The organism is Gilliamella sp. Choc4-2 (genome assembly GCF_001690355.1).
Lineage (GTDB): Bacteria > Pseudomonadota > Gammaproteobacteria > Enterobacterales > Orbaceae > Gilliamella > Gilliamella apicola_A.
The window spans coordinates 115,343-201,442 of sequence record NZ_LZHG01000004.1 but is presented as its reverse complement, the minus strand read 5'-3'; the positions used below and the strand labels follow the sequence as shown (position 1 = coordinate 201,442).

Annotated in this window: 79 protein-coding genes (1 of these 79 running past the window's edge); 23 read left to right on the top strand and 56 right to left on the bottom strand. The window is 34.1% G+C overall.

The genetic code is table 11. The annotated features are described in order from the left end of the window. Positions 1–195: 195 nt before the first annotated feature. From A9G34_RS01295 to A9G34_RS01285, 3 genes are all read left to right on the top strand, one after another. Entirely contained in the window at positions 196–378 is a 183-nt protein-coding gene (locus tag A9G34_RS01295) for a hypothetical protein (RefSeq protein ID WP_065568639.1), read from the top strand. Positions 379–454: 76 nt separating this feature from the next. Continuing rightward, positions 455–1,576, top strand: a complete 1,122-nt coding sequence (locus A9G34_RS01290) for a hypothetical protein (protein ID WP_034944157.1) — start codon at positions 455–457, stop codon at positions 1,574–1,576. Positions 1,577–1,679: 103 nt separating this feature from the next. Beyond that, complete coding sequence (locus tag A9G34_RS01285; protein WP_065568638.1) at positions 1,680–2,558, top strand: DUF6216 family protein; 879 nt, start codon at positions 1,680–1,682, stop codon at positions 2,556–2,558. Between the two features lie 100 nt (positions 2,559–2,658). Here the strand turns inward: A9G34_RS01285 and mnmE are convergent, their stop codons facing one another. From mnmE to A9G34_RS01270, 3 genes are all read right to left on the bottom strand, one after another. After that, complete coding sequence (mnmE, locus tag A9G34_RS01280) at positions 2,659–4,020, bottom strand: tRNA uridine-5-carboxymethylaminomethyl(34) synthesis GTPase MnmE (RefSeq protein ID WP_065568637.1); 1,362 nt, start codon at positions 4,018–4,020, stop codon at positions 2,659–2,661. Positions 4,021–4,129: 109 nt separating this feature from the next. After that, positions 4,130–4,744 (bottom strand): YdcF family protein, encoded by a 615-nt coding sequence (locus A9G34_RS01275; protein ID WP_065568636.1) that lies wholly within the window; start codon positions 4,742–4,744, stop codon positions 4,130–4,132. A gap of 12 nt (positions 4,745–4,756) precedes the next feature. After that, a complete protein-coding gene (locus A9G34_RS01270) occupies positions 4,757–5,320 on the bottom strand; it encodes a DNA-3-methyladenine glycosylase I (protein WP_065568635.1) in 564 nt (187 codons plus the stop codon). A 233-nt stretch (positions 5,321–5,553) separates the two neighbouring features. Here A9G34_RS01270 and A9G34_RS01265 point away from each other — a divergent pair, with 233 nt between their 5' ends. Beyond that, positions 5,554–6,903 (top strand): MFS transporter, encoded by a 1,350-nt coding sequence (locus A9G34_RS01265; protein WP_065568634.1) that lies wholly within the window; start codon positions 5,554–5,556, stop codon positions 6,901–6,903. A 101-nt stretch (positions 6,904–7,004) separates the two neighbouring features. On the opposite strand, the gene gorA is transcribed toward A9G34_RS01265, so the two are convergent. The 11 genes from gorA to ribH form a co-directional block, all read right to left on the bottom strand. Continuing rightward, entirely contained in the window at positions 7,005–8,357 is a 1,353-nt protein-coding gene (gorA, locus tag A9G34_RS01260) for a glutathione-disulfide reductase (RefSeq protein WP_065568633.1), read from the bottom strand. A 287-nt stretch (positions 8,358–8,644) separates the two neighbouring features. Beyond that, entirely contained in the window at positions 8,645–10,069 is a 1,425-nt protein-coding gene (gene hldE / locus A9G34_RS01255; RefSeq protein ID WP_065568632.1) for a bifunctional D-glycero-beta-D-manno-heptose-7-phosphate kinase/D-glycero-beta-D-manno-heptose 1-phosphate adenylyltransferase HldE, read from the bottom strand. Positions 10,070–10,115: 46 nt separating this feature from the next. Next, a complete protein-coding gene (tatC, locus tag A9G34_RS01250; RefSeq protein ID WP_034944181.1) occupies positions 10,116–10,886 on the bottom strand; it encodes a twin-arginine translocase subunit TatC in 771 nt (256 codons plus the stop codon). Then, positions 10,886–11,224, bottom strand: coding sequence for a Sec-independent protein translocase protein TatB (gene tatB, locus A9G34_RS01245; RefSeq protein WP_051825061.1), 339 nt, complete (start codon positions 11,222–11,224; stop codon positions 10,886–10,888). The genes tatC and tatB overlap by 1 nt, the downstream gene beginning before the upstream one ends. Positions 11,225–11,227: 3 nt before the next feature. After that, positions 11,228–11,446 (bottom strand): twin-arginine translocase TatA/TatE family subunit, encoded by a 219-nt coding sequence (gene tatA / locus A9G34_RS01240; RefSeq protein ID WP_034944183.1) that lies wholly within the window; start codon positions 11,444–11,446, stop codon positions 11,228–11,230. Positions 11,447–11,515: 69 nt separating this feature from the next. Continuing rightward, the gene (gene ubiB / locus A9G34_RS01235; protein WP_065568631.1) at positions 11,516–13,057 is read right to left on the bottom strand and encodes a ubiquinone biosynthesis regulatory protein kinase UbiB; all 1,542 of its coding nucleotides are present in this window, start codon (positions 13,055–13,057) and stop codon (positions 11,516–11,518) included. A gap of 14 nt (positions 13,058–13,071) precedes the next feature. After that, entirely contained in the window at positions 13,072–13,848 is a 777-nt protein-coding gene (gene ubiE / locus A9G34_RS01230) for a bifunctional demethylmenaquinone methyltransferase/2-methoxy-6-polyprenyl-1,4-benzoquinol methylase UbiE (protein WP_034944185.1), read from the bottom strand. Positions 13,849–13,909: 61 nt separating this feature from the next. Continuing rightward, entirely contained in the window at positions 13,910–14,845 is a 936-nt protein-coding gene (nadR, locus tag A9G34_RS01225; protein WP_065568630.1) for a multifunctional transcriptional regulator/nicotinamide-nucleotide adenylyltransferase/ribosylnicotinamide kinase NadR, read from the bottom strand. A gap of 163 nt (positions 14,846–15,008) precedes the next feature. After that, positions 15,009–16,070, bottom strand: coding sequence for a TrmH family RNA methyltransferase (locus A9G34_RS01220; RefSeq protein ID WP_065568629.1), 1,062 nt, complete (start codon positions 16,068–16,070; stop codon positions 15,009–15,011). 21 nt (positions 16,071–16,091) lie between these two features. Further along, positions 16,092–16,511: a transcription antitermination factor NusB gene (nusB, locus tag A9G34_RS01215; protein WP_034944186.1), complete on the bottom strand. Its 420-nt coding sequence runs from the start codon at positions 16,509–16,511 to the stop codon at positions 16,092–16,094. 4 nt (positions 16,512–16,515) lie between these two features. Then, entirely contained in the window at positions 16,516–16,986 is a 471-nt protein-coding gene (gene ribH / locus A9G34_RS01210) for a 6,7-dimethyl-8-ribityllumazine synthase (RefSeq protein ID WP_034944187.1), read from the bottom strand. 386 nt (positions 16,987–17,372) lie between these two features. On the opposite strand from ribH, the gene lpcA reads away from it, so the two are divergent. Both lpcA and A9G34_RS01200 read left to right on the top strand, forming a co-directional pair. After that, on the top strand, positions 17,373–17,951 hold the full coding sequence (gene lpcA, locus A9G34_RS01205) for a D-sedoheptulose 7-phosphate isomerase (RefSeq protein ID WP_034944188.1): 579 nt from the start codon (positions 17,373–17,375) through the stop codon (positions 17,949–17,951). A gap of 1 nt (position 17,952) precedes the next feature. Then, the gene (locus A9G34_RS01200; protein ID WP_065568628.1) at positions 17,953–18,732 is read left to right on the top strand and encodes a class II glutamine amidotransferase; all 780 of its coding nucleotides are present in this window, start codon (positions 17,953–17,955) and stop codon (positions 18,730–18,732) included. 282 nt (positions 18,733–19,014) lie between these two features. Here A9G34_RS01200 and A9G34_RS01195 read toward each other — a convergent pair whose 3' ends face one another. From A9G34_RS01195 to pncB, 5 genes are all read right to left on the bottom strand, one after another. Beyond that, positions 19,015–19,473, bottom strand: coding sequence for a methylglyoxal synthase (locus tag A9G34_RS01195; RefSeq protein ID WP_034944191.1), 459 nt, complete (start codon positions 19,471–19,473; stop codon positions 19,015–19,017). 136 nt (positions 19,474–19,609) lie between these two features. Continuing rightward, on the bottom strand, positions 19,610–20,761 hold the full coding sequence (locus A9G34_RS01190; RefSeq protein WP_034944194.1) for a porin: 1,152 nt from the start codon (positions 20,759–20,761) through the stop codon (positions 19,610–19,612). Positions 20,762–21,060: 299 nt separating this feature from the next. Next, positions 21,061–22,191: a porin gene (locus A9G34_RS01185; protein ID WP_065568627.1), complete on the bottom strand. Its 1,131-nt coding sequence runs from the start codon at positions 22,189–22,191 to the stop codon at positions 21,061–21,063. 287 nt (positions 22,192–22,478) lie between these two features. Then, complete coding sequence (gene asnS / locus A9G34_RS01180) at positions 22,479–23,882, bottom strand: asparagine--tRNA ligase (protein ID WP_034944214.1); 1,404 nt, start codon at positions 23,880–23,882, stop codon at positions 22,479–22,481. A gap of 165 nt (positions 23,883–24,047) precedes the next feature. Then, positions 24,048–25,241 (bottom strand): nicotinate phosphoribosyltransferase, encoded by a 1,194-nt coding sequence (pncB, locus tag A9G34_RS01175; protein WP_065568626.1) that lies wholly within the window; start codon positions 25,239–25,241, stop codon positions 24,048–24,050. A 157-nt stretch (positions 25,242–25,398) separates the two neighbouring features. Here pncB and pepN point away from each other — a divergent pair, with 157 nt between their 5' ends. Together pepN and A9G34_RS01165 are read left to right on the top strand one after the other, a co-directional pair. Continuing rightward, positions 25,399–28,032, top strand: a complete 2,634-nt coding sequence (gene pepN, locus A9G34_RS01170) for an aminopeptidase N (protein ID WP_065568625.1) — start codon at positions 25,399–25,401, stop codon at positions 28,030–28,032. 123 nt (positions 28,033–28,155) lie between these two features. Next, positions 28,156–28,485 (top strand): rhodanese-like domain-containing protein, encoded by a 330-nt coding sequence (locus tag A9G34_RS01165; protein WP_065568624.1) that lies wholly within the window; start codon positions 28,156–28,158, stop codon positions 28,483–28,485. Positions 28,486–28,535: 50 nt separating this feature from the next. Here A9G34_RS01165 and A9G34_RS01160 read toward each other — a convergent pair whose 3' ends face one another. Then, positions 28,536–29,384, bottom strand: a complete 849-nt coding sequence (locus A9G34_RS01160; protein WP_065568623.1) for a MetQ/NlpA family ABC transporter substrate-binding protein — start codon at positions 29,382–29,384, stop codon at positions 28,536–28,538. 273 nt (positions 29,385–29,657) lie between these two features. Here A9G34_RS01160 and A9G34_RS01155 point away from each other — a divergent pair, with 273 nt between their 5' ends. From A9G34_RS01155 to citG, 13 genes are all read left to right on the top strand, one after another. Beyond that, positions 29,658–30,716 carry a methionine ABC transporter ATP-binding protein gene (locus A9G34_RS01155; protein WP_034944229.1) on the top strand — a complete coding sequence of 353 codons (1,059 nt, stop codon included), beginning with the start codon at positions 29,658–29,660 and terminating at the stop codon, positions 30,714–30,716. A 79-nt stretch (positions 30,717–30,795) separates the two neighbouring features. Next, positions 30,796–31,401, top strand: coding sequence for a methionine ABC transporter permease (locus A9G34_RS01150; RefSeq protein ID WP_442902675.1), 606 nt, complete (start codon positions 30,796–30,798; stop codon positions 31,399–31,401). Between the two features lie 290 nt (positions 31,402–31,691). Then, positions 31,692–32,507 carry a phospholipid ABC transporter ATP-binding protein MlaF gene (mlaF, locus tag A9G34_RS01145; protein WP_065568621.1) on the top strand — a complete coding sequence of 272 codons (816 nt, stop codon included), beginning with the start codon at positions 31,692–31,694 and terminating at the stop codon, positions 32,505–32,507. After that, the gene (gene mlaE / locus A9G34_RS01140; RefSeq protein WP_141670303.1) at positions 32,507–33,286 is read left to right on the top strand and encodes a lipid asymmetry maintenance ABC transporter permease subunit MlaE; all 780 of its coding nucleotides are present in this window, start codon (positions 32,507–32,509) and stop codon (positions 33,284–33,286) included. Before mlaF ends, mlaE begins: the two co-directional genes overlap by 1 nt. Positions 33,287–33,296: 10 nt before the next feature. Beyond that, on the top strand, positions 33,297–33,869 hold the full coding sequence (gene mlaD, locus A9G34_RS01135; RefSeq protein ID WP_034944238.1) for an outer membrane lipid asymmetry maintenance protein MlaD: 573 nt from the start codon (positions 33,297–33,299) through the stop codon (positions 33,867–33,869). Between the two features lie 9 nt (positions 33,870–33,878). Next, positions 33,879–34,523, top strand: a complete 645-nt coding sequence (gene mlaC, locus A9G34_RS01130) for a phospholipid-binding protein MlaC (protein ID WP_034944241.1) — start codon at positions 33,879–33,881, stop codon at positions 34,521–34,523. A gap of 5 nt (positions 34,524–34,528) precedes the next feature. Next, positions 34,529–34,801 carry an STAS domain-containing protein gene (locus tag A9G34_RS01125; protein WP_034944243.1) on the top strand — a complete coding sequence of 91 codons (273 nt, stop codon included), beginning with the start codon at positions 34,529–34,531 and terminating at the stop codon, positions 34,799–34,801. A gap of 90 nt (positions 34,802–34,891) precedes the next feature. Beyond that, a complete protein-coding gene (locus A9G34_RS01120) occupies positions 34,892–35,149 on the top strand; it encodes a BolA family protein (protein WP_034944245.1) in 258 nt (85 codons plus the stop codon). Between the two features lie 95 nt (positions 35,150–35,244). Beyond that, positions 35,245–37,272, top strand: a complete 2,028-nt coding sequence (gene prlC / locus A9G34_RS01115) for an oligopeptidase A (protein ID WP_065568620.1) — start codon at positions 35,245–35,247, stop codon at positions 37,270–37,272. Continuing rightward, the gene (locus A9G34_RS01110; protein ID WP_065568619.1) at positions 37,259–37,990 is read left to right on the top strand and encodes a class I SAM-dependent methyltransferase; all 732 of its coding nucleotides are present in this window, start codon (positions 37,259–37,261) and stop codon (positions 37,988–37,990) included. The genes prlC and A9G34_RS01110 overlap by 14 nt, the downstream gene beginning before the upstream one ends. A 21-nt stretch (positions 37,991–38,011) precedes the next feature. Further along, the gene (rsuA, locus tag A9G34_RS01105; protein WP_065568618.1) at positions 38,012–38,701 is read left to right on the top strand and encodes a 16S rRNA pseudouridine(516) synthase RsuA; all 690 of its coding nucleotides are present in this window, start codon (positions 38,012–38,014) and stop codon (positions 38,699–38,701) included. Positions 38,702–39,160: 459 nt separating this feature from the next. Then, positions 39,161–42,049 (top strand): DNA translocase FtsK 4TM domain-containing protein, encoded by a 2,889-nt coding sequence (locus A9G34_RS11025; protein WP_065568617.1) that lies wholly within the window; start codon positions 39,161–39,163, stop codon positions 42,047–42,049. Positions 42,050–42,158: 109 nt separating this feature from the next. Then, the gene (gene citG / locus A9G34_RS01095) at positions 42,159–43,046 is read left to right on the top strand and encodes a triphosphoribosyl-dephospho-CoA synthase CitG (protein WP_081295229.1); all 888 of its coding nucleotides are present in this window, start codon (positions 42,159–42,161) and stop codon (positions 43,044–43,046) included. A gap of 178 nt (positions 43,047–43,224) precedes the next feature. On the opposite strand, the gene yfbR is transcribed toward citG, so the two are convergent. The 21 genes from yfbR to A9G34_RS00990 form a co-directional block, all read right to left on the bottom strand. Next, entirely contained in the window at positions 43,225–43,818 is a 594-nt protein-coding gene (gene yfbR / locus A9G34_RS01090) for a 5'-deoxynucleotidase (protein WP_065568616.1), read from the bottom strand. 80 nt (positions 43,819–43,898) lie between these two features. Further along, entirely contained in the window at positions 43,899–44,813 is a 915-nt protein-coding gene (gene lpxC, locus A9G34_RS01085) for a UDP-3-O-acyl-N-acetylglucosamine deacetylase (RefSeq protein ID WP_065568615.1), read from the bottom strand. A gap of 66 nt (positions 44,814–44,879) precedes the next feature. Then, complete coding sequence (gene ftsZ / locus A9G34_RS01080) at positions 44,880–46,019, bottom strand: cell division protein FtsZ (protein ID WP_034944256.1); 1,140 nt, start codon at positions 46,017–46,019, stop codon at positions 44,880–44,882. A gap of 81 nt (positions 46,020–46,100) precedes the next feature. Further along, on the bottom strand, positions 46,101–47,354 hold the full coding sequence (gene ftsA / locus A9G34_RS01075) for a cell division protein FtsA (protein WP_034944257.1): 1,254 nt from the start codon (positions 47,352–47,354) through the stop codon (positions 46,101–46,103). A 9-nt stretch (positions 47,355–47,363) separates the two neighbouring features. Beyond that, a complete protein-coding gene (locus A9G34_RS01070; protein ID WP_065568614.1) occupies positions 47,364–48,209 on the bottom strand; it encodes an FtsQ-type POTRA domain-containing protein in 846 nt (281 codons plus the stop codon). A 12-nt stretch (positions 48,210–48,221) separates the two neighbouring features. Then, positions 48,222–49,130, bottom strand: coding sequence for a D-alanine--D-alanine ligase (locus A9G34_RS01065; RefSeq protein ID WP_065568651.1), 909 nt, complete (start codon positions 49,128–49,130; stop codon positions 48,222–48,224). A gap of 2 nt (positions 49,131–49,132) precedes the next feature. Next, positions 49,133–50,584 (bottom strand): UDP-N-acetylmuramate--L-alanine ligase, encoded by a 1,452-nt coding sequence (murC, locus tag A9G34_RS01060; RefSeq protein ID WP_255306754.1) that lies wholly within the window; start codon positions 50,582–50,584, stop codon positions 49,133–49,135. 174 nt (positions 50,585–50,758) lie between these two features. Continuing rightward, complete coding sequence (gene murG, locus A9G34_RS01055; RefSeq protein WP_034944260.1) at positions 50,759–51,811, bottom strand: undecaprenyldiphospho-muramoylpentapeptide beta-N-acetylglucosaminyltransferase; 1,053 nt, start codon at positions 51,809–51,811, stop codon at positions 50,759–50,761. Continuing rightward, complete coding sequence (ftsW, locus tag A9G34_RS01050) at positions 51,811–52,962, bottom strand: cell division protein FtsW (RefSeq protein ID WP_051825073.1); 1,152 nt, start codon at positions 52,960–52,962, stop codon at positions 51,811–51,813. Before ftsW ends, murG begins: the two co-directional genes overlap by 1 nt. Beyond that, positions 52,959–54,293, bottom strand: a complete 1,335-nt coding sequence (gene murD / locus A9G34_RS01045) for a UDP-N-acetylmuramoyl-L-alanine--D-glutamate ligase (protein ID WP_065568649.1) — start codon at positions 54,291–54,293, stop codon at positions 52,959–52,961. Before murD ends, ftsW begins: the two co-directional genes overlap by 4 nt. Positions 54,294–54,316: 23 nt before the next feature. After that, positions 54,317–55,399, bottom strand: coding sequence for a phospho-N-acetylmuramoyl-pentapeptide-transferase (gene mraY, locus A9G34_RS01040; protein WP_034944266.1), 1,083 nt, complete (start codon positions 55,397–55,399; stop codon positions 54,317–54,319). A gap of 15 nt (positions 55,400–55,414) precedes the next feature. Then, positions 55,415–56,776, bottom strand: a complete 1,362-nt coding sequence (murF, locus tag A9G34_RS01035; protein WP_065568613.1) for a UDP-N-acetylmuramoyl-tripeptide--D-alanyl-D-alanine ligase — start codon at positions 56,774–56,776, stop codon at positions 55,415–55,417. After that, positions 56,773–58,323, bottom strand: coding sequence for a UDP-N-acetylmuramoyl-L-alanyl-D-glutamate--2,6-diaminopimelate ligase (gene murE, locus A9G34_RS01030; RefSeq protein WP_081295228.1), 1,551 nt, complete (start codon positions 58,321–58,323; stop codon positions 56,773–56,775). Before murE ends, murF begins: the two co-directional genes overlap by 4 nt. A 10-nt stretch (positions 58,324–58,333) precedes the next feature. Next, positions 58,334–60,100, bottom strand: coding sequence for a peptidoglycan glycosyltransferase FtsI (gene ftsI / locus A9G34_RS01025; RefSeq protein ID WP_080715856.1), 1,767 nt, complete (start codon positions 60,098–60,100; stop codon positions 58,334–58,336). Further along, positions 60,100–60,483 (bottom strand): cell division protein FtsL, encoded by a 384-nt coding sequence (ftsL, locus tag A9G34_RS01020; RefSeq protein ID WP_051825074.1) that lies wholly within the window; start codon positions 60,481–60,483, stop codon positions 60,100–60,102. The genes ftsI and ftsL overlap by 1 nt, the downstream gene beginning before the upstream one ends. Further along, the gene (gene rsmH / locus A9G34_RS01015; protein WP_034944273.1) at positions 60,473–61,411 is read right to left on the bottom strand and encodes a 16S rRNA (cytosine(1402)-N(4))-methyltransferase RsmH; all 939 of its coding nucleotides are present in this window, start codon (positions 61,409–61,411) and stop codon (positions 60,473–60,475) included. Before rsmH ends, ftsL begins: the two co-directional genes overlap by 11 nt. Positions 61,412–61,427: 16 nt before the next feature. Then, the gene (gene mraZ, locus A9G34_RS01010) at positions 61,428–61,874 is read right to left on the bottom strand and encodes a division/cell wall cluster transcriptional repressor MraZ (RefSeq protein ID WP_034944276.1); all 447 of its coding nucleotides are present in this window, start codon (positions 61,872–61,874) and stop codon (positions 61,428–61,430) included. A gap of 366 nt (positions 61,875–62,240) precedes the next feature. Next, complete coding sequence (gene pgl, locus A9G34_RS01005; protein ID WP_065568612.1) at positions 62,241–62,939, bottom strand: 6-phosphogluconolactonase; 699 nt, start codon at positions 62,937–62,939, stop codon at positions 62,241–62,243. Between the two features lie 16 nt (positions 62,940–62,955). Then, positions 62,956–64,413: a glucose-6-phosphate dehydrogenase gene (zwf, locus tag A9G34_RS01000; RefSeq protein ID WP_065568611.1), complete on the bottom strand. Its 1,458-nt coding sequence runs from the start codon at positions 64,411–64,413 to the stop codon at positions 62,956–62,958. Positions 64,414–64,600: 187 nt separating this feature from the next. Then, on the bottom strand, positions 64,601–64,885 hold the full coding sequence (rplY, locus tag A9G34_RS00995; RefSeq protein ID WP_034944284.1) for a 50S ribosomal protein L25: 285 nt from the start codon (positions 64,883–64,885) through the stop codon (positions 64,601–64,603). A 184-nt stretch (positions 64,886–65,069) separates the two neighbouring features. After that, a complete protein-coding gene (locus A9G34_RS00990) occupies positions 65,070–65,942 on the bottom strand; it encodes a D-hexose-6-phosphate mutarotase (RefSeq protein WP_051825077.1) in 873 nt (290 codons plus the stop codon). A gap of 192 nt (positions 65,943–66,134) precedes the next feature. On the opposite strand from A9G34_RS00990, the gene hemW reads away from it, so the two are divergent. Then, positions 66,135–67,268 carry a radical SAM family heme chaperone HemW gene (gene hemW, locus A9G34_RS00985; RefSeq protein ID WP_065568610.1) on the top strand — a complete coding sequence of 378 codons (1,134 nt, stop codon included), beginning with the start codon at positions 66,135–66,137 and terminating at the stop codon, positions 67,266–67,268. A gap of 227 nt (positions 67,269–67,495) precedes the next feature. Here hemW and A9G34_RS00980 read toward each other — a convergent pair whose 3' ends face one another. From A9G34_RS00980 to rpsU, 15 genes are all read right to left on the bottom strand, one after another. Further along, positions 67,496–68,464, bottom strand: coding sequence for a sugar kinase (locus tag A9G34_RS00980; RefSeq protein WP_065568609.1), 969 nt, complete (start codon positions 68,462–68,464; stop codon positions 67,496–67,498). A 1-nt stretch (position 68,465) separates the two neighbouring features. Continuing rightward, a complete protein-coding gene (locus A9G34_RS00975) occupies positions 68,466–69,281 on the bottom strand; it encodes a DeoR/GlpR family DNA-binding transcription regulator (RefSeq protein ID WP_034944292.1) in 816 nt (271 codons plus the stop codon). 786 nt (positions 69,282–70,067) lie between these two features. Further along, the gene (gene ribD, locus A9G34_RS00970; protein WP_065568647.1) at positions 70,068–71,177 is read right to left on the bottom strand and encodes a bifunctional diaminohydroxyphosphoribosylaminopyrimidine deaminase/5-amino-6-(5-phosphoribosylamino)uracil reductase RibD; all 1,110 of its coding nucleotides are present in this window, start codon (positions 71,175–71,177) and stop codon (positions 70,068–70,070) included. Positions 71,178–71,188: 11 nt separating this feature from the next. After that, positions 71,189–71,641, bottom strand: coding sequence for a transcriptional regulator NrdR (gene nrdR / locus A9G34_RS00965; RefSeq protein ID WP_034944295.1), 453 nt, complete (start codon positions 71,639–71,641; stop codon positions 71,189–71,191). 230 nt (positions 71,642–71,871) lie between these two features. Next, positions 71,872–73,161 (bottom strand): threonine synthase, encoded by a 1,290-nt coding sequence (thrC, locus tag A9G34_RS00960; RefSeq protein WP_065568608.1) that lies wholly within the window; start codon positions 73,159–73,161, stop codon positions 71,872–71,874. A gap of 110 nt (positions 73,162–73,271) precedes the next feature. After that, positions 73,272–74,210 carry a homoserine kinase gene (gene thrB, locus A9G34_RS00955; protein WP_065568607.1) on the bottom strand — a complete coding sequence of 313 codons (939 nt, stop codon included), beginning with the start codon at positions 74,208–74,210 and terminating at the stop codon, positions 73,272–73,274. After that, complete coding sequence (thrA, locus tag A9G34_RS00950; RefSeq protein WP_065568606.1) at positions 74,211–76,667, bottom strand: bifunctional aspartate kinase/homoserine dehydrogenase I; 2,457 nt, start codon at positions 76,665–76,667, stop codon at positions 74,211–74,213. 340 nt (positions 76,668–77,007) lie between these two features. Then, positions 77,008–77,337 (bottom strand): hypothetical protein, encoded by a 330-nt coding sequence (locus A9G34_RS00945; RefSeq protein ID WP_034944307.1) that lies wholly within the window; start codon positions 77,335–77,337, stop codon positions 77,008–77,010. A gap of 142 nt (positions 77,338–77,479) precedes the next feature. Next, on the bottom strand, positions 77,480–78,235 hold the full coding sequence (locus A9G34_RS00940) for an SDR family NAD(P)-dependent oxidoreductase (protein WP_034944310.1): 756 nt from the start codon (positions 78,233–78,235) through the stop codon (positions 77,480–77,482). A 177-nt stretch (positions 78,236–78,412) separates the two neighbouring features. Further along, on the bottom strand, positions 78,413–78,865 hold the full coding sequence (gene uspA / locus A9G34_RS00935) for a universal stress protein UspA (protein ID WP_065568605.1): 453 nt from the start codon (positions 78,863–78,865) through the stop codon (positions 78,413–78,415). A gap of 65 nt (positions 78,866–78,930) precedes the next feature. Continuing rightward, positions 78,931–80,445, bottom strand: a complete 1,515-nt coding sequence (pitA, locus tag A9G34_RS00930) for an inorganic phosphate transporter PitA (RefSeq protein WP_034944316.1) — start codon at positions 80,443–80,445, stop codon at positions 78,931–78,933. A gap of 68 nt (positions 80,446–80,513) precedes the next feature. Further along, positions 80,514–81,485, bottom strand: a complete 972-nt coding sequence (locus tag A9G34_RS00925) for a bile acid:sodium symporter family protein (RefSeq protein WP_065568646.1) — start codon at positions 81,483–81,485, stop codon at positions 80,514–80,516. 73 nt (positions 81,486–81,558) lie between these two features. Further along, on the bottom strand, positions 81,559–83,400 hold the full coding sequence (gene rpoD, locus A9G34_RS00920) for an RNA polymerase sigma factor RpoD (protein ID WP_034944320.1): 1,842 nt from the start codon (positions 83,398–83,400) through the stop codon (positions 81,559–81,561). An 80-nt stretch (positions 83,401–83,480) separates the two neighbouring features. Next, complete coding sequence (gene dnaG, locus A9G34_RS00915; protein WP_065568604.1) at positions 83,481–85,262, bottom strand: DNA primase; 1,782 nt, start codon at positions 85,260–85,262, stop codon at positions 83,481–83,483. Between the two features lie 143 nt (positions 85,263–85,405). Continuing rightward, the gene (gene rpsU / locus A9G34_RS00910) at positions 85,406–85,621 is read right to left on the bottom strand and encodes a 30S ribosomal protein S21 (RefSeq protein ID WP_034882800.1); all 216 of its coding nucleotides are present in this window, start codon (positions 85,619–85,621) and stop codon (positions 85,406–85,408) included. Between the two features lie 184 nt (positions 85,622–85,805). Here rpsU and hemB point away from each other — a divergent pair, with 184 nt between their 5' ends. Further along, a protein-coding gene (hemB, locus tag A9G34_RS00905) for a porphobilinogen synthase (protein ID WP_034944324.1) crosses the window boundary here: on the top strand, positions 85,806–86,100 show its start. It continues 713 nt past the right edge of the window; only the first 295 of its 1,008 coding nucleotides appear in the window; the start codon lies at positions 85,806–85,808; its stop codon lies off the right edge, out of view.

Genomic DNA, 86,100 nt, shown 5'->3' with positions numbered 1-86,100 from the left:
TTTAAAGCTTTAAACTTTAAAAAAATATCAAGGATCGATTTAAGAAAATTTACCAATAGAAAATGTTGGAAATTAAAGTTTCAAGGAAAATATAAGCCAAATAATCAAAAACCTAAGACTAACTATATAAACAAAATATATGATAGTAATCTTTTTTATTATTAAAAAGATTAATAAGGAATACTGCGTACAAATATGAGCTTAAAAACATTTTATAAAATTCAAAATCAAATGGTCGATAAATCATGGCGACGCAACGCCACCCCCCCAGTATTACCCTGCTGGGGCGATGAATTTACCAGTATTGGTGGCACCATAATACGTATTGATTTAAGTTGTTTCACCATAAAAATGTATCTTAGATATATTTTAACGTAATAAGATTATAGTTATAGATAATATACCTATAACCTTAAGTAATATTAATCATTAATAAATTATAGAGTTAGATAGTATGTCTTGGTCTAAACCTAACATTAGCAACATTGCAAAACCACCAGCAAAGTTACATTGGAGAACATGGGGAATGTTTATTACCCTGTTATTTTTTATTACGAGTTTTATACTAGCCAGATTGTGGCCAGACAGTAGTTATAGCTCTCAGTGGACTTATTGGGTAGGTTCGACACTGATTACCTTAATTATTGGAGGAATTGCTTTTAGTATTCGAATCTATTTTTATGGGCTTGCCCAAGAAGAATATAATATATGGCAACAAGAACAAAAAAATATCGAACAAAATTGGCAAAAATGGGCGATGCAATCATTGGTTGTTCTTGATAGCTTTTATGTTTTACCTAACCAAGTAACTGCAAACAAAATACTTAATAATGGTTCAAATATAAGTGCTGAAGTAAATAAATCATTAACCTTTAATGATAAATTTGATACAGCACACTATATCGAAGATTTGTTTGTTTCAATGCGTTCTGTACTAAATAAACTTCCGAAAACAGAATCAATAAATATTACTGTTTATTCATCACAACATGCTGATATTTGTATTGAAAACACAATTAGTCAAGCTTATCAAAAGATCGGAATCAAACAGCGTTATTCGCTATCGCAGAAAATCGAAAATGAAATTGATGTAGAACAGTTAACTAAATGGGTGGATGCAACAGAACCTGAGCTTGAATTAATTATTGTCGATAATACTAAGTCACAAAGTTCAAGTTTTTTAACTGCTTTCTTGCTTGTGAAAAAATCACATTACCAAGATATGGGTATTGATATTGCCCAAGTTGAAATTTTAAGACCAATGTTCACAAGCGATCTACAGCTTGCTTTTCAACAAATGGTTGATATGCAACCAGTAATCAAACAAGTAAATCAACTTTGGCTTGCTAATTTAACTAACAAGCAAGAAAAAGAAGTGTTAATCAATTTGTCTAAAAATCATATTGAATTAGAGGATGTTAATAAGTTACAAAGAATTGGGGGCAATCAAGACGAACTTTCATATTGGCTCGCATTAGCATTAGGTTGTGAATCGGTCATTGCTTCCCATAAAAATAATTTAATTACATCTATAACCCAAAATCAATGGCTAAGTTCAGTGATTGCTGTTTTGTGAGTGAATAAGTTTTTTTTCAATAAAAAAGCATAGTTATGGAAAAAATAAAATTTTTAATTTATGTAGATAGCAATTTTTTAACAATAAGAATCGGTTTAATAAAGTGACAAAAGAAACAGTTGATAATCAGATTTTAGCTTTAATTCAATTACCTTATTTTGAATATATTCTATACTTTATCGTTGCTGTAATAGCGGTATTTTTTATTTATAAATGGAAGATTTATTTTCTGATAAAAAATAGAATTTTGATGTTTATATTAGGTAAAAAATATTCGGAATTTTCGAATACTAACTTGCAAAGGTTTCATAAAAGGAACATAGATATATTTCACTTTAATACGTTGTATGGCGTATCAGCGACGAGTTATGAACAGATTAAAAAATATCAAAAGTGGTTACATAGAAACGGAGTGGCAGCAAGTCAAATCATTAAAATTAAGCCACATTTCAATATTAAAACCCTTTCCTACCCAAAAATAACGTTATGGAAAATATTTTGTAACTTTATTGTTTTACTCATTTTATTTATTGTATTTCTTATGTGTACTAATTTTTCTTTTACTTCTTCAGCCCTAATCAAAGTAGAAAAAAATGAACCATGGTTTTGGGTATCTAATAATTATGCCAAAAACTCCCAGTATGCATTTATACCTTTTACCAATAGCAAATGGTATTTAAATGCTTCAATGTGTAATGAAACCGGCTTTGATGAAAAAAAATGGGCTGAGCACCATAAGGTATCTTTCACAACCACAAAAATAATTTGTGAACACTTTAACTCTGAAGAGTCTCAAAAAAAAATATCAAAAATAGTTAATGAGCAAAAGGCCTTTTTCATTCCAATAACTTTGGGAATATGTTTTACGTTATTTTATGTATTAGTAAGAATATTTAAATTAGCATTAGTTTTTGATATAAGAATGCAGATTAAATGGCATAGAACCAAAAAATGGAAAAGAAAAGGTCGTAAAAAGCCATGATGTATTTTAGGATATTGAGTAAAATATCCCATTTATTCCGCTCTCTTTTGATAAGTTTTAATCAATTATAATTAAAATGCGAAGCTATCAATCATTAACCTTATTTACCAATACAAAACGAACTGAATATACGGCCTAATAAATCATCAGAAGTAAATTCTCCGGTGATTTCACTTAAGGCTTCTTGGGCTAGTCTTAGCTCTTCGGCTAGCAATTCACCTGCGTGAAAGGTAATTAGCTGGTGTTTACCATTGTTTAAGTGTTCAGCGGCTTTTTCAAGTGCTTGAAGGTGGCGGCGACGTGCTAAAAATCCACCTTCTGTGCTACTGGTAAAGCCCATTGTTTGTTTTAGGTGATTGCGTAATAGTGAAACACCTTCCCCCGTTCGAGCTGAAAGCTGAATCAGTGAGTAGCCATTTACTTCACTATACCCTAGCTTTTCACCCGTTAAATCGGCTTTATTACGAATTACGGTTACTGGCATATTTTTAGGTAAGCGTTCAATAAATTCTGGCCATAATTTTTCGGGGTTGGTTTCGGTTGTGGTTGTGCTGTCAACCATAAACAGTACTCTATCGGCTTGTTTAATTTCTTGCCAAGCCCGCTCTATGCCGATTCGTTCCACTTCGTCACTGGCTTCTCGTAAACCTGCGGTATCAATAACATGTAGCGGCATGCCGTCAATATGGATATGTTCACGTAGTACATCGCGCGTGGTGCCAGCAATATCAGTCACAATGGCAGCTTCACGTCCAGCTAAGGCATTTAGTAAGCTTGATTTTCCAGCATTAGGACGCCCTGCTATGACTACTTTCATGCCTTCTCGTAACAATGATCCTTGTTTAGCTTCTTGCCGAACTTCGCTTAAGCGAGCAATCACTTCATTAAGTTGTGCTTCGATTTTGCCATCAGATAGAAAGTCAATTTCTTCTTCAGGAAAGTCGATTGCTGCCTCAGTAAATATGCGTAAATGAATTAAGGATTCAACCAATGCATTCACTTTTTTAGAAAATACACCTTGTAAGGATGATATCGCCGATTTTGCCGCTTGTTCTGAGCTAGCATCAATTAAATCAGCTATGGCTTCGGCTTGAGCTAAATCTAATTTATCGTTTAAAAAGGCTCGCTCTGAAAACTCGCCCGGTTTTGCAATACGAATATTTGGGATCTCAAGTATTCGTTTTAAAAGCAAGTCCAAAATAACTGGACCACCGTGCCCTTGTAATTCAAGTACATCTTCGCCTGTAAAAGAGTGTGGATTAGGAAAAAACAACGCAATACCTTCATCTAAGATTGAACCATCTGTAGCTAAAAAAGGAAGATAATGCGCATACCTTGGTTTGGGTATTTGCCCTAATACTGCCTGAGCCACGGCTTGGGCTTTGGGTCCAGAAATGCGCAATATACCTACACCACCACGACCTGGTGGCGTTGCTTGTGCAACAATTGTATCTGATTTCATATTGATCTGTAGCTGATTTAAATTTTAATGGTTAATAATATCATGGAAGCATGGCAAAAACAGCAGTTGTCCTTGGTTTTGCCACTATGCGCTGATAGTTTTAGTTAGTTTATTGAGTTAATAATGAGTTTTCTGGTTTTATGCTATCGCTTGGGTGGTCAAATAACCAAGAATTTGCTAGTGCTAGGGGTTCTCTTATTAATGCGATATATTTATCTCTTTTAGTCAAATCTAATGGCGCCGCTAAGCCCGATACTTCGTTAATTCCTGAACGTTTAGCAAGCATTAGCGATCGCAATAAATGAAAATCATTGGTTACCACAACCGTTTTTCCTAAGGGTAATATACGATTTGCATAGATAAATTGTTGGGCTGTTCGGGTTGATTTGTCTTCTTGATAAATTCGATTAGCATCGATCCCTTTTTCAATTAAATATTGAGCCATTACACTGGCTTCAGTTGCAGATTCGTTTTTGCCCTGTCCGCCACAAACAACAACTTTGGTTTGTGGGTTATTTTGTAAATAATTTATGGCAATATTTAAACGTTCGGCTAAGGTTGAAGACGCTATGGCTGGTGTCTTAATCACTTGTGCTCCCAATACTACCACGGTATCGGCATTTTTTACTGGTTTTTGCAACGAAGAAATATAAATCGCAATGTTAGCAATAATAAAATAGGCTAATATTAAGGCTATACCATACTTTATTGATTTTACTATCATCCATTTTTTCCTTTATTTTTTATAACAATTTTCAAAATGATCGTTAACTAATCCCATGGACTGCATAAAAGCATAACAGATGGTAGAACCAATAAATGTAAAACCTTTGTTTTTTAACGCTTTTGACATTTTTTCTGATATATCAGTACTTATGGGGACTTCGCTTTTGTCGTTAAAATGGTTAATAATTGGTTTATTATCAACAAAAGACCAGATAAATTGCGAGAAATCTTCGCCATTTTTTTGCATATTTAAATAAGCATGAGCATTTTTTACAATGCTATTTAGCTTTAAACGATGACGAATTAGTCCTTTATTTTTTAAAAGATGTTCAATGTCTTCAGGCGTTAGCTGAATAATCTTTTGTGGGTCGAAATTAAAAAAGCAACGTCGATATTCATCGCGTTTTTTCAAAACAGTGATCCACGATAATCCCGCTTGTTGTCCTTCAAGGCAAATTTTCTCAAATAGCTTAAGGCTATCATATTGAGCGATTCCCCATTCGTTATCGTGATAATCAATGTATATTGGATCGTTCAAGACCCAACTGCAGCGTACTTTTTTATTATTTTTCATCAAATTTTATCCAACCTATTCGTTATTGTTTATGCTTTATTGAGATTTAGATTTTTTAAGCATAAATTGGTTGGATTATAAATCAAATAAGCAGATTTGTTGTATATATTAAATTTTTTTATGATGAAAAAAAGAAGATTGTTTTATGGCAGAATAAATTTCACATTTTTAGCTTAGATCAATAAAAGGTAGATTTTTTATTTTCTATCGTAATTTAATAATAAGGTTTTGTCATGAGTCAGTTTGAAATTAACAAGCAATGGCAGCCAAGTGCTCGACCATTAAATCGTCAGGATTTTAAAACGTTAGTTTTATCCTCTTTGGGGGGTACGTTAGAGTTTTATGATTTTGTTATCTACGCTCTTTATATCGATACCATTGTCAAACCTCTATTTTTGCCGCATTTTTTATCACCATTAACGTTAGATTTGTTTGCTTGGGGGATTTTTGCAGCGGGTTATTTGGTTCGTCCTGTTGGCGGTATTATTATGGCGCACTTTGGCGATAAAGTGGGACGTAAGCGAATGTTTACTTTAAGCGTGGCAATGATGGCATTACCAACATTTATTATCGGTGTTTTGCCAACTTATGACATGATTGGCATTTTTGCACCTTTGTTATTATTAGTAATGCGTATGCTTCAAGGTGCCGCAATTGGTGGTGAAATGCCAGGGGCTTGGGTGTTTATTGCTGAGCATGTGCCAAAGCAACGTTATGGTTTAGGTATCGGTACGTTAACTTCAGGTATTACTGGTGGTATTTTGCTTGGTTTTATTGTAACCATTATTATTGATCTTTGTTTTACTACCGAGAATATTTTAGATTACGCTTGGCGTATTCCTTTTATTATTGGTGGCATTTTTGGGGTTATTTCGGTTTATTTACGTCGTTTTTTATCCGAAACTCCTATCTTTAAAGAGTTAGCAGCACGTAAAGCGATCGAGAAAAAGATTCCTGTGGTTACTGTGCTTCAAAAACATAAAACAGCCTGCGTGATTGTGGCGCTTTTGACTTGGTCGTTATCGACCGCCATTATGGTGGGTATTTTAATTACGCCTGGTCGTATTGTAGGCGGTATGTACCATTTTGCTAATCTTGATTGGCGCATTGGTGGCTGTATTGCAGCGTTAACATTAACTATCGGTTGTATTATTTTTGGTTGGTTAGAAGATAAACTAGGTACAAGCAAAACCATGCTGATTAACTGGGGTGGGCTTGCTATTATGAGCATTGTATTTTATAGCTCTTTGTCTCCAAATATGTCTTTAATTAAACTTTATCTGATTTGGGCTGTATTTGGGCTATTTATTGGTTCAGTTGCCATGACAGCAATAGTTGGCACAAGGGCTTTTCCACCTGCAATCCGCTATTCAGGTTTGTCATTTTCGTATAATTTAGCCTATGCGCTATTTAGTGCATTTACACCAACATTAACTATTTATCTATTAAGCCCTGAGCATTTATTAGGTCAATATAGTTATCTTGGTGCTGGTATTTATATCTCGTTTGTGGCGTTAATTGCCGTTGGAGTAGGTTTTTATCCATTAGCTAAAAATGGTTGGCTGGGTGATGTAAATCGTTAATCAGTAAACGGGTTAATAATAACAATATGAATCATAACAGTGTTATTAATAAAAAAGCAGGGCCAACGCCCTGCTTTTTTATTATTAGTGCCACAATTTTTTTAACGCATGGTAACAAATTCTTCCGCAGCGGTTGGGTGAATCGCTACCGTATTATCAAAGTCTTTTTTCGTTGCACCCATTTTAAGTGCGACAGCAAAGCCTTGTAACATTTCGTCCATTCCGTAACCAATGCCATGAATACCAACAATTTTTTCATCTTTCCCCACGCATACTAATTTCATTCGACAAGGTTGTCGATGCTGTGTGACTGCGGTGTACATTGCTGTAAATGTTGATTTATACACTTTTACGTTTTCTTCTCCATACTGCTGTATTGCTTCTGGTTCAGTCAATCCTACTGTTCCAATTGCAGGATGAGTAAATACGACGGTCGGAATATTACTGTAATCTAGATGCTCATTAGGTTTATTGTTAAATAATCTTTCTGATAAGCGACGTCCTGCTGCAACCGCAACAGGTGTTAGCGCTATAGCGCCTGTATCATCACCGACAGAATAGATGCCCGGAACATTGGTGTTTTGGTATTTGTCGACGATGATAAAACCTTTATTATCAACCTCAATTCCCGCTGCCTGTAAATTCATGTCATTTGTTGCTGGATCACGTCCAATCGCCCAAATTAAACAATCAACTGTGTAGCTTTCGCCATTTTCAAGATTTAATGTTAGTGAATCATCACTATTTTTAATTACCGATTTTGGAATCGCAAAAGTATGTAGTTGTTGCCCTTCAGTAGCAATAACTTCCATTAAGGTTTCAACAATAAGCGGATCAAAAGATCGTAGTGGTGTAGCATTGCGAACAAATTGATGAGTTTGCGCGCCCAAGGCGTGTAATACGCTTGCTATTTCGCAAGCAATATAACCTGCACCAACAACTGCCACACGTTTTGGTAAGGCTTTTAGAGCAAAAAAACCATCTGAAGTAATGCCATATTGCGCACCTGGAATATTGGGAATGCTTGGTTTTCCTCCAACAGCAATTAGAATATGATTAGCACTATAGTGTTCGCCATTTACCTCAACGGTGTGAGAATCAACAAATTTTGCATACCCTTGAATGACGTCAACTTTGTTATTAGTAAGTACCCGATCGTAAGATTGATGAATGCGATCAATATAAGCAGTTCGGCTAGCAATTAATTTATCCCAATTGAATTGATTAATAGTGGTATCAAAACCGTAATCGGGACCATAATGTTTAATCGCTTCTGCAATTTGAGCACCATACCACATGACTTTTTTGGGCACACAACCAACATTAACACAGGTTCCACCTAATAATTTTGCTTCAATAATGGCACACTTTTTCCCATAAGACGCCGCTCGATTAACTGATGCTATCCCTCCGCTACCGCCGCCAATAGCAATATAATCATAATGTTTAGTCATTAAATATCCTCTGTCATCTTTTCCCTAAACTGTGCACTAGCTTTACACAAAGTAATGCATAAAAAAAGCATTAATTTTAAAATTTTATAATAGATATCAACTATCAATTATCTTAATAATCTATAAAAATTCATTTTATTATTAGGTTAAGTTGAGTGAATACTTTGTTTATGCTTATGTCTATCTTTATCAATTAACACAAAGAAAAACATAAGAAGCTAATTAGTATGATATTGAAAAAATCGGCTACTTAGCTAAGAAGCCGATTAGATTAAGTTAGTTAAGTTTTAGCGGTTTTTGATCGCATTAATAATATTAGTCGTTGAGCAACCATCTTCAAAATTAAGTACTTTAACGCTTCCACCAGCAGCGATAACTTCTTTCCCTCCTGCTATATCTTCTGGTTTATAATCACCACCTTTAACTAAGACATCGGGTAAGATATTAGCAATAAGCCGTTGTGGGGTTTCTTCTTCAAATGGTACAACCCAGTCCACTGAATTTAGTGCACCTAAGACGATCATACGTTGCATTAGTGGGTTAATTGGTCTTGATGCCCCTTTCAATTGTTTAACCGAAGCATCACTATTAACTGCAACAATTAAGCGGTCACCAAGTTTTCTAGCATTAGCAAGGTAAGAAACATGCCCCGCATGCAATATGTCAAAACACCCATTAGTCATGACAATTTTTTCGCCACGCATGCGTGCTTTTTTTACCTCTTCTTTTAGCTCTTCTTCTGTCATTACGCCAAAACCGTCATCAACTCGTGCACGAATAGCATTGCTAAGTTCTACTTGAGAAACGGTTGAAGTTCCTAGTTTTCCAACAACGACACCAGCTGCAGCATTGGCTAAAAAACAGCTCTCTTCTAAAGAGAGACCAGCTGCTAAAGCTGCGGCTAATGTAGCAATTACAGTATCACCAGCACCTGTTACATCAAATACTTCTTTTGCTTGAGTAGGTAAATGATAAATTGGTTTACCTAACTGTAATAAGGTCATGCCTTTTTCGCTACGTGTCACTAATAGGGCTTTTAAATCATATTGCTTGATGAGTTGGTAACCTTTTTCAACAATTTCTTCTTCAGTTTGACAATGCCCAACCACGGCTTCGAATTCTGACATATTAGGTGTTAATAAGGTTGCCCCACGATAACGTTCAAAATCGGTTCCTTTTGGATCAACTAAGATTGGTATATTGGATTGATTAGCAAGTTTAATCATTGATTGAACCGCAGATAGTGCTCCTTTGGCATAATCCGAAAGTACTAATACTTTATGGGTTGCCAGCGCTGTTTGAATGCGCTCAAGAATTGGGCTTGCATCAACATTGCCAAATCCTTCTTCAAAATCAATACGAATTAATTGTTGATTACGGGATAATACGCGTAATTTAGTAATGGTAGGATGCGTTGAGACAGAGACAAAATCACATTGAACATGGTGTTTACTTAATTGTTCATTAAGAATTTTAGCCGGTTCATCAATACCAGTTAACCCAATTAAACGCACATTACCACAAAGCGAAGTGATATTCATTGCGACATTCGCAGCACCACCTGGTCTTTCTTCTAACGAATCAATTTTGACAACAGGTACTGGTGCTTCAGGCGATATACGGTTGGTTCCTCCATGCCAATAGCGATCTAACATAATATCGCCTACAACTAATACATTAGCATGGTTAAAATCAGGTAATGATGTGTTCATTATGACTTGTTATCCTTAATTATTCAGTTAATTCATCTTTTATCTGTTAACTATCTTTATCAGATTCATAACTGTCGTCATCTTCTGTATTGTCGTTTTTTCGTGGCTGATAAAAACGGGCAAAAAAAGTGCCAACTTCAAACAGTAAACAGATAGGTACCGCTAATAAGATTTGTGAAAATACGTCTGGTGGTGTGACAAACATAGCTATAGCAAATACCCCAACAATAATATATGGGCGTTTTTTGCGTAAGCTTTTAGGCGTTGTTATGCCTGTCCAACAAAGTAATATAATGGCAACTGGCACTTCGAAAGCAAATCCAAATACAATAAAAAGTGTCATGACAAAATCAAGATATTTGGTGATATCAGTATTAATTGCTACATCAATAGGTGCTGTGTGAATAAAAAAGTAAAAAGCCAGTGGAAATACGACAAAATAAGCAAAAGCAATACCAATGTAAAACAAAATAGTACTCGATATAATCAGTGGCATTACTAAACGTTTTTCGTGTTGATAAAGGGCTGGTGCGATAAACCCCCAAACTTGATACAGTACGTAAGGAATCGAGATAAATATTGCCGCTACAACAGTCAATTTAATGGGTGTAAAAAACGGTGCGGCAATGTCCGTTGCTATCATACTGCTGCCTTGCGGTAATTGGCTAATAAGTGGATTGGCAACAATGCGATAAATATCATTTGAAAAATAAAGTAAGCAAACTAATACCAGTAAAATACAGATAATACAGCGTAATAGTCGTGTTCTAAGTTCAACAAGATGTCCAATTAGAGGTTGAGTTGCGTCGTCTGTCATTATTTATCTTTATCTAAATGAGTGTGAGTATCTATTTGCGTTGCTGAATCGATCTCTTTTTGTAGTGATTCTGTCACACGTTTTAAATCATCAATTGATTCTTGAATTTCTGGGGTTAGCGTTTTTAAACCACTTAGTTCCGCTTTTTTTAGGCTGTCTTGCAATTCTTGCAATTTGAGCTCTTTATTTAACTCTAGTTGTACAGTTGCTGACATACGGCGTAGTACTTTTATCCAACCAGCAACTGTCTTTATGGCAATAGGTAAACGTTCTGGTCCTAATACAACCAGTCCTATAATTAATACTAATAGTAATTGACCAAAACTGATATCAAACACAGGCTACTCTTTTTTAGTGCCATTATCATCATTTGATGAATCTATCTTGTCGATCTTTTGCATAGAATCACTTTCTTTTTTGTCATCGTCATCACTCATTGCTTTTTTAAAACCTTTGATTGACGCCCCAAGATCCGATCCTAATGAGCGTAATTTTTTCGTTCCAAATAACAATACAATAACGGCAATTAATATGAGTAGTTGGGGTAAGCTTGGCATCATGATAATATCTCCAACGTGGGGTAATTTTCCAATTATACACTTAAATTATAAGATTCCCAAATAGCTCATTTAACGGACAATAAGCACTGTTATACATAAAGCTAATATTAACGCCAATAAACCATATAAATTACGTTCATGCTTTTTACTTTGTTGTAATTTTTCATTGATAAGTTTTAATTGATTGTTCATCTGTTTTGTTATTCGTTGGTAATCGTTTATTTTTGCTGGCAGCTCAGGAATAACTGTACGCCATTGTGGTAGTGAATCCCAAGCTTGTTGCAATATTTTTTTTACACTATATTTTTCTTCATACCATTTTTCTAAAAAGGGTTTAGCTGTTTGCCATAAATCAAGCTCTGGATAGAGCTGGCGACCTAATCCTTCAATATAAAATAAGGTTTTTTGTAGTAAAATTAATTGTGGTTGAATTTCCATTTCAAATTTTCTGGCAACTTTAAATAATTGAAGCAATATCTGAGAGAATGAGATTTCAGCTAGTGGTTTTGCAAAAGCTGGCTCACAAACATTACGCATAGCCATTTCAAAGGCGATAGGATCAGTAGAGTCAGACACCCAACCGGATGTAATGTAAGTTTCTGCTATTTTTCGATAATCTCGATTAAAAAATGCTAGAAAGTTTTCCGCCAGATAATGTTGATCATCTTCAGTTAGCTTACCCACAATAGCGCAATCTATACCAATATAACGCGGGTTGTTTGGATCAGTGATATCCACAAAGATATTACCAGGATGCATATCTGCATGAAAAAAGTTATCACGAAATACTTGTGTAAAAAAAGCTTGTACACCACGTTCAGCAAGTAGCTTCATATTGACGTTATTTTGTCTGAGTTGCTCGATATCTGCAATGGGAACGCCTTTTATACGTTCTTCAACAAGGATATTCTTCCGGCAAAAATCTTGATAGACATAAGGAATATATAAAATATCGCTATTAATAAAATTAGCACGTAACTTATCCGTATTATAAGCTTCTTGCAGTAAGTCTAACTCTTTTAGTAGTGTCATTTCATAATCATGCACAATTTCAACTGTATGCAATTTTTCGCCTGATTTTATTCGCTTTGTAAATTGTTTGGCAGCAAAATACATTAAACGAATATCAGCTTGAATAATAGGCAAAATATCAGGCCGTAGTACTTTAATAACTACCTCAGCTTGACTACGTTTTAAGATCGCTGTGTGTACCTGTGCAATGGATGCTGATGCTAAGGGCTTTTGATCAAAATCTGCAAAATAATAGTCAATTGGTTGTCCAAGTGCTTCTTCAATCATTTGTTGAGCTCTTTTACCGTCAAAAGGATCAACTTGATCTTGTAATTTTGCTAAGGCATTTGCTATATCTGTCGGTAAAACATCACGCCGAGTTGAGATCATTTGCCCAAACTTAATCCAGACAGGTCCTAGCTCTTGTAGCGCTTGGCGTAGACGTTCGCCAATGGCTTGCTCTTTTGCTTTAGGTTTAACCCAAAATAAACATAGCAATAAAAAGCGTAACCATTTAGATGAACGATGATTTGGTAACAGTTCGTTTAGTTGATAAGCACGAAATAGTGTTAATATTTTATATAATCGAAAAAATGTCATTATGTCTCATCGCATCAAAATTTAAATCCAGTATGTAACGCTACAATTCCACCTGTCATATTGTGGTATTTCACATTAGCAAATCCGGCTTCTTCCATCATTTTTTTCAATGTATTTTGATCAGGATGCATACGAATGGATTCAGCTAAATAGCGATAACTTTCAGAGTCATTTGCCACAATTTTGCCCATTAATGGTAACATGGTAAATGAATATAAGTCATAAGCTTTATTTAAAATTTGATATTGTGGTTTGGAAAATTCAAGGATTAATAAACGACCGCCAGGCTTTAATACTCGCCACATGGATCGTAATGCTTTTTCTTTGTCAGTGACATTCCGTAAGCCAAATGAGATTGTAATACAATCGAAATAGTTATCCACAAAAGGTAATTCCTCGGCGTTAGCTTGTACATATTCAATATTTTTAAATAAGCCTTTGTCTCGAAGTTTATCTCGCCCTACTTTTAACATCGATTCATTAATATCAGCTAACACAACTAATCCATCATCACCAACCAGCTGCGAGAATTTTGCCGTTAAGTCACCTGTTCCACCAGCCAGATCTAAAACTTTTTGCCCTTTACGTACACTACTGTATTCAATAGTCACTTTTTTCCAAATTCGATGGATACCAAATGACATGAGATCATTCATAACATCATATTTATCGGCAACGGAGTGAAATACTTCAGCAACACGTTTTACTTTTTCTTGTTTTGGGACTTGCGTATAGCCAAAATCAATTTTTTCTTGATTTGTATTATCTTGTTTGTCAGAAGATTGAGACATAAAATTTACCTATCACAAAGATTTAGCCTATTTTAGCATAAGCCATTATAAATGTGATGAACTAAATCAGTAATGTATCAACCATTTTGGTAACAGTTTCAAAATGTTCTAATGCTGACTGTTTAGGATCTAAATCCTTTTCATAAATAACTAAATCAAAATGATAACTCTCTGTTAGGGCTTTTAACACTTCATGCTCTTTTTGAAAAATTTGGCTGTAGTATCGAGCTAGTGTGTCAAAATCGATTGAAGTAAAAAGTAATTTATTTGCAGTCAATTCAGCATTGTTAATTCGTTCGACATGTAACATAGCAATTTTAATATAGTCAGTTTCATTTAAATAACGTCTATTATGTTGCGTGGAAATTTCTCGCTCAATATAATTAATATAGCCATTGGAAACATATTCAGTATTATAAATATTAGCCAGTTGAATTGGTAAGCCACAAAACCTATTTTGACCAATAATGGCAACTTTTTTAACAAAAAAAGGTTTTGCTGCTTGCGCAATAAAAGACCAATTTTTGTAAGGGTGTTTACGGATTTGTGTTGCACTGATATTCATGAACTTTCGATCCGCATCAATAATTACAGCTGGACAATTAAAATAAACTTCATGATTTTTAACATCTTGAGGTTCGCTGGTAAAAATAACGTTTGGTTTGATTTTATACTCATCAAGAATTCGGTTGACGCGATCACTCCAATCTTTCCAGCCATTTGGGTAATATTCAATACCTGCTTCATCTAATATATGGATATGGATATTGTGGCGATCTTTAAAGGTTTTTTTTAACCATGAGAACCGATCACTGACTTGTGGTTGTTTTGGTAAATGGCTTTTATCAAAAAGCTGTTTATCTCGTGATTCTTCACAACCAAGAAAGATATGAAGCTCTTCGACCTGATTTATTGCTTTTTCAATCAAGTAAATATGCCCACTGTGTAAAGGATAAAACTTACCAAAAATTAAACCAACTTTATTTTTTGAAACCATGATACTTACCAACACATTTAAAAATTGTGTAACAATGTACAGAATTAAAATGCATTTTCTAACCAATTGATGCTATTTGACATATTTATAATCGAAGCGAGATATTTTTGACCACCTCAGTCTGCGGTGGTCAAAATAAAAATAGAATTTTTTAAGGGTAGGATCACTTTGGTAATGTAGATAATAAAATCCCTGTTGCAACAGATATATTAAGTGCAGGCATATTTTCGTTACCTTTTAGATGTATAACTACATCAGCATTATTTATTAGCTTCATGTTAATTTGCTGAAAAATTACAATAGCTATCTTTTTATTAAATGTAATTTGATGTAATTCACTTGATGCTATTGATTTTAACTGACAAGGCAATAGTGCAACAATTTGATAACCATGTCGTTTAAGCATATCAAGTGAAGCAACAAAATCATCGCTTTTGATTGATTTAATTGCCTCAATGCCTCCTTCTGCTACTCGCATAGCTGCCCCACTTTCGAGCAGGTTTGTTTGACGTAATATGACACCATTAACATTGTAAAATGCAGCACTTCGTATTAATCCTCCTAGATTATGAGGATTATTAATATCATCAATCGCTAAAACACAATCGTCATCTTTATCACTATTACTTTCTAAATAATCCAATAATGTAAGCGAAGCACGTTTTTTAACAATTAAACAAACTCCACCATGATGTTGTGTCTGGGTTATTTTAGAAATTTGTTCATTAGATACAATGTCATAGCCTAAACGTTGTTTAACTAGCCAGTTTATTAGATCCTTAAACTGATAGGTCATTTCTTGAATAATAAACAATTTAACAATGGCTGAGCGTCGATGTTTGAAAACGGCTTTACAACTGTTTTCGCTATAAACCAATGTTTCTTCTTTACGCTGACGATACCCGTCATAGCCAAAGGTTGGCGTTTGTTCGTTGTCACGCACTTTTTTTTGCCATGGGGAATTATTGTCAATTAATGATCGTGATTGAGTGCGATTAATTTCAACAACAATATTTTGTCTTACAAAACCAGATTTTCCAGCTCTAGGTCTAAAAGTTTCAATACGATCATTTCGTTCTAGTTGAGTATTAGACTGAAATGAATCATCTTTAAATTTTTTATTCCAATTTGTTTTTTTCTCTTTTGTTGAACGAGAATATTTTTTTGTTTCGCTTTTTTTAGTATAAAAAACGGTTGGTTTTTTTTGTTCGTTATTGTCGTTCATATTAATCTCACATTTAATCGGTTACCGTGTACGTATGGTTGGCGCTAATTTATCTAATACGCCATTAACAAATTTATGACTATCTGCCGCACCGAATGTTTTGGTTAATTCAATAGCTTCGTTAATCACAACTTTATAAGGAACATCTTGGCGTTTAAGTAATTCGTAAAGTGCAATTCGCAATACGGCTAATTCAACTTGACCAAGTTCTTCAACGGTACGTTCTGTAAGGAAAGGCGCCATCTTTTCATCTAAATCAGTTCTATTTTTAACAACGCCATTTAATAGTTCTCGAAAATACTTAGCATCAACTCCTTTCATATCTTGTTCAGCAAGAAAACTTGCCTCAACATCAGCAAGATCATTTCTGGAAATTTGCCAAGAATAAATTGCTTGTACTGCACACTCTCTTGCTCTACGACGAGGATTGACTAATGCCACTAAATTACTCCTTAATTGCTTTAATAATGTTTAGCATTTCAAGTGCAGTTAATGCTGCTTCTGAGCCTTTATTACCCGCTTTTGTGCCTGCACGTTCAATAGCTTGTTCAATACTTTCAGTAGTTAAAATACCAAATCCGACTGGAATGGTGTAATCTAAACTTGCGCTTAGTAATCCTGAACTTGATTCACCAGCTACAAAATCAAAATGTGCTGTACTACCACGAATCACTGTTCCTAATGCCACAATAGCATCATATTTTTTAGATTGAGCAGCAACTTTAGCTGTAAGTGGGATTTCATAAGCACCAGGTACCCAAATAACCGTAATATTTTTATTTTCTACTTGCCCAATACGCGTTAATGCGTCAATTGCACCATTAACAAGGTTTTCGTTTATGAAATGATTAAAACGAGCCACTATTATGGCAACTTTAGCTTTTGGTGCAGAAACTTTTCCTTCAATTGTTTGCATATTTATTCCTTATTCATTGATTTTAAATGCAATTTCATTATTACTTTCGGTGAAAAAATTATTCTTAAATTGTATCACAAATTAAAGGCTTATCCTATTAGCAAATAGCGTTGCAACCGAGATCTATCCTTTTAATTTTTTAAAAGTAGATACAATAAATTTAACAATTGAAAATGTTGTATTTAGATAGTTTAAATATTTTAGAAATAATAATATAAAGCCTAAATTTTAATCACAGACTTTCCATGTCCAAATTTTTTTAATTTTTATATATGGAAAAAACTAATACATTTAGATAAAATAAGTTATTTTTCGATTATCTCTTGCAAGCTGTTTTTAACGAATTACAATGGTGTATAGATTAAATTATTGATGGAGTAATATTGATGTACATTGACAATATTCGTAATGAGTTAAATCAAGCAATTGATGTATTGACTAATTTTGTTTCTGATAACAATAATCTTTTAAATATTCAAAAAGCTGCAGTGCTAATTGCTGACTCATTTAAACATGGAGGTAAGGTTCTTTCATGTGGCAATGGAGGATCTCACTGTGATGCCATGCATTTCGCTGAAGAGCTAACTGGTCGTTTTCGTGATAATCGTCCAGCTTATCCCGCGATTGCAATATCTGATGTAAGCCATATTTCTTGTGTGGGTAATGATTTTGGGTTTGATTATATTTTTTCTCGCTATGTTGAAGGTGTTGGTAAAAAAGGGGATGTACTTTTAGGTATTTCAACTTCAGGAAATTCAGCTAATGTATTAAAAGCCATTGAGTCTGCAAAACAAAAAGACATGAAAATTATTACACTTACAGGTAAAGATGGTGGTAAGATGAATGGGCTTGCCGATGTCGATATTCGTGTTCCACATCTAGGTTACGCTGATCGCATACAAGAAGTTCACATTAAAGTGATTCATATTCTAATTATGCTTATTGAAAAAGAGATGGCCAAGTGAAATGTGTGAATTATTGGGTATGAGCGCTAATGTGCCAACCGATATCTGTTTTAGCTTTACCAGCCTAATTAAACGTGGTGGGGAGAAAGGTCCTCATAAAGATGGCTGGGGTATTACTTTTTATGAAGGCAAAGGTTGCCGGACATTCAAAGATCCAGAACCTTGCAGTTTTTCATCAATTGCAAAAATGGTTCAACAATATCCTATAAAGTCTAAAGCAGTGATTGCACATATTCGACAAGCTAACCGAGGCGGTGTTGCGCTAGAAAATACTCACCCATTTACTCGTGAATTATGGGGGAAAAACTGGACTTTTGCTCACAATGGGCAATTGGCTGACTATCAAAATTTAGATACTGGGCTTTTTCAACCCGTAGGTGAAACTGATAGTGAATATGCTTTTTGTTATTTGATTAATCAATTACAACAAAGATATTCCCATAAACCTAACAATGATTTGCTGTTGTTTAATTTTATTAAACAATGTGCCGATAAATTAAGTCAGTTTGGTGTATTTAATATGCTGCTTTCTGACGGGCAATATGTATTTGCTTACTGCACTACCAATTTGCACTGGATAACTCGTAAAGCACCTTTTGGCAAAGCAAAACTACTCGATGAAAACGTGGAAATTGATTTTCAAAAGCACACTACACCAAACGATGTTGTAACAATTATTTCGACATTACCTTTAACTTCCAATGAGACTTGGCATAAACTCAATACCAATGAAGCAATTTTGTTTAAAAATGGTGAAGTTAATCAATCTTCCGCATTTTAATTCTTGGTTTGGTGGTTTAACTTAAATTAATATTGTAAATAGCCTTAATATGGCTAACCTAATTATTAATATTATCCATGGCAAATGCTGAAAAATAATTTATATACATATATCATAAAGATAATCCGTACAGGTATGATCAATAAATCCTCTTAGAGCAGAGTAAACAATGCACTCTATCCAACCTTGTTAACAAGGCGAATTGAAAAATAATATATTCAAAAAAATAAATAAATTATCAATTATATTTATTTAGTTATTTTGCTGATTTGGGATGGACATTTATTTAATCCTTCCAGCTAGATAGGCTTGATAATCTGGTATTTCGATTTCAACCTCTTGAGTAAAAATGGAAGACTGAATTAATGCATTAGCTGTAGCTTGATTTGTGGCAACAGGAATGTTCCAAACTGTGGATAACCGCAATAATGCTTTAACATCTGGATCATGTGGTACAGCATTAAGTGGATCCCAGAAAAATATTAGAATATCAATTTTACCTTCAGCAATTAATGCACCAATTTGCTGATCTCCCCCCATTGGACCACTGAGCATTGGAGTAATATTTAAGCCAGTCTCTTTTTTAATTAACGTGCCGGTCGTTCCAGTACCACACAAATGATGATGTGAAAGCTCTTCACAATTTTTCTTACACCAAGTTAATAAAGAATCTTTTAAATGGTCATGCGCAACTAATGCAATATTTTTTTTAGCCTTTAATTTTCGTGTGCTATAAAGCATTGTGGTTATCCTACTCTATGATTGTCTATGACGTTTTTAACAGAGTATCTATTAAAGTGCAAGACATATTTGTTAAGATTAGTAGCAATAAAAAAGGCACCGAAGTGCCTTTTTGAAGATATACAATTACAATTAATTAGAATTGATAAATTAAACCAAGCGCAACAGTATCTTTAGTGTTTGCTTTGACAATTGAATGACTGTCACTATAGTCACTACCATATAAACTGCGACGAGCGCCAATATCATCTTTATCTAACAAATTGATTTTGTAATCAACAAGCGCTTTTAGATTTTTGTTAAAATCGTAAGTTACACCAATATCAACATATTTAGTTAAATCATCACCTTTAAGTCCCACGTCACCACTTCTCGCTAAACTTGATGCATCTTCAACTCTATGTTGGATATAAGCAACAGATGGTGTTAAACGACCAATGTCAAAGTCAATACCGTATTGTGCTACAACTTCAAAACCTTTAGTTTTTAAATCATCAGCATTACGTGTACTTGAGGCATTGTTCCAACCGTATTTTTGTTTACCTTGAATGTATAAGGCTGCTAAATAAACATTATTATTGTCATATTTGATACCTGCAGACCATGATTTAGCATCTTTATGTCCACCTGTTTGTGCATAACCTGCACCTATAGTTAAACCAGTATCAAACATATCCCAATCAATTACTGATCCCCATGCTTCAGCACTATCATGACCGTTGTGGCTTTCAAAAGTATTGAAGTGGCGAGTAGAGCTATTATCACCATTGTCCGCATATTGTACAGCAAAACGTAGGCCATTTACTAAACCAAAGAAATCTGAGTTACGGTAAGTTGCTACAGCTTTAGTTCGAGCAGTTAATGCGTAAAGATCATTATCAGAAGCATCACCACCAAATTCTGGTAATACGTCAGTGTAAGAAGTTAATGTCTTTAATATACCATCGTTTCGTCCATAATCAAATGAACCAAAGTCACCAAAGTTTAAACCAGCAAATGCATAACGAGTTTCATTATCTGAATTTTTACCAGTGGCAGTTTCATATTCCCAACGTCCATAACCAGATAACCAGTCAGTAACTTGAGTTTGACCTGACATACCCAAACGTGCCGTAGTTTTATCGCCTTCGCCAGTTTGATTGTTACGATCAGTAATATAATTTAAAGCATAAACTCGACCATAAAAGTCAACTTTATTACCATCTTTGTTCCACACTTCAATAGATGCGCCTGCTGTGCCCGCAATTAAAAGTGCAGGAATAGCGATTGCTAATAGATTACGTTTCATTTTGTTACCCTCATAGGTATTTATTATTAAAGATGCAAATTACTTTGCTCTCGGTTAATAAATAATTGCTAACGTGATTAACAATTACATTATTATTGTGATATCTACTATTTAGATATTGGATTTTTATTGCTCACATTGCTAATAAACAATATTAGTTAGATAATTTCTGCGAAATTCGTTTTTATTCTAGTTCCAGAAATAAATTTCTTTTAAACATAAAATGTGTTTTTAGGTAGGAATAGCTTTAAAAGGCGAGAAAAAAGGCACAAAAGTGCCTTTTTTGAGATACTAAGAAATTAGAATTGGTAGATTAAACCAAGAGCTAAGGTATCTTTTGTACCAGGTTTATTTAAATGACGGTCACGTTGATGAGCTGTGTTATCTGCTGCACCAATATCTTTACGATCAAGTAAATTGAATTGATATTCAACGATAGCGCTGAAGTTTTTGTTTAGGTCATATGTTGCACCAACAGAAACATATTTAGCTAATGGTGAAGTAATTGAACCATTGCGATATAACCATTCACCATGAGACTCATTGTATTTAGCTTTATGTTGAACATATGCTAATGATGGAGTTAAACGACCAATTTCTAAATCAATACCATATTGAGCAACTAACTCAATACCTCTGATTTTAAGATCAGAAGAGTATGCATCACCGTCTTCATCTTCAAAACCAACTTGTTTAATTTTACTTTGGAAGTAGCTAGCACCGAAATATACGTTGTAGTTATCATATTTAAGACCAGTAGCCCAAGTATTGTGGCGAGTTTGGCTAACTGTTGATTGAGCATAACCTGCACCAGCAGTTAAACCAGTATCAAAAATACGCCATTGGATGTTTGCACCATATGCTTCTCTTGATTTACCTTTGATAGAATCAACAGTACTTGAGTTGTCGCCATTATCTGCATATTGAACTGCAAAGCTAACGTCATCATTTAAACCAAAGAAGTTATTGTTGCGATAAGTAGCAACAGCTTTAGTACGAGATGAAAGTACATTCCAGTTGTTGTTAGCTGCATCACCACCAAATTCTGGTAATACGTCTGTATAAGCAGTAATTGCTTTTAACACACCGTCATTACGACCATAATCAAATGAACCAAAGTCACCAAAGTTTAAACCAGCAAATGCATAACGTACTTCGTTATCAGATTTTTTACCCGCTTCCGCTTCGTATTCCCAACGACCATAACCTGATAGCCAGTTAGTGATTTGAGTTTGACCAGACATACCTAAACGAGCTGAAGTGTGATCACCTTCATCTTTGTGTCCACGGTCAGTAATATGGTTAGCTGCTTTTACACGACCATAAAAATCAACTTTATTACCGTCTTTGTTCCAAACTTCGATAGAAGCATTTGCTCCAGCAGCAGCTAGAAGTGCTGGAATAGCGATTGCTAATAGATTACGTTTCATTTCTTACCTCATGGTTATTATAAATAAGACACTTTTCCTATAAGTTTAGCATCTAATTTCGTACAAAAATTATTCAGTTAAAATAATATTTCTATTATCTTTATTTACTTTTTACAGTAGCGTAAATTATGTATAAAAAAATTTTAAAATCAAGCGAACTTTTCATTAAATATGATGTCTAAGACGAAAAACACTTCTGTTTGGTTATTTTTCATCCAAAAAATAGCCAAACATCAATTTGCTTTTTTATCATAAATAAGTATATTTATTTTTATTTTCTATTAAGTTCAAAAATTCGCATTCCTCGGTGTTCTTGGGAATGGTATAACATCGCGCACGTTTTGTACGCCTGTAACATAAACAATTAAACGTTCAAAGCCTAAACCAAAACCAGAATGCGGCACAGTACCGTATCGACGTAAATCACGATACCACCAATAATCTTCTTTTTTGAGTCCCAATTCTTCCATGCGCTTATCCAACATATCTAAACGTTCCTCACGCTGAGATCCACCAATGATTTCACCAATTCCTGGCGCTAAAACATCCATTGCCGCTACCGTTTTACCGTCATCATTCATACGCATATAAAAAGCTTTAATATCTTTCGGATAGTTTTTTACTACCACTGGTGCTTTAAAATGTTGTTCAGCTAAATAACGCTCATGTTCTGAAGCTAAATCAATTCCCCAGCTGACTGGGTTTTCAAATTTAACATCACAATTTTGTAAAATGGTAATAGCATCAGTGTAATCCACTTGAGCAAAATCAGCATTAATAAAGTTTTCAAGGCGATTGATTGCTTCTTTATCGACATGCTGTGCAAAAAATTGCATATCGTCAGCTCGTTTTTCTAGCACAGCTTTAAACACATATTTCAACATATCTTCAGCAAGCTTTGCATTATCATTTAGATCAGCGAATGCTACTTCAGGCTCCATCATCCAAAACTCAGCTAAATGGCGAGTAGTATTTGAGTTCTCTGCTCTAAATGTTGGACCAAAAGTATAAACTTTAGAAAGTGCACAAGCATAAGTTTCAGCGTTTAATTGTCCAGAAACGGTTAAAAAAGCTTCTTTACCAAAGAAATCTTTATCAAAATCAACTTTACCATTATCAGATTTAGGCAGATTTAGCATATCAAGTGTCGAAACGCGGAACATTTCGCCCGCCCCTTCAGTATCTGATGCGGTAATAATAGGAGTTGATAACCAATAAAAACCACGTTCATCAAAAAATTGATGAATAGCTTGCGCAAGCGTATGGCGTACACGCGTTATCGCACCAACAATATTGGTTCTTGCACGCAAGTGAGCCACTTCACGAAGATATTCAATCGAATGACGCTTTGCTGCCATTGGGTAAGTTTCGGGATCATCAATAAAGCCATATACTTGAACTTGCGTTGCTTGTAATTCATATTTTTGACCTTGACCTGGGGACTCCACCACTTTACCGGTCACTTTAACCGAACAACCAGCCGTTAAACGTAAGATCTCTTGTTCATAATTAGGTAAATTATTTTCAATAACTGCTTGAATAGGATCAAAGCAAGAACCATCATAAACGGCTAAAAATGAAATGCCTGCTTTAGAATCACGCCGAGTTCTTACCCAACCTTGAACCGAAATTGTGCTACCAACAGCAATTTTGCCTTGTAACACATCAACAATAGGAGCAATTGAAGTCATTTTAATTATCCATCTCTACATTAATTAATTGTTTAAATAATATTTAAAGTAATACAGATATATTCAAATGGTTATTCCATAGCAAAATAGAATTTTTGAATAATAAAATCCTTATTACTAATTTTTATTTTCTAATATGAACAATAGGTTAAGTGTAAATTATTATCAATTTTTAACACTAAAAGTTCGTTTTAGCTCATCGATAAAATCTAAATCCTGGGAAATCGTTTTACCTGGGCTATCTGATAGTTTCGCAACAGATTGATTATTGCATTCCGTTAATTTAATTACAATATTCAATGATTTAGTATTGGTTTCTGTTGATGGAATATCACAAGCTAAAAACCCACCCACACCAAAAGATAATTTTACGCGATGATTAAAATGTTGGTAGATATTAATCGCTTTATCAAAATTTAAACTATCTGAAAAAACTAACATTTTCGTTTGCGGATTTATGCCCAACTGTTTGTAATGAGCAATCGCTTTTTCTCCCCATTCAATTGAATCACCCGAATCATGACGAAGTCCTTGGTAGTGAGAGGCAAAGTGTAAATTAAAATCACGTAAAAACGCATCCATTGTAATACAATCAGTTAATGCTACTCCCAAGTTATTAGGATATTCATCTAACCAAACCTGAAGAGCATTTCTTTGGCAATTTTGAAGATTGGTGCTTAAACGTTGATGGGCTTGAAACCATTCGTGTGCTTGCGTTCCAACAGGGGTGAGCCCTAAACGATAGGCAAGTAAATAATTGCTCGTGCTATGGAAGTGATTAAAGTGCGTTTTCAAATAACTGACAACAGCTTCTTGCACCGCAAACGAATAACGCCTACGTGTACCAAAATCCATTAAGTTAAAACCAGACATATCCATATTAACTGTTTTTTCATTAAACAATGCTAATTTATCTTTTAGCCTAGCTAGTGCCTCTGGAACGCCAATATTTGGTGAACGATCTTTATGAACAATCTCACTAATAACAGCAAGTAATGGCACTTCCCATAAAATAACATCTAACCATTTACCTTCAATTGTAATAGAAAGCACTCCATTTTCATTTTTGATAGTGAGCAGATCACTGTTAAAACGCCATTTTTTGAGCCAATTTAAATAGTCAGATTTAAAAAAAGAAATATTTGATAAATAGTTAAATTCATCATCAGACAGCGCTAATGATTCCATTAATTTGACTTGATGTATTATTTCATCAACATATTGCCCCAATAAATCATCACTACGGCAACGAAACTGTGCAACTACTGTTGTATTTGGATAGTGATGAAATACAGCTTGCTGCATATGCAACTTATAAGCATCAGTATCTAATATTGATGTAATTATCGCTGGTAACATGTAAATTTAGTGCTATTACTTTAAATAAAATTCCGAAGATTATAGCAGAATAATAATGAAGATATAGATTAATTATGTAATAAGATTGTTTTTAATCGGTTATAATATGAAATAGCACAACATATAAATTGAGTACCAACCAAAAGGTCATAAAAATATGAATACAAAAACGCCTGAGTCGCAACCTATTGCCAAAAATCGTCTTGATTATAAAGCGTCTGATTTTACTATTACCAACATTGATCTTGATTTTGATTTAGCACCCGAAATAACAACCGTCACAGCTCGCAGCCGTGTTGTTAAAAAAAATAATGAAGCGGACAATTTAATTTTAGATGGTGAAGACCTTAAATTGATTTCTGTTAATATTGACGAACAACCATGGCATGATTATCAGATTACAGCAAGCGGGTTAATCATCCAAGGCGTTCCTACCGAATTTACCTTAACAATTGTTAATGAAATCAAACCAATTGATAATACAGCCCTTGAAGGTTTATATGTATCAGGCAATGCGCTTTGTACTCAATGTGAAGCAGAAGGATTCCGTCATATTACTTATTATCTTGACAGACCTGACGTTCTTGCATGCTTTTCAACACGTATTACCGCGAATAAACAACATTATCCTTATCTACTTTCGAACGGTAATCGCATAGCGCAAGGCGAACTTGCCGATGGACGTCATTGGGTACAATGGCAAGATCCTTTTCCAAAACCGGCTTACTTATTTGCATTAGTTGCTGGTGATTTTGATATTTTAAAAGATCAGTTTATCACGCAATCAAAACGGAAAGTTGATTTAGAAATTTACGTTGATAAAGGTAATTTAGATCGGTCGCAGTGGGCAATGACAAGCTTAAAAAATGCCATGCGTTGGGACGAAACACGTTTTGGGCTTGAATACGACTTAGATATCTTTATGATTGTAGCGGTTGATTTTTTCAATATGGGAGCAATGGAAAACAAAGGATTAAATATCTTTAATTCAAAATATGTGCTTGCCAAACCTCAAACAGCAACAGATGATGACTATCTAGGTATTGAAGGTGTAATTGGTCATGAATATTTTCACAACTGGACTGGTAATCGGGTAACCTGTCGCGACTGGTTCCAACTTAGTTTAAAAGAAGGATTAACTGTATTTCGAGATCAGGAATTTAGCGCTGATATGGGATCTCGTGCAATAAAACGCATTGAGGATGTCAAACTTTTGCGCACCGTTCAATTTGCCGAAGATGCTAGCCCAATGTCTCACCCTATTCGGCCTGAACAAGTAATAGAAATGAATAACTTTTACACAGTCACCGTGTATGAAAAAGGCGCTGAAGTTATTCGTATGATGCATACTTTATTAGGAGAAGATAAATTCCAAGCAGGGATGAAACTTTATTTTAAACGCCATGATGGTAGTGCCGCAACTTGTGATGATTTTGTTGCAGCCATGCAAGATGCCTCAGGTATCGATTTAACTCAATTTAAATTATGGTATAGCCAATCAGGAACACCTGAATTAACCGTTACCGATAATTATGACGAGAAAAATCAACAATATACTTTAACAGTAGAACAATATACACCAGCTACTCAAGATCAAGCACAAAAACAGGCTTTGCATATCCCACTTGATATCGAGTTATATCAACATAATGGTGAAATAATTCCACTACAATACCAAGGCAAACCTGTTCACCATGTTTTAAATTTAACAAAAAACAAACAACAATTTATCTTTGATAACGTAACTCAAAAACCAATCATTTCATTACTACGTGATTTTTCAGCACCTGTTAAGTTAACTTATGATTATCAAGATAATGATCTTATTTTCTTAATGCAACACGCTACTAACGCATTTAGCCGTTACGATGCAGCTCAAATGTTATTAGCAAAATATGTTCGCTTGAATGTGAAAAATTATCAAGAAAATCAAAATTTAATGTTGCCTGATTCAGTATTAGATGCATTTAGAGCCGTATTGTTATCAGAAAAAACTGACCCTTTCCTTATTGCACAAATATTAACCTTGCCATCTGAAAACGAGTTGGCAAATTTATTTACTGTGGTTGATCCAATTGCAATTCATCAAGTGCGTCTATTTTTGTTAACTCATTTTGCAAACGAACTTTATGATGAATTATTAGCCGTTTATCACCACAATAAAACATCACAATATCAAATTAAACATAACGATATTGCTAAGCGGTCACTTAAAAACTGTTGTTTAACTTTATTAGCTCATGCCGATGATAATTCGTACGCCAATACATTGGTTAACCAACAATATTATCAAGCAAATAATATGACTGATTGTTTAGCCGCCTTAAGTGTAGCTGTAAAAGCTGAACTTGATTGTCGAACTGAGTTATTGGCTAACTTTGATGACAAATGGCATCAAGATGGACTTGTTATGGACAAATGGTTAGCACTAAACGCAACAAGCCCAGAAAAGAATGTTCTTGCTACCGTGAAAAAATTATTAACTCACCGCTCATTTACACTCAGTAACCCAAATCGGATCCGTGCATTAATTGGAGCATTTGTAAATAATAACCCTGTGGCATTTCACGCTGAAGATGGCAGTGGTTATCAATTTTTAGTTGAGATTCTTACTGAGTTAAACCAAAAAAACCCGCAAGTTGCAGCAAGGCTTATCGATCCTCTAATTCGATTAAAACGTTATGACAAAAAGCGTCAACAACAAATGCAAAAAGCACTTGAAGCATTGCTAAAAATTGAAAATTTATCTAAAGATTTATTTGAAAAAATTAACAAGGCACTAGAAGACTAAGTAGGAAATAGCATCCTGCAATATCGTTGCAGGGTGCCATTAATAAATTTAAAATTAAAGTTTTATACTAAAACGTATAGTTTCCTGAAACTTTTTTACAATCACTTTAATAAGTTTTAAATAATGACAATAAAAGAAATCGCTCCCACAGAACTTGCACAAAAATTAAATCAGCAAAATAATCTATTTCTGCTCGATGTACGAGAACCCAATGAAATAGCCATTTGCAGTATTAGCAACGCAATTCATATTCCAATGAATATGATCCCTTTATATCTAGATAAAATCCCAGATGAAATCGATATTGTTATTTATTGTCATCACGGCAGACGTAGCCTAACTGTTGCTCATTATTTAGCAGAAAACGGGTTTGATCCTAACTTTCTCTATAATCTTACAGGGGGGATTGATGCTTGGGCGTTAACGGTTGATAAACAGATGATAAGGTACTAAAATGCCCGTAATAAAACGGGCGTTTCTTTATAACTTTACCTTGCTATTGCTTATTCTTGAGGCATCACCCAATAACCATTTTGGTTATGCGTTTTCATATAATCTTTAAATTGTTGAGATTGATAAATACGCTTCACATCTTGAGCCCATCGACTATTTTCGTTTCCTTCATTCACTACAACCATAATTTCTAAGTCAGGAATGATGGTTTCAGAAAGTAATGCTTTGTTCGAGTCAATATTAGCAGAATAAACAATGCTACCTGGAATTACCGCAAAATCTAATTCATTAAGCACTCTAGGGATATTGGCCGAATCCATTTCAATAATTTCAATACCTGCTATATTTTGAGCAATATCATTTTTATTAACAATAATAGGATTTGTATTATTTTTTAATTTTATCCAACCAGCTTTTTCCAGCAGATTATATGAACGAGCTGCATTAGAAGCATCTTGTGGAATAGCAACTTTTGCTCCTGAAAAAATTTGCGTTAATGAGGTGAACTTATGTGAAAATATTGCCGCAGGTACCGATGGTACATGTACAACTGGTTTTAAATTTGCTTTACGCTGGGCATTAAACACATTCATATAAGCTGTGTGCTGTGCAACGGTTAAATCAATACTACCTTCACTTAAAGCTACATCTGATTCAAGTAAATGCGGAAAATTCACTAATTTAACCTTATAACCTTCTGATTCAAGTATGGGTTTAACAGCTTCATTAAAAAGATCGTTATATGGACCTGGTGATACGCCCATGCTAATTTCTTTTTTTGTCTGATTATCGACTTGTTTAGACGAATTATCACAACCAATGGCCAAAAATGCTGAACTAGCAACGAAAGCGATTGATACGTATTTAAATATTTTTTGCTTGATAAACGCATTTTTCATTTCAGCTATCCTCTATAAACATTAAGCGTTAAAGCATAAAATACACTCTAGCACAGAAAAAAGCGTTCATTTATTCCAAGTAATTCTATCTTATAACTATATGGAATAAGATATAAAAAACGATTATTAGAGCAATAATTTAACCTGTGATACCGTTAGATACATTAATTATTGTCAATCTTTGAATATGCCAAACACCTACAAGAAATAATTTATCCAAATTGGCTAAGCAAGCACTTATTCAACTAAAAGAAAATAAATAGGCGATGAATAATGATTAAATTTGAACATGCCTCAAAACAATATGAAAGAAATGGCGTCACAACACAAGCTTTAAACGATATTAATTTAACCATCAGTAAAGGGGATATTTACGGCATTATTGGTTACAGTGGTGCAGGTAAAAGCACCTTAGTGCGCTTAATTAATTTTCTTGAAAAGCCAACTCAAGGCAATGTTATTATTCAAAATAAAGTATTAAATCAATTAACTAGTGCTGAATTACGTCAAATACGCCAAAAAATTGGTATGATTTTTCAGCATTTTAATTTGCTTGAATCAAAAACCGTATTTGAAAATATTGCTATTCCTTTAATTTTAATCAAAAAAGATAAACATTCGATTAAACAAAAAGTCTATGAACTTTTGGAATTTGTTGGATTAAGTGATAAAGCCAACAACTATCCCAAAGAGCTATCTGGTGGACAAAAACAGCGCATTGGTATCGCTCGGGCATTAGCCAACGATCCTGATATTTTATTATGCGATGAAGCAACTTCAGCACTTGATCCACAAACCACTCAAGCTATTTTAGATTTAATCAAAAAAATCAATCAAAAATATAAAATAACAGTCGTGTTAATTACTCACGAAATGCATGTAATTGAACAAATTTGCCATAAAGTTGCAGTAATGGAAAAAGGAAAAATTATAGAACAAGGTAACGTACTTGACGTATTTGGACAACCAAAACACCAAACTACTCAAAATTTTGTTAGCTCAGTGATCAACGATCAAATTCCAAATGGTGTTGTGGAAAATTTGTTAGAAATAGAAGGTAAAAAAGACAATATTAAATTATTTAAGCTCGAATTCTTAGGACGATCTGCGTCAGAACCCGTGATGAATTCACTTATACTGCAACAAAAAGTTATCGTCAATATTTTGTTTGCCCATATGTCAGAAATCGAAAAAACAGTTTTAGGTAGTATGTTTGTTCAACTAAAAGGTAACGATAGTAATATCAAAGAATCAGTACATTACTTACGTGAGTGCGGTGTGCAAGTCACTGAAATTAAACATTGGGAGATGAGTAAAAATGGAAATATTTAATACTATAATCGACTATTTGGTCTCTTTCTTTGCAACATCAGTAACCACTGAACAATTTGTTCAAGCATCCTATGACACCATGATTATGGTAGTTTTCTCCTTAATTTTAGGTTCATTAATCGGAATTCCACTTGGTATTTGCTTAGTTACAACAAGACCTTATGGACTATTAGAAAATCGTCGAGTGTTTCGTATTATCAACCCGATTATTAATATAGTTCGCTCATTGCCTTTTATTATTTTATTAGTTGCTATCCAACCTTTAACAAAGGCCATTGTAAATAGCTCTATTGGCACTATAGCAGCAATTGTTCCGTTAACATTTTATGTTGCTCCTTACATTGCTAGATTAGTTGAAAATTCATTACTTGACGTGAATAGTGGTATTATTGAAGCGGCTCAATCAATGGGAGCAACGCCAACACAAATTATTTGGTATTTTATGTTGCCAGAAGCATTTAGTTCTTTAATTTTAACTCTTACAACTGCGACCATAGGTTTAATTGGGGCTACGGCTATGGCTGGTGCCATTGGTGCTGGAGGTATTGGTGATTTAGCTGTGTCATACGGCTATCAACGTTTTGATAATACAGTCACTTATATTTGTGTGGTTATTCTAATTATCTTCATCCAATTGGTACAAAGTACAGGAAACTACTTAGCTCGTAAAGCAAGACACGAATAAAATTACCTATTGGTATCCTACATAAGTCTTCCTTAATATAAAAAGGAAAAGGTGTAGCTCTTTTTGACGGTTACCATAAATAACGTAATTTAGGGTTCTAACTTAAAAACTAAATAAGAAGCAAAATATTTAAAGTTAGTTATATCGTTAAATATAAATATTGGATAAGTTATCAACTTATTGAGCTTGTAAATAATCCATAAATAGACAATATCTTTAATTGATTTCCTTATTGAAAAATATCAAGTAGAATAAAAACAATCGTAATTTTGGTCGTGTAGGAAATCACTGTGACAAACACATTACAGCAAAATTTAGTCGAAATTCACGATATGTCATTTTATCGTGGAACGCGACCTATTTATAAAAATATGAGTTTGAATGTCCCTAAAGGAAAAGTGACAGCAATCATGGGACCTTCAGGTATAGGTAAAACCACACTACTAAGGCTCATTGGTGGACAATTAAAACCGCAGTCAGGAAAAATTTTATTTGATGGTGAAGACATTTCAAATATGTCTCGCGCCCGACTTTATGAAGTACGCAAACGCATGAGCATGTTATTCCAATCGGGGGCTTTATTTACTGATCTAAATGTATTTGATAATGTTGCCTATCCATTACGCGAACACTTCAAATTGCCTGAGCCAATATTGCATAATTTGGTCTTAATGAAATTACAAGCTGTTGGTTTACGAGGTGCCGCAAAAATGATGCCTTCGGAACTTTCAGGTGGTATGGCAAGGCGAGCAGCTTTAGCTCGATCTATTGCGCTTGATCCTGATCTAATTATGTTTGACGAACCTTTTGCGGGGCAAGACCCTATCTCAATGGGAGTTATTGTTAAACTGATATCTGAAATTAACCAATCATTAGGGTTAACCTGCATTGTTGTCAGCCACGATGTAAACGAAGTGTTAAGTATTGCCGATTATGCTTATATTGTTGCTGAGCAACATATTATTGCCGGTGGCACATCGCAACAATTGCGTGATAATGATGATTTACGAGTAAAACAGTTTCTTGACGGCTTGGCAGATGGTCCTGTGCCTTTTCATTATCCTGCTGAAGATTACAAATTAGACCTAAGCAGAGGTACAAAATAATGTTAAATTTACTGGCAAAATTAGGACAATGGATTATTAATATTATTGCGATGATAGGTCGTTCTTGCGTTATGCTTTTTGGGGCATTAATTGGTAAACCACAATTTAAAAAACAGTTTCCTTTACTGATTAAACAATTTTACTTTGTTGGCGTTCAATCCTTAACTATTATTATTGTATCAGGTCTTTTTATTGGCATGGTTTTGGCCTTACAAGGTTATTTTATTCTAACTACCTTTGGGGCCGAAGTAAGTTTAGGGATGATGGTTGCCCTTGCGCTACTTCGTGAGCTAGGTCCTGTTGTTGCAGGGCTACTTTTTGCTGGTCGTGCTGGCTCTGCTTTAACGGCTGAAATCGGTTTAATGAAAGCAACTGAACAATTATCAAGTTTAGAAATGATGGCAGTTGATCCATTAAGACGAATCATTGCGCCACGTTTTTGGGCTGGATTTTTTTGCATGCCGTTTCTAACAGCTATTTTTGTTGCAGTTGGCATTTTAGGTGGTATGTTGGTTGGTGTTGATTGGAAAGGTATTGATTCGGGATTTTTTTGGTCATCAATTCAAAGCAATGTAGATTGGTGGCACGACTTAGGAAACTGTTTTGTTAAAAGCTTTGCATTTGCCATTGCTAGCACTTGGATTGCACTGTTTAACGGTTATGATTGCGTACCAACATCAGAGGGAATTAGCCGAGCAACAACAAATACCGTTGTTTATTCATCATTAGTTATTTTGGGGTTAGATTTTATTTTAACCGCATTAATGTTTAGTCATTGAGGTCATAGAGATGAATCGTAAAGTTGAAATTACCGTTGGATTATTTATGTTGCTAGTTATTTGCTCAGTGCTATTTTTGTGTTTTAAAGTCACCGATCCAACATCATTTGCTAGCCATAGCACTTATCGGGTTTATGCTGTATTTGATAATATAGGAGGTTTAAAAGCACGTTCACCAATAAAAGTTGGTGGTGTGGTTATTGGGCGTATAAGTGATATTACTCTACACTCATCTGAACAAGATATATACAAACCTTATGTGACAATAGATATTGATGCACAATACAACAAAATTCCAAGCTCAAGTTCGCTTTCAATTAAAACATCCGGATTATTAGGCGAACAATTTATTGATATTAACCTTGGATTTGATCGAATGACTGAGTTTGATATTGATTCTGACGGCGTAGCCAACGCCGCTTTGCAAAAAAATAAAATTCCACCTTACTTTGAAGAAGGTTTTGTCATACATAATACTAAACCCGCAATGGTCATCGAAGATTTAATCGGTCAATTTATCTATGGCGTTGGCAACTCAAATAAAGATAAACAACAAGATACACAAAATAAAAATGACGAATAAGGAGTTCACATGTTAACAAAATTGAAACAAACGATTGTGTTAGTATTAGCTTTAGTATTTAGTACGATAGCATTTGCTGAAAATGATCCTTATAAAGAAATGCAAATTTCTGCTGATAAGCTTTTTAGCACTATGAATTCACAATCTGCGACATTAAAATCAAACCCTAACAAACTGAAAGAGATCGTAAGAACTGATTTATTACCTTATGTACAAGTAAAGTATGCTGGCGCATTAATTTTAGGTAATTATTATAAAAGTGCTACAGATGCGCAACGTAAAGCTTATTTCGCTGCTTTTGAAAACTATTTGGTACAAGCTTTTGCTCAAGCATTATCTATGTATAATGGCCAAACTTATCAAGTTGAATCACCAAAAGATTTAACAGGTAAAACGCTTATCTCTATTCGTGTTTTATTAAACCAACCTAATAAAAACCAACAACCATTGCGTATTGATTTCCAATGGCGTAAAAATTCAGTGACTGGCGAATGGAAAGCGTATGATTTAATTGCCGAAGGCGTTAGCATGATCACCACCAAACAAAATGAATGGTCAACTATTTTGCGTCGAGATGGTATTGATGCATTGACTAAACAATTAAATGAACTTTCAAATCGCAATATAGACCCAAACGCTAAACCAAAAGGCTAGTGATAATGTCGCGAATAAAAACAGAAAAACAACAAGAAGTATTGTGTTTACAAGGTGAACTTGATGTTCACTCTTTAAATGATTTATGGTCAACACAAAACTCCATTTTAAATGGTGTAAAATACATTGATGTAGCGCAACTCCCACGGGTTGATTCTTCAGGGCTCGCAACTTTAATTTATTTTTGCAATAAATATCATGTAAAGCTCAAAGGTATTAATCCCCAGCTACAAACATTAATTACCTTATATGATCTACAACCTGTAATTAATACTTAAAAAATGTTAACTTTTATACTAAAACACATGGTTTTTCTGAAAATTTTTGACAAAAGAGTCCTACATTTATATTAATGATGAGCATTACTAATGAATAAACAAGAAATTATAGACAAATTAAAAAGTTCGCTTGAACTTGATGATCTCCATGTTTTAACTGACGATGGAAGTCACTTTCAAGTTATTGCGGTGGGTGAAGTATTTGCCGATTTAAGTCGAGTAAAAAAACAACAAGCAATTTATGCTCCTTTGGCAGAATTTATTAATGATAACCGTATCCATGCGCTTTCTATAAAAACGTATACACCCACTGAATGGCAACGAGAACGCAAATTGATGGGATTATAACCATTTTTAGCATAATAATCCCTTGAATTAATTGTTTTCGCCACCATATTGTGTTTTATCGATAGACAACACCATTTGTATAAAGGTATCGCTACATGACAAATCCATTATTAACAGATGCACCATTACCCCTTTTTTCACAAATTAAACCCGAACATGTTTTGCCTGCTATACAAGAAACTTTAAAAAACTGCAGAAATACCATTGAAACAGTATTAAAGCAAAATAGCCAATATACTTGGGACAATTTAATTCAACCAATTGATGAGATGGATGAAAAGTTTACTCGGGCTTGGTCTCCGGTTAGTCATCTTAATTCAGTTAAAAATAGTCCCGAATTACGTGAAGCTTATGAAGCTTGTCTGCCATTACTATCTGAGTACAGTACATGGGTTGGGCAACATAGACCTTTATATCAAGCTTATAAGCAACTCAAAGAAAGCGAGCAATATGCTACTTTAACCAAAGCACAGAAAAAAGTGGTTGACAATTCATTACGTGATTTTGAATTATCTGGAATTGGCTTACCTGATGACAAACAGAAACGTTATGGTGAAATTGTCGCAAAATTATCCGAATTATCCTCAAAATATAGTAACAATGTGCTAGATGCCACCATGGGATGGTCAAAATTAATTACCGATATCAAAGAACTATCTGGCATGCCTGAAAGTGCGCTTTCTGCCGCAAAAGAACAGGCTAAATTAAAAGATAAAGAGGGTTGGTTACTAACCTTAGATATACCAAGTTATCTTCCCGTCATGACCTACTGTGATAATCGTGATTTACGATTTGAACTTTACCAAGCCTATAATACGCGTGCATCAGATCAAGGACCAAATGCAGGAAAATGGGATAATACTGATATCATTAAGCAAATTTTAGCATTACGTAATGAGCTTGCACAGTTATTAGGCTTTAATACTTATGCTGATAAATCGCTCGCAACAAAAATGGCAAAATCAACTATACAAGTGTTCGAATTTTTAAATGATTTAGCCACAAAAGCTAAACCTCAAGGTGAAAAAGAGTTAGCAGATCTTAAACGTTATGCTTATGAGTTTTTTGGCGCAAGTGACATCAAACCATGGGATATAGCTTATTATAGTGAAAAGCAAAAACAGCATTTGTACGCTATCAACGATGAAGAATTGCGTCCTTATTTCCCTCAACAACGAGTTATTAATGGTTTATTTGAAGTAGTGCATCGCATTTTTGGTATTACAGCCAAAGAGCGACAAGGCGTTGAAGTTTGGGATCCTGAAGTTAAATTTTATGATCTCTTTGCCGCAAATGGTGAGTTAAAAGGTAGTTTCTATCTTGATTTATATGCACGTGAACATAAGCGTGGTGGTGCTTGGATGGATGATTGTATTGGTCGTATGCGTTTTGCTGATGGTCATGTACAAAAACCCGTTGCTTATTTAACTTGTAACTTCAATCGCCCTGTTGGTGATAAACCAGCACTATTTACACACGACGAAGTCACAACCCTTTTCCATGAATTTGGTCATGGTTTACACCACATGTTAACCGAAATTGATACTTCGTCAGTTTCTGGTATTAATGGGGTGCCATGGGATGCTGTTGAATTACCAAGTCAATTTTTAGAAAACTGGTGCTGGCAACCTGAAGCGCTTGCATTCATATCTGGGCATTATCAAACTGGTGAACCGCTACCAACTGATATGTTAGAAAAGATGCTAGATGCTAAAAACTATCAAGCAGCACTATTTATTTTACGCCAATTGGAATTTGGTCTTTTTGACTTTAAATTACATACACAAAAAGATCCTGATATATTAAATACATTGGCTGAAATAAGAAAGCAAGTTGCTGTTGTTCCTACCGTTGAATGGGGAAGATTTCCACACGCATTTAGCCATATCTTTGCTGGTGGTTATGCTGCAGGGTATTATAGCTATTTATGGGCAGAAGTATTATCTGCTGATGCATTTTCACGTTTTGAAGAAGAAGGTATTTTCAACGCTAAAACAGGCAATGCATTTCTTGATAACATCTTGTCACAAGGTGGTAGCGATGAGCCTATGACATTATTTAAAAACTTCCGAGGCCGTGAACCTCAACTTGAAGCATTACTTCGTCATTATGGTATCCACTAATTCTAACTTTGCTCAGCTAAAATTATTAGCTGAGCAGTGGTTATCCACACATGCTGATCTTCCATTCGCTCTTGTTACCCAAAACAATCAACTTGAGTTACAAAAAACTGACGAACCAAAACTAGGGGCAATATGCGTAAACTTTGTTTCTGGAACAATGGCTCATCGTCGCCAATTTGGTGGTGGACGTGGCGAAGCAATTGCTAAAGCAGTAGGTATCAAAGGTGAGTATTTACCTACAGTTCTTGATACCACAGCAGGGCTTGGTCGAGATGCATTTGTTTTAGCATCAATCGGTTGCCATGTCACTATGTTTGAAAGACATCCTGTCGTTGCTGCATTGCTAGAAGATGGCTTGCAGCGTGCCTACAAAGATCCCCAAATCGGTAGTTGGCTTGAGCAACAGTTACGTTTAATTTATCATTCAAGCATTGAGGGATTGAGTACTTACCCTGAAAAACCTGATGTTATTTATCTCGATCCAATGTTTCCACATCGACCAAAAAGTGCACTTGTCAAAAAAGAGATGCGCATTTTTCAACAATTAGTGGGCAGTGATAATGATGCAGATAGCCTATTAGAACCAGCAAGAAAATTAGCAAAAAAACGGGTTGTAGTAAAAAGACCCGATTATGCACCGTTTTTAGCTAATCAAAAACCGACGGTTGAAATTAAAACTAAAAATCACCGTTTTGATATATACACACCTCTAGAGTAATACAAGGATATTGTTTAAATTATGCGATTAGATAAATTTCTCGCTCATCACTTAGGCGCTAGCCGCACTATTGTAACTAAAGAACTCAAGGCTAAAAAGGTGACTGTCGATGGTGAAATTATAAAATCAGGTGCTTATCAATTATCACCAGAGCAGATTGTTCAATATGATGGTTACCAAATTGAGCAAGTTACAGCTCAACGCTATTTCATGCTCAACAAACCACAAGGCTATGTCTGCTCGACTGACGATCCTGACCACCCTACTATACTTTATTTTATTGATGAACCGATGCCTGAAAAATTACATGCAGCAGGTAGACTTGATCTTGATACTACAGGACTTGTTCTGCTTACTGATGATGGTAAGTGGTCACACCGTATTACATCACCCAAACATCATTGCAAAAAAGTCTATGCCGTCACGGTTGAACAGCCATTATGTATTGAACTGATTGATATATTTAAAAATGGTATCCAATTAAAAAATGAGAAATCACTTACCAAACCAGCTGAATTAAATATTATTGATGACTTTCATGCTGAATTGACCATTAGCGAAGGACGATATCATCAAGTTAAACGTATGTTTGCAGCAGTTAATAACCATGTTGTTCAATTGCATCGCAAACAAATAGGTAAGGTAATTGTTGATATCCCAGAAGGAGAATATCGACCGCTAACACAAACAGAGATAGAATCATTTGGTTAACATCTAATAATTTATAACTAAAAAGCAGAACGCTTCGAAATAATATTCGTTTTCTATTGCGAGCTGCTTTAAACTACTTTTATTATCTATATTGATATACACTTTATATAATAAAATTCGATTTTTCGTACGAGCTTAATCGGTATATATTGTGTCGATTTTAGTTTTCTTTCCATACTGCTTCAACAATGCTTGAAAATAGCTCCACTAAATGATCTATAGTAGGTAAAACATTATTATGTAATTTTAGTGCAGTGAAACTTTTTTCAGCATAAAAATGTTAAAAAAAGATAATAACAATATTTTATCTAAAACAACATAATACTTAATATTTTCTTGTTAGCTATTGCATAATAACCCAACAATAAATTTGGTTTTAAGTGGTATTCTCTCTTTGAGCAGAAGCTTTTTATGATAAAATGCCAACAAATTTAATAAAGATAGTATTTAGGTACGTGTTTGAAAAAGCCAAAAATTACAAAAAAGCAGATTATTTTCCAATTTATCCTAATTACAATGGTAGGATTATCTATTTGCTTATTCTTATCACAGTTTTCATACAATACATCAGATCCAGGCTGGTCTCGTACAGCTTGGCACTCGCCAATTAGTAATTTTGGTGGCTACTTAGGTGCTTATGCTAGCGATATTTTTTTTCAATTTTTTGGTTTTATTGCTTATAGCTTACCCTTTATAATTATATTTATATGTTCGCAATTATCAGTACATTTTTATAAACATGCTAATGATCCTGTTAACTATTTCAGCATATCCTTTCGGATTATAGGTGTTTTAGCTTTTATATTTAGTTCTACCGGTTTTTTTTCATTAAATATCCGTGATGCTGAACAATTTGGGGCGGGGGGGTATCTCGGCGCAATAGTAGTTGAAAATCTTTTGCCACTTATGAATAACTTCATTCTGTCACTGGTTTTACTTGGCATTTGTTTAGCATGCGTCACTTTATTAACAGGATTATCATGGATTAATTTAATTGAAAAGTTAGGTGCTTTTGTCATGATATTATTAGCCCCAATCAGGTGGCTACTTTCATCGAAAAAAACGAATCAAACCAATAAAACATCTATAAAAGAAAATGAAGAACAGCGGATCACCATTCCTCTTGAAAAAGAAAATATTGATTCAGAATTATCTACCAATAAAAAAGCAAAGTTTGAAACTACCGCTTATAAAAATGATAATACTTTAAATAATTCGGCTATGATTGATCCTGCTCTTTCTGAAACATCAAGATCAAGTGAAGAAGATAAGGAATTAATCGATACCACAACAGAACTACTTGAATCATGTGAACAATCACCGACACATCAGCCGTTAAACATTAACACAATCAAAAAAGAAATTGATCCTAGTGAAATATTATCTCGCTTAGAATCAATTATTAAAAATATGGATTCGCATAATGTTACGCAAACGCAAGATCAATCATTATCCTCATCTATAGAGCAAATCAAACAAATAATTCAACACAATACATCAGAGGAAAAATCTTTTTCTGAAGAATCTGAAAAATATAAAATTTCTGATGCTCCAAGTAAGTCTTTATTTACGTTGTCACATCACGAATCCGAAATAAAATTAAATAATACGCCAGTACCATTGGAACCAGTTGAAGAAATATCAGCAATAGAAAATGAGTTGCCGTTTATACAAGAAGAAAATATTTTTAATGAGATTATTGAGACAAAAGAAGAACAAGAATACGTTGATACTGAAGCATTAAAAAAAGCAAATCCGGTAATTGACGACATTCAAACTCTATCCTCTTTTGAGTCGGGCAGTGAAGATAGCTTAATTCATCCATTATTAAAACGTGATAATAAACCTTTACCCAAACCAACAACACCGTTACCTTCTTTAAATTTATTAACAGCACCATCTACAACTCGAATTGAAGTAGATCATGCCGTATTAAATACAATGTCTGAGCTTATTGAAAAAAGTTTGTCTGATTATCGTGTTAAAGCTAAAGTAGTTGATTACATGCCTGGACCAGTTATTACACGATTTGAAATCGAACTAGCTCCTGGCATTAAAGCTGCCCGTATTTCAACATTGGATCGAGATTTGGCCCGTTCACTATCTATGCCTTCTGTACGTGTGGTTGAAGTCATTCCAGGAAAACCTTATGTTGGTATTGAATTACCAAATAAAAATCGACAAACTGTCTACTTCAGAGAAGTTTTAGATAGCCCACAATTTAAAAATGCTCAATCACCACTTACTGTTGTATTAGGTAAAGATATAGCAGGTCAATCAGTAGTTGCTGATTTAGCCAAGATGCCACATTTATTAGTTGCTGGTACTACTGGTTCTGGTAAATCGGTTGGTGTAAATGCCATGATCTTAAGCATTTTATATAAATCGCAACCTGAAGATGTCAGGTTTATTATGATTGACCCAAAAATGCTTGAACTCTCTATTTATGAAGGCATACCACACCTGTTAACTCAAGTAGTTACCGATATGAAAGATGCAGCTAACGCCTTAAATTGGTGTGTAAATGAAATGGAACGTCGCTATCGTCTCATGTCGGCATTAGGTGTACGTAATATTGCTGGCTATAACGAAAAGATTAAGCAAGCCGAAGAAATGGGTAGACCTATTCCTGATCCACTTTGGAAACCAACCGATAGCATGGATCTTAATATGCCGACTCTGGAAAAACTTCCATATATTGTCGTCATGGTGGATGAGTTTGCTGATCTAATTATGGCTGTAGGCAAAAAAGTAGAAGAACTAATTGCACGGCTTGCTCAAAAAGCGCGAGCAGCAGGTATTCATCTAGTCCTAGCTACACAGCGCCCATCGGTGGATGTCATTACGGGCTTAATCAAAGCAAATATACCAACTCGTATCGCTTTTACCGTATCAAGTAAAATTGATTCTCGTACTATTTTAGATCAAATGGGAGCAGAATCATTACTTGGTATGGGGGATATGCTTTATTTAGCCCCTAATAGCTCCATTCCAATTCGTGTTCACGGTGCATTTGTACGAGATGAAGAGGTTCACGCTGTAGTACAAGATTGGAAAGCACGCGGAATACCTAAATATATTGAAAATGTCACTGTTTCCTCTGATGATAGTGATAATAGTGGTTCAAATATGCTAGAGGAAGAGCTCGATCCACTTTTCGATCAAGTGGTGGCTTTTGTAGTTGAAACACGAAGAGCTTCTATCTCTAGTGTGCAACGGAAATTTCGTATCGGTTATAATAGAGCAGCTCGAATTGTCGAACAAATGGAAGTTGAAGGAATTATTAGCCCCCCTAGTCATAATGGTAATAGAGAAGTTCTGGCTACACCATCGCATAGCGATTATTGATTTTAATGTATTAAGACTGGCCATTTCTTTTAAACCTATAAATTGGCAATCTTTATATTAAGCATTACTAAAATCTATTATATATCTTACAAATAGGTAACCATTAATAATGAGTGATTATTCACAACAAATAGCATTGTTAGAATTAGAACTCAACAATGATCACAATCGATGTTTGCATGCACAATTAGCGATAAGAGCATTAATAAAAGAGATCTGTTTATCACCCAAGCCTGGATTGGTTGATATGAATAATAGTGGTGCACATAATGATATGGACTTTGAAACTTTTGTGCAAAGCATTAAAGCTATTTGCGTCTGGTTTGAGCGTTTTTATCAATATGGTAAGATATCGGCTCAGTTGAACAATCAACAGTTCTTAGCTGGTATTAGACCTATTGGTATTCAATGCGAGCAAGCTATGTTTAGTGCGACAAATCAAGTAAACACACATAAAGGTGGCATTTTTGCTTTTGGATTATTACTTGGTGCAATTGGTAAATTAGAACAGTTAAACTTGCCAATCAACATTAAAAATATTTGTGGTCAAGTTTCTACTATTTGCCAAGGGATTGTCGCCAATGAGTTAAAAAAAAATAATCGTCCATGCTCTGTTGGAGAAAAATTATTTAAACTTCATCACTTTTCTGGTGCAAGAGGAGAAGCTGAGTCAGGATATGCGACTGTTCGAAATATTTCATTGCCTATCTTTCAAACCATGCAAAAGAGTGGTTATGATGAAAAAACAAGTTTATTGCAAGCACTATTATATCTATTAGCCTATAATCAAGATACTAATTTAGTTTCAAGAGGTGGAATCGATGGTTTAGATTTTGTTCAAAAACAGGCAAAACAACTCATTTTACAAGGTGGTATTACACACCCAAATGGATTACAAAATTTAAATAAGTTTGATAATGAGCTAATAAAGCGCAACCTAAGCCCAGGGGGTTCTGCCGATTTAATTGCAATTACGTGGTTCTTATCTCACTACTAACCAATCAAAATAACAAATAATTACTAACGATTATTTTTTGATTCCATTCAACAATTATTCCTTTTAATAATAGCTTTTTAATTTAGTCAGTTAAAAGATGATGCTTTATTTTCTTAAAAGAGCATCATAATAAATCTAAGGTTAAGAGAGATTATCCAAGAAAATTTTTATCCCCACTCTATTTATCCATTGTTATTTCGTCTAGAGATAAACTAAAACTTGGAACAAATACTTCTAAAAAATAATTCATTTCAGGACTGTTACGCTCTGATAATGTCTTTTTTAAACGCTGTTCTGCTAATTTAAATTCATTATTACCGGCACTTAATTCTTCAATTGTTTTTAGATAAGCACATAATACATCTGCTTGTTTTACTATACTCTTTTCAAACTCACCATAATAATCATCATCAATAAGTGTTCTAAAATCATCTTGTAGTTCTTTTGGAAGCATATTAATTAACTTATTTTGTGCAATTTTTTCAATCTTTTTATATTCAACTGTTATTTGTGGATTGTAATATTTCGTAGGAGTTGGAAGATCGCCAGTAATAACTTCTGATACATCATGATACATTGCTAATAAAGCTACCCTTTCCGGATTTATCTTACCATTAAATCGTTTATTTTTAATAATTGCTAAGGCGTGAGCAACAAAAGCAACTTGAAGGCTATGCTCTGACACATTCTCAGTCCTTACATTGCGCATTAAAGGCCAACGGTTAATCAATTTTAATCGTGATAAATGAGCAAAAAAATGACTATTATTCATGCTAGTTTCTCTTTAACAATAAAATAAAAACGCTCCCATTAGAAATGGAAGCGTTTATAAATAATAATTAATCGAAAAGGTTATGCTAAAACAAGCTGCTGAGTCCCCAATGCAAGAGGAACAGCCTGCTCATCAGTGAATGTCACATACTCCCATGCATCTTGTTTCGCTAATAATGCTTGCAATAATAGATTATTTAGTGCATGCCCAGACTTATAACAAACTACCTCACCGATCATATTATGACCTACCATGTATAAATCACCGATTGTATCGAGCATTTTATGACGCACAAACTCATCTTCAAAACGTAAACCATCTTCATTTAAAACTTTATAATCATCAACAACAATAGCACAATCTAAACTACCACCAAGACACAAACCTTTTGATTGTAATGCTTCAATATCGCGCATAAAACCAAATGTTCTCGCTCTACTTATTTGACGAATAAACGATTCAGATGAAAAATCTAACTGGTAGCGTTGTGAACTGCTATCAATAGCTGGATGATGGAAATCAATAGTAAAATCTAACCTAAATCCACTATAAGGTCTAACTTCGGCCCACTTATCGCCATTTTCAACACGGACAGTTTCTTTAATACGTAAAAATCTTTTAGGTGCATTTTGCTCAATAATACCTGCATCAAACAATAAATATACAAATGGGCTTGCACTTCCATCCATAATTGGAATTTCTGGTGCGTTTACCTCAATAATAATATTATCGATACCAAGCCCAGCTAATGCAGAATTAATATGTTCAACAGTCGAGATTCGAACGTTATCTTCATTCACCAGACAGGTACAAAGCATGGTATCACGCACTGATTTTGCATCAACTGGAAAATCGACGTATGGGTTTAAATCAGTACGTCGATAAATAACACCTGTGTTTTCAGGTGCAGGACGCAACGTCAAAGTAACTTTCTTGCCAGTATGAAGACCAACACCAGTTGCTTGAATTGTCTTTTTTAATGTTCTTTGTTTCACTTGGCACCTACTATTTTTATTTGTTTCTATTGATATAAGACAATAAAAATCCAAATAAGTTCACTCTTAATTCGCTTGCTTACGAATAAAAGCAGGAATATCTAAAATTTTATTTTCTTCAAGAGGTGAAATTGATTGTTCATTCACCACTTTAGCTAATTTCTCTTCTTGTTTTCCCAAAGTATTACTTTGGCCAAATAATGAGTTTTGTTGAATCGGCTTAGTGATTTTTGCTTCTGGGCGTTTATCCATTCCAATACCTGTTGCAACCACCGTTACACGAATTTCATCTGACATATCAGGATCGAAAGTTGTTCCAACGACAACTGTTGCATTATCGGACGCAAAAGCTCTAACAGTACTACCTACGGTTTCAAATTCTTCCAAACCTAAATCTAAACCAGCGGTTACATTAACCAATACACCTCGAGCACCGGATAAATCAATATCTTCAAGTAATGGGCTTGAAATTGCCATTTCAGCTGCTTCTTCAGCTCTATTATCACCACTTGCGCGACCAGACCCCATCATAGCATACCCCATTTCAGACATCACTGTTCTAACATCAGCAAAGTCTACGTTTATATGACCTGGTTTAGTAATCAACTCAGCTATGCCTTGCACCGCACCTTTTAGAACCCCATTTGCAGCAGCAAAAGCGTCAAGTAATTTAACACCGCGACCTAAAACTTTAAGCAATTTATCATTTGGAATAGTAATCAGTGAATCAACGTGTTTTGCTAATTCAGCAATACCTTGTTCAGCGAAAGCCATTCGTTTTTTACCTTCAAAACCAAAAGGTTTTGTGACGACAGCCACCGTTAAAATACCTAATTCTTTTGCTATTTCAGCAACTACAGGAGCTGCACCAGTGCCTGTGCCCCCCCCCATTCCTGCAGCGATGAAAACCATATCCGCACCTTCAATTGCGCTGCGAATAACCTCTCGATCTTCTTCTGCTGAGTTCCTACCCACCTCAGGATTAGCTCCTGCACCAAGTCCTTTAGTAACGTTAGTGCCGATCTGGATAGTTTGACTTACCTTAATTCTTTTTAATGCTTGTGCATCAGTATTTGCTGCAAAAAATTCAACACCTTCAATATGCTCAGCAATCATATGTTCGACAGCATTACCGCCACCACCACCGACACCAATAACTTTAATGACTGCTGCTGGTTCATCATCTGCAACCATAGGCTCAAACATAACTTATCTCCAAATATACAATCTGAGAACATTGTACAGATAGCCGCCAACAATGTCCACGAAGTTCTTGAAATATATTAGCTAAAATTCTTTTTTAAACCAACCGGTCAATCGTTTAGCTATCCCTTTTAATGATGACTTGCTATTATCTTTGCTATCATCATTTAATAAACTTTGTTTTCCGTAATGCAATAATCCTACTGTTGTTGAACAATAAGGCTTTTGTACATAATCGGTTAATCCTGAAATATTCAGTGGTTGTCCAATACGGACTTGATTTTGAAAAACTTTTTCAGCACATTGAACCATCCCTTTTATTTGCGCTGCACCACCAGTTAAAACTATTCCTGCAGCTAATTGATATTTTATATTTTGCTTTTTAAGCTCATCTTGAAGCGTTAATAATTCTTTTTGCACTAATGACAATAATTCTGAATAACGAGGTTCAATAACGTCTGCAAGAGTTTGACGTTGTAATGAACGTGATGGCCTTCCTCCTACACTTGGAACATCAATAACTTCATCTTTACCAATTAAAGAACCAACAGCACAACCATAACGAATTTTAATATTTTCAGCATCCATCGGTGGAGCACCAAATGCATAAGCAATGTCACTAGTAACAACATTACCTGCATAAGGGATTACAACAGAATGACGTAAGGCACCGCCAGTATAAACTGTTACATCCATGGTTCCACCACCGATATCAATAACACATACTCCTAACTCTTTTTCATCATCCGTTAAAACAGCATAACTTGAAGCCAATCCAGAAAAAATAAGTTGATCCACTTTCAAACCGCAACGTTCTACTGCTTTCACAATATTTCTTGCCATATCATTATGACAAGTAATTAAATGCACTTTGGCCTTCATGCGAACACCTGACAAACCTATCGGATTTTTAATTCCTTCTTGTAAATCTATGGAATATTCTTGTGCAATAACATGTAATATACGATGTTCATCTAAAATTCTAACAGATTTCGCAGTATGGACTACATTTTCAACATCTTCAGTAGTGACTTCTTCATCAGCTATCGGTACCATACCTATTTCATTTTGGCAACGAATGTGTTTACCTGAAAGGCTTAAATAAACAGAAGATATCTGACAATCGGCCATTAATTCCGCTTGATCGATTGCTCGCTGAATTGATTTAACTACTGACTCTAAATCATTTACGCCACCTTTATCAACACCTTTAGACGGACAATGACCAACGCCGATAATATTGATAATACCATCGGGGAGAACTTCGCCAACAAGAGCGAGAACTTTAGATGTACCCACTTCTAGTCCAACGACCAATTTTTTTTCAGTTACTTTCATATTTCAGCCTTAATTTATTCCCTTCTGCAGCATTTTTTCTCTCTTTACTGAAATGCCATTCTCATAACGTAAATCAGCGACCGTTATTCTTTCATCTGCTGGTATTCTTAACTGTATTTCAGGAAATAATTTAATAAATTGTTGATAACGTTGTTCAATATTTTCATTACCTAACATCAATTTTAATTCCTGAGCTTCCTCGCAAAAATCACCTATGCATTGTTTCACTATCAATTGCCATGCATTTCTTTCATCCGCTATGGCCGCTTTAATATGCAAAACCAGTTGGTTGCTAGCTAATTTTTTGGAAATATCATTTAATTTGACATAAGTCTCTAATACAGGCTTTGCTTTGCCTTCTGGACCATAAAGCCTTGGTAATTCTAATTCAGAAATACGATCTAGTGGTACGCTAAACACATTTCCATTGTTATCAAGTAAAAATAAATCATTCCAATAAAATGCAGGTTTATATTCTTCTATATATACAATTAATCTATCAGGCCACTGTTTACGTACACTAACCTGTTTAACCCAGGGAAATCTTAGTATTTCTTGTTGTATATCGTTTACATCCTGACCTATATAAGTATTGGGTAACCCCAATCCGAGTATAGCCTCTCTAAGATCATCTTCTGACGTATAAGTATGTTCACCACTTAACGTCAATTGTGATAATACCATCTGCTCTGGATCATCCATCCAATCTTTAACACTTTGAACAATCCAAACACTAATAAAAATAATCATAATAAAGAACAAAAAGCCTATCAGTTGTTCAGTATTACAAAAAATAAGCAGCCGCCTTCTATTTTTATCTTCTCGTCTATGTGCCGCCTGCCTAACTTGTTTCATAAATAAAGTTAATTATAGAGTTGCCAAATTTAAGATTCTAGCTACAAGTTCATTAAATGACCACCCATATTGTTTTGCTGCCATTGGTACTAAACTATGATTGGTCATGCCCGGTGCTGTATTAACTTCAAGCAAATACGGATTTTCATTAGCATCAAACATAACATCTACCCGTCCCCAACCTCTGCATCCTACGGCCTTATAAGCATCTAGTGCTAATTTACGAATCTCTTGTTCTTTGTTATCAGGTAATCCACTTGGGCAAAAGTATTGCGTTGAGTTCGATAGATACTTTGCATCATAATTATAAAATTCGGCAGTGGGTTTAATACGAATTGTAGGTAAAACTTCTTCACCTACAATTGCTACTGTAAATTCTGGTCCAGCTAAAAATGACTCAATCATAACCGCATCATCATATTGAAACGCAATGCCAATGGCAGTTTTTAACTCAGATGCTTCATTAACCCGAGCCATACCTACACTAGAACCTTCATGAATTGGTTTTACAAACAAAGGAAATCCAAGTTGCCTTACAATAGCATCAATATCAATCATCTGCGATTTATTAATCATAACATAATCAGCAACAGGTAGACCAAGTGCTTTCCAAATTAACTTTGTTTTTAGCTTATCCATAGTCAGTGATGATGAAAGAATATCACTACCTGTATAAGGAATGTTTTGATAAGTCAAGATTGATTGAACAATACCATCTTCACCACCACGTCCATGTAAAATAATAAATGCTTTTGTATACCCTTCTTTTTTTAATTGTGTAATAGAGTGATCTTTAGTATCAATAAGATGTGCATTAATACCATTTGCCAATAATCCTGCATGTACAGCTTTACCTGATTTGAGTGAAACTTCTCGCTCGGCAGATGTTCCGCCATACAATACTGCAACTTTATCAACCACCATTATAAATCCTCTCTCGAAAATAATTCAATGTTGGCCAACTGGCGAGCAATACGACCAACACTTCCAGCACCTTGTGTTAACAACAGATCTCCACCTTTTAATATTTCTTTCATTATTTGAGGCAAAAAATCTAAATCAGAAACATAAATTGGGTCAACTTTACCTCGATTACGAATAGATCGACATAAAGAACGGCTATCAGCACCTGTAATAAGTTGTTCACCTGCAGAATAAACATCTAACATTACCAATGCATCTACTTGTGAAAGCACTTGCGCAAAGTCATCAAATAAATCACGAGTTCGAGTATATCGATGAGGTTGAAATAACATCACTAAGCGACGATCGGGCCAACCATTTCTTGCTGCTTGGATTGTTGCATTAACTTCACTTGGGTGATGGCCATAATCATCAATCATCATAATATCTTGACCACTTACATGAGGAAAGATACCTAATAGATCAAAACGGCGACTTGTACCAGCAAATTTAGCCAATGCTTGGACAATTGGTTCATCATCAATACCATCTTCAGTTGCAGCAACAATGGCTGCAACTGAATTTAAGGCATTATGTTTTCCTGGTGCATTTAATTCTATATGCAAGTCGTTATGACCTGGGCGACAAACAGTGTAATAACTCATACCTCGTTCTTGACGATAATTTTTTATAACAACATCGGCATTTTCATTAAAACCATAGGTGATAATTTTACGACCAACAATAGGTAATAATTCACGATTAATTGGGTCGTCATAACACATTATTGCTAGTCCATAAAAAGGAAGATTGTGTAAGAAAGAGATAAATGTTTGTTTTAAGTTTTCAATATTACCTTGATAGGTATCCATATGATCAGCTTCAATATTGGTAACAATAGACACCATAGGTTGTAAATGTAGAAATGATGCATCACTTTCATCGGCTTCAGCAATAAAATAACGACTACTACCTAATTTAGCATGAGTTCCCGCGGCTTTAACTAAACCTCCATTTACAAATGTCGGATCAAATTTTGCTTCAGCATAAATAGCGGTAACCATGGCGGTTGTTGTTGTCTTACCATGTGTTCCGGCAATTGCTATACCATAACGAAAACGCATCAACTCAGCAAGCATTTCAGCTCGTTGAATAACAGGTATGCGTGCTTCACGAGCAGCAACTACTTCAATGTTATCTTGTGAAATAGCAGATGAGATAACAACAACACTAGCATTAAGTATATTTTCAGCTGCATGGCCAATAATAATTTTAGCACCTAACGTTTCTAAATGTTGAGTAACTGCATTTTCTAAGATATCCGAGCCGCTTATTTTGTAACCTTCATTAGCAAGAACTTCAGCAATCCCCCCCATACCTGCACCGCCGATCCCCACAAAGTGGATATGTCTGACACGTTTCATTTCGGGAATAATTGTTCTTAACTCAACTAATTCCTTTGTATCCACCATTTAACCCCTAAATATTTTGTTATTGTTTAATAATGTTTAGTTTTATTTTTTTTTAAAGCTTTTCTAAATTATTATTAACTGTTTTTTCTGTAATTAATATTATTTTTACCTATACATTAACCTAATCTATAATAAATTGAAAAGATTATTACATAAAGTTATATCAAAAACTAATTATTTTATCACTGATTTAAGTGTTTCTGCCACTCTTTCTGTTGAATTTACAATAGATAAACTTTTAGCTTTAATCGCCATTTCACTTAACTTTTCATAACTTAATTTTAACAATATATTTGATAATGATTTCACATTAAAATCAGGTTGTTCTATAATTTCTGCTGCGCCTATATCTGCTAAAGGTTTTGCGTTCCAGTATTGCTGGCGATCTTTGTGCATAAATGGAACAAAAATAGCGCCAATCCCAACAGTTTCTATTTCACTAACTGTTAATGCCCCACTTCGACAAATTACAATATCGGCCCAATTGTAAGCTTCTGCTACATCAGTAATAAATTCAGTAACTTTATTATTTGTCATATCACAGTGTTGATAAGCTTGTATTACAGATTCAAACATACTTTTACCCGTTTGATGCCAAACAACATATTTGTCAGATAATTCTGTTATCACTTGAGGAACAACATCGTTAATAATTCTGGCTCCTTGGCTACCTCCCATGACGAGTATTCTTATTGGTCTTTCTGAATCTTTAAATCTTATTTCAGGCGGTGCCATTGTTAATAGATCACTACGAACAGGATTTCCTACAACTTCTGCATTAGGAAACGCAGTAGGAAATGCTTGTAAAACTTTAGTCGCAATTTTTGCCAACCATTTATTTGTTAAGCCTGCAACGCCATTTTGCTCATGTAATACTATAGGGATTCCCAGTGTTTTAGCTGCAATTCCACCAGGACCAGAAACATACCCTCCCATGCCTAAAACAACATCAGGAGCATAAGTTTTTAAAATTCTTCGCGCTTGTAAAACCGCTTTTAGAATTTTATAAGGGGCTTTAAATAAACTCTTAATACCCTTTCCGCGTAAACCCGATATCTCGATAAAATCGATTTCAATACCATTTTCAGGAACAAGATGTGCTTCCATTCTGTCCGCAGTACCAAGCCATCTAACCTCCCAACCTTGTTTCATTAAATAATGCGCAACAGCAATACCAGGGAATACATGTCCTCCAGTTCCACCTGCCATAATTAATAATTTCCTCATTATTTTATTGACCTCATTCTTGCTTGCGCTTGTCTTTGTCTAAATTCAAAATCTATTCTAAGTAATATTGCAACGGCAATACTCATTACAATAAGGCTTGAACCACCATAACTAATAAATGGTAATGTTAAACCTTTAGTTGGTAACATACCCGATGTTACCCCAACATTAACGAAAGTTTGGAAACCAAACCAAATACCTATTTCACAAGCTAAATAACCTGAAAATAGCGAACCATCATTTAAAGCACGATAACCAATCGCCATTGCTTTAAATGTCAAAAAGAACAGTAAAGACAGCAATGCTGCCACACCAACATAACCATATTCTTCAGAAATAATTGAAAAAATAAAGTCAGTATGGCATTCCGGTAAGTAACCTAATTTTAATATTGAATTCCCCATACCTTGCCCAGTTATACCACCACTACCAATAGCCATTAAAGAGGCAACTAATTGATAGCCCGATCCAGTTGCATCTTTCCAAGGATCAAGAAATGTTAGTAAGCGAGTTAGACGATAAGCTTCATATAAAATTAGACAAATCACTGCACCAACACCCGTTAATAAAATAGCAATAAATTGCCACAATTGAGCACCAGCAATAAATAAAATACCAATTGTAACCATGAATAAAACAATGACTGTGCCTAAATCAGGTTGTCTCAGTAACAAAATTGAAAGGATTGCCATAACAACCATTGGTTTAAAAAAACCCCAAAAGCCACTTTGTACTTCATCTGATTTACGCGACAAATACCCAGCTAAAAATAAAAATAGTGCTAATTTTGAAAGTTCTGCAGGTTGAAAATTAAAAACGCCTAATGGTATCCAGCGAGAAGCACCATTAATTGAAGAACCGATACCTAAGACAACGACTAACATAATAATCGCGATAATTAATAGCACTGTGCCAAATTGTTGCCAGCGCTGTATTGGAATATATAAAGTTATAAACATTAAAAAACTTGATATACCAAGCTGAATAAGTTGGCGCTGAGTATAAAAAAACGGATTACTTTCACTAAATGACATTGATGAAGATGTCACCATAATTAATCCTATTATCATTAATCCTAGTATGGTCCAAAGTAGATCATTATCAAATGGTATATGTGGATTAACTTGTTTTTTTATCCATAAAAATGTCATTTCGTGCTCCTTTGCGTAAATTGCTTAGCAAGTTGTACAAACTGTTTTCCACGTTCAATATAATTTTTAAATTGATCTAAACTGGCACATGCAGGCGAAAGTAAAACAACATCATTTGAAACAACTTTTTTAGCAATAATTTGCACTGCCTCAGAAAGCGTTTCCGTAACCGTTGTAACATTAGGTGCTAACTTAGCAAGTATAAAGCGATCGCGTCCAAAACAGAAAATTTTAAGATTTCTTTTCTTAAAATAGGGGACTAATGATTTAAAATCAGCAGATTTCCCATCACCACCCAATAATAAAAATAATGTACCATTGCAAACGATACTCTTTAACGCAGCTTCAGTACTACCCACATTAGTTGCTTTAGAATCATTAATCCATTTCACACCATTTTGTTCAAACACCAATTCGAAACGATGAGGTAATCCACGAAAATTAGCTATTGTTGCTAAGCTCGATTCACGGGAAATTCCTAATTTATCTACAATAGCTAAAGCGGCTAATGCATTAAGATAATTATGAGAGCCAGTAAGTTTCATAACATTTGTTGATAAAACAGAGTGTTCTTGAGCAATTAAATGTTCATATTGATTATCTAAATGATAATTGCCAACACTTAATCCAAATGAGAAGCAATCACTATGCTCAATTTTTGGATGGGTTAATTTATCATCATTATTAATAACACAATATTTAGCATTAATATAGATACGTTGTTTAGCTTCAACATACTGCATTAAACCTTGTGGATAACGATCCATGTGATCCTCTGAAATATTTAAAATTGTCGCCACTGTGGCTCTTAAACTATTTGTTGTTTCAAGTTGAAAACTTGATAGCTCAAGTACATAAATATCACAATCCTGTGACAACAACGATAATGCTGGTTGACCTATATTGCCGCCAACACCAACTTTTATACCATAAGACTTAATAATTTCACCAACTAACGAAGTAACTGTAGTTTTTCCATTAGCTCCAGTTATAGCAACAATTTGTTTATTGTTTTGTTGGTTTACTTCACGGCAAAAAAGCTCAATATCACCTATAATTTCAATATTTCTTTTTGATGCTTGTACTAGTTCAGGCATGGATAAAGCAATACCAGGACTAGTAATAATCAAATCAGCATTAAGCAACCAATCAAGTTTCAGCTCTCCTAAGTGGTAATCAACACGTTTATCTAATTGTTCTAATCCTGATGGCAATAAACGGGTATCAATTACTTTAGGAATAACATTTTGAGAAAGAAAATAATCCACACAAGAAAGCCCTGTGATGCCTAAACCAATAATGACGACGTTTTTGCCTTGATAGCTGATCATAATTTTATCCTGGTATATTATAATTAACGTAATTTCAAAGTTAATAAACCAATTACGACTAACATCAATGAAATTATCCAAAATCGCACAATAACTCTAGGTTCTGGCCAACCTTTTAATTCATAATGATGATGAATTGGTGCCATTTTAAAAATTCTTTTTCCTCGTAATTTAAATGAGCCGACTTGTAAAATAACAGACAAGGTTTCAATTACAAATATCCCCCCCATAATAAGCAACAAAAATTCTTGTCGCAATAAAACCGAAATAATACCTAAAACACCACCTAAAGCAAGTGATCCGACATCCCCCATAAAAACCATTGCAGGATAAGTATTGAACCATAAAAAGCCAAGGCCAGCACCAATAATTGCCGTACAAATAATCATCAACTCTCCACTAAATTTAATATAGGGGATATGTAAATAGGTGGCAAAATTAATATTACCTGTAGCCCAAGAAACCAAAGCCAACCCTGCAGCTACAAAAACAGTCGGCATAATTGCCAATCCATCAAGCCCATCGGTTAAGTTAACAGCATTACCCGCTCCAACAATAACCACATAGGTTAGTAAAATAAAACATAGTCCTAGTTGCGGCATGACATCTTTAAAAAATGGAACAAGCAAAACTGTAACCGAACTATCTTTACCATAAGTATAAAGACCAAAAGCAACAACCAATGCAATAAATGATTGCCAAAAATATTTCCATCTCGCAATAAGTCCAGCACTATTTTTTCGAATTACTTTTAAATAATCATCGACAAATCCAATAACACCATAACCAATTAAAACAAATAACACCACCCAAACATATGGATTACGGAGATCTGCCCATAAAAACACCGATAATATAATGGATGCTAAAATAAGCACTCCCCCCATAGTTGGAGTACCTTTTTTACTTAAATGTGATTCTGGACCATCATTCCGTATAACTTGTCCAATTTGTAATTTTTGTAACCAATCAATAGTTTTTTGCCCCATAATTAATGAAATAGTTAATGAGGTTAATAGACCTAAAATTGCCCTTACGGTTAAATAAGAGATAACATTAAAAAAAGAGAAATATTTAACTAAATACTCAGATATCCACACCAACATAATTTTAATCCTGATTCATTTTGAATTGTGTAATTGAATTTTTTCTATGATTTCTTCCATTTTGGCACTACGAGAACCTTTAACTAGCATAGTTAAAATAGGGTATTGTCGTAATAACGTTAACAGAAAATTTACTGCGTCTTGTTTATTATTAAAATGGTGACCTACACCGCTATACTGACTAATAAAATAGCTTAATTTGCCAACACTTACCACACAGTCTAACTTTTCATCATGAGCAAGTTTGCCTATTTGTCGATGATATTTTTCAGATTCTAGTCCTAATTCTCCCATATCACCAACCACTAAAACTCTAAATCCTGGCTGTTTTACTAAAACTTGTATAGCAGCTGACATTGAACCAACATTAGCATTATATGAATCATCCCAAATCAATTGGGTTTTATTTAATCTGATTGGGAATAAACGGCCTTTAACTGGTTGTAATGTTGCTAAACCTTTTGTGATTTGTTGGATATCTGCTCCTACTGAAAGAGCTAAAGCAGATGCTGCTATCGCATTAGAAACATTATGCAATCCAATTATTGGTAATACAATTTCACTTTCACCATTGGGCGTATGTAAAATAAATTTTGTTTTTTCTGAAATTTGAACATCGCTAGCATAAAAATCAGCTGATGTATTATTTAATGAAAAAGTCCAAACAGTTTTATTTACTAATTGATTAAGCCATTTATCGCAGTAGCTATCTAAATTAATAATAGCGATTCCATCTCGAGATAACCCTTCAAATATTTCACCTTTAGCCATTGCAACACCTTCAAATGAGCCAAACCCTTCTATATGTGCTTCAGCTATATTATTGATTAAGACGCTTTGTGGTTTGACCATATTAGTAGTATAAGCAATCTCGCCGATATGATTCGCTCCTAATTCTATGACAGCAAACTGATTTTGCTCAGTTAATCGCAGTAATGTCAGTGGAACACCAATATCGTTATTAAAATTTCCCTGAGTATAGAGAGTGTTACCACAACATTGCAAAATTGCAGCGGTCATCTCTTTAACGGATGTTTTACCTGATGATCCCGTTACAGCAACAATCTTAGCCAGACTTTGCTGTCGAATAAAAGCCGCTATTTGCCCTAAAGCTTGCCGAGTATCTTTCACAACTATCTGTGGTACAATCTTATCCAGCTTATGATTGACAATCACGACAGTAGCACCATCTTTAACTGCCTGCTCAGCGAATAAATGCCCATCAAAATGCTCACCAACTAGAGCAATAAACAATGCATGTTTAGCAATTTTACGTGAATCTGTACAAATTAAATTAACTACAAGACCTTCATCTTGAATATAATAAGATTCGCCACCCACCATGTTTTTAATTTGTTTTATAGTTAATGGAATCATAATGGATTCTCTACTCCTAGAAGCTGCTTCACTATTTCTTGATCTGAATGATAATATTTTGTTTTTCCAATAATTTGATAATCTTCATGCCCTTTACCCGCAATTAAAATCACATCATTAGCCTTGGCTTGAGCAAAAGTTTGCGTAATAGCAGCAACTCTATCAATAATAACCTGTACGTTTTTACTCTCAGCTAAACCTTGCTTAATGTCATTAATAATTTTCATTCCATCTTCAGTTCTTGGGTTATCATTAGTTAAGACGATTTTGTCAGCATACTGTGCCGCTATTTCACCCATTAATGGTCTTTTACCAGAATCTCGATCACCACCACAACCAAAGATCACCCATAAAGATCCTTTACAATGAATGCGGCTTGCTTGTAAAGCTTTTTGCAATGCATCTGGAGTATGAGCATAATCAACAATGAAGGTCGGCCGATGATTGGCATGTAGTACCTCCATACGCCCACAGATAGGTTTAAGGAAAGATACCATGTTAACTACAGAAAAAAATGGAAAATCAAGTGTTAATAATGTTGCTATACACATTAGTAAATTTGATACATTAAACTCACCCAATAATCGACTATAAATAACAGCATGACCCCAACTTGATTCCATATGAATCTTGGCCCCTTTATCATGATACTCAATCATGGATACACCTACATACGGAATATTCAAATTTTTTAAATGACTCAGCGATTTTGGTTGACATGAAACAGCAGTGACTTGTGAAAGTTTCTCAATCCACCGCTTACCATATTTATCATCATAATTGATAATTGATTTACCAGAATTGACAACTTGCTTATCTTTTGTTTCAGGACTAAATAATGACCACTTTGCTTTAGCATATTTCCCCATGGTTTTATGATAATCAAGATGATCACGACTTAAATTAGTAAATACTGTTGCAGCAAAAGTTATTCCTTTAACTCGATTCATAACTAATCCATGAGAAGAAATTTCCATAGAAACAATTTTGACATATTTTTTTACAAAATCAGCCAAAAATGTTTGAACATCAATTGCTGATGTTGTTGTATTTTCTGACTGTTCAAGTTGATTATAAATACCATTGCCAATGGTTCCCAAAAGTGCTACTTTTTCATTTAGTAAAGTTGCACATTGAGCTATAAGCTGCGTAACTGTAGTTTTTCCATTTGTCCCTGTCACACCGATAACGGATAATTTTTTTGAAGGAGAATGGTAAAAATCATTTGCTATATAAGACATACGGTTAGATAATTGAAACACTTTTACTTGAGGAATATTTCTTTTTCCTTTTTTAATATAATCAATATGAAGATCATCTGATTTTTTATCTGCCTCGATTAATACAGCAACAGCTCCGGCTTGAATAGCTTGTGGAATAAATGATTTTCCATCAACAGTGCTCCCTTTAATTGCAACAAAAACATCATTTTTTTTGACCATACGACTATCAATACGTAAATAATTGACAGGAAAATCTTCTATACATTCGTTATTATTTCCACCTAATAAGCTGAATAATGTTTTAAATGTGATTATAGTCATCATTTACCACCCATTAATAAATAATCATTTGGCCATCAACTTGACGATCCGGTTTTACATTCATTGTTCGTAACACCCCCCCCATGATATGGCTAAAAACAGGTGCAGAAACAGATCCCCCATAATATTGACCAGCTTTTGGGTTATCAATAACGACAACCAACGAATATTTTGGTGCTGTAGCGGGAGCTATACCTGCTGTATAAGCTAAATATTGATTAACATATCGCCCATCCGATAGCTTTTTTGCTGTACCTGTTTTAACTCCAACACTATATCCTGGAATAGATGCTTTAACTCCACCTCCAGTGACAGCAACAGCTTCCATCAATTGAACCACTTTTTTAGCTATATTTTCAGGTACCACTCTTTCACCTTGGACAGGTTTTGTTACTTTTATTATTGAAACAGGGCGATAAATACCATAGCTACCAATGGTTGCATAAGCTCTGGCTAATTGTAGTGGGGTAACACTCAAACCATATCCAAATGCAAATGTAGCTCTTTCAATATCTGCCCATTTTCGAGTTCTATCGGCCGCAATTGATCCACTAACTTCACCTCCTAATCCAAGACCTGTAGTTTGTCCTAATCCAAAACGGCTATAATATTCAACTAAGTCAGCTGGTTGCATCTGTAAGGCTAATTTACTTACCCCTACATTACTCGATTTTTCTAAAATACCGGCTAAATTAAGTGATTTTTGATATGAGACATCTTTAATTTCGTAACGATTTACATAAAATGGTCTCGTATCAATAACCGTATTTAAATCTGCAATTTTCTTTTCTAACGCCGCCATTACTACTAGAGGTTTAACTGTTGAACCTGGCTCAAAGGCATCAGTCACTGCACGATTCCTCAATAAAGCATAATCAATTAATGAACGATTATTAGGATTATAAGATGGGCTTGTTGCCATTGCCAAAATCTCACCTGTATGAACATCAATCAGTACTGCTGTACCACTGTCTGCTTTATTAAATTCAACTGCTTGAGTAAGTTCACTATAAACTAAAGATTGTAAGCGTTCGTCTATGCTTAATGTTAAATCAGATGCAGTTTCACTATTTATTCGTTCTAATTCTTCAATAACATTACCACGCCGATCACGCCTTACAATACGTTGTCCTGATTCTCCTATTAGCCATTTATTATAACTTTTTTCAATACCTTCCGATCCTTTTTCAGTGCCATGCTCGTCAATATCTGTTAAACCAATCAATTGGGCAATATTTTCAGCAGCTGGATAATAACGCTTAGACGTTTTAGCAAAAGATACTCCCGGTAATTTTAATTTTTTCAAATAACCAGATATTGTCGGTGTTATTTGTTTTGATAAATAAACAAAACGCATCGATGGGTTATTAAGCTTTTGTTCAAGTATTGACATTGGAATATTAAGAACCTTTGCCAATCCTTGCCACCTTGCATCTGCTGGATTCACGCCACCTTTTTGCACTACAATTTTAGGATCAGCCCAAACATCAAACATGGGCACACTTACCGCTAATGCACGCCCATTGCGATCAGTAATCATTGCTCTTGGTGCATCCATTTCTTGATGACGAAGAGAACGTTTATTTCCTTCAGCAATAAGCTTGTCTGGTTCAATGATTTGCAAAATTGCCATTCTGGTCATTAAGCAGATAATCGCAAAAATAATTAAACAATAGACAAGATAAAATCGACTAGGCGTAAAAAACTGTTTTTTACTATTTAGTTTATTAATTTTATTATTCTTAGCTCTATCTTTTTTATGTTTTGTTATTGGTTTCATTATTTACTCTTTATCACAATAACAGTTTCATTTTTTTGCGCCACATAGGACATGCCTAATTGGTTTTTAGCTTTACTTTCAATACGTTTTGGATCGGCAAGCACATTTTCTTCAATAACTAAATTACGCCATTCACTTTCTAATACATCTTGTTCTAATAAAAGTTGCTCACGTTCAAATAACTGTCTACGAACCTGCTGAGTTGTAATTAAAACAGCAACAGATGAAGCAACAATAAGTGCCAGTAAAAATAATGAAAATTTTTGATGCGTAAGAAAATCACTAATAATCAAGCCAAATAAACTCTTAGTTGACCTTTTTTGACTGCCTGTGCCAACATAAGTATTATCATGATAATTATCATTGTATTGATTAGTGTTCATTTTTCCTTTCTGCTATCCTTAATATTGCGCTTCGAGAACGTGGATTATTATAGATTTCAATGCTACTAGGCTTAATTTTACCAAGCGATTTTAATTTCGCTGTTCCATATTGCTTAATTTGTTCTTCTGTCAGTGGTAATCCAGCTGGAAATTCTGGACCTTTGCTTTGTTTATTAATAAATTGTTTTACTATTCTGTCCTCTAAAGAATGAAAACTAATTATGGCAAGTCGTCCATTATTTCCAAGCAAAGGCAAACTACTATTTAATGCTTGTTCAACTTCTTCTAACTCACTATTAATATAGATTCGGATAGCCTGAAAACTACGCGTTGCAGGATGCTTATTCTTATCTTTTTTAGGTATTATTTTTACGATTAAATTAGCTAATTCTAAAGTACGCGTAATAGGTGAAACTCTATTTTGCTCTACAATGGCTCGTGCAATGCGTTTAGCAAATTTTTCCTCACCAAATGTTCTCAGCACCCATGCTATATCGTCTTCACTGCTATTTAGCAGCCATTCGCTTGCCGTCATTCCTTTGTGATTATTCATCCGCATATCAAGTGGCCCATCACGCATAAAAGAAAACCCTCTTTCAGGATTATCTAACTGTGGTGAAGACACACCAAGATCCAACAAAAATCCATCAATTTTGCCTAATAAGCCTTGCTCATCAGCATACTGATAAACATTTGAAAACTCACCATGTATAAAAGTAAATCGAGAATCATTTATATTTAAAGCAACTTTTTGAGCACGATCATCGCGATCTATAGCGATTAATTTTCCTTTTGGACCAAGTTGCTGAAGTATTAATTTCGAATGTCCACCTCGCCCAAAAGTACCATCAATATAAATACCGTCTTTTTTTATATTTAATGCTGTTATTGCTTCATTTAATAATACTGTTGTATGTTGATAATCCATCAAACTTTTACTCTTTTTAAATTGTTAAATTTTTTAAATTATCAGATAAGTTTTCAATATCTACTGGTAGTGCAGCAATATCTTCACTAATTTGCTGATACCAAATTGCTTCATCCCAAATTTCAAATTTATTAGATTGGCCAACGAACATTATATGTTTTTCTAACTTAGCATAAGTGCGTAATGTAGATGGTATTAAGATACGTCCTGAATTGTCCATAAAGCATTCTGCCGCATAACCTAATAATAATCGTTTAATTCTACGTTCAGATTCAATGATTGTAGATAATGTTGACAACTGCTGTTCAATTCTCATCCATTCAAACATAGAATAAAGTGTAAGACAAGAATGATATAAACCAATTGTGCAAACCATACCTTCAGACAAATTTTCACGATAGCGAGTAGGAATAGACATCCGTCCTTTACTATCTAAATTGACTAAAATTGCCCCACTAAACATTTAAACACCATTATTTATAAAATTTTACTATTTTTTAATTGTTAAAAATCAAAAAAATAGATATCTTTATTGGTTTTACCACTTAACCCCACTTTTTACCACAAAAATTCCTAAAATAATAGATATTTAATTAATTAATTTGTAGATATTTGATTGCAGGGTCTTTAACTTATTATGTTAAAAAATTCAAATTGTTAAATGGATATAAATAAATAGGAAATAATGATCTCTTAACGGAATATCTAACTTAATTTATAATTGGATTATGTATTCCGATAGTTAATGATAATATTAATAAAAATAAGTAAAAATCGTTGAAAAGAGAATTTGAAAATTTGCCGACAATTGTCGGCAAACTTAAATAGTTTAAGATTCAGCCCAAAATCCGGTTACATTGGTTTGATTTTGCTTAATTATTGTCCTAATTGGCATTTGGTTAATATCATCACCTTTTTCAGCCTGTTCTAACACATTTAATTTGCTACCACCAATCAAATGTAAATAAATATTTTTACTATTTAATATTGTTGGTAACGTTAAGGAGATCCGATCAAGAGGTGCTGTTAATGGAGTCATACCAACAACTTTTTTACCTGAGTTCATATTTAATCCTGCAGCTAAATTAGCCGCACCAGGAAAAAGCGAAGCAGTATGCCCATCTTCGCCCATACCTAGAATTAAAACATCAAATGGCATCGGAAATTTATCTAAAACTTTGTCCGTAATTTCAGCGCCATCAAATGGGTTATCACAATCATTTTTTAAACCAACAAAATTAGCTGACTTAGCTTTATTTTGTAATAAATAAGTTAGGACTAACTTTTCATTACTTGCATCATCCGTATTATCCACCCATCTATCATCAACAAGTGTAATAAAAATACGATTCCATTCTAAACTTTGTTGGCTAAGTATTGTAAACAATGGAATTGGTGTTTTACCGCCAGAAACAGCAAAAGATGCATATCCTTTTTGATCAATCGCCTGTTTTAACGCACCGATAATGCGTGAAGCTAAATCTTCATTCAATAATTGACTACTTGCATATTTATTTAATATAAACATATTTAAGTTTCCTTTATCAAAATTCGTGCCATGAATGTCCATCTTTAGTAATTAAAGCAACAGATGCCACCGGTCCCCAAGTCCCTGCTTGATAAGTTTTAGGTAATTCTTTTTTACAATCCCATGCATTAATAATTGAATCAACCCATTTCCATGCAGCTTCAACTTCATCACGATGTACAAATAAAGCCTGTCTTCCACGCATTACTTCAAGTAATAATCGTTCATAAGCATCAGCGCTATGTTGATGAAAAGTTTCACTAAAACTCAAATCTAGTTTGGTTGTTTGTAAATTATGTGTGCTGTCCAAACCCGGGACCTTATTTAAAATCTCAATATCCATACCTTCATCTGGTTGTAAACGAATAGTTAACTTATTTTGTGGTAATTTTGGATAAGATTCACTAAAAAGATTAAGAGGTAAAGGTTTAAAATAAACCACCACTTCAGAACATTTACTTGGTAAACGTTTACCTGTACGTAAATAAAATGGCACACCAGCCCAACGCCAATTATCAATATCAACACGAATGGCGACGAATGTTTCAGTATTACTCTCTTTATTTGCACCGTCTTCCTCTAAATATCCTGGTACATTAATACCATTTATAAAGCCGGATGTATATTGACCTCGAACTACTTTTTCATGAATATTAGTTTTATTTATTGGTCTAAGTGCATTAAGTACAGCTATTTTTTCATTGCGCAAATTATCATCTTCAAGATTTGCCGGTGGTGACATCGCAATCATAGTTAAAATTTGCAATAGATGATTTTGTACCATATCACGCATTTGTCCAGCTTTATCAAAATAACCCCAACGCCCTTCAATGCCGACTTGTTCAGCAACCGTAATTTCAACATGATCAATCGAGTTACGATCCCAAAAAGAAGCAAAAACGGGATTAGCAAAACGCAAAGCCAGTAAGTTTAAAACAGATTCTTTCCCTAAATAGTGATCAATACGATATACTTGAGATTCACTAAAAAATTTAGCGACTGAATCATTTATTTCACGAGAAGATTGTAAATCAGTTCCAAGCGGTTTCTCCATGACAATACGGTTTTGTAATTGATTCAATCCTGCTTTTGCTAACCCCTTACAAATTGTTCCAAAGGCTCCTGGATGCATTGCAAAATAAAAAATAGAAGGGTATTTATGATCAAGCTTATTTTTCAAAGCCTCAAAACCGGATATATCATTAACATCTAATTTATGAAAATTAAGCCGTTGACTAAACCTTTTCCAAATATTTTCATCTAAAGGTTCTAACATGAATGTGTTTAATGCTTCTTTTGCCACTTCGATATAAGCAGCATGATCCCAATCAGCTCGACCAACACCTAATATTTTTGTCTGTTCAGGTAGTTTTCCATATTTTTCTAATTGATATAAAGACGGCAATAATTTACGTCTTGTCAAATCCCCTTTAGCACCAAAAATAACTAAATCGCAAGGCGGGATATCAGACATGGTTTTCTCCTAAAATGATATAAATATGATTTATTTTATTATGTTAGACAGTCAGTGTATACCCAATTAATTCAATAAATCATAATAATAGGCGTTTGCCTTTATTTATTTTAAAACAGAAAAGCAAAAGGTCACCAATTGTGGTGACCTTTTGCTTAAGTTTTGTTTATTATATTAAACAATAAAATTATACGCGCACAAAGTCCATATGAACTAATTTTGGCTTGAATGGATGACGTTGAACTGCTTGTACTTTAACTTTAACCGCTTTGCCATCAACTTCAATCGTTAAAACTTCAGAATAAAATTCTGGTTTTTCTTGCATATTAAAAACTCTGTTATGATCCAACACGACAGAGATCGCTGCCTCAGCTCCACCATAAATTATGGCTGGGAATTGACCAGCGTGACGCAGGCGGCGGCTCGCACCCTTACCATGCACTTTTCTAACTTCTGCTTTTAATGTAAACATGTTTATTTCTCTTATTTGTTTAAACAAAAAACCAATCACAGGCGACCCAGTAGTTGGCTATCAAATTGGTGCTTTAAAAAGCTAGAGGATTATAATGCGTTATGTTTGTAAACGCAATCAATTAATCCACTCATTATAGATACAAAGTCTATTGATTATGTATATAATTATTGAATACATGGGATTATAGCAATTCTAATTTTAAACCATAGGTTGTTTTATGTGTTGAAGATAATGTTAATAATTTATTAATACATGCTGTTTCAACACAAACCATTGATTTATATTCATCATCACCAAAATCTTCCATTGCTTTCGCTTTTTCTGACCATGGATTCCAAGTCACCACATCGCTAGAATTAATATTAGTTAGCTGAATTGTTCGATTCCCATCAGTGATAATTATTTGCTTATCAGCACAGGTATAAATACGATCTACCTCTTGATTAAAAGTTAATTCTCCAACAGTCCTAGGCTTATTTTCAACTGATAAATGGTCTTGATAATATTTACCTAATCCTTTGACTACGACATGGTCAATGTTATCTATACCAAAATAGGTATGTAATGCGCTAGTTGCTTCAAAGTCTCCCATACAACTCAATCCAACTTCACAAGTGTTCCCCAAATGAAGATTTAATGAAATATTGAAAGGTTTTGAAAAAAAAGACGAAGTTTGTTGATTATTAGTCAGTGATAAAATTAGATCAACTCCATTATCATTTTCTTGGCAAGATTCTAAAGTCCAGTCAACAATACGCGCAAAACCATGTGAAGGATTTCCTAGTTGCCCAAACCAAGGCCAACAAATTGGGATACCGCCACGGATAGCTTTGCCTTTTTTGAAAAAGTTTTTTTCGCTTATCCAAATCACCGGCGTTAATTCTATTGATGGCTGCCAAAATAATAAATGAGCACCTTGTAGTGAAATAGCTGCGGTACAAGTTTTATGTTTAATTATCAGAATTGGTAATTCATTGAAATTAGACTGAATAACCGAAGAGCTTATTAAATAACCTGACAAACTACTATCCAAAATGTCTTTTGAAATACTCATAATTTCTCCTACTTGAAATAAGTTTTCTCGATAATTAATATCGAAAAATTAATATTCATTGTACGTTTTTAACACAAAATTTAAAAACACCAAATAGATTAAATAAGCTTTTTTTTATAAATTGAGTTAATATAACGCTATATTTGTATAATAGAATAAACTAGCTATATTTATAAGTTTTAGGATCGGCAAATGTTTCAGTATAAAATTCCCCTTAGTTTATATATTCATATGCCGTGGTGTATACAAAAATGCCCTTATTGTGATTTTAATTCTCATACCATAAAAAAAACACCTGAATATAGTTCTTACATAGATCATTTGATTGAAGATTTAAAACACGATGCAAAGCTTTGTACCGATCGTGTCATTCATTCTATTTTTATTGGTGGAGGTACGCCAAGTTTATTTTCGGCTGAATTAATTGATTACTTGTTAGCAAGAGTAAATAAAATTATTCAGATAGGTAATGATGCTGAAATTACTCTTGAAGCAAACCCAAATTCGGTTGATATTGAAAGAGTCATAGGATATCAACAAGCAGGAGTAAATCGAATATCAATTGGCGTACAAAGTTTTCAACCAGATAAGCTTTCTAGCTTAGGGCGCATTCATACCCCTTTAGAAGCGATAAATGCAGGTAAACTAGCCCATAGATTAAATTTGCGTAGCTTTAATTTAGATTTAATGCATGGGCTTCCAAATCAAGAACTAAATGATGCACTTTATGATTTAAAGCAGGCCATTGATATTGCCCCGCCACACTTATCTTGGTATCAATTAACTATTGAACCCAATACCCTTTTTGGCTCTAAACCGCCTATTCTACCGGATGATGATAAATTATGGGAAATTTATCAACAAGGTCATCAACTTTTAATACAACATGGCTACCAACAGTATGAAACCTCAGCTTATGCAAAAGCAGGTTCTTGGTGTCAACATAATTTAAATTACTGGCGTTTTGGCGATTATTTAGGTATTGGGTGTGGTTCACATGGAAAAATAACACAAACGAATGGGCAAATAATTAGGACAGTAAAAACTCGTCATCCAAAAGGGTATTTAAAAGGACATTATTTAGATAAATCCTACACTATACCTAAAGAAGAATTACCATTTGAATTTTTTATGAATCGCTTTAGATTATTAGAGCCAACGCCAAAATATGAATTTGAGCAACGCACTTTTTTACATTTACATACTATTGATAAGCAAATTTCATCAGCTATTGAAAAAAATTATCTTGTTGAAGATAAACAAAGTTGGCAAATAACTGAGCATGGTAAACTATTTCTAAATTCGCTATTAGAAATTTTTTTATAGAGAAACAAATTGTTCATTCAATGATGTGTTTACAATAAATTAACATAATACAATCTAAATATTTAATAATTTATTAACATTTAATTACATACTTTTACTAAAAAATTGTACATAATATATCTGACAATGCATTTATTTCATTGTTTTCCTATTCCTTATGTTTTCCCAATAACTTTGTTATTGGGACTTTTTTGCTGTTTATTTTGTATAAAATAAACTTACAATTTTTAATTTGCTTTGGAATTGGAGATAAATTGTCCTAATTCAATTAATGTTGATGTACCCTCCATAGGTCCTTTTTGGGATACCGCTAATGCACTACTAGCATTAGCATATTGTAATGCCTTTTCAATAGAAAATCCTGCTAACATTAAACTTACAAATGTAGCTGCAAAACAATTACCCGCTCCAGTTGGATCAATAGATTGAGTTTTAAAACCATCTATATGCATAATTTTAATTTTATTTTTTTCATCATAACCGTAATAATTAGCACCTTTATTACCACATTTTACAACAATATGCTTAATTCCTTTTTGTAATAAATTAATTGCTGTTTCTTGTTCTGTCTCATGATTATTGTATGCAAAATAACTTATTTCACTTTCACTTAGCAAAAATATATCTGTATATTCTATAATATATCCAAAAGATTGTTCCATTTCTTGAATATTAAACATCTCTTTACGTAAATTGGGATCAAATGAAATAGTTCCTCCTTTTTGCTTTATAATGTTTAAGGCTTTGCGTACTGCATCAATTGCTCGAAATGAATACAGCGATGATCCTATAATATGCAAATGTGTGCAATCTTTTAATAAATTTTCATTGATAAGATTAAATGAAAGTAGACCACAAGCACTATTAGGTATGTTAAAAATAAAATCTCTTTCATTAGATTCTTTATAAGAAACAAAAGCACTTCCTGTATTAGCCTTACTATGAGATGTTATGCCATCAATAATTACACCATCTTTTTTTAACCGAGTAACACACATTTTACCAAAGGTATCTTTACCAACGCAGCTAAAAAAAATAACAGGAAAACCTAATTTTGCAACTTGATCAGCAAATATCGCTGGAGCACCACTAGGAAAGGGACCAATAAACTCGCCTGCTTGATCAAATCGTTGATGCTTTTTTTTTGCTAAAAACTCAACTAATAGTTCTCCAATAGTACAAATTTTAAATCCCATATTATGCCTCCAATGCATTTTGATAAGTCACACTAAATTTATTTGCAAAAAGTTGCTTAAAATTTGAATCCAATAATTGCTGATGATATTCAGTTACTGCTGGTTTTGATAAAATCAAGACATCGATATTTTTCAATTTTCCAATACAATGCTGATCGTTATAAACAATTCGTTGCGGTAAAATACCAATGAGATGACTCGCTTTTTTTGCTACTTGCTGATATGCATTAATTTGTTCAATATCTTCAATTATTAAGTTATTATCACTATTAATTGCAATTAATTCTATAATGAAATGTGTAACTGGATAATTCTGCAAAATAACACCAATAATATCAGTTTGCAAAATATTACTTTCAAGTAATAGTCCGCCAACAAGAATGATATTTGAATCGGTGAATTCATTAGCCAATTGGGCATTATTGATATCATTCATAATCAGTGTTAATGATTTTTTACTATGTAAATAAGGAATGAGTTTTCTTGTCAATCGCCCATGACTTAAAAAAATAGTATCACCATCATTAATATAACTTAAACAGTTTTTAACTAAATCAATATCACAACTATCATCTATTTGAGGCAAATCATTAGCCCCTAAAGCACTAGCTTTATTTGAAGATACTTCAGATGATAAATAAATTGCCCCACCAAAAAAACGTTTTAAATACCCTTGTTGTTCTAAGTAGGTTAAATCTTGACGAATAGTTACGGTTGAAACTTTAAGCATGTATGATAGCTCTTCTACTTTTACTTCACCTTTTTTTCGTATAATTTCCGCAATATCTAATCTACGTTTTAATAGGGCTGAAGACACTCTAGTCAATTGTTATTTCCTATATTACAAATAATATGTTAAGAATAATGATGATAAAATTTATCATACAAGTGGTCAACAAGAAATCACTTTCATAATTAAACGTAATTTAGGTATAACTCGTTGCACAAAAGATTTCTAGTTTACTAGCTAGCATCTAAAAGGCTATTTTTTAATTTTAAATTATTTTCTACTTTCAGAACTAAAGTATATTTTTGTGATCTTTCTCACAGTAATTTCACTTTCGAAACGTCAATTAAATTACAAGTCTATGTTATTCTAGCTAGGTATATTTAGTTCTTATAGTTATGCAGCAACAAAAAGTATAATAATACTGCTAACAAAATTAATGCAAAAGTAAGATTGATAATGATTAATGGTTCCAATTTTCCATATGAGTAAAATATTACCTTATCAAATAAGGTTTTAAATATAGTCACCATTACGATATTAGTGTTAAATGGCATGAAGATGATTTAATCAAAAAATTTATCGTGATCAAGGTAATAATATTGCTTGTTTTATTATTGATATAGCAGCAAAAACTAATGAGTATTTAAATATTTTACAACAATCACAGCATACCGTAATCACCAAAGATATCCTTGATCACATTAAAATAATCAAAAATATTAAAAAGTTATTAAAATATTGCAAAGTAATTGATATTAATTATCTCACGATGAGATAACATTCTAATTCATAAGATCTATTTTATATTTTATTCAATACTAATTGACATTTGCACTTTTATTTATAGCTTAATAAGAGAACTTGCTACAGTAATCATATTCTTTTTAAAATAACGCGCAAATCTTCACCAATCATTTTAATTGATTCAAACTTAAATTGGGGGGCTAATGAGAGCTTTTGTAGATTAGGAAGCATACACATATCCAATGCATTATGACCAAGTAATTTAGGTGCATAATAAATAATCAGTTCATCCACTAAATTTTGTTCTATCAATGCCCCCGCTAGGTGAGCACCTGCTTCAACCCAAACAGAATTCATCCCTTTTTGACCTAACATTGTCAGTAAATTCACTAAATCAATATTATTTTTTGGAGAAGATTCAGTTATTAATTGAATGTTAGGCTTATTGATTGGAATAGCTTGCTTCCGCACCAACCATATTTCACCTAATTGCTTAAAAAGTCTTTCATCACCTGTTAGTTGATTTTGACTATCAATAATAATGCGTATTGGTTGTCGAATATTTTCAGCAAGATAAACTTGTTTTATATCATTAGGTAATTCGGCATGCCTGACCGTTAAGCTAGCATTATCGGTTTGCACCGTCATGCGAGTACTTAAGATACAACTTGCCTGTGCTCTAAACTGTTGCACATCCTGTCTTGCCAAAGTTGATGTGATCCATTTGCTTTCCCCCGATGCCATTGCAACTTTGCCGTCTAGAGAAGTAGCAAGCTTAAGTTGTACATATGGTAACCCAGTTCGCATTCGTTTTAAAAAACCTTTATTGAGTGATTCAGCTTGATCAGCTAATACTCCAACCACAACCTCTATTCCCGCATCTCGTAATCGATTAATACCATTACCAGAAACATCTGGATTAGGATCTTGCATCGCAATAACAACACGTTTGATTTGTGATTTAATTAAGGCATCGGCACAAGGTGGAGTTCGACCAAAATGGCTACATGGTTCTAATGTTACATATGCTGTTGCGCCTTGAGCATTATCACCCGCCATTTGCAGTGCGTAAACCTCAGCATGAGATTTCCCTGCTTTTTGATGGTAACCCTTTCCAATAATTTCATTGTCTTTTACAATAACGCAACCAACATTAGGGTTAGGCGATGTTGTAAAACGACCAAGCTTAGCTAGCTCAATTGCTTGCTGCATATAAAAATTATCGTTATTGCTTGTCATCATCTGGAAAATTATTTCTGTTGTAACTTAGCAATTTCATTACTAAATTGTTCGATATCATCAAAACTAAAATAAACCGAAGCAAAGCGAATATAAGCTATTTTATCTAGGCTTTTAAGTTCTTCAATCACATAATCACCAATTAATTTTGCTGGAACTTCACGTTCACCTGTTGCTCTTAGTTTAGATTTTATACGTGTAATCGCATCTTCTATATCATCAAAACTCACTGGACGTTTTTCAAGAGCTCTTTTGATACCATTACGTAATTTAGCTTCATTAAATGGCTCTCGAACTTTATTACTTTTAATTACATTAGGCATAATTAATTCAGCAATTTCAAATGTAGTAAAACGCTCATTGCACTCGACACATTGGCGGCGACGACGAACTTGATATCCCTCACCAACAAGACGTGAATCGATCACCTTTGTATCATCTGCATTACAAAACGGACAGTACATAACAACATCCTTATAATGGCATAATTAGGATTACAATAGCTGAAATTTATAATTTAAACAAGTTTGGTTAATATCTTCTATTTTTAGATAGACATGTATAAGTAAATTTGAGCGTTGGAAATAAATATGGCGAGGCTTTGAAAGTAAAATTAGCTAATTAATGAATATAAACAAATAGAGGTTATTATCATTAATGGAAAAGTTCCGCGCCAATTTGGCGACGGAAAAATTTACCAATTTAAGTTAATTAAAAAATCACGCAATTTAACAAAATCATTAGGCATATTATGGGAAAGTAATGTCATATCTGCTCTTTCCGCTAACTCTTTAGGCAATGGAACTGATTTACCTAAAATATCTTCAACCACTTCTTTAAATTTAGCAGGATGTGCCGTACCTAAAAATAGTCCATATTCCCCACCTTGTAACTGATCACGTAGTGCTCGATAAGCAATTGCACCATGAGGTTCAGATAAGTAACCTTTTTGATCAAGTTCACAAACAGTTTGCTTAGCAACTTCATCTGAAACAGTAGCATGACCAAGTGATTTAATATCCCATCCCTCACGCTTATAAATCTCTTCGATGCGTGGCCAGTTATTTGGTTGGCTTACATCCATTGCATTCGATAATGTTGCAATGGTTGCGTGAGGTTCCCACTTACCGTTTTCTAAATAACGAGGTACTGTATCATTGGCATTCGTTGCGGCAATAAAGCGTTTAATAGGTAATCCCATTGTTTTCGCAAGTAGACCAGCTGTTAAGTCACCAAAATTTCCACTCGGCACAGAAATAACCAACTGTTTACGTTGGGTTGATGTGAGTTGTGCAAAAGCTTCAAAATAGTAACAGATTTGTGCTAATAATCGGCTAATATTAATTGAGTTAGCGGAGTTTAAACCTATTGTTTTTTTCAAATCATCATCATCAAATGCCTTTTTAACTAAGGCTTGACACGCATCAAAGTCACTTTGAATAGCAATTGTATGTATATTATCACCCAAAGTACAAAATAGCTTTTCTTGTAATGGACTAATTTTACCTTCTGGATATAAAATCACGACGCGAATATTTGGTAAATGATAAAACGCATGAGCAACAGCCGCACCAGTATCACCAGAAGTAGCAGTCAAAATAGTAATTTTTTTGTCAGCGGCAACTTGCACTAACGCTTGAGCCATAAAGCGTCCACCAAAATCTTTAAATGCCAATGTTGGTCCATGATATAGCTCTAATGAACCAATATCTGCTTCCACTGAAGTTACTGGAGCAGGAAATTGAAATGCATTTTTAACAAGTCTATGCATATCATCATGATTAATCTCATCACCAATAAAAGCAGATAAGATCTTGGCACTTCGAGTAATAAAATCAAGTTTTAATAACGACTCAATTTCAGCTAATGAAAATTTAGGTAATTCTTGAGGAAAGAATAAACCTTGTCCTCTTCCTAATCCTTGTTGAACTGCTTGTGCAAAGCTAACTTGCTGGGAATGATCTTTTAAGTTATATAATTTCATAATATTTTCCGGTTATCTTTATGCTGTAATATTTCACTCTTCGTAATATCAACTTGTTCAATAATAATTGGCATTTTTGTTATATTTAACTCTACTTTTTATAGTAAACATTAAATAACTATTGTTCCTTGAGTATCAATTTTACAAATATGAGTAAAACCTTCATCATTTTGCAAATAATATTTTTTAAGTAATAATTCAATTTGCTGAGCTGTTTCAAGTTTATCTGCAATCACAAACATTGTTGGCCCTGAACCTGAAATACCCGATGACAAAGCACCAAGTTGCTTAACCCGTTTTTGAGTTTCATCAAAATTAGGTAATAATTGTTTACGATAAGGCTCAGCAATATTATCAAAAAGCATTGTGGCAGCCAGCTTAGGTTGTTTGGTATAACAAGCATGCAAAAATCCCCCCACATAGCGACCATGTGCTACACAATCAGACCTTTGATATTGAGCAGGTAAAATTGCACGTGCTTCAGCCGTTGATACCTTTATACCTGGATAAGCCATCACCCAATACCAATCATCAAAATGCGGAATTGACTCACTAATAATACCCATCTCATTAAGAATAAGTTGCATCCCACCTAAATAGCATGGCGCAACATTATCATAATGCACACTGCCCGAAATACGACCTTCAAGTTCTCCCATCATGGATAACATTTCAAATTCATTAAAAGGTTTATCAAAAAACTCATTTAATGCAACCAATGCACCAACTACTGAGCACGCACTTGAACCTAAACCAGAGCCAATTGGCATATTTTTTTCAAGAGTCATACTAACAGGTAAAGTTTTACCCATTGCTTGACAAAATCGCTGCCAACATTGAAATACAATATTACATTTTGGATCACGTGGTAGCTTTTTGACAAATTGACCTTTGCTAGTAAGGGAAAATTCGTTAGCAGATTTAACTGTAATACAGTCACCAAGCATAGTACCATTAATCGGGCTAATTGCAGCGCCTAATATATCAAAACCAACACTAATATTGGCCATTGATGCAGGCGCATAAACAGTTAAAGATTTATGAGTCATTTAACCTCCTATTTTACCTGATGTTGTACGTAAAATATCAGCAAAAACACCTGCTGCAGTAACATCATTACCAGCACCATAACCACGTAATACAAGAGGAATAGGTTGATAATAACGAGTATAAAAAGCTAAGGCATTTTCGCCATTTTTGACTTTATAAAGAGGATCTTCGCTATCGACAGCTTCAATTCTAACACTGCATTGATGGTTTTCTATGCTACCCACATAACGTAGAACTTTACCTTCTTTTGCTGCTTGTTCAGATTTTGCTTTAAACTGTGCATCTAACTGCGGTAATTTAGCCATGAAATCATCAATGCTACCTTGTGCATATTCAGGAGGTAATACGGATTCGACATTGATTTGATTAAGTTCTAATTGTAAACCTGATTCTCTAGCTAAAATAAGTAACTTTCTAGCTACATCGGTTCCAGATAGATCATCTCGAGGATCTGGTTCAGTAAAACCTTTCTCTTTAGCCAGTTTAGTTGCTTCAGACAGTGACATGCCTTCGTCAAGTTTACCAAATATAAAAGAAAGCGATCCAGATAGAATTCCCGAAAACTTGATTAACTCATCACCTGCATTAAGTAGATTTTGAAGATTTTCAATTACCGGTAACCCAGCCCCTACATTAGTATCATATTGGAATTTACGCTTACTTTTTGCTGCTTCTTGGCGTAAGCGTAAATAGTAGGCCATTGAGCTAGTATTTGCTTTTTTATTTGGTGTAACGACATGAAAGCCATTAGCTAAAAAATCTGCGTATTTGTCAGATACTTCGCAACTAGAAGTACAATCAACGAGAATCGGATTAAGTAATCGATTAGATTTGGCAAACTCAATAATACTATCTAATGAATATTTAGTATCACTCTGTTTGATTTGATCACGCCAATTACTAAGATCAATACCGTCTCTATTGGTTATGCTGTGTTTAGAGTTAAACAAACCACATACTCGCAAATCAATCTGTTTGTTTTTAAGCCATTTCTGTTGACGTCCGATTTGGTCGACAAGCGCACCACCAACCCCACCAACACCAATAACAAAGACATCAAGCATTTTATCAGTACCAAATAACATCTGATGCGCAACACGAACGCCCATTACAGCAACATCATTATCAACTACAACTGAAATTGAGCGCTCAGATGAACCTTGTGCTATAGCAACAATATTAATATTAGCTCTGGCTAATGCTGTAAAGAAATTAGCTGATAAACCACGTAAGGTACGCATGCCATCACCTACTACAGAGATAATAGCAAGCCTTTCAATCACCTCGATCGGTTCAAGTAATCCATCTTTTAATTCTAAGAAAAATTCATCACTTAAAGCTTCTTCTGCACGATAAAGTTCTGTTTGTGGCACACAAAAACTAATGCTGTATTCAGATGATGATTGAGTAATAAGTACAACTGAGATACCAGCATAAGACATCGCAGAAAAAACACGAGCCGACATACCAACCATACCTTTTAATCCAGGACCTGAAACATTGATCATTGCCATGTTATTTAAATTGGTAATACCTTTCACAGGTGTGGTTGAGTCAACAATATTAGCACCAATTAATGTGCCTGGCGCATCAGGATTATTTGTATTTTTGATTAAACAGGGAATCTGAAATTGGGCAATAGGTAAAATAGTTCTTGGATGAAGCACTTTTGCTCCAAAATATGAAAGTTCCATCGCCTCTTGATAAGACATTGTTTTTAGTAATTTGGCATCTGGTACAATACGGGGATCACAAGTATAAACTCCATCAACATCGGTCCATATTTCACAGCTATTTGCTCTTAAACAAGCTGCTAATACGGCAGCAGAATAATCAGAACCATTTCGTCCAAGCACAACTAATTCACCTTTTTCATTACCGGCAGTAAAACCAGGCATTAGAATAAAATTGTCTTGTGGAATGTGCATTTCAGCAATTCGATGAGTCGATTCAGGTATATCAACAGTCGATTCTAAATAATCACCTTCTGCAATAAGCATAGCAACAGGATCTATTACCGTGATCGTATGGCCTCTTGCTTTGAGAAGTTCTTGCATAATAGCAATTGATAGCTTTTCTCCACGACAAATAATTGATGCATTGATACTATCAGGACATTGACCGAGTAAACGAATACCTTCAAGTAATTGGTTAACATGATTTAATTCATTAAGAGCAAAATGCTTCATCTGTTCATAAGCAAAATTAGGTTGAGCTTTTGCAAGACCTGCTAATAAATCTGCAAATATCTTTTCAGCATCATAAATGTTACTTTTGATATCTTGCCCAGCAACCGTTTTTTCAACCATGGCTACTAAATGGTTGGTAATTTTAGCAGGTGCCGATAAAACAGTAGCGGTTTGCTCTTGTTTAGCATTATTTTCAATAATTTCTGCAACTCGCAAAAAGCGTTCTGCGTTAGCAACAGATGTTCCTCCAAATTTTAAAACTTTCATATCACACCTTACTTATTATCTTAGTTTATGCCCATTACTATCTATAATTATAGTTTTTAGAACTTATTTATAGGTATCGAAAATCTTGTAGTTTGATAATTCTATTTTTAATTTTTTGCACAGGTTAACTACTTTATTTCCATGCAAAATAAAAACCCGCCTTTAGGGGGCGGGTTTTTTAATATTTATTGAAAAAATCAACCCGCCCTAGATCGCATAATAGTACCTAAGGTGCTAATAATTCCTGTCATACTAACTAAAATTATCATGATTTTCCCTAAAAAATATTTAATTAAACTAAAAACAAAACAGCCCAACATTTTCATGTCAGGCTGTAATTTTAAAAAACCTTTTTGCTATTTTCGTATTCATTAACAACTTTATTCAATGCCTGATATATGCATTTTTCATCTTGTTTTTTTAATGCTTCATCTAAAATATTAAGATACGATGACATTAATTTTTGATTATCTTCGGCAAATTGTGGTGATACTTCTTGATCCTCATATAACATAACATATGTACGAGCAAATCCAAAAATCAAAAAATAAACCGACGCATTTTTTGGATCTTCTTGAATTAATGCTCTCATTGCCTTTCTTAGCTTTACATAACTATCAGTACCTGGCAAACTTGTCGCAAATGTTTTCGTTACTTCTGAAAATGTCATTGCAGTGAACCTCAATCAAAAATTATAAGATAAAAGGATATCAATCCATTAACAGAAGTGCAAGTGTATTTTATTTGCCAAATGTAATTTTAATTTTGAATAAAATCGGCGCTCATAACTCAATACCGATTATGTCCTATGATTACTTTATTTCTTTATAAATGGATAACCCAGCTGAAGCTTGTGCTACTGGCATTATTTCAATTGAATTAACATTGAAATGTGCTGGCGTATTGACTAACCATGAAACAGTATTGGCTATATCTTCTGGAGTAATATAATCAACATCTTTATATATAGCAGCAGCTTGCTTATCATCACCATGGAATCGTACATTTGAAAATTCTGTACCTCCACATAAGCCTGGTTCAATATTAGTTACTCTTATTTTTGTACCTAATAAATCAGCACGTAAATTAGCACTAAATTGTTTAACAAAAGCTTTAGATGCACCATAAACATTTCCGCCTTTATAAGCATAAGTACCAGCTACAGAACCAAGATTAATAATATAACCAAAATTGCGCTCAACCATCTCGGGTAAAATTTGTCGAGTTAAATTTACTAGCCCAATAATATTAGTTTCAATCATTGTTTCCCAGTCGTTATAATCTGCTTCATAAGCAGGCTCTAAACCTAATGCTAAACCTGCATTATTTATTAAAATATCTATTGTCTTAAATTCATTTGGTAGTTGCAATAAGATAGTGTTTACTGCATCTTTTTTAGTTATATCTAATGGTAATGAAAAGAAATTAGCGCCTAATTCACCTGCAAGTTTTTGTAGTTTATCTGCACGTCTAGCTATACCTACAACTTTATAACCATCTACTATAAGCTTACGGCAAATCGCCTTCCCAAATCCAGAGGATGCTCCTGTAACTAAAGCGATATTCATATAAAATCTCCTTATCGGCTAAATAACAATTTGGATGTATTATCATAAACTACAATATACATAAAAAAGAAAGCATCAAATAAAATATATTAAAGTACATAATTTACTGAATTTTTCTACAACCTTATAAAATAGTTACAAAAAACCCGCTAATTAAGCGGGCTGGTATTTAATACTTCATTTAGCAGGTCCTTCCACTGGCTCTTCATCTTTTAATGGAATAATCAAAGTATCGATATGAGTATTATTGATAAGTTGACGGGCAGAAGACATTAATTTACTCCAGAAATCTTGGTGATGACCACACACAACTAGATCAATGTTATACTCATGAATAGCTTCAATCAATACTTGACCAAATTCACCGTTACCTGAAAGCGTATGGGAGATAGGATAGCCAGCGCCATCCACTAATTTATTTAATGCAAGATGTGTATCTTCAGTAATTCGGTCTTTCATATCATTCATATTGATATCAACCAAACCTGTGTAAAGATCTGAATAATTAATACCAACATGAATCAATGATATTTGAGCATTATATGGTCTGGCCATAGAAACTGCTTTTTCGACAAGTAGTTCACTTTCTGGTGATAAATCCACTGCAACTAAGATGTGTTTATAAGCCATAATACATTACTCCTTCCAATTTAACGGTCAGACAAAACTTCAAAAGTGATATTATCTTTTTACTACTAAATCAATTTTTGAGCAAGCCAAAAAAGTGACCCAGATAACAAAATTGAAATTGGAAGTGTTAAAATCCAAGTTAATGCAATATTTTTAATAGTTTTACTTTGAACGCCACCACCATCAACAATCATTGTTCCGGCAACTGATGAAGAAAGTACTTGAGTTGTTGATACAGGCATACCAGTATAACTTGCAATCCCAATTGATAAAGCGGTAGTAATTTGTGCCGATACTCCCTGTGCATAAGTCATCCCTTTTTTACCAATTTTTTCACCAATAGTAATAGCTACACGACGCCATCCTATCATTGTTCCAATTGCTAGCGCTGAAGCTACCGAAATAATGATCCAAATCGGCGCATATTCAACAGTTTTAAGTAAATCGTTATTCAAAGATTTCAAATATTGTTTTTCCTCTGTTGTCACGTTAGCTTGTTTAGCTACATGCGAAACAGTATCCGATAAACATAATAATATGCGTCTAGCTTGTGAACGTTGTTCAACGGTGAGTGATTCATAATTATTCATTTTATTAAATAAATTATGAGCAATACTCAGTGTTATAAATGAATGTGAATAATCACAATGATACTTATTCAAATCGCCTTCTAGAATACTTGTATCTAATGCTGGTTGCTTACCTATTATTGTAGTTAGATCATCATTGTGAGTAATAAAATACTCTTGAATATTATCAATAGCATTACGAGTATTAGTAATATCATAGGTAGACGCATTCATATTAACAATAAAACCCGCAGGAGCGATGCCCATTAATACTAACATTAATAAACCAATACCTTTTTGACCATCATTAGCACCATGAGAAAAGCTCACACCTGCAGCTGAGATAATAAGCATTATCCTGATCCAAAAAGGTGGTTTTTTCTTACCATAAAGTTTCTCTCGCTGCTCTGGAGTCATGAAAATACGTTCTCTTTTTTTGCTACTTTTTTTACTTTGGCTTTTACGAGTCCAATACTTCCGCAATAGAAAGATCATCAAGCCTGCAATCACAAGACCTACAACAGGAGAAACAATCAAGGATAAAAAGATATGAATCATCTTAGGAATATTAAGTGCATCAATAATTGATGTATCCATAACCAATGCATTTGCAAGTGCTACTCCAATAATAGAACCAATTAATGTATGTGAGCTTGATGCAGGAATACCAACAAACCAAGTACCTAAATTCCAAATGATTGCTGCAAATAAAATAGAAAATACCATAGCAAGCCCATGAGCAGAGCTTACATTAAGTAATAAATCAGTTGGTAACAAATGCACAATGGCATAAGCCACACTAAGTCCACCAAGTAGTACGCCAAAAAAATTAAATACTCCGGCCATAAAAACTGCAAGTTGTTCTTTCAATGCCCTTGTATAAATAACAGTGGCAACAGCATTAGCAGTATCATGAAATCCATTAATAGCCTCATAAAAGAGTACAAAAAGTAAAGCTAAGACTAATAATATAATGGTTGAGAATTCTAAATCTGCAAATAGATGAAACATAATATATCTTTCTGTTGTTAATAGCGTTTCTATTATCCTTGAGAATAGTCTAATGAGCAAAACAATTTTTACATTTTTCGTTTAGCATAACGAGCAGCCAAAAAAGCACAAATCATTAATTGAATTTGATGAAAGATCATTAAAGGTAAGATCAAAATACCCATCATCGACATGGGGAAGATAACACTCGCCATTGGAATACCACTTGCTAAGCTCTTTTTTGAACCACAAAATACAATTGTAATCTCATCTTCTTTATTAAAATCAAAAAATCTTGCGCTATAAGTGGTAATAATTAAAACTATTACTAAAAGAATAATTGAGAAAAATATAATATTTAACAAAGATAAAAAACCAACTTGCGACCATATACCATTAACAACCGCATCACTAAAAGCGACATAAACCACTAATAAAATCGACAAACGATCTGTTTTAGAAATAATATTTTTATATTTATCTATCCATTTACCAATAAAACGTCTAGATAAATGCCCAGCAACAAAAGGCAACATTAATTTCAGCATAATAGAGATAATTGCATCAATTATGTTCATTGACGCCGAAGTTTGAGTGTGTATTAACAATCCTACTAAAATCGGGGTAATAAACACGCCCAATAATGTTGATGCTGAGGCACTGCAAATAGCAGCTGCCACATTACCTTTAGCTATTGAAGTAAATGCTATTGCTGATTGCACAGTTGCTGGTAAAACACAAAGATAAACAAACCCTAAATAAATATCATGTGATAAAAAAGTGGGCACTAGTAACTGCATCATCACGCCTAAAATAGGGAATATTACAAATGTAGTTGTAAATATTAACAGATGTAATCGCCAATTTTTTATACCAGAGACAATTGCTTGAAAAGAAAGTTTTGCACCATGCATAAAAAATAACAAGCCAATAGCAAAAGTGGTAAGGTATTCAAAAACTGTTTTAGCCTGTCCTTCACAAGGAAAAAAGCTAGCTGTAATCACAACACAAATTAGAATCAATAAGAATGAATCAATCTTAAAACGTTGAAATATATTCATCATTTTTAGTATCTTTGATTAACAAGAATAAAAAAATCGCCACAAAAGTGGCGATATACAAGGAAGATAAAATTTATTCTAAAAAGCTACGCAACACATCGGAACGGCTTGGATGACGCAATTTACGCAAAGCTTTAGCTTCAATTTGACGAATACGTTCACGTGTTACATCAAACTGTTTACCAACTTCCTCTAATGTATGATCGGTATTCATATCAATGCCGAATCGCATACGTAGTACTTTCGCTTCTCGAGGTGTTAAACCGGATAAAATATCACGAGTTGCATTACGTAAACTTTCTGATGTTGCTGCATCTAATGGTTGCTCAAGTGCTGTATCTTCAATAAAATCACCTAAATGTGAATCCTCATCATCCCCAACAGGTGTTTCCATTGAAATTGGTTCTTTAGCAATCTTAAGTACTTTTCGAATTTTGTCTTCTGGCATTTGCATACGTTCAGACAACTCTTCAGGCGTCGGTTCTCGACCAATTTCCTGTAGCATTTGACGCGAAATACGATTTAATTTATTAATCGTTTCAATCATATGTACTGGGATACGAATAGTTCTAGCTTGATCTGCGATTGAACGCGTAATAGCCTGTCTTATCCACCATGTTGCATAAGTTGAAAATTTATAGCCACGGCGATACTCAAACTTATCCACAGCTTTCATCAAACCAATATTACCTTCTTGGATAAGATCTAAGAATTGTAAGCCGCGATTAGTATATTTTTTCGCAATAGAGATAACTAAACGTAAATTTGCTTCAACCATCTCTTTTTTAGCTCGCCGAGCTTTCGCTTCACCGATTGACATACGCCTATTGATATCTTTAATCTGCTCAATAGAGAGATTCGTTTCTATTTCGATTTTCTGTAATAATGCAACTTGCTCTGCAACTTGATCTTCAAACTCTTTTAAGTTAGAAGCAAATGCACCTTTTGAGTTTGATGCTTTAGTATACCAGTTCATATTATTCTCATTACCCGTAAAATAAGTCATAAACTGTTTTTTTGGCATTTTGCATTGTTCAACACAGATCTTCATAATTACACGCTCATGTGCTCTTACTCGATCCATCATACTTCTCATATTATTAACTAGAATATCAAATTGTTTACCAACTAAACGAAATTGCTTGAAAATTTCTGATAGGTTTTCGATCTCTTTTTGTGCCTTTTTGTGGGCTCGTCCATACTTTTTAATAGCCTCAGACGTTTTATCATGTTGCTCTTTTAACTCAATAAACTTAGCCCTTGCTACTTCAGGATCAATGGACACATCATCATCTGCAGATGAATCACCGTCTTCATCTTCATTTTCATCATTACTATCATCAATATCAATCTCTGTTTCGCTTTCTTCTAAATTTTCGGGAAGCGTATCTGTAGAACTTTCTGCATTAGGATCAACAAAACCAGTAATGATATCAGATAAACGAATGTCTCCACTTTCAATTAAATTATACTGTTCTAAAAGATAAGTAATTGCTTCTGGATATTCTGATACCGAAATCTGAACTTGATTAATACCTTCTTCTATACGTTTTGCTATATCAATTTCGCCCTCTCGTGTTAATAGTTCAACAGCCCCCATCTCACGCATATACATACGTACAGGATCTGTTGTTCTACCTATTTCTGATTCAACATTAGACAGTACTAATGCTGTTGCTGCTTCAACAGCTTCCTCATCAGGGACATTATCTGAAAGTAATAGGTCATCAGAATCAGGGGCTTCTTCAAGAACTTGAATCCCCATATCATTAATCATTTGGATAATATCTTCAATCTGATCTGAATCAATAATCTCTTCAGGCAAGTGATCGTTAACATCAGCATAGGTTAAGTATCCTAGCTCCTTACCTCGAATGATCAGGAGTTTTAGCTGTGATTGAGAATTTTGCTCCATAAAAGGTGTCCACATTTAGTTATTCAGTCATGTATATTATATACACAAAACAAAAATGCTGTTCTGTATATAGCCTATATTTAGTCTTTTTTTGATAAAACAAGTATTAGTGTCGCTAGTTCTTTTTTCTCTGCGGTACTTAAGCCAGAGACTCTCTCTTTTGCGATCAGTTCATCTTGCCTTTGGGCGAGTATATTATCATATAACTCTTTTAATGTATGAGAAAAAAATGACTCTATTTGGTTGTCTTGATAATGATACTCCCATGTTGCTAAACGCTTTAATTGTTTATAGAATGGTTTATCTACACACTCAGTTAATATCTGTGCTGTTGTTATATTTGGGTAATGTTGGCATAATTCAAGTAATTCAATCAAAATTTCAATACCTGCCATCTTCACTTTACGTAAAACATTAATATCAGATACTTGCTTTGCAAGATTAGGGTATTGAAGCAACAAGCCAATTAAAATGCGCATAGTAGTTAATTTCATTTGTGAAACATGCACTTTTTCAACTGTTTTTTCATTACTACTAAAACGGCTTTCACGTAATAAAAGTTGAAGTTGAGATACGTCTAACAACCCTAAATAACTACCTAACTGCTGTAATAAATTTAATCGAAATGCTTTTGCTTTAACTTGATCAAGAAGTGGTAAAGCTAATGAACTCAATTTGGCTTTACCTTCTGCCGTTTTTAAATCAACTTTTTTTAAAAGTTCATCAAATAAAAACTTTGATAAATTTGGGGCCGCTTTTAAATAAGCTTCAAATCCCTCTTTACCAATTTTTCGAACCAAACTATCTGGATCTTCGTCTTGTGGTAAAAAAGCAAAGGTGATTTCTTTTCCGTCAATTAAAGAAGGTAATAATACATTTAGAGCCCTCCAAGCAGCACTTCGTCCTGCATTATCACCATCATAACAAAATATAACTGAATCGGTAGCCCTAAATAAAAGCTTAATATGCTCTTCAGACGTCGAGGTACCCAAAGCAGCAACTGCATAATCAATGCCATATTGCGCAAGAGAAACAACATCCATATAGCCTTCAACAACAACTAATTGCTCAGGATTACGATTAACTTCTTGAGCCTCATAAAGTCCATATAATTGAAAACCTTTGTGAAAGATGGGTGTTTCTGGTGAATTAATATATTTCGCAGAATCGTTTATAATTGTTCGCCCACCAAATGCAATAACATTACCCTGCCTATCACGAATAGGAAACATAATTCGCCCACGAAAACGATCATATTGATTCCCTTTATCATTGGTTACCAGCATACCTGCTTGATCATAAAGCGCCGCTTCTGTTTTAGTTTTGACAACATTTTGTGATGTCAATCTCCACTCGTTAGGTGCAAAACCAATTTTATATCGTGCAATGATTTCTTTATTAAGGCCTCTTTGTTCAAGATATTGATTAGCCTCTTTTGATGTTGGTAATGATAACTGACTTTGATAAAAATTAGTTATTTTTGCCATTAACGTATACAAATCGCGACGAACATTACGAGATTCAATATGTTTGGATTGATCTATTTGATTTTGTTCGTTATCGACATAAGGGACTCTAATCCCTTGCATACTGGCTAATTCTTCAATGGCTTCTGGAAAAGATAACCGTTCATATTGCATTAAAAAAGTTACAACGGAACCGGATGCACCACATCCAAAACAATGATAGATCTGTTTTTTCTCACTAAGTGAGAAAGAAGCTGTTTTTTCATCATGAAACGGACAACAACCAAAATAGTTATTCCCCTTTTTTTTCATTTTTACGCGTTTGCTGATAACATCAAGAATGCTAGTTCGAGCTATCAATTCCAAAATAAAATCGCGAGGAATTTGGCCTTTCATGATAAAATTTCAACCAATATTGGCATTTTAGAAAGACAACAAGCCGTATCTAATATACAGCTTGTTAGAATTCTTTATATTAAAAAATAACAAATTGATTTAAATATCAATTTAAATTTGATATATAAATAATCGCAAAAATATTAGTATAAACGAGTGCGACGAGCGTTTTCTCTTTCTAACTTTTTAGCATGGCGTTTAACTGCCGCTGCTTTAGCACGTTTACGAATTGTTGTTGGCTTTTCGTAAAACTCACGGTTACGAACTTCAGCTAGAACTCCTGCTTTTTCGCAAGAACGTTTAAAACGACGTAACGCTACATCAAAAGGTTCATTTTCACGTACTTTAATTACTGGCATGTGCCTCTCACCTCAAATTGGTTAATATCACAAAGGACTAAAAATTAGTTCGCAATTCTACCTCTAATTAATATACGTTGTAAAGTAAAAAATCGAATTATTGTAATACAGCAAATTAATTTGCTAAACATCATTTAGCAATAGATAATTACCCATAATTTAATAAAAATAAGCAGGAGCTTTTATGTCACTTTTTATTGCTGGTCAATATCCCAAACGTCGTTTACGCCGTAGTCGCGCACAAGATTTTACTCGCCGCTTAGTTACTGAAAATATTTTGACCGTTAATGACCTTATTTATCCAGTTTTTATCATTGAAGGCACCAACATCCTTCAATCAATCCCTTCCATGCCGCAAGTCAATAGAATGAGTATTGATGTATTATTGAAGGAAGCTGAACAAGTTGCTAAATTGGGGATTCCGGTTCTTTCAATATTTCCAGCTATAGAATCAGACAAAAAAACACTCCTCGGTAAAG

Coding starts and splice junctions, on each gene's coding strand:
- A9G34_RS01295 (WP_065568639.1), top strand. CDS start 196: ATGAGCTTAAAAACATTTTATAAAATTCAAAATCAAATGGTCGATAAA.
- A9G34_RS01290 (WP_034944157.1), top strand. CDS start 455: ATGTCTTGGTCTAAACCTAACATTAGCAACATTGCAAAACCACCAGCA.
- mnmE (WP_065568637.1), bottom strand. CDS start 4,020: ATGAAATCAGATACAATTGTTGCACAAGCAACGCCACCAGGTCGTGGT.
- A9G34_RS01275 (WP_065568636.1), bottom strand. CDS start 4,744: ATGATAGTAAAATCAATAAAGTATGGTATAGCCTTAATATTAGCCTAT.
- A9G34_RS01270 (WP_065568635.1), bottom strand. CDS start 5,320: ATGAAAAATAATAAAAAAGTACGCTGCAGTTGGGTCTTGAACGATCCA.
- A9G34_RS01265 (WP_065568634.1), top strand. CDS start 5,554: ATGAGTCAGTTTGAAATTAACAAGCAATGGCAGCCAAGTGCTCGACCA.
- gorA (WP_065568633.1), bottom strand. CDS start 8,357: ATGACTAAACATTATGATTATATTGCTATTGGCGGCGGTAGCGGAGGG.
- hldE (WP_065568632.1), bottom strand. CDS start 10,069: ATGAACACATCATTACCTGATTTTAACCATGCTAATGTATTAGTTGTA.
- tatC (WP_034944181.1), bottom strand. CDS start 10,886: ATGACAGACGACGCAACTCAACCTCTAATTGGACATCTTGTTGAACTT.
- tatA (WP_034944183.1), bottom strand. CDS start 11,446: ATGATGCCAAGCTTACCCCAACTACTCATATTAATTGCCGTTATTGTA.
- ubiB (WP_065568631.1), bottom strand. CDS start 13,057: ATGACATTTTTTCGATTATATAAAATATTAACACTATTTCGTGCTTAT.
- ubiE (WP_034944185.1), bottom strand. CDS start 13,848: ATGTCTCAATCTTCTGACAAACAAGATAATACAAATCAAGAAAAAATT.
- nadR (WP_065568630.1), bottom strand. CDS start 14,845: ATGGTTTCAAAAAATAAAGTTGGTTTAATTTTTGGTAAGTTTTATCCT.
- A9G34_RS01220 (WP_065568629.1), bottom strand. CDS start 16,070: ATGAACGACAATAACGAACAAAAAAAACCAACCGTTTTTTATACTAAA.
- ribH (WP_034944187.1), bottom strand. CDS start 16,986: ATGCAAACAATTGAAGGAAAAGTTTCTGCACCAAAAGCTAAAGTTGCC.
- lpcA (WP_034944188.1), top strand. CDS start 17,373: ATGTACATTGACAATATTCGTAATGAGTTAAATCAAGCAATTGATGTA.
- A9G34_RS01200 (WP_065568628.1), top strand. CDS start 17,953: ATGTGTGAATTATTGGGTATGAGCGCTAATGTGCCAACCGATATCTGT.
- A9G34_RS01195 (WP_034944191.1), bottom strand. CDS start 19,473: ATGCTTTATAGCACACGAAAATTAAAGGCTAAAAAAAATATTGCATTA.
- A9G34_RS01190 (WP_034944194.1), bottom strand. CDS start 20,761: ATGAAACGTAATCTATTAGCAATCGCTATTCCTGCACTTTTAATTGCG.
- A9G34_RS01185 (WP_065568627.1), bottom strand. CDS start 22,191: ATGAAACGTAATCTATTAGCAATCGCTATTCCAGCACTTCTAGCTGCT.
- asnS (WP_034944214.1), bottom strand. CDS start 23,882: ATGACTTCAATTGCTCCTATTGTTGATGTGTTACAAGGCAAAATTGCT.
- pncB (WP_065568626.1), bottom strand. CDS start 25,241: ATGTTACCAGCGATAATTACATCAATATTAGATACTGATGCTTATAAG.
- pepN (WP_065568625.1), top strand. CDS start 25,399: ATGAATACAAAAACGCCTGAGTCGCAACCTATTGCCAAAAATCGTCTT.
- A9G34_RS01165 (WP_065568624.1), top strand. CDS start 28,156: ATGACAATAAAAGAAATCGCTCCCACAGAACTTGCACAAAAATTAAAT.
- A9G34_RS01160 (WP_065568623.1), bottom strand. CDS start 29,384: ATGAAAAATGCGTTTATCAAGCAAAAAATATTTAAATACGTATCAATC.
- A9G34_RS01155 (WP_034944229.1), top strand. CDS start 29,658: ATGATTAAATTTGAACATGCCTCAAAACAATATGAAAGAAATGGCGTC.
- A9G34_RS01150 (WP_442902675.1), top strand. CDS start 30,796: ATGATTATGGTAGTTTTCTCCTTAATTTTAGGTTCATTAATCGGAATT.
- mlaE (WP_141670303.1), top strand. CDS start 32,507: ATGTTAAATTTACTGGCAAAATTAGGACAATGGATTATTAATATTATT.
- mlaD (WP_034944238.1), top strand. CDS start 33,297: ATGAATCGTAAAGTTGAAATTACCGTTGGATTATTTATGTTGCTAGTT.
- mlaC (WP_034944241.1), top strand. CDS start 33,879: ATGTTAACAAAATTGAAACAAACGATTGTGTTAGTATTAGCTTTAGTA.
- A9G34_RS01125 (WP_034944243.1), top strand. CDS start 34,529: ATGTCGCGAATAAAAACAGAAAAACAACAAGAAGTATTGTGTTTACAA.
- A9G34_RS01120 (WP_034944245.1), top strand. CDS start 34,892: ATGAATAAACAAGAAATTATAGACAAATTAAAAAGTTCGCTTGAACTT.
- prlC (WP_065568620.1), top strand. CDS start 35,245: ATGACAAATCCATTATTAACAGATGCACCATTACCCCTTTTTTCACAA.
- A9G34_RS01110 (WP_065568619.1), top strand. CDS start 37,259: ATGGTATCCACTAATTCTAACTTTGCTCAGCTAAAATTATTAGCTGAG.
- rsuA (WP_065568618.1), top strand. CDS start 38,012: ATGCGATTAGATAAATTTCTCGCTCATCACTTAGGCGCTAGCCGCACT.
- citG (WP_081295229.1), top strand. CDS start 42,159: ATGAGTGATTATTCACAACAAATAGCATTGTTAGAATTAGAACTCAAC.
- yfbR (WP_065568616.1), bottom strand. CDS start 43,818: ATGAATAATAGTCATTTTTTTGCTCATTTATCACGATTAAAATTGATT.
- ftsZ (WP_034944256.1), bottom strand. CDS start 46,019: ATGTTTGAGCCTATGGTTGCAGATGATGAACCAGCAGCAGTCATTAAA.
- ftsA (WP_034944257.1), bottom strand. CDS start 47,354: ATGAAAGTAACTGAAAAAAAATTGGTCGTTGGACTAGAAGTGGGTACA.
- A9G34_RS01070 (WP_065568614.1), bottom strand. CDS start 48,209: ATGAAACAAGTTAGGCAGGCGGCACATAGACGAGAAGATAAAAATAGA.
- murC (WP_255306754.1), bottom strand. CDS start 50,584: ATGGTGGATACAAAGGAATTAGTTGAGTTAAGAACAATTATTCCCGAA.
- murG (WP_034944260.1), bottom strand. CDS start 51,811: ATGAGGAAATTATTAATTATGGCAGGTGGAACTGGAGGACATGTATTC.
- ftsW (WP_051825073.1), bottom strand. CDS start 52,962: ATGACATTTTTATGGATAAAAAAACAAGTTAATCCACATATACCATTT.
- murD (WP_065568649.1), bottom strand. CDS start 54,293: ATGATCAGCTATCAAGGCAAAAACGTCGTCATTATTGGTTTAGGCATC.
- mraY (WP_034944266.1), bottom strand. CDS start 55,399: ATGTTGGTGTGGATATCTGAGTATTTAGTTAAATATTTCTCTTTTTTT.
- murF (WP_065568613.1), bottom strand. CDS start 56,776: ATGATTCCATTAACTATAAAACAAATTAAAAACATGGTGGGTGGCGAA.
- murE (WP_081295228.1), bottom strand. CDS start 58,323: ATGATGACTATAATCACATTTAAAACATTATTCAGCTTATTAGGTGGA.
- ftsI (WP_080715856.1), bottom strand. CDS start 60,100: ATGAAACCAATAACAAAACATAAAAAAGATAGAGCTAAGAATAATAAA.
- ftsL (WP_051825074.1), bottom strand. CDS start 60,483: ATGAACACTAATCAATACAATGATAATTATCATGATAATACTTATGTT.
- rsmH (WP_034944273.1), bottom strand. CDS start 61,411: ATGGATTATCAACATACAACAGTATTATTAAATGAAGCAATAACAGCA.
- mraZ (WP_034944276.1), bottom strand. CDS start 61,874: ATGTTTAGTGGGGCAATTTTAGTCAATTTAGATAGTAAAGGACGGATG.
- pgl (WP_065568612.1), bottom strand. CDS start 62,939: ATGTTTATATTAAATAAATATGCAAGTAGTCAATTATTGAATGAAGAT.
- zwf (WP_065568611.1), bottom strand. CDS start 64,413: ATGTCTGATATCCCGCCTTGCGATTTAGTTATTTTTGGTGCTAAAGGG.
- rplY (WP_034944284.1), bottom strand. CDS start 64,885: ATGTTTACATTAAAAGCAGAAGTTAGAAAAGTGCATGGTAAGGGTGCG.
- A9G34_RS00990 (WP_051825077.1), bottom strand. CDS start 65,942: ATGAGTATTTCAAAAGACATTTTGGATAGTAGTTTGTCAGGTTATTTA.
- hemW (WP_065568610.1), top strand. CDS start 66,135: ATGTTTCAGTATAAAATTCCCCTTAGTTTATATATTCATATGCCGTGG.
- A9G34_RS00980 (WP_065568609.1), bottom strand. CDS start 68,464: ATGGGATTTAAAATTTGTACTATTGGAGAACTATTAGTTGAGTTTTTA.
- ribD (WP_065568647.1), bottom strand. CDS start 71,177: ATGACAAGCAATAACGATAATTTTTATATGCAGCAAGCAATTGAGCTA.
- nrdR (WP_034944295.1), bottom strand. CDS start 71,641: ATGTACTGTCCGTTTTGTAATGCAGATGATACAAAGGTGATCGATTCA.
- thrC (WP_065568608.1), bottom strand. CDS start 73,161: ATGAAATTATATAACTTAAAAGATCATTCCCAGCAAGTTAGCTTTGCA.
- thrB (WP_065568607.1), bottom strand. CDS start 74,210: ATGACTCATAAATCTTTAACTGTTTATGCGCCTGCATCAATGGCCAAT.
- thrA (WP_065568606.1), bottom strand. CDS start 76,667: ATGAAAGTTTTAAAATTTGGAGGAACATCTGTTGCTAACGCAGAACGC.
- A9G34_RS00945 (WP_034944307.1), bottom strand. CDS start 77,337: ATGACATTTTCAGAAGTAACGAAAACATTTGCGACAAGTTTGCCAGGT.
- A9G34_RS00940 (WP_034944310.1), bottom strand. CDS start 78,235: ATGAATATCGCTTTAGTTACAGGAGCATCCTCTGGATTTGGGAAGGCG.
- uspA (WP_065568605.1), bottom strand. CDS start 78,865: ATGGCTTATAAACACATCTTAGTTGCAGTGGATTTATCACCAGAAAGT.
- pitA (WP_034944316.1), bottom strand. CDS start 80,445: ATGTTTCATCTATTTGCAGATTTAGAATTCTCAACCATTATATTATTA.
- A9G34_RS00925 (WP_065568646.1), bottom strand. CDS start 81,485: ATGAATATATTTCAACGTTTTAAGATTGATTCATTCTTATTGATTCTA.
- rpoD (WP_034944320.1), bottom strand. CDS start 83,400: ATGGAGCAAAATTCTCAATCACAGCTAAAACTCCTGATCATTCGAGGT.
- dnaG (WP_065568604.1), bottom strand. CDS start 85,262: ATGAAAGGCCAAATTCCTCGCGATTTTATTTTGGAATTGATAGCTCGA.
- rpsU (WP_034882800.1), bottom strand. CDS start 85,621: ATGCCAGTAATTAAAGTACGTGAAAATGAACCTTTTGATGTAGCGTTA.